The sequence below is a fragment of the Saccharothrix carnea genome, from assembly GCF_003014735.1.
Lineage (GTDB): Bacteria > Actinomycetota > Actinomycetes > Mycobacteriales > Pseudonocardiaceae > Actinosynnema > Actinosynnema carneum.
In genome coordinates this window covers 623,092-736,976 of the sequence record NZ_PYAX01000001.1, presented here as the reverse complement: position 1 = coordinate 736,976, position 113,885 = coordinate 623,092, and the positions used below count along the sequence as shown (strand labels likewise).

The 113,885-nt window shown below is 70.9% G+C and carries 107 protein-coding genes and 2 tRNA genes (2 of these 109 only partly in view); 66 read left to right on the top strand and 43 right to left on the bottom strand.

Features of this window, described 5'->3' with window-relative positions; genetic code table 11:
- The 3 genes in view from B0I31_RS03570 to B0I31_RS03560 are tightly spaced (each overlapping or abutting the next) and all read left to right on the top strand, a layout consistent with a single transcriptional unit that may run on beyond the window.
- A protein-coding gene (locus tag B0I31_RS03570) for a dipeptide/oligopeptide/nickel ABC transporter permease/ATP-binding protein (RefSeq protein WP_245949635.1) crosses the window boundary here: on the top strand, positions 1–760 show its final stretch. The gene continues 1,067 nt to the left of window position 1, outside the view; the window shows 760 of its 1,827 coding nt (coding positions 1,068–1,827); its start codon lies off the left edge, out of view; the stop codon is at positions 758–760.
- Positions 757–1,629 (top strand): ABC transporter ATP-binding protein, encoded by an 873-nt coding sequence (locus B0I31_RS03565; RefSeq protein WP_106613795.1) that lies wholly within the window; start codon positions 757–759, stop codon positions 1,627–1,629. The genes B0I31_RS03570 and B0I31_RS03565 overlap by 4 nt, the downstream gene beginning before the upstream one ends.
- Positions 1,626–3,692: a glycoside hydrolase family 36 protein gene (locus B0I31_RS03560; RefSeq protein ID WP_106613794.1), complete on the top strand. Its 2,067-nt coding sequence runs from the start codon at positions 1,626–1,628 to the stop codon at positions 3,690–3,692. The genes B0I31_RS03565 and B0I31_RS03560 overlap by 4 nt, the downstream gene beginning before the upstream one ends.
- Positions 3,693–3,702: 10 nt before the next feature.
- On the opposite strand, the gene B0I31_RS03555 is transcribed toward B0I31_RS03560, so the two are convergent.
- Positions 3,703–4,236, bottom strand: a complete 534-nt coding sequence (locus B0I31_RS03555) for a DUF3558 domain-containing protein (protein WP_106613793.1) — start codon at positions 4,234–4,236, stop codon at positions 3,703–3,705.
- A gap of 203 nt (positions 4,237–4,439) precedes the next feature.
- Positions 4,440–6,560 carry an alpha-galactosidase gene (locus tag B0I31_RS03550; protein ID WP_106613792.1) on the bottom strand — a complete coding sequence of 707 codons (2,121 nt, stop codon included), beginning with the start codon at positions 6,558–6,560 and terminating at the stop codon, positions 4,440–4,442.
- 118 nt (positions 6,561–6,678) lie between these two features.
- Here B0I31_RS03550 and B0I31_RS03545 point away from each other — a divergent pair, with 118 nt between their 5' ends.
- The 5 genes from B0I31_RS03545 (at position 6,679) to manA (ending at position 13,391) form a co-directional block, all read left to right on the top strand.
- Positions 6,679–9,123, top strand: coding sequence for a glycoside hydrolase family 2 protein (locus B0I31_RS03545; protein ID WP_106613791.1), 2,445 nt, complete (start codon positions 6,679–6,681; stop codon positions 9,121–9,123).
- Entirely contained in the window at positions 9,120–9,953 is an 834-nt protein-coding gene (locus B0I31_RS03540; protein WP_106614029.1) for a LacI family DNA-binding transcriptional regulator, read from the top strand. Before B0I31_RS03545 ends, B0I31_RS03540 begins: the two co-directional genes overlap by 4 nt.
- A gap of 55 nt (positions 9,954–10,008) precedes the next feature.
- On the top strand, positions 10,009–10,989 hold the full coding sequence (mgrA, locus tag B0I31_RS03535; RefSeq protein ID WP_106613790.1) for an L-glyceraldehyde 3-phosphate reductase: 981 nt from the start codon (positions 10,009–10,011) through the stop codon (positions 10,987–10,989).
- A gap of 340 nt (positions 10,990–11,329) precedes the next feature.
- On the top strand, positions 11,330–12,277 hold the full coding sequence (locus B0I31_RS03530; protein ID WP_106613789.1) for an ROK family protein: 948 nt from the start codon (positions 11,330–11,332) through the stop codon (positions 12,275–12,277).
- 10 nt (positions 12,278–12,287) lie between these two features.
- A complete protein-coding gene (manA, locus tag B0I31_RS03525; RefSeq protein ID WP_106613788.1) occupies positions 12,288–13,391 on the top strand; it encodes a mannose-6-phosphate isomerase, class I in 1,104 nt (367 codons plus the stop codon).
- 47 nt (positions 13,392–13,438) lie between these two features.
- On the opposite strand, the gene B0I31_RS03520 is transcribed toward manA, so the two are convergent.
- The 3 genes from B0I31_RS03520 to B0I31_RS03510 all read right to left on the bottom strand — a co-directional run bounded on the left by B0I31_RS03520 (position 13,439) and on the right by B0I31_RS03510 (position 15,858).
- Positions 13,439–14,110 (bottom strand): lytic polysaccharide monooxygenase auxiliary activity family 9 protein, encoded by a 672-nt coding sequence (locus tag B0I31_RS03520; RefSeq protein ID WP_106613787.1) that lies wholly within the window; start codon positions 14,108–14,110, stop codon positions 13,439–13,441.
- Positions 14,111–14,584: 474 nt separating this feature from the next.
- A complete protein-coding gene (locus tag B0I31_RS03515; protein WP_245949633.1) occupies positions 14,585–15,028 on the bottom strand; it encodes a nucleoside deaminase in 444 nt (147 codons plus the stop codon).
- The gene (locus B0I31_RS03510) at positions 15,025–15,858 is read right to left on the bottom strand and encodes an LLM class flavin-dependent oxidoreductase (RefSeq protein WP_106613785.1); all 834 of its coding nucleotides are present in this window, start codon (positions 15,856–15,858) and stop codon (positions 15,025–15,027) included. Before B0I31_RS03510 ends, B0I31_RS03515 begins: the two co-directional genes overlap by 4 nt.
- Before the next feature lie 93 nt (positions 15,859–15,951).
- Here B0I31_RS03510 and B0I31_RS03505 point away from each other — a divergent pair, with 93 nt between their 5' ends.
- Positions 15,952–16,398: an Lrp/AsnC family transcriptional regulator gene (locus B0I31_RS03505; RefSeq protein WP_106613784.1), complete on the top strand. Its 447-nt coding sequence runs from the start codon at positions 15,952–15,954 to the stop codon at positions 16,396–16,398.
- Between the two features lie 24 nt (positions 16,399–16,422).
- Here the strand turns inward: B0I31_RS03505 and B0I31_RS03500 are convergent, their stop codons facing one another.
- The 3 genes from B0I31_RS03500 to bdeA form a co-directional block, all read right to left on the bottom strand.
- Entirely contained in the window at positions 16,423–17,301 is an 879-nt protein-coding gene (locus tag B0I31_RS03500; protein ID WP_106613783.1) for a hypothetical protein, read from the bottom strand.
- On the bottom strand, positions 17,298–17,894 hold the full coding sequence (locus B0I31_RS03495; RefSeq protein ID WP_106613782.1) for an RNA polymerase sigma factor: 597 nt from the start codon (positions 17,892–17,894) through the stop codon (positions 17,298–17,300). Before B0I31_RS03495 ends, B0I31_RS03500 begins: the two co-directional genes overlap by 4 nt.
- 340 nt (positions 17,895–18,234) lie before the next feature.
- Entirely contained in the window at positions 18,235–19,104 is an 870-nt protein-coding gene (bdeA, locus tag B0I31_RS03490) for a bis(hydroxyethyl) terephthalate hydrolase (RefSeq protein ID WP_219910592.1), read from the bottom strand.
- Between the two features lie 268 nt (positions 19,105–19,372).
- Between bdeA and B0I31_RS03485 the strand changes: the two genes are divergently transcribed.
- Positions 19,373–21,982 (top strand): glycoside hydrolase family 3 protein, encoded by a 2,610-nt coding sequence (locus B0I31_RS03485; RefSeq protein WP_106613780.1) that lies wholly within the window; start codon positions 19,373–19,375, stop codon positions 21,980–21,982.
- 61 nt (positions 21,983–22,043) lie between these two features.
- Here B0I31_RS03485 and B0I31_RS03480 read toward each other — a convergent pair whose 3' ends face one another.
- Together B0I31_RS03480 and B0I31_RS03475 are read right to left on the bottom strand one after the other, a co-directional pair.
- Positions 22,044–22,625, bottom strand: coding sequence for an NAD(P)-dependent oxidoreductase (locus B0I31_RS03480; RefSeq protein ID WP_245949629.1), 582 nt, complete (start codon positions 22,623–22,625; stop codon positions 22,044–22,046).
- Positions 22,606–23,484 (bottom strand): EamA family transporter, encoded by an 879-nt coding sequence (locus B0I31_RS03475; protein ID WP_425444343.1) that lies wholly within the window; start codon positions 23,482–23,484, stop codon positions 22,606–22,608. Before B0I31_RS03475 ends, B0I31_RS03480 begins: the two co-directional genes overlap by 20 nt.
- A gap of 91 nt (positions 23,485–23,575) precedes the next feature.
- On the opposite strand from B0I31_RS03475, the gene B0I31_RS03470 reads away from it, so the two are divergent.
- Positions 23,576–24,067 carry a MarR family winged helix-turn-helix transcriptional regulator gene (locus B0I31_RS03470; RefSeq protein WP_106613777.1) on the top strand — a complete coding sequence of 164 codons (492 nt, stop codon included), beginning with the start codon at positions 23,576–23,578 and terminating at the stop codon, positions 24,065–24,067.
- A gap of 145 nt (positions 24,068–24,212) precedes the next feature.
- Positions 24,213–26,261, top strand: coding sequence for a glycosyl hydrolase (locus B0I31_RS03465; RefSeq protein WP_106613776.1), 2,049 nt, complete (start codon positions 24,213–24,215; stop codon positions 26,259–26,261).
- Between the two features lie 70 nt (positions 26,262–26,331).
- Here the strand turns inward: B0I31_RS03465 and B0I31_RS03460 are convergent, their stop codons facing one another.
- Both B0I31_RS03460 and B0I31_RS03455 read right to left on the bottom strand, forming a co-directional pair.
- Complete coding sequence (locus B0I31_RS03460) at positions 26,332–27,342, bottom strand: alpha/beta hydrolase (protein ID WP_245949627.1); 1,011 nt, start codon at positions 27,340–27,342, stop codon at positions 26,332–26,334.
- 21 nt (positions 27,343–27,363) lie between these two features.
- Positions 27,364–28,680: a cytochrome P450 gene (locus B0I31_RS03455; protein WP_106613775.1), complete on the bottom strand. Its 1,317-nt coding sequence runs from the start codon at positions 28,678–28,680 to the stop codon at positions 27,364–27,366.
- A gap of 166 nt (positions 28,681–28,846) precedes the next feature.
- Here B0I31_RS03455 and B0I31_RS03450 point away from each other — a divergent pair, with 166 nt between their 5' ends.
- The 3 genes from B0I31_RS03450 to B0I31_RS03440 all read left to right on the top strand — a co-directional run bounded on the left by B0I31_RS03450 (position 28,847) and on the right by B0I31_RS03440 (position 32,540).
- On the top strand, positions 28,847–29,662 hold the full coding sequence (locus tag B0I31_RS03450) for an SAM-dependent methyltransferase (protein WP_106613774.1): 816 nt from the start codon (positions 28,847–28,849) through the stop codon (positions 29,660–29,662).
- Positions 29,663–29,779: 117 nt separating this feature from the next.
- Positions 29,780–31,909 carry a putative bifunctional diguanylate cyclase/phosphodiesterase gene (locus B0I31_RS03445; RefSeq protein ID WP_106613773.1) on the top strand — a complete coding sequence of 710 codons (2,130 nt, stop codon included), beginning with the start codon at positions 29,780–29,782 and terminating at the stop codon, positions 31,907–31,909.
- Positions 31,910–32,072: 163 nt separating this feature from the next.
- Entirely contained in the window at positions 32,073–32,540 is a 468-nt protein-coding gene (locus B0I31_RS03440; protein WP_181319963.1) for a DUF417 family protein, read from the top strand.
- Between the two features lie 41 nt (positions 32,541–32,581).
- Here B0I31_RS03440 and B0I31_RS03435 read toward each other — a convergent pair whose 3' ends face one another.
- Positions 32,582–33,328, bottom strand: a complete 747-nt coding sequence (locus tag B0I31_RS03435; RefSeq protein ID WP_106614027.1) for a TetR/AcrR family transcriptional regulator — start codon at positions 33,326–33,328, stop codon at positions 32,582–32,584.
- Positions 33,329–33,429: 101 nt separating this feature from the next.
- On the opposite strand from B0I31_RS03435, the gene B0I31_RS03430 reads away from it, so the two are divergent.
- Both B0I31_RS03430 and B0I31_RS03425 read left to right on the top strand, forming a co-directional pair.
- The gene (locus B0I31_RS03430) at positions 33,430–34,353 is read left to right on the top strand and encodes an ATP-binding cassette domain-containing protein (protein WP_106613771.1); all 924 of its coding nucleotides are present in this window, start codon (positions 33,430–33,432) and stop codon (positions 34,351–34,353) included.
- Entirely contained in the window at positions 34,350–35,108 is a 759-nt protein-coding gene (locus tag B0I31_RS03425) for an ABC transporter permease (protein WP_106613770.1), read from the top strand. Before B0I31_RS03430 ends, B0I31_RS03425 begins: the two co-directional genes overlap by 4 nt.
- Here B0I31_RS03425 and B0I31_RS03420 read toward each other — a convergent pair.
- Positions 35,084–36,649, bottom strand: coding sequence for a DUF885 domain-containing protein (locus B0I31_RS03420; protein WP_146173714.1), 1,566 nt, complete (start codon positions 36,647–36,649; stop codon positions 35,084–35,086). The genes B0I31_RS03425 and B0I31_RS03420 overlap by 25 nt on opposite strands.
- Before the next feature lie 46 nt (positions 36,650–36,695).
- Positions 36,696–37,211, bottom strand: coding sequence for an ArsR/SmtB family transcription factor (locus tag B0I31_RS03415; protein ID WP_106613768.1), 516 nt, complete (start codon positions 37,209–37,211; stop codon positions 36,696–36,698).
- A 73-nt stretch (positions 37,212–37,284) separates the two neighbouring features.
- Here B0I31_RS03415 and B0I31_RS03410 point away from each other — a divergent pair, with 73 nt between their 5' ends.
- Entirely contained in the window at positions 37,285–38,496 is a 1,212-nt protein-coding gene (locus B0I31_RS03410; RefSeq protein ID WP_219910576.1) for an MFS transporter, read from the top strand.
- A gap of 3 nt (positions 38,497–38,499) precedes the next feature.
- On the opposite strand, the gene B0I31_RS03405 is transcribed toward B0I31_RS03410, so the two are convergent.
- On the bottom strand, positions 38,500–38,862 hold the full coding sequence (locus B0I31_RS03405; protein WP_106613766.1) for a MerR family transcriptional regulator: 363 nt from the start codon (positions 38,860–38,862) through the stop codon (positions 38,500–38,502).
- Between the two features lie 56 nt (positions 38,863–38,918).
- Between B0I31_RS03405 and B0I31_RS03400 the strand changes: the two genes are divergently transcribed.
- The gene (locus B0I31_RS03400) at positions 38,919–40,091 is read left to right on the top strand and encodes an amidohydrolase family protein (RefSeq protein WP_106613765.1); all 1,173 of its coding nucleotides are present in this window, start codon (positions 38,919–38,921) and stop codon (positions 40,089–40,091) included.
- Between the two features lie 135 nt (positions 40,092–40,226).
- Here B0I31_RS03400 and B0I31_RS41480 read toward each other — a convergent pair whose 3' ends face one another.
- The 3 genes from B0I31_RS41480 to B0I31_RS03385 form a co-directional block, all read right to left on the bottom strand.
- A complete protein-coding gene (locus B0I31_RS41480; protein ID WP_245949625.1) occupies positions 40,227–41,336 on the bottom strand; it encodes a polysaccharide lyase family 7 protein in 1,110 nt (369 codons plus the stop codon).
- 123 nt (positions 41,337–41,459) lie between these two features.
- Positions 41,460–42,401 carry an alpha/beta fold hydrolase gene (locus B0I31_RS03390; RefSeq protein WP_106613764.1) on the bottom strand — a complete coding sequence of 314 codons (942 nt, stop codon included), beginning with the start codon at positions 42,399–42,401 and terminating at the stop codon, positions 41,460–41,462.
- Between the two features lie 170 nt (positions 42,402–42,571).
- Positions 42,572–42,643 (bottom strand) — tRNA-Arg (locus tag B0I31_RS03385).
- A 130-nt stretch (positions 42,644–42,773) separates the two neighbouring features.
- Between B0I31_RS03385 and B0I31_RS03380 the strand changes: the two genes are divergently transcribed.
- Both B0I31_RS03380 and B0I31_RS03375 read left to right on the top strand, forming a co-directional pair.
- Positions 42,774–43,505 carry an alpha/beta fold hydrolase gene (locus B0I31_RS03380; protein ID WP_181319961.1) on the top strand — a complete coding sequence of 244 codons (732 nt, stop codon included), beginning with the start codon at positions 42,774–42,776 and terminating at the stop codon, positions 43,503–43,505.
- A 72-nt stretch (positions 43,506–43,577) separates the two neighbouring features.
- On the top strand, positions 43,578–44,486 hold the full coding sequence (locus tag B0I31_RS03375) for a cation diffusion facilitator family transporter (protein ID WP_106613762.1): 909 nt from the start codon (positions 43,578–43,580) through the stop codon (positions 44,484–44,486).
- Positions 44,487–44,493: 7 nt separating this feature from the next.
- Here the strand turns inward: B0I31_RS03375 and B0I31_RS03370 are convergent, their stop codons facing one another.
- Positions 44,494–48,759: a GH92 family glycosyl hydrolase gene (locus B0I31_RS03370; protein WP_106613761.1), complete on the bottom strand. Its 4,266-nt coding sequence runs from the start codon at positions 48,757–48,759 to the stop codon at positions 44,494–44,496.
- Between the two features lie 178 nt (positions 48,760–48,937).
- Here B0I31_RS03370 and B0I31_RS03365 point away from each other — a divergent pair, with 178 nt between their 5' ends.
- On the top strand, positions 48,938–50,083 hold the full coding sequence (locus B0I31_RS03365) for an ROK family transcriptional regulator (protein WP_106613760.1): 1,146 nt from the start codon (positions 48,938–48,940) through the stop codon (positions 50,081–50,083).
- 222 nt (positions 50,084–50,305) lie between these two features.
- On the opposite strand, the gene B0I31_RS03360 is transcribed toward B0I31_RS03365, so the two are convergent.
- From B0I31_RS03360 to B0I31_RS03345, 4 genes are all read right to left on the bottom strand, one after another.
- Positions 50,306–52,195, bottom strand: coding sequence for an acyl-CoA dehydrogenase family protein (locus tag B0I31_RS03360; RefSeq protein ID WP_106613759.1), 1,890 nt, complete (start codon positions 52,193–52,195; stop codon positions 50,306–50,308).
- Positions 52,196–52,365: 170 nt separating this feature from the next.
- Entirely contained in the window at positions 52,366–52,734 is a 369-nt protein-coding gene (locus tag B0I31_RS03355) for a hypothetical protein (protein WP_146173713.1), read from the bottom strand.
- Positions 52,735–52,831: 97 nt separating this feature from the next.
- Positions 52,832–53,524, bottom strand: coding sequence for a DUF305 domain-containing protein (locus B0I31_RS03350; RefSeq protein WP_106613757.1), 693 nt, complete (start codon positions 53,522–53,524; stop codon positions 52,832–52,834).
- A 4-nt stretch (positions 53,525–53,528) separates the two neighbouring features.
- Positions 53,529–54,329, bottom strand: a complete 801-nt coding sequence (locus B0I31_RS03345) for a thioredoxin-like domain-containing protein (protein WP_106613756.1) — start codon at positions 54,327–54,329, stop codon at positions 53,529–53,531.
- 170 nt (positions 54,330–54,499) lie between these two features.
- Here B0I31_RS03345 and argS point away from each other — a divergent pair, with 170 nt between their 5' ends.
- The 6 genes from argS (at position 54,500) to rho (ending at position 63,306) form a co-directional block, all read left to right on the top strand.
- The gene (gene argS, locus B0I31_RS03340; RefSeq protein ID WP_106613755.1) at positions 54,500–56,143 is read left to right on the top strand and encodes an arginine--tRNA ligase; all 1,644 of its coding nucleotides are present in this window, start codon (positions 54,500–54,502) and stop codon (positions 56,141–56,143) included.
- Positions 56,143–57,567 carry a diaminopimelate decarboxylase gene (lysA, locus tag B0I31_RS03335; RefSeq protein ID WP_106614026.1) on the top strand — a complete coding sequence of 475 codons (1,425 nt, stop codon included), beginning with the start codon at positions 56,143–56,145 and terminating at the stop codon, positions 57,565–57,567. Before argS ends, lysA begins: the two co-directional genes overlap by 1 nt.
- Positions 57,568–57,570: 3 nt before the next feature.
- The gene (locus B0I31_RS03330; RefSeq protein WP_106613754.1) at positions 57,571–58,905 is read left to right on the top strand and encodes a homoserine dehydrogenase; all 1,335 of its coding nucleotides are present in this window, start codon (positions 57,571–57,573) and stop codon (positions 58,903–58,905) included.
- Positions 58,902–60,005: a threonine synthase gene (gene thrC / locus B0I31_RS03325; protein ID WP_106613753.1), complete on the top strand. Its 1,104-nt coding sequence runs from the start codon at positions 58,902–58,904 to the stop codon at positions 60,003–60,005. The genes B0I31_RS03330 and thrC overlap by 4 nt, the downstream gene beginning before the upstream one ends.
- Positions 60,002–60,892 carry a homoserine kinase gene (gene thrB, locus B0I31_RS03320; protein WP_106613752.1) on the top strand — a complete coding sequence of 297 codons (891 nt, stop codon included), beginning with the start codon at positions 60,002–60,004 and terminating at the stop codon, positions 60,890–60,892. The genes thrC and thrB overlap by 4 nt, the downstream gene beginning before the upstream one ends.
- A 344-nt stretch (positions 60,893–61,236) precedes the next feature.
- On the top strand, positions 61,237–63,306 hold the full coding sequence (gene rho, locus B0I31_RS03315; protein ID WP_106613751.1) for a transcription termination factor Rho: 2,070 nt from the start codon (positions 61,237–61,239) through the stop codon (positions 63,304–63,306).
- An 81-nt stretch (positions 63,307–63,387) separates the two neighbouring features.
- On the opposite strand, the gene B0I31_RS03310 is transcribed toward rho, so the two are convergent.
- Positions 63,388–63,798 carry a hypothetical protein gene (locus B0I31_RS03310; protein WP_106613750.1) on the bottom strand — a complete coding sequence of 137 codons (411 nt, stop codon included), beginning with the start codon at positions 63,796–63,798 and terminating at the stop codon, positions 63,388–63,390.
- A 248-nt stretch (positions 63,799–64,046) separates the two neighbouring features.
- On the opposite strand from B0I31_RS03310, the gene rpmE reads away from it, so the two are divergent.
- From rpmE to prmC, 5 genes are all read left to right on the top strand, one after another.
- Positions 64,047–64,259 carry a 50S ribosomal protein L31 gene (gene rpmE, locus B0I31_RS03305; RefSeq protein ID WP_106613749.1) on the top strand — a complete coding sequence of 71 codons (213 nt, stop codon included), beginning with the start codon at positions 64,047–64,049 and terminating at the stop codon, positions 64,257–64,259.
- Positions 64,260–64,372: 113 nt separating this feature from the next.
- On the top strand, positions 64,373–65,428 hold the full coding sequence (gene prfA, locus B0I31_RS03300) for a peptide chain release factor 1 (protein WP_245949623.1): 1,056 nt from the start codon (positions 64,373–64,375) through the stop codon (positions 65,426–65,428).
- Positions 65,429–65,451: 23 nt separating this feature from the next.
- Positions 65,452–66,657 (top strand): acyl-CoA thioester hydrolase/BAAT C-terminal domain-containing protein, encoded by a 1,206-nt coding sequence (locus B0I31_RS03295; RefSeq protein ID WP_106613748.1) that lies wholly within the window; start codon positions 65,452–65,454, stop codon positions 66,655–66,657.
- Positions 66,658–66,667: 10 nt separating this feature from the next.
- The gene (gene lpdA, locus B0I31_RS03290) at positions 66,668–68,053 is read left to right on the top strand and encodes a dihydrolipoyl dehydrogenase (RefSeq protein ID WP_106614024.1); all 1,386 of its coding nucleotides are present in this window, start codon (positions 66,668–66,670) and stop codon (positions 68,051–68,053) included.
- A gap of 18 nt (positions 68,054–68,071) precedes the next feature.
- Positions 68,072–68,938 carry a peptide chain release factor N(5)-glutamine methyltransferase gene (gene prmC / locus B0I31_RS03285; protein WP_106613747.1) on the top strand — a complete coding sequence of 289 codons (867 nt, stop codon included), beginning with the start codon at positions 68,072–68,074 and terminating at the stop codon, positions 68,936–68,938.
- Between the two features lie 14 nt (positions 68,939–68,952).
- Here prmC and B0I31_RS03280 read toward each other — a convergent pair whose 3' ends face one another.
- A complete protein-coding gene (locus B0I31_RS03280) occupies positions 68,953–69,600 on the bottom strand; it encodes a hypothetical protein (RefSeq protein ID WP_146173712.1) in 648 nt (215 codons plus the stop codon).
- A gap of 66 nt (positions 69,601–69,666) precedes the next feature.
- Between B0I31_RS03280 and B0I31_RS03275 the strand changes: the two genes are divergently transcribed.
- The 11 genes from B0I31_RS03275 to atpD all read left to right on the top strand — a co-directional run bounded on the left by B0I31_RS03275 (position 69,667) and on the right by atpD (position 80,004).
- Positions 69,667–70,329 (top strand): hypothetical protein, encoded by a 663-nt coding sequence (locus tag B0I31_RS03275; RefSeq protein ID WP_146173711.1) that lies wholly within the window; start codon positions 69,667–69,669, stop codon positions 70,327–70,329.
- A gap of 521 nt (positions 70,330–70,850) precedes the next feature.
- Entirely contained in the window at positions 70,851–71,501 is a 651-nt protein-coding gene (locus B0I31_RS03270) for an L-threonylcarbamoyladenylate synthase (protein WP_106613744.1), read from the top strand.
- Between the two features lie 71 nt (positions 71,502–71,572).
- Positions 71,573–72,733: a glycosyltransferase family 4 protein gene (locus tag B0I31_RS03265; protein WP_083668077.1), complete on the top strand. Its 1,161-nt coding sequence runs from the start codon at positions 71,573–71,575 to the stop codon at positions 72,731–72,733.
- Positions 72,734–72,799: 66 nt separating this feature from the next.
- Positions 72,800–73,249: a Cg1360 family ATP-synthase-associated protein gene (locus tag B0I31_RS03260; protein WP_106613743.1), complete on the top strand. Its 450-nt coding sequence runs from the start codon at positions 72,800–72,802 to the stop codon at positions 73,247–73,249.
- Positions 73,250–73,401: 152 nt separating this feature from the next.
- Positions 73,402–74,181: a F0F1 ATP synthase subunit A gene (atpB, locus tag B0I31_RS03255; protein ID WP_106613742.1), complete on the top strand. Its 780-nt coding sequence runs from the start codon at positions 73,402–73,404 to the stop codon at positions 74,179–74,181.
- 61 nt (positions 74,182–74,242) lie between these two features.
- On the top strand, positions 74,243–74,497 hold the full coding sequence (locus B0I31_RS03250) for an ATP synthase subunit c family protein (RefSeq protein WP_106613741.1): 255 nt from the start codon (positions 74,243–74,245) through the stop codon (positions 74,495–74,497).
- Between the two features lie 31 nt (positions 74,498–74,528).
- Positions 74,529–75,077 (top strand): F0F1 ATP synthase subunit B, encoded by a 549-nt coding sequence (locus tag B0I31_RS03245; protein ID WP_106613740.1) that lies wholly within the window; start codon positions 74,529–74,531, stop codon positions 75,075–75,077.
- 10 nt (positions 75,078–75,087) lie between these two features.
- Entirely contained in the window at positions 75,088–75,924 is an 837-nt protein-coding gene (locus B0I31_RS03240; protein WP_106613739.1) for a F0F1 ATP synthase subunit delta, read from the top strand.
- Positions 75,925–75,985: 61 nt separating this feature from the next.
- On the top strand, positions 75,986–77,632 hold the full coding sequence (gene atpA / locus B0I31_RS03235) for a F0F1 ATP synthase subunit alpha (RefSeq protein WP_106613738.1): 1,647 nt from the start codon (positions 75,986–75,988) through the stop codon (positions 77,630–77,632).
- 7 nt (positions 77,633–77,639) lie between these two features.
- On the top strand, positions 77,640–78,575 hold the full coding sequence (locus tag B0I31_RS03230) for a F0F1 ATP synthase subunit gamma (RefSeq protein WP_106613737.1): 936 nt from the start codon (positions 77,640–77,642) through the stop codon (positions 78,573–78,575).
- Positions 78,568–80,004 carry a F0F1 ATP synthase subunit beta gene (atpD, locus tag B0I31_RS03225; RefSeq protein ID WP_219910575.1) on the top strand — a complete coding sequence of 479 codons (1,437 nt, stop codon included), beginning with the start codon at positions 78,568–78,570 and terminating at the stop codon, positions 80,002–80,004. Before B0I31_RS03230 ends, atpD begins: the two co-directional genes overlap by 8 nt.
- A gap of 51 nt (positions 80,005–80,055) precedes the next feature.
- Here the strand turns inward: atpD and B0I31_RS03220 are convergent, their stop codons facing one another.
- The gene (locus tag B0I31_RS03220; RefSeq protein WP_245949621.1) at positions 80,056–80,802 is read right to left on the bottom strand and encodes an IclR family transcriptional regulator; all 747 of its coding nucleotides are present in this window, start codon (positions 80,800–80,802) and stop codon (positions 80,056–80,058) included.
- Positions 80,803–80,955: 153 nt separating this feature from the next.
- Between B0I31_RS03220 and B0I31_RS03215 the strand changes: the two genes are divergently transcribed.
- On the top strand, positions 80,956–81,321 hold the full coding sequence (locus B0I31_RS03215; protein ID WP_106614022.1) for a F0F1 ATP synthase subunit epsilon: 366 nt from the start codon (positions 80,956–80,958) through the stop codon (positions 81,319–81,321).
- Positions 81,322–81,343: 22 nt separating this feature from the next.
- Positions 81,344–81,775 carry a DUF2550 domain-containing protein gene (locus B0I31_RS03210; protein WP_106613735.1) on the top strand — a complete coding sequence of 144 codons (432 nt, stop codon included), beginning with the start codon at positions 81,344–81,346 and terminating at the stop codon, positions 81,773–81,775.
- A gap of 8 nt (positions 81,776–81,783) precedes the next feature.
- Here the strand turns inward: B0I31_RS03210 and B0I31_RS03205 are convergent, their stop codons facing one another.
- Positions 81,784–83,232, bottom strand: a complete 1,449-nt coding sequence (locus B0I31_RS03205) for a PKD domain-containing protein (protein ID WP_106614021.1) — start codon at positions 83,230–83,232, stop codon at positions 81,784–81,786.
- A 177-nt stretch (positions 83,233–83,409) separates the two neighbouring features.
- Positions 83,410–84,276 (bottom strand): NAD(P)-dependent oxidoreductase, encoded by an 867-nt coding sequence (locus tag B0I31_RS03200; protein ID WP_106613734.1) that lies wholly within the window; start codon positions 84,274–84,276, stop codon positions 83,410–83,412.
- Positions 84,277–84,366: 90 nt separating this feature from the next.
- Between B0I31_RS03200 and B0I31_RS03195 the strand changes: the two genes are divergently transcribed.
- On the top strand, positions 84,367–84,720 hold the full coding sequence (locus B0I31_RS03195; RefSeq protein WP_106613733.1) for a winged helix-turn-helix transcriptional regulator: 354 nt from the start codon (positions 84,367–84,369) through the stop codon (positions 84,718–84,720).
- Here the strand turns inward: B0I31_RS03195 and B0I31_RS03190 are convergent.
- The 3 genes from B0I31_RS03190 to B0I31_RS03180 form a co-directional block, all read right to left on the bottom strand.
- A complete protein-coding gene (locus tag B0I31_RS03190) occupies positions 84,708–85,418 on the bottom strand; it encodes a winged helix-turn-helix transcriptional regulator (protein WP_106613732.1) in 711 nt (236 codons plus the stop codon). The genes B0I31_RS03195 and B0I31_RS03190 overlap by 13 nt on opposite strands.
- Before the next feature lie 4 nt (positions 85,419–85,422).
- Complete coding sequence (locus B0I31_RS03185) at positions 85,423–86,106, bottom strand: alpha/beta fold hydrolase (protein ID WP_106613731.1); 684 nt, start codon at positions 86,104–86,106, stop codon at positions 85,423–85,425.
- Between the two features lie 75 nt (positions 86,107–86,181).
- Positions 86,182–86,754 carry a cob(I)yrinic acid a,c-diamide adenosyltransferase gene (locus B0I31_RS03180; RefSeq protein WP_106614020.1) on the bottom strand — a complete coding sequence of 191 codons (573 nt, stop codon included), beginning with the start codon at positions 86,752–86,754 and terminating at the stop codon, positions 86,182–86,184.
- 94 nt (positions 86,755–86,848) lie between these two features.
- Between B0I31_RS03180 and murA the strand changes: the two genes are divergently transcribed.
- On the top strand, positions 86,849–88,105 hold the full coding sequence (gene murA / locus B0I31_RS03175; protein WP_106613730.1) for a UDP-N-acetylglucosamine 1-carboxyvinyltransferase: 1,257 nt from the start codon (positions 86,849–86,851) through the stop codon (positions 88,103–88,105).
- A 41-nt stretch (positions 88,106–88,146) separates the two neighbouring features.
- Here the strand turns inward: murA and B0I31_RS03170 are convergent, their stop codons facing one another.
- Positions 88,147–88,440, bottom strand: a complete 294-nt coding sequence (locus tag B0I31_RS03170; protein ID WP_245949620.1) for a hypothetical protein — start codon at positions 88,438–88,440, stop codon at positions 88,147–88,149.
- 135 nt (positions 88,441–88,575) lie between these two features.
- Between B0I31_RS03170 and B0I31_RS03165 the strand changes: the two genes are divergently transcribed.
- Positions 88,576–90,567: a protein meaA gene (locus B0I31_RS03165; protein ID WP_106613729.1), complete on the top strand. Its 1,992-nt coding sequence runs from the start codon at positions 88,576–88,578 to the stop codon at positions 90,565–90,567.
- 41 nt (positions 90,568–90,608) lie between these two features.
- Here B0I31_RS03165 and B0I31_RS03160 read toward each other — a convergent pair whose 3' ends face one another.
- A complete protein-coding gene (locus tag B0I31_RS03160) occupies positions 90,609–91,424 on the bottom strand; it encodes a hypothetical protein (RefSeq protein ID WP_106613728.1) in 816 nt (271 codons plus the stop codon).
- A 56-nt stretch (positions 91,425–91,480) separates the two neighbouring features.
- Between B0I31_RS03160 and B0I31_RS03155 the strand changes: the two genes are divergently transcribed.
- Positions 91,481–92,254 carry an enoyl-CoA hydratase-related protein gene (locus tag B0I31_RS03155; protein ID WP_106613727.1) on the top strand — a complete coding sequence of 258 codons (774 nt, stop codon included), beginning with the start codon at positions 91,481–91,483 and terminating at the stop codon, positions 92,252–92,254.
- Here the strand turns inward: B0I31_RS03155 and B0I31_RS03150 are convergent.
- The 4 genes from B0I31_RS03150 to B0I31_RS03135 form a co-directional block, all read right to left on the bottom strand.
- Complete coding sequence (locus tag B0I31_RS03150) at positions 92,251–92,601, bottom strand: DoxX family protein (protein ID WP_106613726.1); 351 nt, start codon at positions 92,599–92,601, stop codon at positions 92,251–92,253. The genes B0I31_RS03155 and B0I31_RS03150 overlap by 4 nt on opposite strands.
- A gap of 67 nt (positions 92,602–92,668) precedes the next feature.
- A complete protein-coding gene (locus B0I31_RS03145) occupies positions 92,669–92,893 on the bottom strand; it encodes a hypothetical protein (protein ID WP_219910573.1) in 225 nt (74 codons plus the stop codon).
- Positions 92,890–93,426 carry an NUDIX domain-containing protein gene (locus B0I31_RS03140; RefSeq protein ID WP_181319960.1) on the bottom strand — a complete coding sequence of 179 codons (537 nt, stop codon included), beginning with the start codon at positions 93,424–93,426 and terminating at the stop codon, positions 92,890–92,892. Before B0I31_RS03140 ends, B0I31_RS03145 begins: the two co-directional genes overlap by 4 nt.
- 2 nt (positions 93,427–93,428) lie before the next feature.
- Positions 93,429–94,823: an amino acid permease gene (locus tag B0I31_RS03135; RefSeq protein ID WP_106613725.1), complete on the bottom strand. Its 1,395-nt coding sequence runs from the start codon at positions 94,821–94,823 to the stop codon at positions 93,429–93,431.
- Positions 94,824–94,879: 56 nt separating this feature from the next.
- Between B0I31_RS03135 and nucS the strand changes: the two genes are divergently transcribed.
- The 13 genes from nucS (at position 94,880) to B0I31_RS03075 (ending at position 108,320) form a co-directional block, all read left to right on the top strand.
- The gene (nucS, locus tag B0I31_RS03130; RefSeq protein WP_106613724.1) at positions 94,880–95,539 is read left to right on the top strand and encodes an endonuclease NucS; all 660 of its coding nucleotides are present in this window, start codon (positions 94,880–94,882) and stop codon (positions 95,537–95,539) included.
- A gap of 149 nt (positions 95,540–95,688) precedes the next feature.
- A tRNA-OTHER gene (locus tag B0I31_RS40350) sits at positions 95,689–95,759 on the top strand.
- A gap of 112 nt (positions 95,760–95,871) precedes the next feature.
- Positions 95,872–97,446 carry a TROVE domain-containing protein gene (locus B0I31_RS03125; RefSeq protein WP_106614017.1) on the top strand — a complete coding sequence of 525 codons (1,575 nt, stop codon included), beginning with the start codon at positions 95,872–95,874 and terminating at the stop codon, positions 97,444–97,446.
- Between the two features lie 237 nt (positions 97,447–97,683).
- Positions 97,684–98,046 carry a hypothetical protein gene (locus tag B0I31_RS03120; protein WP_106613723.1) on the top strand — a complete coding sequence of 121 codons (363 nt, stop codon included), beginning with the start codon at positions 97,684–97,686 and terminating at the stop codon, positions 98,044–98,046.
- Between the two features lie 134 nt (positions 98,047–98,180).
- The gene (locus B0I31_RS03115; protein WP_106613722.1) at positions 98,181–99,866 is read left to right on the top strand and encodes a sodium:solute symporter family protein; all 1,686 of its coding nucleotides are present in this window, start codon (positions 98,181–98,183) and stop codon (positions 99,864–99,866) included.
- 11 nt (positions 99,867–99,877) lie between these two features.
- Positions 99,878–100,126 carry a hypothetical protein gene (locus tag B0I31_RS03110; RefSeq protein ID WP_106613721.1) on the top strand — a complete coding sequence of 83 codons (249 nt, stop codon included), beginning with the start codon at positions 99,878–99,880 and terminating at the stop codon, positions 100,124–100,126.
- A gap of 249 nt (positions 100,127–100,375) precedes the next feature.
- Entirely contained in the window at positions 100,376–101,374 is a 999-nt protein-coding gene (locus B0I31_RS03105) for a DUF3558 domain-containing protein (RefSeq protein WP_146173710.1), read from the top strand.
- 77 nt (positions 101,375–101,451) lie between these two features.
- On the top strand, positions 101,452–102,957 hold the full coding sequence (locus B0I31_RS03100; protein WP_106613719.1) for an aldehyde dehydrogenase family protein: 1,506 nt from the start codon (positions 101,452–101,454) through the stop codon (positions 102,955–102,957).
- 528 nt (positions 102,958–103,485) lie between these two features.
- Entirely contained in the window at positions 103,486–104,487 is a 1,002-nt protein-coding gene (dhaK, locus tag B0I31_RS03095) for a dihydroxyacetone kinase subunit DhaK (protein WP_106613718.1), read from the top strand.
- Positions 104,487–105,113, top strand: coding sequence for a dihydroxyacetone kinase subunit DhaL (gene dhaL / locus B0I31_RS03090; RefSeq protein WP_106613717.1), 627 nt, complete (start codon positions 104,487–104,489; stop codon positions 105,111–105,113). The genes dhaK and dhaL overlap by 1 nt, the downstream gene beginning before the upstream one ends.
- The gene (gene dhaM / locus B0I31_RS03085; RefSeq protein WP_106613716.1) at positions 105,110–105,766 is read left to right on the top strand and encodes a dihydroxyacetone kinase phosphoryl donor subunit DhaM; all 657 of its coding nucleotides are present in this window, start codon (positions 105,110–105,112) and stop codon (positions 105,764–105,766) included. The genes dhaL and dhaM overlap by 4 nt, the downstream gene beginning before the upstream one ends.
- Before the next feature lie 134 nt (positions 105,767–105,900).
- The gene (locus tag B0I31_RS03080) at positions 105,901–107,679 is read left to right on the top strand and encodes a 3-hydroxyacyl-CoA dehydrogenase family protein (RefSeq protein WP_106613715.1); all 1,779 of its coding nucleotides are present in this window, start codon (positions 105,901–105,903) and stop codon (positions 107,677–107,679) included.
- A gap of 59 nt (positions 107,680–107,738) precedes the next feature.
- Positions 107,739–108,320 (top strand): DUF3558 family protein, encoded by a 582-nt coding sequence (locus tag B0I31_RS03075; RefSeq protein WP_106614016.1) that lies wholly within the window; start codon positions 107,739–107,741, stop codon positions 108,318–108,320.
- A gap of 270 nt (positions 108,321–108,590) precedes the next feature.
- Here the strand turns inward: B0I31_RS03075 and B0I31_RS03070 are convergent, their stop codons facing one another.
- Both B0I31_RS03070 and B0I31_RS03065 read right to left on the bottom strand, forming a co-directional pair.
- Positions 108,591–108,800 carry an FmdB family zinc ribbon protein gene (locus tag B0I31_RS03070; protein ID WP_106614015.1) on the bottom strand — a complete coding sequence of 70 codons (210 nt, stop codon included), beginning with the start codon at positions 108,798–108,800 and terminating at the stop codon, positions 108,591–108,593.
- 5 nt (positions 108,801–108,805) lie between these two features.
- The gene (locus tag B0I31_RS03065; protein ID WP_106613714.1) at positions 108,806–109,183 is read right to left on the bottom strand and encodes a hypothetical protein; all 378 of its coding nucleotides are present in this window, start codon (positions 109,181–109,183) and stop codon (positions 108,806–108,808) included.
- A gap of 91 nt (positions 109,184–109,274) precedes the next feature.
- Here B0I31_RS03065 and B0I31_RS03060 point away from each other — a divergent pair, with 91 nt between their 5' ends.
- Complete coding sequence (locus B0I31_RS03060; protein WP_106613713.1) at positions 109,275–109,568, top strand: hypothetical protein; 294 nt, start codon at positions 109,275–109,277, stop codon at positions 109,566–109,568.
- Between the two features lie 551 nt (positions 109,569–110,119).
- Entirely contained in the window at positions 110,120–110,875 is a 756-nt protein-coding gene (locus tag B0I31_RS03055; RefSeq protein ID WP_245949619.1) for an alpha/beta hydrolase, read from the top strand.
- Here B0I31_RS03055 and B0I31_RS03050 read toward each other — a convergent pair.
- A complete protein-coding gene (locus tag B0I31_RS03050) occupies positions 110,851–111,387 on the bottom strand; it encodes a GNAT family N-acetyltransferase (protein WP_106613712.1) in 537 nt (178 codons plus the stop codon). The two genes, B0I31_RS03055 and B0I31_RS03050, sit on opposite strands and share 25 nt — an antisense overlap.
- 37 nt (positions 111,388–111,424) lie before the next feature.
- Here B0I31_RS03050 and B0I31_RS03045 point away from each other — a divergent pair, with 37 nt between their 5' ends.
- Positions 111,425–112,135, top strand: a complete 711-nt coding sequence (locus tag B0I31_RS03045) for an alpha/beta fold hydrolase (RefSeq protein WP_106613711.1) — start codon at positions 111,425–111,427, stop codon at positions 112,133–112,135.
- Between the two features lie 95 nt (positions 112,136–112,230).
- Here B0I31_RS03045 and B0I31_RS03040 read toward each other — a convergent pair whose 3' ends face one another.
- Together B0I31_RS03040 and ccrA are read right to left on the bottom strand one after the other, a co-directional pair.
- Positions 112,231–113,460 carry a coiled-coil domain-containing protein gene (locus B0I31_RS03040; RefSeq protein WP_106613710.1) on the bottom strand — a complete coding sequence of 410 codons (1,230 nt, stop codon included), beginning with the start codon at positions 113,458–113,460 and terminating at the stop codon, positions 112,231–112,233.
- Positions 113,461–113,529: 69 nt separating this feature from the next.
- On the bottom strand, positions 113,530–113,885 hold the 3' portion of the coding sequence (gene ccrA, locus B0I31_RS03035) for a crotonyl-CoA carboxylase/reductase (protein WP_106613709.1). The gene runs 958 nt beyond the window's last position; only the last 356 of its 1,314 coding nucleotides appear in the window; its start codon lies beyond the right edge, outside the window; its stop codon occupies positions 113,530–113,532.

Sequence of the window (113,885 nt, the reverse complement as noted above, 5' to 3'; positions counted from 1 at the left end):
CGGCTGCGGCAAGACGACCCTGGCCTACGCCGTCAACCGGCTGCACCGGCCACCCGCCGAGGTGACCACCGGCTCGGTCACGTTCCACGACCGCGAGGGTGGCGACATCGACGTGCTCGCGCTGACGCCCGGCGAACTGCGGGCGTTCCGCTGGTCGAAGCTGTCCATGGTGTTCCAGGGCGCGATGAACGCGCTGAACCCCGTCATCACGATCCGGGCGCAGCTGGACGACGTGCTCACCACCCACCGGCCGGAGATGACCAAGGCCCAGCGCAAGGCCAAGTGCGAGGAAGTCCTCAAGCTGGTCGGCGTGGACGTGCGGCGGCTCAGCTCCTTCCCGCACGAATTGTCCGGCGGCATGAGGCAACGCGTCATGATCGCCATGGCGCTGCTGCTCGACCCCCAGGTCATGATCATGGACGAGCCGACGACCGCGCTCGACGTGGTCGTGCAGCGCGGCATCCTGCGGGAGATCCTGCGGCTGCGCGACGAGATCGGCTTCGCCGTCCTGTTCATCACCCACGACCTGCCGCTGCTGCTCGAGCTCGCCGACCGCATCGCCGTGATGAAGGAGGGCGAGGTCGTCGAGTACGCCACCGCCCAGGACATGTTCGAACAGCCCGCGCACCCCTACACCCGCCAACTGCTCGACTCGTTCCCCAGCCTCACCGGCGAACGCGGTTCGTTCGTCCGCTCCGGCGAGGAGATGACGCCGGTCAAGAGGTCCGGCGAGCCCACTTCGCCCGGAGGTGTCCGATGACCACGCTGGAAGCTCGCGACCTGGTCAAGGACTTCCACGTCCGGGTCGGCCTGCGCCGCGTCCGGCTGCGCGCCGTGGACAACGTGTCGTTCACCCTCACCCCCGGCCGCACCGTCGCCCTGGTCGGCGAATCCGGCTCCGGCAAGTCCACCATCGCCAGGATGATCGCCCGGCTGGAGAAGCCCAGCGCCGGCGCCATCACCCTGACCAGCCCGGACGGGCGCCGCGTGCCCGACCGGGCGTACCGCGACAACGTCCAGATGGTGTTCCAGGACCCGTTCGCCTCGCTGAACCCGTTCCACACCATCGAGCACCACCTGGCCCGGCCGTTGAAGCTGCACGGCAAGCCGCACGGCTGGGAAGAGGTCGTGCAACTGCTCGAACGCGTGTCCCTGCCCGGCCGCGACATCGCCGGACGACGACCGCACGAGCTGTCCGGCGGCCAACGGCAGCGCGTCGCGATCGCGCGGGCGCTCGCACCGGGCGCGAAGGTCGTGGTCGCCGACGAACCGGTGTCCATGCTGGACGTCTCGATCCGGCTCGGCGTGCTCAACCTCATGGCCCGGCTGCAGCGCGAGGAGAACCTCGCCGTCCTCTACATCACCCACGACCTGGCCACCGCGCGGCACTTCTCCGACGACATCCTCGTGCTCTACAAGGGCCGCGTGGTCGAACGGGGACCGGCCGACGAGGTGATCCTCAACCCGCAGCACCCCTACACCAAGATCCTGGCCTCCGCCGCGCCGAACCCCGAGGCGCGCGGCCGTGCCGTCGAGATCGACCCGGCCGACGTGGAACGCGCCGGTGCCGCCGCCGCGTACGACCACAACACCGGGGCGTGGGAGGAAGTCGGGGAAGTGGCCACATGACCGTGACCTGGTCGACGGGCGCGATCAGGCTGGTGCTCGCCCACGCCGAGGACCGGCCGGTCAGCCTGGTCTCGTTGAAGCCCGGCGGCACCGCGGAGGGCGCGGGCGTGCCGCTGGTCGAGGTGCAGGCCCTCGGCCACGGCCGGTTCCCCGGCAGCCACCGCTACGCCGACACCACGATCGGCGCGCGGCTGCGGTACCGCTCGCACGTCGCGTCGGTGGACGAGCTGCGGATCGTGCAGCACGACCCGGTGAGCGGGCTCGTGGTGACGTCGGTGTTCCAAGGCGTGGCCGGCGTGCCCGCGGTGCGCACGTGGACCCAGGTCGACGTCGAAGGCGACGGCTCGGTGTGCCTGCAGGCGGTGACGTCGCTGTCCACCGGGGCGTTCCTGGTGGACGCGGGCCGTTCGGTGGACGAGCTCGACCTCGTGCACGGCGACTCGGACTGGGTCGCCGAGTCGCGCTGGCACCGCACGCCGTTGCGCGAAGCAGGCCTGGTGTCGATGGACCCGACCGTGCACCACCACGCGTCACGCAGCCGGTTCGCGCTGACGTCGCGCAGCTCGTGGTCGACCGGGGAGCACCTGCCGTGCGGCGTGCTGGTCGCGCGGGACGACAGCTGGGCCCTCGCCTGGCAGGTCGAGCACAACGGTGCGTGGCACTGGGAGGTCGGCGAGACGGTCGCGGGCGCGTACGTGGCCGTGCTGGGGCCCACGGACGCCGAGCACCAGTGGTCGCGGGTGGTGACGGCCGGGGACGGCTTCACCACCGTGCCCGTGTCGGTGGCCGTCGTCGAGGGTGGGGTGGACGAGGCGTTCGGTGCGTTGACGCGGCAGCGCCGGGCCACGTTGCGCAACCGGCGCGCACCCGAGCTGCCGGTGATCTTCAACGACTACATGAACACCCTCATGGGCGACCCGACCACGGAGAAGCTGCTGCCGTTGATCGACGCCGCCGCCGAGGTGGGCGCGGACTACTTCTGCGTCGACGCCGGGTGGTACGACGAGGACGGCAAGTGGTGGGACAGCGTCGGCGAGTGGCGGCCGTCGCGGACCAGGTTCCCCGGCGGGTTCGGCGAGGTGACCGACCGGATCCGCGAGCGCGGGATGGTGCCGGGCATCTGGCTGGAGCCCGAGGTCGTCGGCGTGCGGTCGGCACTGGCCCGGTCGTTGCCGGACGAGGCGTTCTTCCAGCGGCAGGGCGCCCGGGTCGGCGAGCACGGCCGGTTCCACCTGGACTTCCGGCACCCCGCGGCGGTGCGCCACGTGGACGAGGTGGTCGACCGGCTGGTCGAGGAGTTCGGCGTCGGGTACATCAAGCTGGACTACAACATCATGCCCGGTGCCGGTACCGACGTCGCCGGCGTGGCGCCCGGTGAAGGACTGCTCGGGCACAACCGCGCGCACCTGGCGTGGCTGGACGCGTTGCTGGCGCGGCATCCCGACCTGCTGCTGGAGAACTGCGCGTCCGGTGCGATGCGGATGGACTACGCGATGCTGTCGCGGCTGCATCTGCAGTCCACTTCGGACCAGCAGAACCCGTTGCTGTACCCGCCGATCGCCGCCGCCGCGCCCGCTTCGGTGCTGCCGGAGCAGGCCGGGAACTGGGCTTACGCGCAGCCGGGGATGACGCCCTCGGAGGCCGCGTTCACCCTGGCGACCGGCGTGCTGGGCCGCCTGTACCTGGCCGGTCGGGTCGACTTGATGGACGCGGCGCAGCGGGCCCTGGTGCGCGAGGCCGTGACCGTCCACAAGGGACTACGGCCGGAGATCGCCGCCTCGGTCCCGTTCTGGCCGCTGGGCTTGACCAACCGCACTGGTCCGTGGGTGGCGCAGGGCTTGCGTGCGGCGGCGAACAGCTACCTGACCGTGTGGCGCCTGCCCGACGCGCCACCGTCCGTGGACCTGCCCGTGCCGCACCTGCGGGGGCAGGACGTCACGGTGGCCCCGGTGTTCCCGGCGGGGTCACCCGAGTGGGTGTTCGAGTGGCACGCGGCCGGCGGCGTGCTGCGCGCCACCTACCGCGGCGCCCACCCGTCCGCGGTCGTGGTGCGACTGGCTTGATCGCCGGCCGCTAGGGCAGCCTCGGCTCGACCAGTTCGGCGACCTTCAGCGCCGCCGGGCACGGGTCCACGTCGGGGCTGCCCGAGTTCAGCACGACGTCGACCCGGGACGACTCGGTGACCCCGATGAAGATCCCGCAGCTGCCGGTCGCGCCCACCGACTGCTTGACCTGGTGACGGCCGATCTGGAACTCCTCCACGAGGCTCCCGTTCGACTGGACCTCCGCCAGCCCCGCCGTGGTCCGGATGCCGACACCGAGCCGCGCCGTCTGCGGCGAGAAGTTGCACACCCGCGCCGTGCCCAACTGCTCCACCACCGGTTCGGCGGTCTGGGCCCCGGTGACCTGCTCGGCTTCGGCCTTGGTGAGCAGGGTGCACGGGTCGGTGCCGTCCAGCGGACCGCCCCGGCTGGGTCCGACCGGCGCGACGGTGGTGCTCTGGGGCGGGGCGGTGGTCGGCGTGGTCTCCTCACCGGCCGGACCACCGCAGGCGGTGGCGGCGGCCAGTGCGACAGCGGCACCGATCAGGACGAGTCGAGGGTTCACGGGTTCTTCCTGATCGGTCCAGTGACACTTCGTGGGTCGACGTTAACCACTCACCCACGACCGCCGCTAGACCCCGCCGAACCCCCACCACGCACACCTCCGCGAGCCGCGCCCGCGCCTACACGCCCAACCCACACCCACGACTGAGAAATGCGATTTGAGTTGTCAAAGGTTGCACACTTCGCCTGTCCGGGTGACCCCCGTCAGATCGCCGTCGCCCGTACCAGCACCAATCGCTCCGGGTACAGCACAGGTGCCTGCACGCCGGCCGTCGTCAGTGCCCGGCCTGGCAGCGTCACGCCCTCGGGCTTCCACCAAGGCAGGAACACGCCCCAGTTGTGCGCGTTGCCGTCCGGCACGTCACCCGGCGCGAGAGGCCGCACGTGGTACGAGCGGTCGGCTGACAGACCGGGCAAGCGCACCGGCCCCGGCGGGTAGAGCTGGGACGTGGCCAGGGCGACGATGGCGAACACGGCGTCCGAACCGTCCTCCGCCACCACCCCGTGCACCTCGATCGCCGGGTCCGGGTGGTCGCCGTGCACCGCCACACCGGTGTGCAGCAGGGACCGCAGCTCCTTGTACAGCGCCACCCACGACGTCAGCCGCGCCAGGTCCTCGGCCGACGCCGCCGTCAGGTCCCACTCGATGCCGAAGTGCCCGAACAGCGCCGTCCCGGCCCGGAAGTCGACGGGGTGCTGCCGGTGCGTCGTGTGCGACGTCCCCGCACCCACGTGCGTACCCATCAGCTCCAACGGGACCAGCGCGTTCGTCCACCGCTGCATCGACTGCCGCTCCAACGCGTCGATGCAGTCCGACACCCACACCCGGTCCGTGCGCTCCAGAATCTCCAGGTCCACCCGTCCGCCACCGGACGAGCACGATTCGATCTCCACCCCGGGGTGACGCCGCCGCAGCTCGTCCAGCAGCCGGTAGACGGCCGACGTCTGGCCGTGCACGCCCGCGCGCCCGGTCGGCCGGTGCCCGGCGTCGACCAGGTCCCGGTTGTGGTCCCACTTCAGGTACGACACCGGGTACTCGGACAGCAGCGCGTCCAGCCGCTCCAGGACGTACTCGAACGCCTCGGGCCGGGCCAGGTCCAGCACCTGCTGGAACCGCGCCGTCCCGGGCAGCCGGTCGCCCGCCGCCATGATCCAGTCCGGGTGGGCCCGCGCCAGGTCCGAGTCGGGGTTGACCATCTCGGGCTCGACCCAGATGCCGAACTGCATCCCGAGCCCCGTCACGTGGTCGGTCAGCGGCTTCAGCCCGTCCGGCCACGCCTCGTCGGACACGTACCAGTCGCCCAGCCCGCGCCGGTCGTCGCGCCGCGACCCGAACCAGCCGTCGTCCAGCACGAACCGCTCGGCACCGACCGACGCGGCGGCGTCCGCCAGCGCCTTGAGCCGGTCCAGGTCGTGGTCGAAGTACACCGCCTCCCACGTGTTCACCACGACCGGGCGCGGTGAGCTGGGGTGGGACGGACGCGACCGCAGGTGCCGGTGGAACCGCCCGGACACCTCGTCCAGCCCGTGCCCGTACGACGCGTACTGCCACGGCGTCGAGTACGACTCGCCGGGCCCCAGCACGACCTCGCCGGACAGCAGCAGCTCACCCGAACCCAGCAGCGACACCGAGTGGTAGGTCTTCTCGGCGAACGTCCGGTGGTTGCCCGACCAGGCCGTGTGCACGGCCCAGACCTCGCCCGAGCGGTTGCCGAACCCGGCCGTGCCTGCGGCGAACAGGTACGCCGAGTCGTAGCCGGTCCGCCCGGTCCGGTTCTCGCGCACCCGCAGCCCCTGGGTGAACGCGGTCCGCTGCGGGCTGCGCTCACGCGTCCACCGGCCGGTGAAGTCCAGGATCTCGACCGCCTGCGGCGGCACGGGCAGGGTCAGGTTGACCGCGTCCACGGTGAAGTCCGACGTCCCGGTGTTGGTGAGCACGGCCCGCTGCCGCACCAGCCCGGACGGCGCGAGCTCGACGGTCAGTTCCAGCCCGAGCCCGGCGGTCTCGTCGACCGCCCGGATCAGCGGGCCGTCCACCGACACCACCCGGAAAGCGGTGGAGAAGTCACGCCCGCCGCGGTTGCCGATGATGCCGGGCGTGCCCAGCCAACCGGCCGACTGCTCGGGCAGCACGGCCACGTCCACCGCGCCGTCCACCGAGAAGCCGATGGGGTGCGGCGCCTGCGCGACCAGTACCGCGTCGAGTTCGTCGGAGGTGAGTTCGCCCAGGTCAGCGCCCCAGTGGCGGACCCGGGGGAGAGTGCCTCCCGAGAAGTCGAGCACCAGGCTCACACCCGCTGCCCGCAGGTGCGTCACGTCTGCCACTTGTGGTCTTCCTCTCTGGCGGTGAACCTCGTTGACTTACTTTAGTTGCTGGCGTAAGAATCGCCATACCTTGAACGTCACACGGCAGTAACCCACCGCCGCCGGGAAAAGAGGAACGATGATTCGCACGACCTTGCACGACGGGTGGCGCCTGAGCGCGGTGGGTGGGCCGATCCCGGCGGCCGTCGCCGACCGCGAGGTGCCCGCCGTCGTCCCCGGCAGCACGCACCTCGACCTCCTCGCGGCGGGTCTCATCCCCGAGCCCTACCTGGACACGAACGAGACCGAGCTGGCGTGGATGCACCGCGCGGACTGGCGTTACGCGCTGACGTTCGAGGCGGAGGCGGCGAAGCCGGGTGAGAAGGTCGAGCTGGCGTTCGACGGCCTGGACACCGTCGCCACGGTCGAGCTGAACGGAGTCGTGCTCGGCAGCACGGCCAACATGTTCCGCTCCTACCGCTTCGACGTGCGCGAGCACCTGGTGGACGGCGCGAACGACCTCGTCGTCACGTTCTCCTCCGCGCTGGCGTATGCCGAGCGGCAGGAGGAGGCGCTGGGCTGGCGTGACCGCGCCTACCCGCACCCGATGAACGCGGTGCGCAAGATGGCCTGTTCGTTCGGCTGGGACTGGGGTCCCGACCTGCAGACGGCGGGCATCTGGAAGCCGGTGCGGTTGGAGCGCTGGACCGAGGCGCGGCTGGCGCAGGTCCGGCCCCTGGTCACGGTGGACGAGGACGGCACGGGCCGGGTCGAGGTGCACGTCGAGGTCGACCGGGCGCGGGACACCGAGCTGACCGTGGTCGCGACGGTGGCGGGTGTCGAGCAGCGCGTCCGGGTCGAGGGCGGTTCCGCGGTGGTGACCGTCGAGGTGCCGGACGTCGAGCTGTGGTGGCCGGTCGGCTACGGCGACCACCCTCTCTACGACCTGGGCGTCGTGCTGCGGTCGGACGACCAGGACGCGGATCGCGCCGACCGTCGCATCGGCTTCCGGACCATCACCGTGGACACCACGCCCGACGAGGTCGGCACGCCGTTTACGTTCGTGGTCAACGGCAAGCCGGTGTTCGCCAAGGGTGCCAACTGGATCCCGGACGACCACTTCCTCACCCGCGTCACCCGTGACCGCCTGGTCCGCCGGGTCGACCAGGCCGTCGAAGCGAACATGAACATGCTCCGCATCTGGGGCGGTGGGATCTACGAGACCGAGGACTTCTACGACGTCTGCGACGAGCGCGGCGTGCTGGTCTGGCAGGACTTCCTGTTCGCCTGCGCCGCGTACGCCGAGGAGTCGCCGTTGTGGGAGGAGGTCGAGGCCGAGGCGCGCGAGAACGTCGCCCGGCTGACCTCGCACGCGTCCCTGGCGCTGTGGAACGGCAACAACGAGAACCTGTGGGGCTTCGCCGACTGGGGCTGGAAGGAGCAGCTGCAGGGCCGGTCCTGGGGCCTGCGCTACTACACCGAGCTGCTGCCCGCGATCGTCGCCGAGCTGGACCCGACCAGGCACTACTCGCCGGGCAGCCCGTACAGCCCCGGTGACCTGCACCCGAACGAGGACACCCACGGCACCCGGCACGAGTGGGAGGTGTGGAACCGGATCGACTACACCCACTACCGCGACTTCACGCCGCGGTTCTGCTCGGAGTTCGGCTTCCAGGGCCCGCCGACCTGGGCGACGCTGACCAAGTGGGTGCACGACGAGCCGATGACGCCGACCTCGCCCGCGTTCCTGCTGCACCAGAAGGCCGAGGACGGCAACGGCAAGCTCGACCGCGGCCTCGCGCCGCACCTGCCCACGCCCTCGGCGTTCGAGGACTGGCACTGGGCGACCCAGCTCAACCAGGCCCGCGCGGTCGCGTTCGGCGTCGAGCACTTCCGCTCGCACTGGCCGCGCACCGCCGGCGCGCTGGTGTGGCAGCTCAACGACTGCTGGCCGGTCACCTCGTGGGCCGCGATCGACGGCGACGAGCGGCTCAAGCCGCTGTACTACGCGCTCAAGCACGCCTTCGCGCCGCGCCTGCTCACCGTCCAGCCGCGCGACGGCGTCGACGCGCTCATCGCGGTCAACGACACCGACGAGGTCTGGACCGGCGAAGTGGCGCTGGAACGCCAGACGTTCGCGGGTGACGTGCTCGCGGCGGCTAAACTCCCGCTCGACGTGCCGGCGAGGTCCGCGGCACGGCTCGACCTGGCGGCCGACCTGGTCACGCCCGGCGATCCGAAGGGGGAGGTGCTGGTGGTGAGCACGGCCGACGCGCGCACCGCGCACCTGTTCCGGGAGGACCTGGAGCTGGCCTACGACCCCGCGCCGCTCACCGCCGAGGTCCGCCGGGTGGACGGCGGCTACCGGGTCGACGTCACCGCGTCCTCCCTCGCCCGGGACATCGCGGTGCTGGCCGACCGGGTCGCCGAGGACGCCGTCGTGGACGACACCCTGGTCACGCTGCCTGCCGGCGGGACGCACTCGTTCCTGGTCCGGACCGCGACCGAGCTGGCCGACCCGTCCGCGCTGACCGGCCCGCTGGTGCTGCGATCGGCCAACAGTCTGTGCGCGGTGCGGACATGACCACCGGCTCGCCCGGCTCCATCGGCCTCGTCCTGGCCCGCCCCGCGCGGCTGTTGGGCGCGGAGCCGTTCTTCATGGAGTTCATCGCGGGCATCGAGGAGCGGCTCGCCGAGGGCGACCGGTCCGTGCTGCTGCACATCGTGGGCACCGAGGACGCCGAGATCGCCGCCTACCGCCGGTGGGCGGCGGGCGGTGTGGTGGACGCGGTGGTGGTGGTCAACCGCACCGTGGACGACCACCGACCGGCGGTGCTGCGCGAGATGGGCCTGCCCGCGCTGTACGTGGGCGAGCCGGACGAGCTGGCCGTGCCCGCGGTGCGCACCGACGACGCGGGCCCGGTGCGCGAGGCGTTGGCGTACCTGCTGGAGCTGGGCCACCGGCGCATCGCCCGGGTCAGCGGGCCGAACACGTTGCTGCACACCAGGGCGCGCACGGCGGCACTGCTCGAAGGGTGCGCGGAGGCGGGCATCGAGCCCGTCGTGGTGGAGGGCGACTACTCGGAGGAGTCGGGCGCGAAGCTCACCACCGCGCTGCTCAACGCACCCGAACCGCCCACCGCGATCCTCTACGACAACGACGTGATGGCCGTGGCCGGTCTGAGCGTCGCCAAGGAACTCGGCGTCGCCGTGCCCGACCGGCTCAGCCTGGTCGCGTGGGACGACTCGTCGCTGTGCCGGCTCGCGTCACCCGCGCTGACCACCATGAGCGTGGACGTGCACCAGTTCGGCGTCACCGTCGCCGAGTCGGTGCTGGAGCTGATCGAAGGCGTCGAGGTCGCCGAGCGCTGGTCGCCCAAGCCCACGCTCATCGCGCGGGAGAGCACCCGATAACGCGCGGGAGAGCACCCGATGACGCGGCAGAGCACCCGATAAACCGAGGACGCACATGACCTACCACGCCGCCGAGTCGCGGTACGACGCCATGCCCTACCGCCGGTCCGGTCGCAGCGGGCTCAAGCTGCCCGCCGTGTCGCTCGGCCTGTGGCACAACTTCGGCCACGACAAGCACCTGGACGGCCAGCGCGCCATCCTGCGCCGGGCGTTCGACCTGGGCGTAACGCACTTCGACCTGGCGAACAACTACGGTCCGCCGCCCGGCAGCGCCGAGGAGAACTTCGGACGGCTGTTCGCGCAGGACTTCCGGCCGCACCGGGACGAGATCCTGGTGTCCACCAAGGCCGGCTACCACATGTTCGACGGCCCGTACGGCGAGTGGGGCTCGCGCAAGTACCTGGTCAGTTCGCTGGACCGGTCGCTGGCCCGGCTGGGCTTGGACTACGTGGACGTGTACTACCACCACCGACCGGACCCGGACACTCCCATCGAGGAGACGATGGGCGCGCTGGACCACGTGGTGCGCTCGGGCAAGGCGCTGTACGTGGGCATCTCCAACTACTCGGCGGAGCAGACGGCCGAGGCGGCGCGGGTGCTGCGCGAGCTGGGCACGCCGTTGCTGATCCACCAGCCGTCGTACTCGATGTTGAACCGGTGGGTCGAGGACGGGCTGCTCGACGTGCTGGCGGAGGTGGGCGCGGGGAGCATCGCGTTCTCGCCGCTGGCGCAGGGCGTGTTGACCGACCGGTACCTGAACGGCGTGCCGGAGGGGTCGCGGGCGGCAGGCGCATCGCCGTTCCTGTCGGCGTCCAATCTGGACGATGCGACGTTGGCGAAGGTGCGGGGGTTGAACGAGGTCGCGAAGGGGCGCGGGCAGACGTTGGCGCAGCTGGCGATCGCTTGGGTGCTGCGGAACGTGACGTCCGCGTTGATCGGGGCGTCGAGTGTGAAGCAGTTGGAGGACAACGTGGCGGCGACGGGGAACCTGTCGTTCGAGGCGGATGAGTTGGCGGAGATCGAACGGCACCTGTGATGGTGCTGTTGAGGTGAACCGGTTCATTTCAGTGGGGTGAGGCGGGCTACTGGCTCGGTGGTTGGGGCAGGCTCGATTTGACATGGGGCCCCTTACGGGCACTCCAGGCGGGTCGAAGCCGGCAGGCCCGGCGGGGAAGAGCGTCCCGCCGGGCCTGCCGGCTTCGACCCGCCTAAAGCACCCGAACCCCATGTAAATCGGGCCTTTTGCGGTTGGGCGGCGGGTCCGATGTGGGGCGGTGGGCGGGTCCGATTTGGTGCGGTGGCGGGGTGGGGAAGGTGCCGCGCAGCGGTCGAGTGGGGTCTTGACGAAACTTTGGTTAACCGCTTAACTAAGTCGCATGGGGCACGGACTCGACCCGGTTGCGGTCGCCATTGATATCGGTGGCACCAAGCTTGCTGTGGCGTTGGTCGAGTCGGATGGTGCTGTGCTGGCTCGCCGCACCACCCCGACGCCGGCCGGTGATGCGGAGGCGGTTTGGGGTGGGCTTGCCGGGGTGCTCGACGATCTGCTCGCGGCTGCTGCCGGCCGGACCGTGCTCGGCGTCGGGATCGCGTCGGCGGCGCCGATGGATTTGCGCAGCGGGACGATCAGTCCGGTGAACATTCCGGGTTGGCGTGACTTTCCGATCACCGCGCGGGTTGGTGGGTTGTTGCCCGGGTTGCCGGTGAGGCTCGGTGGTGACGCGTTGTGCATGGCGTTGGCCGAGTACCACCACGGCAACGGGCGGGGTAGTGAGTGCTTGCTCGGCATGGTGGTGTCGACCGGTATCGGTGGGGGGTTCGTCTTCGGCGGGCGGCCGCACTTCGGGACTACCGGTAACGCGGGCCATGTCGGGCACTTCGTGGTGGATCCGGCGGGGCCGTTGTGCGGTTGCGGTGCGAACGGGTGTTCCGAGGCGATCGCCAGTGGGCCGTCGATGGTGCGCTGGGCTTTGGAGCAGGGTTGGCAGCCGTTGGGCGGCACGGCGGACGGTGTCGCGCTGGCCGCGTCGGCGCGGGCGGGGGATCCCACGGCGGTGGCGGCCTTCCGGCGGTCCGGGGCGGCGGTGGCGCAGGTCATCACGGTGGCCTCGGCGTTGTGCGAGATCGATCGCGTGGTCATCGGCGGTGGGGTGGCGCAGGCCTGGGACCTGCTGGAACCCGCCGTCAGCGAGCCGCTCGCGGACTACGCGGGGCTGGAGTTCATGCGTCGGGTCGAGGTGTGCCCGGCGACGTTGGGTGTCGACTCGGGCCTGATCGGCGCCGCGGCACTGCTCGCGGACGACCGGGTGCCCGTGGGAATCTGAGGGAATCACCGTGCGCAAGTTGGACACCATCGTCCGGGAGTACCACTGGGGTTCGCGGACCGCGCTGGCCGAGATGCGCGGCGAGCCGTCGCCCAGCGTGGTGCCGCAGGCGGAGTTGTGGGTCGGCGCGCACCCGGACGACCCGTCCCGGCTGGCCGGTTGCGACGTGCCGTTGGACGCCTACCTCGCGGCCAACCCGGCGGGGCTGCTCGGTCCGGCGAGCCTGGCCGCGTTCGGGCCGCGCCTTCCGTTCCTGCTCAAGGTGTTGGCCGTGGACGCGCCGCTGTCGTTGCAGGTGCACCCGAACCGGGATCAGGCCGTGGTCGGGTTCGCGGAGCACGGTTACCGCGACGACCGGGCCAAGCCGGAGATCCTGGTCGCGCTGACCGAGTTCGAGACGTTGTCGGGCTTCCGCCGGCCGGCTGGGACGGTGGCGTTGCTGGACGACCTGGACCTGCCGTCGTTGACGCCGATGCGGGCCGCGCTGTCGGTCGGCGACACGTGGGGTGCGCTGCGGTGGGCGTTGCACGCGGCCGATGCCGGCTTGGTCGCCGAGGTGGCCTCGGCGGCGGTGCGGGTGCCCGCGCTCGCGCACGTGGTGGAGCTGGCCGAGTTCTACCCGGCCGACGCGGGTGTGGTGGCGGCGTTGCTGCTCAACGCGGTGCGGTTGCGGCCGGGGCAGGCGGTCTACGTCGGTGCGGGCGTCCTGCACGCGCACCTGCGCGGCACGGGGGTCGAGCTGATGGTGAACTCCGACAACGTGCTGCGCGCGGGCCTGACCACCAAGCCGGTGGACGTGCACGCGGTGCTGTCGCTGGTCGACCCCAAGCCCGGACCGCCGGCCGTGCTCGACGGCGAAGGTGACGACAGTCCACTGAGGACCTACCGGACGCCGGACCCGGAGTTCCGCCTGCACGCGGTGCAGCCGGGCGCGGTGCTGACCGGCGGTGGTCCGCAGCTCTTGTTGTGCACCAAGGGTTCTGTGGCGGTCAAGCGCGGTGGTGAGGAGGTCGTGTTGCGTGGCGGCGAGTCGGTTTTCCTGCCGCACAGCGAGGACCCGGCCGACGTCGCCGGACAAGGTGAAGCGTTCTGGGCCACCACGAACCTGACGTGAGCATCAGGGTGCGGACGGGAGGCCCGCCCGCACCCTGATGCCGGCTATTACTGGAAGTTCACGTCACTGCAGAGGTAGTAGGCCTGGTCCATGTGGCTGGCCTGCCAGATCGTGAACACCACGTGGCGGCCGGTGCGGCTGCCCGCGTTCACCTGGGCCTGGTAGAGGCCGGTGGTGCCGTAGCGACCGGTCGAGGTGACCAGCTCCAGGTCGCTCCAGCGCAGCGGCGTGGTCGCCGTGTTGACGCCCTGGCGGGTGATGTAGATGCGCAGGTAGTCCGCACCGTGCTTGGCCTGGTCCGTGATGGTCAGGGTGAACTGGCGCGGCTTGTTGGTGGTGTTCCACGCACCGACGGTGTCGAGCGCACGGTACCGACCGCTCTCGGCCAGACCACCGCTGCACAGCTGACCGCTGGGCAGGGCACCCTGGTGGTTGCCACCGACACCGTTGCGGTACAGGCCGTTCCAGTTCCACATCGCGTTCGGGTCGGCCTTCCAGGCCTGAGCGCACATGGGGTCGGTCTGACCCATGTTCGGGTTCAGGTGGTCGCTGCCCCAGCGCTGCCAACAGCCGTAGTTGCGCGACGGCGGGTCGGTGACGGAGCCGTGCGCGCTGGCGACGCCTGATGCGCCCACCAGGACCACGACACTGGCGGCGAGGACCGCCAGGACCGAGCTGAAGACGCCGACTACCGAGCGGATACCGCGTCTGAAGGTCATGTGTGTCCTCCACGTTGAGGATGCCGACTACAGGGCTGGGAGCGCTCCCAGATCCCAAGGTAGCGAACCGCGCACAATCTGTGAACCCCATAGCCCCACGAACCTTTTTCGGTTCAGAGCCAACATCGACCAGACCAATCCACGCCGAACGACGGAACCGGCCACACCTACGTCGGACCCGCCACCCGCCCTCGTGGCATGCAACAACCACCCACAACGGACCCGGCACTCGACCGCAAAAGGCCCGATTTTACATGGGGTTCGGGTGCTTTAGGCTGGTCGAAGCCGGGCAGGCTTGGCGGGCGTTTTATCCGCCAGGCCTGCCCGGCTTTGGCCTGCCTGGAGTGCCCGTAAGGGGCCCCATGTCAAATCGAGCCTGACCCAACCAGTGAGCCGAACTAGACCAGTGAGCCGAACTAGACCACGGAGCCTGACCCAACCACTGAGCCCTACCCAACCACTGAGCCGGAACAGCTACCGGTAGTACCCCTTCACCGGAACCACCGCCTCCTCCACCAACGCCGGCCCCTCCTGAGGCACAGCCGCGAACCCGCCACCCGGCTTCAACGCGTTCAACTGCTCGGTCGACAACGCGAACACCACCCGCCCCAACCCCGACCGCTCAATCGCCCCCACGCACATCCCACACGGCTGGCAGCTGGTGAACATCGTCGTTCCCGCCGCCACCTCCGCCGACAACGACCTCGCCGCCCACCGCGCCAACTTCAACTCCGGGTGCGCGGTGATGTCGTCATCCGTCAAGCTGGTGTTGCGCTCCTCCGCCAACACCACCCCATCCGGCCCCACCAACAATGACCCGAACGGCGGATTCCCCGCCGCACGCGCCTCCGCCGCCAACTCGACCGCCCTGCGCAGGCCGGCCAACCCCGCCGCCCCAGCCGTATTCCCCGAGCTCATCGGAACTCCTTCCGCACGGTGGCCAACGCCTGCCATGCGACCTCCGGGTGGACTGTCTCCTGTGGATCCCCGACGAACGGGTCCAGCACCACGGCCTCGGCCCCCGAGGCGCGCAACTCCGCCAGGTCACCCACGACCTGCGCGACCGTACCCTCGCCCAACCGCCGCTCCGGCCCCGCCTCGTCCTCCGTGATGTGCAACAAGATCCGCGGAGCCAACGCGGGCAACGGTTTCCCCTCCTCCTCCGCGATGGCCTCCAACCGCCCCAGCGCCTCCCGGTACGCCCCTGGCGTGAGGCGCAAGCTGTGCCAGGCGTCCCCGAGCCGAACGGCCCGCCGCAGCGCCGCGTCGGAGTGCCCACCGACCCAGATCGGGATCCGCCCGGCCCGGTAGTCCGCCTCGTCCCGCCACGCCGCGCGCACCGCCCGCAACCCCTCGTCGGTCAACCGGCCGCGTTCGGCGAACCGCACGCCCAGCGCCTCGTACTCCTGCCGCGCCCACCCGACGCCGACCCCGAGCACGAACCGCCCGCTGGACAGCTCGTTGACGTTCGCGGCCATCCGCGCCACCAGCAACGGATGCCGGTACGGCAGCACGAGCACGGTGGTGCCGATCCGGATCCGCGAGGTCACCCCGGCCAGCCACGCCAGCGCGGTGAACGGCTCGTAGAACGGCGCCGGGTACTGCTCGGCCACGTCCGGCGTCACGGCCACGTGGTCGGACACCATCAGCAGGTCGAAGCCGAGGCCCTCGACCGTCCGCGCCCAGTCCCGCAGCACGTCCGGCGAGGTCCCCGGCCCGAAGTTCGGTACGTTCACGCCTATCTGCACCGGACCAACGCTATGCGGAAAACCGCCCGTCCTGAAGAGAGCCTGCCCGGTATCAAGCCGCTCTCACCGCGAATTCCACGGTAAAGTCCGGAGATGACCGCGAGCCTCGACCCGACCGACTGGGCCATCCTCGCCGAGCTGCAACGCGACGGCCGGATCGCGTTCAGCGAGCTGGGCCGCCGGGTCAACCTCAGCGCCTCCGCCACCACCGAACGCGTCCGCAGGCTGGAGTCCACCGGCGTGATCACCGGCTACCGGGCCGAGGTCGACCTGGCCATGACCGGCTACGCCGTGCTCGCCGTCGTCCGCCTGAAGTACCCCGGCAACCGGCACGAGCCGCTGCACGCGCTGCTCGCCGAACGCCCCGAGATCCTGGAGTGCCTGCGCACCACCGGCGACGACTGCTACACGCTCAAGGTCGCCGCCACCTCCATGCCGCACCTGGAACAGGTGGTCAACGACCTGACCGGCTTCGGCAGCACGACCACGAACATCGTCTACCGCCAGACCCTGCCGTACCGGGGCGTGTCGCCGACCTAGCACGACACACCCCGCCGGCACAGGTCAGTGCCGCCACGACACCGCGGGCAGGCAAGTCGTCGGGTCCGCCTCCTTGTTCCCGACCACGATCACGTACTCCGGGTTCATGTAGCACCGTTCCCGCGAGAACGCCTCCAACGTGCCGAGCAACCCGCCCTGCGCGTCGTACGCCCGGACGTCCCCGGCACCCCGGTCCGCGGGCACCTCCCAGTCAGACGGTCGCGGGATGCGCGCCACGAACGTGCCGTTGGCGATCGTCGCCTCCGCGGTCTGCCCGCCTTGCGTGAACGTCACCCTGGCCACCTTCGACGACACCCGGCCGGCCACCATGTCGTACCCCGGCTTGCCCGCGTACTCGGGCTTGCCGCCGTCGCCGCCGGACGCCGAGCCGATCTCGTCCGCGGCGAACTCGCCGGGCAGCCACTCGATCTCCAGCATGGCCGTGAACCCCGAGTTGTACGGCATGGTCGGACCGTCGACCGTGCAGCTCAGCATGGCGTCCTCGGTGTAGAGCAGCGCGAACGTGCCGATGGTGTCGGTGACGTACTGGTGCAGCACGGCCTTCCCGTCGATGCCGGCGCTCTCCACGCACCCCCGTTCGACCTCGGCGACCCGCTCCGGCGACAGGTTCGCGATGACGGGCCGTTCGGCGGTCGAGTAGGTCCTCGGCGGTGCGGTGGTCGGGTAGCCGGACCGCGACGCGGCGGTGTCGGCGCCGCCCCGCTGCCACGGCGCGGCGACCGCGACCAGCGCGATGACGGCCGCCGCGGCGACACCGGCGGCGATCAGGGGCGCGAACCGGGTGGCACGGCGTCCGCGGCCGACCTCCTGCTCCAGCCGCGCGCGGATTTGGGCCTGGCGGCGGGGTGGCACGTCCCGGGTCGGGGGGAGTGTGTGGTTCATCGGTCCTCCAGGGTGAGCGCGGGGACTGCGACGACCGGTGCCGCGCCCAGCCTGCGGGTCAGCCGGGCCTTCGCCTTGCTGACCCTGGCCCGGACGCTCACCTCGGCGATGCCGAGCACGCCGGCGGCGTCGGCGTACGACACGCCGGACCACACGCACAGCGCGAGGGCTTCCCGCTCGTTGCGCGGCAGCTCCGCCACGGCGGCCAGCAGCACCGCCATCCGCCGCTGGTCGTCGACCCGTTCGGCCACCTGGTCGGCGTGGTCGGGCACCGGGGTCTCCACCGGAGCCTTGCGGAACAGCCGCAGCCGGCGCGCCACCGTGCGCCGGTCGCTGCGCACCACGTTCGTGGCCACGGCCAGCAGCCACGGCAGGGCGGAGTCGTGCTCCAGCCGCAGCCGGTCCCGCTTGCGCCAGGCGACCAGGAACGTGTTCTGCAGGTGGTCCTCTGCCGCCGCCCACGACGCGGTCAGCCGGAAGCAGTGGTTGTAGACCGCTTTGGCGTGCCGGTCGAACAGCACGCCGAAGGCCGGTCCGCTCCCCGCCGCGGCCTGTGACCACAGGGTGCGGTCGTCAGGGTCATCGGTCGTCATGTCCCGTTAGTGCCCGCCGGTCGGGGAGGTGTTGCCTCGCGTTTCCTCCGCGAACCCCAGGACGGCCGCACCGAGTAGGGCCGCCGCCGGCAAGGTCGACCTCATCGTCGAGACGACCAGGGGCAGGGGCGAGAGCGCTCTCGACCCGTGCCCGCCACTCCGGCGACGGCCCCTCGGACCCGACAACGCCGCCGCCGTGCGTTGCGGGACGAACCTGTCTGGGAACGTTCCCAGGAAATCGACCGTAGCGCACCGCGCTCGACCGTGGCAAGCGCTTTCCCGCTCACCGTGGCGGGCCGTTCCCCCTGTTCAGAAGCGTGAACGGCCCGCCGTGCCCGCATCAGGAGTGCGGGCAGGTGTCGCGGTACTCGGAGATCGCGGTGCCGCGCGGCGCGGGGCACAGGAACTGCTCGTACCGGGTGTCGTCGTCGATGAACCGCTTGAGCCACGCGATGCTGTACTTGGCGATCGTGGTGTTGGAGCTGTTGGGCGCGTAGTGGCTGGCGCCGTTCAGCTCCAGGTAGGCCTTGTCCAGCGTCGACGGCAGGCTCGTGTAGAACGGCTCGGAGTGCGACGTCACCGAGGCGACCGAGTCGTTCTCCGCGCCGACGACCAGGGTGGGCGTCCGGACCGAGGACCAGGTCTTGGTGGTGTGCCACGCGGTGAGCGGGATCGACGCTTGCAGGGTCGGCCGGTCCTTGGTGGCCTCCAGCGCGCCGCCACCGCCCATCGAGTGCCCCATCACGCCCAGGCGCGTGGCGTCGATGCGACCGCGCACGGAACTGCTGGTGGTGAGGTAGTCCAGCGCGGCGAGCAGCTGGTCACCGCGCGAGGCCGGTTGGTCGTACCGGGAGTTGGTGTCGATGATGAAGATGACGAAACCCTGCGAGGCCAGCCGCGGTCCGAGCCAGGACAGGCTGGACTGCGAGGCCGTGTAGCCGGGCGAGACGGCGACCGCGCCGAACGTGCCCTCGGCGGTGCTGGTCGGGTAGTAGATCGTGCCGCCGCCGAAGCCGCGCACGCTCGTCGACGACACCGTCGCCTGGCTGGTGGCGAACGGCCCGCGGGTGGCCTCGATGCTCGAAGTGGACGGTGCCGGACCCCGTTCGTAGGGGTTCTCCGCGGCTTGGGCGACCGCGCCGGAGGTGGTGAGGGCGACCGTCGCGGCGAGGATCACGGCGCGACGGGACAGGGGAGACCTCAGGGACATGGCGTTTTCCCAGCGTGGCAAGGACTTCATCGAAGAGTCCTGAGTGGACGGGACCTACCGGGGGCAGTCTGGCCGCTACCTACTCCAGCGTCAAGTAACTGTCTCGATACGCACCGTGACATGAAAAGGATTCACTCCGCGGCACGGTCGAAACCGGAACCCCCACCTGCGAGGAAGCGCTCCCACGAAGGTCTTGACCCCGGTTCGCCACGTCACCAGGATCGGGCGCGACAGAGCCGTCGCACCCGAAGACGAACGGAACCGCCGAATGCCCCGCAGAACCCTGAGCGCCGCGCTGGCCGCGGTGCTCGCCGCCGGTCTCATCACCGGAGGCGCCGCCGCCTCCCCGGAACCGACCTCGCGACAGCCGGTCATCGGCGAGCCGCGCACCGAGCACGGCTGCGCCCGGATCGAGCGGGACCTGCCGGAGCTCGCGGAGTGGCCGAAGGTCGACAGCCGGGTCGAGTCGACCCCGGCCGACGAGCGGCGGGTCGCTCGGATCCTCGCCGGGATGACGCTGGCCGAGAAGGTCGGCCAGATGACCCAGCCCGAGATCGGCGCCATCACCCCGGACGAGGTGCGCGAGTACGGCATCGGCTCGGTCCTCAACGGCGGTGGCTCGTGGCCGAACCGCGACAAGCACGCCGCGCCCGAGGCGTGGCTGGCCCTGGCCGACGCCTATTGGGACGCGTCCAAGGCCAGCCGCACGCAGGTGCCCGTGATCTGGGGCATCGACGCCGTCCACGGCAACAACAACGTCTACGGCGCGACGATCTTCCCGCACAACATCGGCCTCGGCGCCGCGCACGACCCGTGCCTGATCCGGGACATCGGCAAGGCGACCGCCGAGCAGATCCGCGCCACCGGCCAGGACTGGGCGTTCGCGCCGACGCTGGCCGTGCCGCTGGACGACCGGTGGGGCCGCACGTACGAGGGCTTCTCCGAGGACCCGCGGATCACCCGCGCGTACGGCTACGAGGCCACCCTGGGCCTGCAGGGCAACAGCAAGCGGCGGGTCGGCGTGCTCGCCACCGCCAAGCACTTCATCGGTGACGGCGGCACGATCGGCGGCAAGGACCAGGGCGTCAACCCGTCGTCCGAAGCCGAGATGATCAACGTGCACGGCCAGGGCTACTACGGCGCGCTGGCGGCGGGCGCCCAGACCGTGATGGTGTCGTTCAACAGCTGGACCAACGAGGAGCTGGGCATCACCGAGGGCAAGCTGCACGGCAGCAAGCTCGCGGTGAACGACATCCTCAAGGGCAAGATGGGCTTCGACGGCCTCGTCGTCTCCGACTGGAACGGCATCGGCCAGGTCGCGGGCTGCACCAACTCGTCCTGCCCGCAGGCGATCAACGCGGGCATCGACGTGGTGATGGTGCCCAACGACTGGAAGGCGTTCATCGCCAACACCGTCGCCCAGGTCGAGGGCGGTCAGATCCCGATGGCCCGCATCGACGACGCGGTGACCCGCATCCTGCGCGTCAAGCTCCGCTCGGGCGTGCTGGACGGCGAGAAGCCGTCGCAGCGCGACCACGCCGGTTCGGCGGACGCCCTGGAGGCCCGCAAGCTGGCCCGCAAGGCGGTGCGCGAGTCGCAGGTGCTGCTCAAGAACGACAACCGGGTGCTGCCGCTCTCGCCGCGGTCGAAGGTGCTGGTCGTGGGCAAGAGCGCGGACAGCCTGCAGAACCAGACCGGCGGCTGGACGCTCACCTGGCAGGGCACCGGCAACACCAACGCCGACTTCCCCAACGGCACCACCATCCTCGGCGGGCTGCGGGAAGCGCTCGGCGAGGCGAACGTGGTGTTCAGCGAGACCGGCGACGTGGACCCGGCCGGGTTCGACGCGGTGGTCGCGGTGATCGGCGAGACCCCGTACGCGGAGGGCGTCGGCGACCTCGGCAAGCGCTCGCTGGAGGCGGCCAAGCTCTACCCGAACGACCTGGCCGTGCTGGACAAGGTCAGCGGCAAGGGCGCGCCGGTCGTCACGGTCTACGTGTCCGGCCGTCCGCTGCACGTCAACAAGGAGCTGAACCGCTCGGACGCGTTCGTGGCGGCGTGGCTGCCCGGCACCGAGGGCGGCGGCGTGGCCGACCTGCTGGTGCGCGGCAAGCACACCTACCCCGGTTTCACCGGCGAGCTGTCGTTCTCGTGGCCGCGCAGCGCCTGCCAGACCCCGCTGAACGGCGACGGCGACCCGCTGTTCAAGCCGGGTTACGGCCTCAGGAGCTGGCAGACCGGCAACGTCGGCAGGCTGGACGAGACCTCGCCCGAGTTCGGCTGCTCCGGCAACGGTGGCGGCGGCACCGCGACCGAGGACCTGGAGCTGCACGTGCGCACCGACATCGCGCCGTACCGCAGCTACATCGGCTCGCCGGACAACTGGGGCGGCACGGAGCTCGGCCCGGACGGCGAGGCGGCGCACAGCTCGATCAACGTCGTGCCCGCGGACGTCAACGTGCAGGGTGACGCGATGAAGACGACCTGGACCGGCACCGGGCCCGGCCAGGTCTACCTGCAGGACCCGGCGGGCGGCAGCGACCTGCGCGGGTACCTCAACGCCGACGCGGCGCTGGTGTTCGACGTGATCGTGCACCAGGCGCCCGCCGCGCGGACCGTGGTGAGCACGCACTGCCAGTACCCGTGCTTCGCCGAGGTCAACGCGACCGGCCTGTTCGGCGGCCTGCCGACCGGGGTGAAGTCCACGGTGAAGATCCCGGTCTCGTGCTTCGGCAACAGCGGGCTGGACCTGGAGAACGTCAACACGCCGTTCCTGGTCTACACCGAGGGCGCGTTCCAGGCGTCGTTCGCGAACGTCCGCTGGGTGCCGAAGGCGGCGGCCGACCCGGACGCCAAGACGTGCGCCGAACTGTCGTGAGCTGAGCGGAACCGGGGGCGGGCCCAGCACGGGCCCGCCCCTCTGTTCTCAGCACCCGACTTCAGTACCCGACGGTGAACCGGGTCCGCTGGTGCTTCGGCGTCTCGGCTTCGTCCAGCAGCGCCACCGCGAAGTCCTCGATCGAGATCGTGGTGCCGACCTGCTCGTCCCCGCCGAGGCGGAACACGCCGGTCCGCCCACCGGGCTCCAGCACCGCCGGTGGGCTCAGGTAGGTCCAGTCGGCCACCCGGTCGGCCCGGCACACCGCCAACTGCTCGGCGCACGCCCGCGCGATCGGCTTCAACCCGTCCGGGAAGTCGGGTGCCTCCTCGACCGTGTGCCCCTGAGGCGTCACGAGCGTGGCCGCACCACCGACCACCAGCAGTCGCACGCCGGTCCGCGCCACCCCCGCGAGCAACGCCCGGGTGGCCTCGACCAGCTCACCCTCCCGCCCGTCAACCGGCCTGGTCGCGCTGATCACCAGGTCACGTCCCGCGCTGAGCCGCACGACGTCCGCGACGACCCGCGCGTCACCGACCTCGCCGCCCGCACCCGACCTCCGGCTGACGGCCGTGACCTCGTGGCCCCGTCGCCGCGCCTCCTCGGCCACCCGGCGGCCGACGCTACCGAACGCTCCGAACACGGTGATCCACACCGTTGACCCCCTTCTCCTCGACCTTCCGGACCGTCGTCCGCTGTGCCACCACGAGCGCGCCGAGCACGACCGCCGCACCGAGCACCTGCCACGCCGTCAGCCCCTGGTCGAGCACCAGCCAGCCCACGAGCGTCGCCACGACCGGGCTGAGCAGGCCGAGAAACGTGACCTGCGTGGCGGGCAAGACCCGGATCCCGCGGAACCACAGCGCGTACGCCAGCGCACCGCCGATCACGCCCAGGTACAGGAAGCCGCCGACGTTCGCCGCGGTCATCGCGGGCGGCGGGCCCTCGACCGCGAACGTCACCGGCAGCAGCACCACGCCACCAGCCACGAGCTGCCACCCGGTGACGGCCAGCAGCGGCGCGGGCGTGGTCCAGCGCTTGCTCAGCACGACACCGGCCGCCATCGCGACCGCACCGCCCAGCGCCGCCGCCACGCCGACCACGTCCAGCCGTGCGTCGGCCCGCAGCACCAGCAACGCCACGCCGACGATGCCCGCGATCGCGGCCAGCGCCGTGCGCGTCGTCATCCGCTGCCCGAGCAGCACCACCGCCAGCCCGGCCACCACCAGCGGCTGCACGGCGCCGACCGTCGCCGCGACACCGCCCGGCAGCCGGTACGCGGCCAGGAACAGCAGCGGCAGGAACACGCCGATGTTCAGCGTGCCCAGCACCAGCGAACGCCACCACCAGTCGCCGCGCGGCAGCCGGCGCGTGACCGCGACCAGCAACAACCCCGCGGGCAACGCCCGCAACAGCCCTGCCAGCAACGGCCGGTCCGGCGGCAGGTACTCCGTGGTCACGAAGTAGGTCGTGCCCCACACGGCGGGGGCGAACGCGGTCACCCATTTGCTTAGCACTAAGACAAAGTAGCTCACCGCTAAGGTATCTCGGCCCGTCCGGCGACGTGACTTACCTCACCGCTAAGCTAGTTTGATGGCAGACCACGTCGACCTGGTGCTCGGTCAGTGGCACGCGCAGCGCCCCGACCTCGACGTCTCGCCGATGGCGGTGATCGGCAGGCTCAAGCGGCTGTCCCGGCTCGTGGACGCCGAGCTGGGCAAGACCTTCGCCAGGCACGACCTGGACCGGGCGTCGTTCGACGTCCTCGCCACCCTGCGCCGCAGCGCGCCGCCTCACCGGCTGACCCCGACCGAGCTGATGCGGGCCTCGATGGTCACGTCCGGCGCCGTCACGCAACGGCTCGACCGCCTGGAGGCCCGCGGTCTCGTCGCCCGCACGCCGAACGAGCGCGACGGCCGAGGCGTCGTCGTCGCCCTCACCGATGCCGGTCACGAGCTGGTCGACCGCGTTCTGCCCGACCACCTCGCCACGGAGAACCGCCTGCTCGGCGCGTTGTCCGTGCGGGAGCGCGAGGCGTTGGCGGGCACGTTGAAGCAGCTGCTGGAGTCGCTCGGCGACCAGTGAGCCGCCGGCTTTTCCCGACCTGGCGCACCCACTTCATCGAACAAGTTTCTTCACTTACGAAACTTACGGCGCTATCGTGCGTTTCCAGCGGTGCCACTCAACCGCTTAAGCGCATGAACCGCTCAACGCCGAGAGGTCGGTAGCCATGAGGAGACGTTCCCCTGCCAGACGCGCGATCGCCGCGCTCGCCGTCACCGCCCTGATCGGCACGATCACGACGGCCACCACCGCCACCGCCGCTCCCGACGAGCGCCACCACCGTCCGGAGACGGTCCGGATCTCCGACCCCGACGCCACCCCGCAGACCCGCTCGCTCTTCTCCTACCTGCGTTCCCAGCAGGGCAGGGGCGTGCTGTTCGGTCACCAGCAGACGACCGAGTTCGGCGTCACGTGGGACGAGTTCACCGAGACCGACGGGATCAGGTCCGACGTCGCGGCGGGCGTCGGCGACCACCCGGCCGTGTTCGGCTGGGACACCGGCCACCTCGGCTACGGCTCCTCGCCCGGCGACCCCAGCCCCGAGGAGAACTTCCAGGCCACCGTCAAGCTGGTCGAGACCGCGCACAACGAGATCGGCGGCATCCACACGCTCGCGTCCCACATGGACAACTTCGTCACCGGCGGCGACTTCTACGACACCAACGGCGACGTCGTCACCCGCATCCTGCCCGGCGGCGACCACCACACCCGGTTCAACGCCTACCTCGACCGCGTGGCACGTCTCGCGCACGAGGTCGACGACCGCGACGGCAACCCGATCCCGATGATCTACCGGCCGTTCCACGAGAACAGCGGCTCGTGGTTCTGGTGGGGCGCGGCGCACGCGTCACCGGCGAAGTACGTCGAGCTGTTCCGGTACACCGTCGAGTACCTGCGCGACGTCAAGGACGTGCACAACTTCCTGTACGCGTACTCGCCTGGCGGCGGCTACGGCGGCGTGGACGACGTGTACATGCGCACGTACCCGGGCGACAACTACATCGACGTGTTCGGCATCGACAGCTACGACGGCAGCAACGGCTCGCGGCAGTGGCTGGACGGGATCGTCGCAGACCTCGGCATGATCGCCCGCATCGCCCAGGAGAAGGGCAAGGTCTCGGCGTTCACCGAGTACGGCGTCAGCGGCGCGTTGAAGCCCAACGGGCAGAACGGGAACCTGAACTGGTTCACCACGATGTTCGACGCCATCAAGGCCGACCCGTGGGCCAACCGCAGCGCGTTCATGCTGACCTGGGTGAACTTCGGCACCGAGCAGTTCTTCCTGCCGTACCCGGCGACCGCGACCGAGCCCGAGCACGAGTTGTTGCCGGACCTGCGGCGGCTGCACGCCGACCCGTTCGCGGTGTTCAGCTCGGCACTCGACCTGCGCGACGTGTACGGGCGCAAGGTGAAGGCCGAGGCGCACCAGCCGTTCCTGCACGTCGTGTCGCCGCCGGACGGTGAGCGGATCACCACCCCGACCACGACCGTCCGCGTGCGGCTGCTCGACGCGCGGCACGCGTTCGTCCACTACACCGTGGGCGACGACCCGACCAGGTTCCCGCTGAAGCTCGACCGCAGTACCGGCTACTACACCGGCACCTGGAACATCGGCGCCGAGCACCTGACCAACAAGGTCACCCGGCTCAAGGTGACCGCCGTGACGGCTCGCGGCACGCTGTCCACCACCAACCGCGTGATCCTGGGCGCGAAGCCGCCGCTCGCCCCCGGCGTGGTGGACGACTTCGAGGGGCACGTGGACGACACCGCGCTGAACGCGGAGTACAGCCCGTACGGGACGAACCGGATCTCGCTGGCGGCGGAGAACGGCGGCCAGGCGCTGAAGTTCGACTACGACTTCAGCTTCCAGACCTACACCGGCGTCGGCAAGCGGATCTCGGGTGACTGGTCGGCTTACACCGGGCTGTCGCTCTGGCTGCGCCCGGACGGGTCGAACCACAAGCTGGTGCTGCAGCTCAACGCCGGTGGCGTGGCCTACGAGGCGTACCCGTCGCTGGCGGGCACGTCGGCCGGCGTCGTGACCATCCCGTTCGCGGACTGGCGGCCGGCGCCGTGGGACACGGCCAACGCACACCGGCGGATCACGCCCGAGGACCTGAAGAACCTGTCCCAGTTCAACATCTTCATCAACCAGGCCGAGAACAACCCCGTCGTGACCGGCACCCTCCACCTGGACGACATCCGCGCCGGCTGAAGTCGCCGCACAGACCCCGCCCGCGTGCGCAGCCACATGCCCGGCGCGCACGCGGGCGGTTCCAGCCCGATCAGAGACCGTTGCTCCACCCCGTCACGACCTGGTGGTAGGTCGGGGCGTGCGGGGCGTAGTTGATCGAGTGGCCGTAGTCCGGCAGCACGTAGGTCTGCAGTCGCGCCGCCGGCGAGAAGAACGGGGACTCCGAGGCGCGCAGGGCGTCCGCCGAGGCGCAGTCGGCGCCCAGCGGCTGGCCGCAGAAGTGGGTGTCGCCCGCGCCGACCACCACCATCACCGGCACGTCGATCAACCGGGTGAACGGGATGATCACGTTGTGCAACGCGACCGTGTCCACCGACTCCGCCGCCGAGAACACGTCCTTCGTCGCCTCGTCGAACGCGATCGCTTCGGGCACCCGCAGACCGGGCGCGTGGAACGCCCCGTAGCGGCTGCCGGGCGCCGTCGTCAGGTAGCCGAGGTCCAGCCCGCCCCGCCGCAACCCCGGGTCGAGCACCGCCGGGATCATGCCCGCCAGCACCGGCAGCACGGTCACCAGGTTCATCCGGTGCGTGAAACCGGTGACCAGCACGCCGTCCACGTCGCCGTACGTCCCGGCCTCGATCAACGCCATCGCCGCACCGATCGAGTGCCCGCCGATGACGACCTTCTCGAACCGCGGCCGCACCGCCCGCACGACCTGGTGCGCGGCGTACGCCTGGGTCGACGCCGTCACCAACGCGCTCAGCGGCCGCGAGCTGCGCCCGGTGCCGAGCCGGTCCACGGCGAGCGTCGCGATGCCCGCCCGGTTCATCGCCTCCCGGTACGACCGGGTGCCCGGCGAGTACGAGATGTCCCAGTACGAGCTGTTGTAGGTGCCGCCGGGGATCAGCACCTGCACGGTGGACGCACCCGTCGGGGTGCACAGCCTGCCGTGCATGAAGTGCGGCGTGCCGAGCACCGTCACCGGCACGCGCAAGTCCTCACACGCGACCGGCGCGGCGAGAGCGGGAGCGGGCACGGGCAGCAAGCCCGCCGCCGCGGTGAGCAGGGCGACCGCGGACGACCGCCAACGCGACCAACGCACGATTCGACAACCTCCGGTGAGTCAACGGGGCACCGCCGTCATCAGCAGACCGCTGGGGTAGGCGGCGGAGGTGAACTTGGTGCGCACGGGCTTGCCGGGCACCGGGACGAGCCGCCACCGCGACAGCACGGTGGCCAGGGTGATCACGACTTCGGTCTGGGCGAACACGTTGCCCAGGCACTGGCGGGAGCCCGCCGCGAACGGGATGTAAGCGCCGCGCGGCACGGGCGCGGGAGGGGAGAGCCACCGGTCGGGGTCGAACCGGTGCGGGTCGGGGAAGGACGCCGGGTCGTGGTGCAGGGCGTGCGGGCTCACGATGACCTCTGCGCCCGCGGGTAACTCCACCCCGTCCAGGTCGACCGGTGCGACGGCGCGCCGCATCAGGATCCACACCGGGTACTTTCGCAGCACCTCGCTCACCACGGCCGCCGCGTACCTCAGTCGTGGCACGTCGGCGAACGTCACCGGGCGCCCGCCCAGCACCTCGTCGACCTCGGCGACCAGCCGTTCCTCGACGTCCGGCCGCCGTGCGACCTCGTGGAAGGCCCACGCCAGCGCCAGCGCCGTGGTCTCGATGCCCGCGGTGAGCAGGGTCAGCACCTCGTCGTAGGTCTGCTGGTCGGTCATGCCGTCGCCGGACTCGTCCTGCGCCAGCAGCAGCATCGACAACAGGTCGCCGTGGTCGGGCGTGCCCTCGGCCCGCCGGTTCGCGATGACCTCCAGCACGATGGCGCGCATCCGCGCGATGGCCCGGTCGAACTCGCGGTTGCCCGGCAGCGGCAGCTTCTCCACGAACGACGGCGACAGCGCGCGCACCATGCCCTGCTTGATGACCACGAACACGGACCGCCGCACCTCGGCGATCACCCGCTGCCCCAGTTCGGTGGAGAACAGCGCCTCGCCCACGACGGTGACGGCCAGGCCCTGCATGTCGTCCTCGACCACGCGCACCTCGCCGGGCGTCCACGACGCGGTCAACGCGGAGGCCGCGCGCGTCATCGCACCGGCGTAGTGGGCGATCCGCTCGCGGTGGAACGCGGGCTGGATCATCCGCCGCTGCCGCAGGTGCCACGCGCCGTCCGAAAGCACCAGGCCATTGCCCAGGTAAGGCCGGAATTTGTCGAACATCGCGCCTTTGCGGAACTTCGGGCCGTCCGTGACCAGCACCTGGTGCGAAAGTCGAGGACTGGTCACGAAAAAGGTCGTCAACGGGCCGAGGTCGATCCTCACCACTTCGCCGTGATCGCGCAGTGATGACGTGAATTCGTGTCGTCGGCGCACCATCTCCACGGAGTGGCCGAGGAATGGCAGGCGGCCAGGCGCTACCGGGACACCCATGTCCGCTCCTGTCGCTGCCGAAAGGGACGGCTCACCATAGGGACCTCTTGGGGATACAGGTAGGCCCATTCGGGTGAGATGGTATCACGCAGTCGGTGGAGTGGGTGTCGTTTTCCGTCCACCCGGTACTCTTGCCGGCCCCGACGTGAAGAGGTGGCCGCGAATTATGACGCAGAGCGAATGGATTCCATCCGGTGTGGACATCTCCGTGCCGAGCGTGGCGCGGACCTACGACTACATGCTCGGCGGCGCGCACAACTTCGCCGTCGACCGCGCGCTCGGCGAGCGGATCGAGTCGATGATGCCGGGCCTGCGCAACGCCGCCCGCGTCAACCGGGCGTTCCTCGGCCGCGTCGTGCGGTTCATGGTGGACCAGGGCGTGCGGCAGTTCCTCGACATCGGCTCCGGCATCCCGACCGTGGGCAACGTGCACGAGGTCGCCCAGGCGGCGGCGCCGGGCTGCCGCGTGCTGTACGTCGACCGCGACCCGGTGGCCGTCGCGCACAGCGAGTTGATGCTGGTCGGCAACGACGACGCCGCCGTGGTGCAAGCCGACATGCGCGAGCCCGCCGCCATCCTCGGCAGTGACGCCGCCCGGAGGCTGCTCGACTTCGAACAGCCGATCGGGGTGCTCATGCTGCTGATGTTGCACTGGGTGCCGGACGAGGCGGACCCGCGCGCCCTCGTCACCCGGTACCGCGACGCGCTCGCACCCGGCAGCTACCTGGCGATCACCCACGTGACCGGGGACAACCAGAGCGACAACCTGTCCGACGCGACCGATGCGATCAAGCAGAGCAACAGCCCCGATCAGGTGAATCTGCGTTCGCACGCCGAGATCACCCGGATGTTCGACGGATTCGAACTCGTGGCACCCGGCCTGGTCGGATGTGGTGAATGGCGACCCGGTGGTCCGGGGGACATCGCCTCCGAACCCGACATGAACATGCTGGTCTACGCCGGTGTGGGCCGGAAACTCTGAATTCGCCGGACGAAGTCACCCTGGGTGTGTTCGGGGTTCATACGTCCGGTTGAGTGTCGGCCGGTGGGGGGTGGGTAAACTGCCGCCGATCCTCGCTATCACAACAGGGCAACGGGAATGTCGATCCCCAGTCAGAGAACAGGGGCCACCTCACCACCCGAACGTGGCCGGGAACTCCTCGCGCGGAAGTGGTCGTACCTGCTCAGCGGCGTCGTAGTGGTCGCCCTGGACCGGGACGAACTCGACCGCGAAATGCGCGACCGCCTGAACGAGCTGTGCGCGGCGGTGCACGCCGAGGAGTCTTCCGACCGACCCGCGTCCCGTGCCGCCGAGCGGATCGGCCAACAACTCGTAGCGCTCGGGTACGTCACCGAGGACGGCTTGCGCGTCACCCTCGACGTGCTCGGGAAAGGGCTGCTCGGGCTGGCGGAGTTCCAGCCCGTGGACCGCTATGCCCAACCGGTCGTGGCGGTGCTCGGCGCGTTGTCGTCCGGGTTCCTGGCGGCGAGCAGGCGCGCGGTGTTCGAGCAGCAGGAGTCCATGCAGCTCTCGCTGCTCAAGGCGGTCCGCGACGCCCAGTGGAACCTCAAGGAGAGCGAGGCGCGGTTCGAGGAGGTCGCCACGTCGTCGGCCAGCGGGATCCTGGTTGTCGACCTGGCCGGGTGGATCGTGCGGGCCAACGCGGCGATCGGCGACATCCTCGGCTACACCACCGAGGAGCTGACCGGCTTCGCCCTGTTCGACCTCGCGCACCCGGCGTCGGCGCGGGCCCTCGGCGACGCGCTGGGGGCGCTGCTGCGCGGCGAGCAGGAGCGGGTCCGGCAGCCGCAACGCCTGCTGCGCCAGGACGGTGACGTCGCGCGGATCTCGCTGACGGTGTCGATGGTGCGCGGCGCGGACGGCGAGCCGGGGCACTTCGTCGCGGTGGTCGAGGACGGCACCGAGCTGATGCTGCTGCAGTCGGAGCTGAACCGGCAGGCGCTGCACGACGTGTCGACCGGGCTGCCGAACCGGCAGTACTTCACCACCCACCTGGAGAGCGCGCTGCGACGGGCGGACCCGGTGCGCGGGATCAGCCTGTTCCACCTCGACATCGACGCGTTCGGCATGGTGTGCAACAGCCTCGGCCGACCCACCGGCGAACGGCTGCTGGTGCACGTCTCGCAGCGGCTGAAGGCCGTGCTGGCGCGGGAGAAGGCGATGATCGCCCGGTTCGACGGCGACGAGTTCGCCATCCTGGTCGAGAACGCCGCCACCACGCCGGACGTCGCGGCGACCGTGGCCGAGATCAACCGCGAGCTGTCCGAACCGGTGTACTTCGACGACCGCGGGCTGGCCGTGTCGGTCAGCGTCGGCGTGGTGCGCAGACCGCCGCCGGACTGGACGCCCGAGGAGGTGATCCGGGCGGCGGAGCAGGCGTTGCGGCGGGCGAAGTCGTCCGGTCGCGGCCAGTGGGCGCTGTTCCACGACCGGCAGGACGCGGACGAGCGGCGGGTCGACGCGCTCGCGGTCGCCATGCCCGGTGCGTGGGAGCACGGCGAGGTGGGCGTGCGCTACGAGCCGGTGGTGCGGTTGACCGGGCGCGGGCTGGTCGGCGTGGCGGCGAAGCTGCACTGGGACCGCGGTGACGATCCGCTGGACCACGCGGGGTGCACCGCGCTGGCGGAGCGGACGGGCCTGATCCTGCCGCTGGGCGAGTGGCAGTTGGCCACCGCGTGCGGCCAGTTGGGGTGGTGGGGCCAGCGGGCGACGTTCACCGCGGCGTTGCACGTCGGGCTGACCAGGAACCAGTCGCGGGACGGCGACCTGGTCCGGCGGGTGCGCCGGGTGCTCGGCGACACGGGGCTGCCCTCGGGGCGGCTGGTGATCGGGATGCCGGTGTCGGTGCTGGCCGAGTCCGACGCCGTGGACAACCTGACCGTGCTGGACGAACTGGGCGTCGGCACGTCGTTGGACGACTTCGGGCTCGGGCCGGACGACCTGGCGGTGGCCGCGGAGCTGCCGGTCGGGTCGGTGCGGGTGGCGCGGCGGCTGGTCGCGCGGCAGGCCGGTGGCGAGGCGGAGTTCCTGGCCGGGCTGGTGCCGTTGGCCCGGCAGGCGGGCGTCGAGGTGCTGGTGGACGGGCTGGAGACGCGCGAGCAGGCCGAGTGGTGGCGTGCGGCGGGCGCGGTGGCGGGCACCGGCCAGTTCTTCGGTGAACCGCTGCCCGCGAGCGCGTTCCACGACCCGGTCGAGTGGTACGACTAGCCGCGATCTGGGACGGCTTGGAATCAACACTTCACAGCGCGTTTCCTTACCGTTACAGTTCTGGGAGCGCTCCCAGTCCGGTTCCGGTCAGTGTGGACCACGGAACGGGCCGACCTCCCGCAGGCGGGTCGACGTGGTCCCGCTCGCGAAGGAAGTGATGTGGATGACGGAGTTCCAGTCCCGTCCGGATGCGCCCGTGAACGCCTTGCGGGCGTTGAGCATCCCCCTGCTGCGCGGTTCACTCGGCGTGGTCTTCGTGTGGTTCGGCGCCCTCAAGGTGACCGGCACGACGCCGGTGGCCGAGCTGGTCGCGCGGACCGTCCCGTGGCTCGACCCGGGCGTGTTCGTGTTCACCCTCGGCGCCGTCGAGGTGGTGCTGGGGATCGCCCTGGTCGTGGGGTTCCGGTTGCGCTGGGTGGCGCTGCTGGTCGTGCTCCACCTGGCAGGCACGTTCTCCACGCTCGTGCTGCAGCCATCCGTCGCGTTCCAGGCGGGCAACCCGCTGCTGTTGACCATGACCGGCGAGTTCGTGGTCAAGAACCTGGTCCTGATCACCGCAGGCCTGGCGGTCATGTCGGCCGACGCACCCGTGCGGCAGCGGGTGGCGCGGGCCGACGTCGCCCGGCGGTGATCGCGCGGTGCTGCGGGGTCCCGACCGACCCCGCAGCACCATCAGGCCCGACCGGCCAGGTACGCGGCCACGCCGTCGAGGTAGAGGCCGAGCCCGAACGCGAAGTCGGCGTCCACGTCGCCTTCGTCGTAGAGGTTGGGCTGGTCGAACACGCCGGCGTCGACCACGCGGCCCAGGGCGGGCAACTTCCGCGGGTCGACCAGCAGCCGCAACGCCCGCGCGTACGACGGGCCGAACGCCTCCGGGTTCTCCTGGAAGCTCTCCGCCAGCTCCGCGGTCAACCGGATCTCGCCGTGCACGAACGTCAGCAGGCCCATCACCACGCCGACCTTCTCGCTCTCGCTCAACGGTGTGTCGGCGAGCGTGCCGAGCGCGCTGTCGAACCACGCCAGGTTCTTCGGCCCGAGGGGTGGTCCGGTGAGCGGGATCCGGGCGCACCAGGGGTGCCGGCGGAACGTGAGGAGCACGCTGTTCGCCCACAACGTCAACCCGGCCCGCCAGCCACCGGTCGCGGGCATCGGCGGCGGGTCCTCCATCGCGGCGTCGGCCATCAGCTTGAGCAGTTCGTCCTTGCTCTTCACGTGCCGGTAGAGCGCCATCGTGGAGTTGCCGAGCTGCTGCGCCACCCTGGCCATGGACACCGCCCCGAGTCCTTCGGCGTCGGCGACCTCGATCGCCGCCCGGGTGATCTCGCCGATCGTGAGGGACGGTTTGCGGCCGCGTCGCGGTGTCTCGCGCAGGCCCCACAGCAGGGCGATTTCCGCTGGTAGGCCGTTCTCCTCGGTCATCTCCACCCTCTCGTAACCGCTGCCGGCCAGTCTAGGGCTACCGCTCACAACTGCGTATGAGCTACGCTCTTTAGCGTACCTGATACACATAGGGGGCAGTGATGATCGTCGAGGTGACCGGCCTGCGCAAGGCGTACGGGTCGACCGCGGTGCTGGACGGGATAGACCTGGAGGTCGCCGAGGGGTCGGTCTTCGCGTTGCTCGGTCCCAACGGCGCGGGCAAGACGACCACGATCCGGATCCTGTCCACGCTGTCGCGCCCGGACGGCGGCCGGCTGCGGGTGGCCGGGTTCGACGTGGTGCGGGAACCGGCCGAGGTGCGCGGTGCGATCAGCGTGACCGGCCAGTACGCGGCCGTGGACGCCGAGCAGACCGGGCGGGAGAACCTGGTCATGGTCGGCAGGCTCATGCACCTGGGCAGGCCTGGGGCGAAGGCCCGGGCCGCCGGGCTGCTGGAGCGGTTCGACCTGGTCGACGCCGCCGACCGCCGGGTCAAGACCTACTCGGGCGGCATGCGGCGGCGGCTCGACCTGGCCATGAGCCTGGTCGCCGCGCCGAAGGTGATCTTCCTGGACGAGCCGACCACCGGCCTGGACCCGGCCAGCCGCACGACGATGTGGGACGCCATCCGCGACCTCGTCCGCACCGGCACCACGATCTTCCTCACCACCCAGTACCTGGAGGAGGCCGACCGCCTCGCCGACCGGATCATGGTGCTGGACAAGGGGAAGGTGGCGGCCCAGGGCACCGCGGACGACCTCAAGGCCCGCGTCGGCGGCGACCGGCTGGACCTCCGCTTCACCTCCGCCGCGGCGCTCGACATCGCGGCGGCGCGGCTCGGCGGCTTCACCGACCACGAGCGGCTCGTGCTCAGCGTCCCGTCCGACGGCACGGCCACGCACCTGCACACCGTGCTGGACGACCTGCGCGCCGCCGCCGTCGTGCCCGCCCAGGTCTCCTCGCACCGACCGACCCTCGACGACGTCTTCCTCGCCCTGACCGCACGTGAAGGAGTGCCGGCATGAGTCACGCCATCGCCGATTCGATGACCATGATCGGCCGCAGCATCCGGCTCGGCAGGCGCAACGTCGACACGCTGATCATGTCCATCGTCCTGCCGCTGCTGATGATGGCGCTGTTCGTGTACGTCTTCGGCGGCGCGATCAACACCGGCACCGGGTACATCAACTACGTGGTGCCCGGGATCATCCTGCTGTGCACCGGCTACGGCGCGGCGTCCACCGCGATGTCCGTGGCCGACGACATGAACAGCGGCATGATCGACCGCCTGCGGTCCATGCCGATCCGCAGCTTCGCCGTGCTGACCGGGCACGTCACGGCCAGCGTCGCGCGCAACGCCCTGTCCACCACGATCGTGGTCGGCGCGGCGGTCGCGATGGGCTTCCGCCCGTCCGCGTCACCGCTGGAGTGGCTGGCCGCGGCCGGGTTGCTGCTGCTGTACGTGCTGGCGCTGTCGTGGCTGGCGGCGGGGCTGGGCGCGGTGGCGAAGTCGGTCGAGTCGGCCAGCGCGCTGAGCTTCTTCATGCTGTTCCTGCCGTACCTGAGCAGCGCTTTCGTGCCGACCCACACCATGCCGCCGTTCCTGCGGGGCATCAGCGAGCACCAGCCGATCACGCCCGTTATCGAGACCGTGCGCGGCCTGCTCACCGGCACCCCGGTCGGCGATCAGGGCTGGATCGCACTGGCCTGGTCGGTCGGCCTGCTGATCGCGTCGTTCGTCCTGGCCGTCGCCCTCTACCGGCGGCGCGTCAACGACTGAACCCACGCCTCGACGAGGTCGGCGAGCGTGGACAGCGGCACGCGGGCCTCGGACAGCACGACCTCGTGGAAGTCGCGGACGTCGAACGCGCCACCCAGGCGCCGTTCGGCGTCCCGCCGCAACCGCTGGATCTCCAACCGGCCGACCAGGTAGGCCGGCGCCTGTCCCGGGTCGGCCAGGTAACGGTCCACCTCGGACTCCACCAGGTACGGTGCCATCGGGGTGTTGGCGCGCAGGAACTCCACAGCCCGTGCCCGGCTCCAGCCGAACGCGTGCAGCCCCGTGTCGACCACCAGCCGCGCGGCGCGCATGGAGTCGAACGTGAGCATCCCCAGCCGGGAGAACGCGTCGGAGTACAGGCCCATCTCGTCGGCGAGGCGTTCGGCGTACAGGGCCCAGCCCTCGGCGAACGCGCTCACCCCGGCCGTGCGCCGCCAGATCGACAGGTCGGTGCGCGCCATCCGCCGCGCGCCGTCGAAGTGGTGCCCGGGCACGGCCTCGTGGAAGGCCAGGGCCTCGGCCGTGTGCCTGCCGTCGAGCTGGGCGGGGTTCACCGAGTAGGTGCCCGGCCGCGCACCGTCCACCGTGCCCGCCAGGTACGACGGGGGAGTCGCGGCCGGTGTGCCGTCCGGGTAGAAGCGCACCGCGCACTTCTCGTCCGGGACGGTGCGGAACCACCCCGGCGCGGCGGCTTCGGCGCGGCTCACGGTGGCGCGGGCGGCGGCGAGCATCTCGTCGGCGTCGCGCCACCCCGGGCCGTCGCGCAGCCTGGTGAACACCTCGTGGACGTCCGACGTGCCGAACACCTCCCGGCCGAGCGACGCGTACTCGTCGGCGAGGCCTTCGAGCGCCGCCAACCCCGTGTGGTGCAGCTGGTCGGGGGTGAGGTCGGTGGTGGTGTGCCGCCGTGAGGCCGAGGCGTACAGCTCCTCGCCGTCAGGCAACCAGCACACGCCCGCCCGGTCGTCGTCACGCCCGTGCGGCAGCACGTCGGCCGCCAGCGCTTCGCGGTACTCGCGCACACCGGGCAGGTGGGCGTTGTCATCGAGTTGGGCGATGGCCTGGCGCACCAACCGCGCCACCGGCAACCGGCCCGCGCGGATCCCGTCGCGGTGCCGTTGCGCCAAGGCCGCGAAGAAGGCGGGCATCGCGCTCAACCTGCGCTCGTGATCGGCCCGCTGCTGTTCGGTGTCCAACGGCGTGTCCGCGAGCGTGTGCAACAGCATGGGCACGGGGGTCAGGATCAGGTCGCTCACGGTGAACTCGACCCACCGCTGCCCGACCTGGTCGCGCAACGCCGACGCCTGCTGCCCGATCATGGCGCGGGTGACCCGGTCCGTGCCGGCCAACGGCCCGGGATCGACCGCTGCCGCCCGTGCCGCGATGCCGTCGAGCTCGGCGGCGAACCGCTCGTCGGCCTCCTCGCGGTAGTCGGTGAGCAGGTGGTCGTAGCCGGGGATGCCGCTCAGGGTCGCGGACGTCGGAAACCGCGCCAGCACGGCTCGGTGCAGCTCTTCCGCGATCCGATCGACCTCCGTCACCACACCGATGGTGCCGGCCGGCCGCCGCCCCGGCTTCCCGAGCGCGTCACTCCTTCAGCCGGTGCACGACGACGATCCCGCCGTGCAGCGGCAGGTGGCGGCGTTCGTCCTCGGTGGCCACGTACTCGTCCAGCACGGCGCTGATGCGGCGGTCCAGTTCGGCCACGTCCTCCGGCGACAGGTGCAGCGCGAACCGTGCGTAGGTCCGCACCGACTCCGGTCCGGCTTCCCGCAACTCCTCCTGGAACGCCTCCAGCGGTGCGGTGTTCGCGCCGGTGTCCGCCGGCGGCCCGTCCAGCCACCACGAGATGCCGGTCGACCGGTAGGGCTTCTCCAGCGCGCCGCTGGCGCCCGTGCGCACCTCGCCCGGCTCCAGGAAGCCCGCCGCCGCCAACTGGCGCACGTGGTACAGGACGGTTCCCGGGTCGCGGCCCAACCGCTCGGCCAGCTGCTTGTTGGTCAACTCCTGCTGCCCGCACAGCCGCAGGATCCGCAGCCGCAACGGGTGGGCCAGCGCTTTCGCCTCGTCCACCGTCGCCGGACGCCGTTCCCGCTCAGCCATGGCGCCCAACCTAGCCGACCGGTGGGGAAACGAACCGATGGAGAAAATTCCACCGATGTGCGATTCTCCACCAATGGCATCCATGGGAACGGGCTTCTGGCGCCTCTGGACGTCGTCCGGCCTGTCGAACCTCGCCGACGGCACGTTCAAGGTCGCCCTGCCGCTGGTCGCCATCCAGACGACCCGCGAACCGACCCTGATCGCGGGTCTGGTGTTCGCCCTCACCCTGCCGTGGCTCGTCTTCGCGCTCCCGGCGGGCGCGCTGACCGACCGCCTCGACCGCCGCCGGACCATGCTCCGGGCCAACGCCGCCAGGGCCGCCCTGCTCGCACTCCTCGCCGCCGCGGTGGCATCGGGCTGGGCGAACATCTGGCTGCTCTACGCCATCGCCTTCGCCGCCGGCATCGCCGAGACGCTCTACGACACCTCGGCGCAATCCCTGGTGCCGCAGCTGGTGGACCGCGACCGCCTGCCTCGCGCCAACGCCCGCCTGTTCGCCGTCGAGCTCACCGCGAACGAGTTCGCGGGCCCGCCCGTCGCCGGCCTCCTGGTCGCCGCGGGCGCGGTGGCCGCCTTCACCGCGCCCGCCGCCCTCTGGCTGGTGGCCCTGGTCGCCCTGTGGTCGGTCCGGGGCGCGTTCAAGATCCACCGCGAGCACCGCACCACGCTGCGCGCCGACATCGCCGAAGGCCTGCGCTTCCTGCTGCGCCACCGCCTGTTGCGCAGCCTCGCCGTCGTCGTCGGGCTGTTCAACACCGCCAACACGGCGTCCGGCGCCGTGCTCGTCCTCCACGCGGTGGGCCCGGCGTCGGCGATGGGCCTGAGCGCGCAGCTGTTCGGCCTGCTCCTGACCACCCCGGCGGTCGGCAGCCTGGTGGGCTCCCTGGCCGCCGAACGCGTGATCGCCAAGCTGGGCCGGAGCCGTTCGCTGGTGGTGGGGTTCGTCGCCGGGACGCTGCTCGTCGCCGCACCCGCCGTGACCACCGACCCGTACGTCGTCGCGGCGGCGTTCGCGGTCGCGGGCGGTGGGATCGCGGTGCTCAACGTCGTCGCGGTCACGTTGCGGCAGCGCGTCACGCCGGACCGCCTGCTGGGCCGGGTGAACAGCGCCTACCGCCTGGTCGCCTGGGGCACCATGCCGCTGGGCGCGGCGCTCGGGGGCGTCCTGGCGCAGGCGTTCGGGCTGCGCGCGGTGTTCGTGATCATGACGGCGGTGGCGCTCGTGGCGCTGCTCGGCCTGACGGCGGCCACCGAGCGGAAGATCGAGCAGGCGATGGCCGGGTAGCCGTCAGCGCCCGCCCGAAGCCGCGTCGATCACCTCGTCCAGCACGTCCCGCGACCGCACCAGGTCCGTGATCAGCCGGTCGATGCGGGCGCGTTCGGCGGTGAGGTCGTCGACCAGCCGTGGCGTGGCGATCTCGGACGGGCCGCCGTCCGCGTCCCTCATGCACGGCAGCATCAGCGCGATCTTCTTGCTGCTCAGCCCGGCGGCGAACAGCTCCTGGATGCGGATCACCCGGTCGACCGCGCGCTCGGGGTACTCGCGGTGGCCGCCGGTGGTGCGGTCGGCGCTCAACAGGCCCTGCTGCTCGTAGTACCGCAACGAACGCACGCTCACCCCGGTGCGCTCGGCCAGCTCACCGATCCGCATGTCACACCCCCGCGCGACCTGAACCTGACATTGATGTCAACTTTTACCGTAGTCGCATGACGAGCACAACGGCCGGCCCCTACCAGCCGAAGTTCCTCGCACTCAAGGCCGCGGTGCACCAAGCTGAGGAGTTGTCGGAGGGCGGCTCGGTCGTCCGTGGACGCGGGGGTGCGCTGGTGGTTGTCCGGATCCGAGGTCGTGCCCTGCCGCACGGCGAGCACGTCGACCTCTACGCAGACGGCGACCGGTGGACCACCGACCCCGTCCCGAACGCCGAGCTGGTGGCCGAGGGCTGGCTGGTGCCCGGCCTGGTCGACGCGCACACCCACCCCGGCGCCGAGGCACCCGGCGACCCGCTCGACCACGGGATGCTGCGCGACCACCTCCGGCAGCACGTGGACGCCGGGGTGGCGGTGATCCGCGCGCCCGGCCTGGCCGGTGAGCCGCCGCCGTGGTTCGGCACCGACCCCGACACGCCCAGGGCCTGGCACGCCGGTCCGTGGCTGGCGCAGCACGGCCAGTTCTTCGACGGCTGGGGACGTCGGGCCGACCACGCCGAGCTGCCCGCGATCGCCGCGGCGCAGGCGGCGCGCACCGGGTGGGCGAAGGTGATCGGCGACTGGCGCTCGGACGGCGAACCGGTGCCGCTGGAGGTGCTGACCGCCGTGGTGGAGGCGGTGCACGCGGTGGGCGGCCGGGTCGCCGTGCACACCCAGCAGGCCGCGGGCGGTGAGGTGGCGGTGCTGGCCGGTGCCGACTCGGTGGAGCACGGGATGCAGCTGGACGCCGACCTGCTGACCCGGATGGCCGAGCAGGGCACGGCGTTGACGCCGACGTTGTCGATCACCGACCGGACGCTGCCCGAAGTGCGCCGCCGCCCGGACAGCCCCGCCAAGCGGTGGTACGTCCGCGGCGCGGAGGCGCACGCGGGACTCGTCGCCGCCGCGGCCGAGGCGGGCGTCCGGGTGTTGGCGGGGACGGATTCGGTGCCGCACGGCCGGATCATCGACGAGGTGCGCGCGCTGGCCGCCGCCGGGATGCGCCCGCACGCCGCCCTCGCCGCCGCCTCCTGGGACGCCCGCGCGTACCTCGGGCTGCCGGGCCTGGAACCGGGCGCGCCCGCCGACGCCGTCGTCTACGCCGAGGACCCCAGAGCCGACCTCGACCAGCTCGCCCACCCGGTCGCCGTGATCCTGCGCGGACGTCCCGTGCGCGTCCGAGGGAAGTGACCTCCGGCATCCTCCGGGGCGGCCTTCCCCTTTTCCCGCCGCGCCACCGGCACCGGCACCGGCACCGGCAGGATGATCAAGCGGGTCGACCGGACGGACCCGCCCGGAGCCGTTCGGTCCCGGGCGGGTGCGAGGTCAGGCCGGTGGGTGGATGGTGGTCTCCGCGATGCTGGTCCAGTCGTTGCCGGTGTTGCCGTAGCCCACGACGCGCACGTAGCGGGCCGACGTGTCGGGGATGTCGTAGATCTCCGGCTGGAGCGTGGCGCCGCTGCTGGAGCCGGAGAACCGGGTGGTCCAGGCGGTGCCGTCCGACGACGTCTGGATGCGGAAGTCGTGCCGCCGGGTGTCACCCCGGTGCCACGCCAAGCCGACCGCCCCGACCGTCCGGGCGGCACCGAGGTCGTACCGGATCCACACCCCGTCGCCCTCGTCCGACCAGCGGGTGGACAGGTCGCGGTCCAGCGTGTTGGCCGGGACGTTCCCGTCGTCACCGCTCGCCGCGACCGCCGTGACGGGCAACGGGGAACCGGGCGGCTGGGGCTGCGGCGCGCTGTCGCCCGACTTCACCGAGTGGATGATCGTCTCGCCGTAGTTGCTCGTGCCGCACGGGCTGGAGTTGCCGCAGTTGGCCTGCGTGTACGCGCCGGCCTTGAAGTAGCCGGTGCTGAAGCTCTTGCTGAGCGTCGCCGCGAGTGCGCCGTTGTAGTACGCGTTGATCTTGCCGCCGGAGACGACGAACTTCACCTGGAACCGCGTGTTCAGCCGGAAGTCGTCGGTCACCAGCTTGTAGTGCGCGTCGTCGCCGTTGGTGACGTAGAGGTTGCGCCCCTCCACCCGGAACACGGACACGTCGTCGTCCCCACCGTGGATCTGCCCGACCACCAGGTGCGGCTTGTCGTTCGGCAACCGCGTCACGGTCTGGTCGATGGTCATCGCGTGCGTCCCGGAGTTGGACGACCAAGCCGCGTTGGCCGTCCCGTTCATCTCCCGCAACTCGGAACGCGGGTAGTTCGACCCACTGGTCGTGACCCCGTTCACCGCCGCCCGGAACCGCACCCCGCCACAGGCGTCGTCGACGACGAACCAGGGGTCCACCCGGTAAGTCGCCAACGACGGCTGCTTCACCTCATCCGGATCCTCGTCACCACCGATCGGCAACTGGATCTTCCAATTCCGCAGGTCCAACACCTGAGCGGGGTAGTCGCAAGCCGCCGCGACCGCCGCGGTCGGCCCTGCGACCACCACACCGGCCACCACTGACCCAGCGGCTAATGCCGCAAGTACTCGTCCCATGCCGCCATCGTGCCGACCTCATGCGCACTCGAACGCCCGCTGTCGCCTTCCTGCCACCACGACGCCGGCCTCGCCCTAGGCGCTCTGCTGCTCCAGCCACTTCAAGATCGCCTGGTTGGTCTCTTCCGGCCTTTCCTGCTGGATCCAGTGACCGCAATCCAGGGTGACCACCTCGACGTCGGGCACGAACGCCGCCAGGTTCTCGGACTTCGCGACCACGTCCCGGTCGCCGTAGATCATGAGGGCGGGCTGGTGGATGATCGGGTCCACGTCCGCCAACAAGTGCCAGTTGCGGTCGACGTTCCGGTACCAGTTGATACTGGCCGTGAACCCCGATGTCTCGAAAGCGGAGACGAAAACGGCCAGTTCGTCGTCGCTCATCAGGGGTTCACCGCGCGGTGCTTCCGCTCTGGCGAGGTTGATGAACGCCATACCCGGCTGGGGTTCCGCCGAGGGCTCGTTCTTCCGGTACAAGTTGCGCAGGAACCGGAAGGTGTTGTCTTCGAACACGGCGTCCGCGACGCCCGGCTGCCGGTTGAAGTGGACGAAGTAGGAGTCGCTGCCGACCACGTCTTCGATGAACTCGACCCAGGGCTTGTCCCCGCGATCGAGGTAGGGCACGCTCAGGTTGATCACCTTGTTCACCCGGTCCGGGTGCAACAAGGTCAATCCCCAGACGACCATCGCACCCCAGTCGTGACCGATGAAGGTGGCGTCCTCGTAGCCGTAGTGGTCGAGCAGTGCGACGAGATCACCCGACAGGTGTTCGATGTCGTACTCGGTCACCTCGGTCGGCCGGGACGAGTTGCCGTAGCCCCGCTGGTTCGGTGCGATGACGTGGTAACCCGCGGCGACGAGGGCGGGCACCTGGTGACGCCAGGAGAACGCGTGCTCCGGCCAGCCGTGGCAGAGCACAACGGGGTTCCCGACATTCTGCCTGCCCGCTTCGAAGACTTCGAGCTCCACCCCGTTGACGGAAACGAAGGTGGGCTCGGGGAAGTCGGTCGGATTGACCATCGCATTCTCTCCTTGCCTTTTCAGCTGTCACCGCCACCGTAAGGAGCACCGCGGACGAGATCGGTCCTCAATGGAGGGCGAACCTGGAAAAAAGGAGCACGGCACCGGAAACCGGGCAAACGAGAAAGGCGAGCCGCTCAGCGACTCGCCCTGTCCGTACCGACCTGGAGTGCCCCCGGCAGGATTCGAACCTGCGCTCCCGCCTCCGGAGGGCGGTGCTCTATCCCCTGAGCTACGGGGGCCGCAGCTACGGGTGGAAGCTTAGCGTACGCCTGGCGGGTGGTTTCACCCCCTACCCTCTTCGGGGTGGAGGTTGGGCGCAGGCGGGTGGTCCGGAGCGGTGACCTGGGGATTTCCGTGGTGGAGGGAGGGGTGGGCGGCGGAGTGCCGGTGGTGTTGGTGCACGGGTACCCCGACACGTCGGAAGTGTGGGACGGGGTGGCGGAGAGGTTGGGGCGGCGGTTCCGGGTGGTCCGGTACGACGTGCGGGGGTGTGGGCGGTCGGGGGAGCCCGCCGGGGTGGACGGGTACCGGGTCGAGCGGTTGGTCGAGGACCTGGTGGCGGTGGTGGGGGAGGTCGGGCGGCCGGTTCACCTCGTGGGGCACGACTGGGGGTCGGTGCAGGGGTGGGCGGCGGTGGTGGCTCGGCCGGAGCTGTTCCTGTCGTTCACCAGTGTGTCCGGGCCCGATCTGGGGCAGTTGGGCGAGTGGGTGAGGCGCAACCGTTTGCGGCCGGTGAAGGTGCTGGGTGTGCTGCGGCGGTCGTGGTACATCGCCGGGTTCATGGTGCCCGGTGCGGCCGAGCTGCTGTGGCGGGTGCCGGCCGTCCGGAAGTGGTTGCGGGCCGGGCGGCGGGAGTTGGTCAACGGGTTGGGGCTGTACCGCGCCAACGTGGGGCGCGGGCGGGCTCCGGCGGTGGTGACGGTGCCCGTTCACCAGATCGAGTTGACCGAGGACCCGTTCGTGGTGAGGGAGCACCTCGACGCCGCGGCACCCTGGGTCGAGCGGCTGACGAGGAGCAGCGTCCACGCGGGACACTGGGCGCCGCGGACGCATCCGGAGCAGGTGGCGCGGCACATCGAGGACGCGATCGACAACCGGTGACGCCTCCGGCACCGTTGTGGCGCCCCTGACACTCAAGTTGCACTCATGCGCATGTGACTATATGTTCCGCTCATGGGTCACGGACACGGCCACGGCGTGTCGTCGGGGAGCGCCAGGCACCTCGGCCGGCTGTGGATCGCCTTCGGCATCGGTGCGGCCTTCATGGGCCTGGAGTTCGTCGTCGGCTTCGCCACCGGCTCGCTGGCCCTGATCTCCGACGCCGCCCACATGCTCACCGACGTCCTGGGCGTCGGCATGGCGCTGGCCGCGATCATGCTGGCCCGCCGCGCCCGAACGGGTGGCAGCCGCACGTTCGGCCTCTACCGCGCCGAAGTGCTGGCCGCGCTCGCCAACGCCGTGCTGCTGTTCGGCGTGGCCGGTTACGTCGTGCACGAGGCGGTCGGGCGGTTCGGCAACCCGCCGGAAGTGCCCGGCCTGCCGGTGGTGCTGGCCGCGAGCGCGGGCCTGGTGGCCAACGTCGTCGCGTTCTTCCTGCTCCGGGACGGCGCGAAGGACAGCATCAACGTCCGCGGTGCGTACCTGGAGGTCCTCGCGGACCTGATCGGGTCGGTCGGCGTGCTCATCAGCGGCGCCGTCACGCTGATCTTCGGCTGGCGCTACGCCGACCCCGTCATGGGTGTGGCGATCGGCCTGTTCGTCCTGCCGCGCACGTACAAGCTGGCCGCGAGCGCGCTGCGCATCCTCTTCCAGCACGCCCCCGAACGCCTGGACGTCGCCGAGATGAAGGCCGACCTGAGCCGCCTGCCCGGCGTGGCCGAGGCGCACGACCTGCACGTCTGGACGCTGACCTCGGGCATGGAGGTCGCCTCGGCGCACCTCACCACCCGCGACCTGGTCGACCCGGCCGAGGTGCTGCGCGCGGCGCAGGTGCTGCTGGCCGAGCGCTACCACATCGAGCACGCCACGCTCCAGGTCGAACCAGGAGATTCCGCGCAGAGGTGCCGCGAAATCTCCTGGTGACCACCACCTACAGCGAAGCGCACTGACCCGTCTTCGGCCCGTCTGCCGAGTTCGCCCACCCGTTGTTCACCGGTTCAGGCGAACTTCCGGTGCACGACAGCGGTCCGGCCACGGTGTTGCCCGCGACGAGCGTGCCGCCCTTGTTGTCGACCAGCCGCACGGGCCCGCCGGCGGTCACCCGTTCCAGCGACAACTCGCCGGACGTCCCGCTGATGTCCACCGGCCCGCCGACCGACGTCTCCACCAGCACGACCGCCGCGGCACCCGTCGCCCTCACCGGGCCGTCCACCGTCCCGCCGAACACGTACAGCGACGCGCCCGCCGCCACCGTCACCGGACCGGTCACCGAAGCACCGTCCACGCACGTCACGCCCGACTCGACGCGCAACGGACCGGCGTGCTCACCGGTGACCGTGGCCGAGCATGTCACGAACGGCTTGGCCAGCAGCTCGAACTCGGCCACCGTCGCCGAGCCGGGGAACTCCAGCCGGTAGTGCTGGTAGTGGCCCGGTCGGGCGATCTTGAACGCCCGCGTCTGCTGCCGCCACGGGAACGCCTCACCGGACCGCTCGTCCACGACCGCCCACGTCTTGCCGTCGTACGAACCCTTCAGCACCCACGACGACGGGTCGCCCGTGTCCTTGCCCGAGGTGAGCGTGTAGAACGTGGCGCTCTCCTTCTTCGACGGCAGGTCCACCTGCAACCACGACAGCGCACCGGACGTCTGCGAGGTGTTGTCCACCACCGCCGCCGGCGCACCGGTCACCGTCCCGAGCAGCGTCACGTCCCGCAACGGCGTGGGAGCCGAGGAACCCGTGGTCAACGACGGCGGCGCGGCGTCCGGACCGGTGGCCCACCGGGACGGCGACGACCCCATCCCGAAGTCGAGCACACCGCCGTTCGCGATCTCCGCGTGCGGCAGGTGCGCCTTGTCCCACTTCTTCCCGTTGACCGTCAACGACTGCACGTAGATGTTCTGCGCCGAGTTGTCCGGCGCGTTGATGACGAGCGTGCGCCCGTTGTCCAGGTGCACGGTCATCTTCTCGAACAGCGGCGACCCGATCGCGTAGGACGAGTTGCCCATCTGCAGCGGGTAGAAGCCCATGGCGCTGAACAGCCACCACGCCGACTGCTCGCCGTTGTCCTCGTCACCGGGGTAGCCCTGGCCGATCTCGCTGCCCAGGTAGAGCCGGGACAGGATCTCGCGCACCTTCTCCTGCGTCTTCCACGGCTGACCGGCGTAGTCGTACATGTACGTGATGTGGTGCGACACCTGGTTGGAGTGCCCCAGCTGCCCCATCCGCACGTCGCGCGCCTCGGTCATCTCGTGGATCACGCCGCCGTACGAGCCGGGGAACTTCGCGGTCTCCGGCGTGGCGAAGAACTCGTCCAGCTTCTTCGCCAACCCGTCCCGGCCGCCGTACAGGTTGGCCAGGCCCTGCCCGTCGTGCGGCACGGAGAACGCCATGTTCCAGCCGTCGGTCTCGGTGTAGTCGTGGCCCCACTCGCGCGGGTCGTACTCCTCGGTCGGCACGCGCCACGTGCCGTCCGGGTTGCGGCCCTGGAAGAAGCCCGTCGACGGGTCGAACATGTGGATGTAGTTCTGCGCGCGGTTGGCGAAGTACTCGTGCGCGGCCTGGTACCGCGGGTCGCCGGTCCGCTTGTGCAGCGCCTTCGCCATGTTCGCGATGCCGTAGTCGTTGACGTAGCCCTCGATCGCCCACGACATGCCCTCGCCGGTGGCGGTGGACGTGTAGCCGGTGAAGATCGAGGTGTCCAGGCCCTTGCGGCCGACGCCCGCGTTCGGCGGCGCGACCGTCGCGTTCTTCACCGCGGCCTCGTAGGCGGCCTCGGCGTCGGGCAGCGGCACGCCCTTCACGAACGCGTCCGCGAACGCCACGTCGGAGCTGGTGCCGGTCATCAGGTTCGCGTAACCGGGCGACGACCAGCGGGAGATCCACCCGCCGTCCCGGTACTGCTGCACGAACCCGTCCGCCAGCTCGGCGGCCCGGCCCGGCGTCAGCAGGCTGTACGCGGGCCACGTGGTCCGGTAGGTGTCCCAGAACCCGTTGTTGACGTAGATCTTGCCGTCCACGACCTTCGCGCCGGTCTGCGTCGGGGTCGACGGCCCGGCCGGCTGCACGGGAGACGCGTACCGGTACTGCGGCGCGTCGGTGGTGCCGGTGTTCTCGAAGCCGGAGTTCGGGTAGAGGTAGAGCCGGTAGAGGTTGGAGTAGAGCGTGGTCAGCTGGTCCTCCGACGCGCCCTCGACCTCGACCATGCGCAGCACCCGGTCCCACGCGTCCCGCGCCCGGTCGCGCACCGAGTCGAACGTGTCCGAAGTGGACACCTCCAGCTCCAGGTTGCGCCTGGCCTGGTCCACGCCGAGCAACGAGGTGGCGATCTTCATCGTCACGGTCTTGTCACCGGAGGTGTCGAACTGGAAGAACCCGGCCACGTCGTCCCTGCCCACGCCGGTCAGCCGACCGCTGGAGACGACCGGCTTGTCCACCACGCCGTACACGAACAGCCGCGTGGCGCCGGTCGACAGGCCGCTCTTGACGTCCGAGAAGCCCGTCACCACACCGGACGCCGGGTCCAGCGTCAACCCGCCGCTGTTGTTGACGTTGTCGAACACCAGGTTCGACGTGTCGTCCACGAACGTGAAGCGGAACAGCGCGGCGTGGTCGGTCGGCGCGATCTCCGTCCGCATCCCGTTCTCGAACTTGACGCCGTAGTAGTGCGCCTTCGCGGTCTCGTTCTCGTGCTTGAACGGCAGCGCGCGCACGGCCCGGTCGGCGGTCGGCGTGCCGGTGGACGGCATCACCTGGAACGTCTGCCGGTCGCCCATCCACGGGCTGGGCTCGTGGCTCGCGGTGAACGCCTGCAACGTCGGCAGGTTGTCCCGGTTGTTGTTCTTCGCGTACTCGTAGAGCCAGCTGGTCGAGCCCGCGTTCGTCATGGGCGACCAGAAGTTGAAGCCGTGCGGCACCGCGGTGGCCGGGATGTTGTTGCCCCGCGAGAACGAACCGCTGGAGTTCGTGCCGCGGGTGGTCAGCACCCAGTCGGACGGGCGCGGCCGGTCGACCACGACCGGGGCGGACTTCACCGCGATGTCGTCGACCCAGCCGTTGAACCCGGCCGGTCCCTTCGGGTTGTCGTACGCCACCAGGATCCGCTTGACGGTCTTGCCCGCGGCGACCTGGCCGATCACCGACGCGACCCGGTTCCACTGGTTGGTGTAGAGCGACTTGGCCGCGCCCTGGCCGCGCGGTGACAGCTCGAACCCGTGCTGGTCGCGCGCGCCGAGGTCGCTGAGGTACGTGCCGTCGTCGAACGCGAGGTCGAGCGACACGTAGGTGGCCGGGTAGTTGAGGTCGTCCGTGGTGAACGACGGGAAGATCAGGTACGACAGCTCGGTGGTCGCGGTGACCGGGAGGTCGACCTCGTAGACCTTGTTGTACGAGTAGCCGCGCCCCTCGGCGACGTGCGTCCCCTGGTACCGCAACGCCTTCAGGCCGGTGAACCCGGCGCCCGCCTTGGCGTTGTACCCGCCGTTGGCGCCCTTGCCCACGGTCGTGCGCATGTTCTTCGCCGGCGGGGTGGTGGAGCCGTCCGAGAACTGCACCTCGGCGAGCTGGATGAGGTTCACGCCGCCCGCGGTGGCCGAGATGTCGAGCTGGTAGTGCTTGAACGCCTCGGTGTTGGCGATGTCGTAGGTCTTGGTCTGGAACCGCTCGGTGAACGCCTCACCGGTGCGGGCGTCCAGCGGGGTCCACGTGGTGCCGTCGTTCGAGCCGCGCAGCGTCCAGTCCTCCGGGTCGCGCTCGGGCGCGTCGTTGGCCGACGACATCGCGTAGCGCTTGACCGCGACCGGCTCGGCGAAGGTGAACCGCGCCCAGCCGGTCGGCGTGAAGGTGAGCCACTTGGACGACACGTTGCCGTCGACCAGGTTCTCCTTGACCTCGCCCGCGCCGGAGTTCTCCGAGTTGGCCGCCACGTCGACCACGCGGTCGGTGACGTTGCCCGGGATGCCGGTGGAGTCCGAGCCGTTGACGCCCGCCGTCTTCGGCGTGCCGTCCGGGCCGGTCTCCACAGTGCTGGCCCAGGTCGGCTGCGGCTGCCCGTCCTCGAACGACGTGGCGAAGAGCGTCTCGCTCACGGTTGGCTCCCCCGGTGCGGCGGTCGCGGAGGGCCAGCCTCCCACGCTCCCCACCGCCAGTGCGATGGTCGAGACGACCACCAGCGATCCTCTGCCGCGTTTGTGCCCCATTGCACGCCTTTCGCCCGATCCGACCGCGATCTTCAGCGAAGCAAAGGGCGTACCTGACATCGTTGTCAAGAGTGGTCCCGCAACTTGTCCGCAAGCCTGTCCGGATGCTGCTCCACCCGATCTACACTCACTCACCGTGACGGCCCGGAACACGCCCCCGGTGGGCACCCCCGCGGGGATGCGCGTGCTCAACCAGCGCGCGGTGCTCGACCGGCTGCGGGTGGGCGGCCCGGCGACCAGGCCGCAGGTCGCCAAGGACACCGGCCTGTCGAAGCCGACCGTGGGCCAGGCGCTGCTCGACCTGGAGCAGCACGGCCTGGTGCGCAGCATCGGCCGCACGTCGGCCGGTCCGGGTCGGTCGGCGGTGGTCTACGAGCCGAACCCGGCGGCGGGACACGTGCTGGGCGTGGACATCGGCAGGCAGCGGATCCGGGTCGCGGTGGCGGACCTGGCGGGCACGGTGATCGCGCGGGTGGACGAGCGCAACCGGTGCCGCTCGGCGACGGCGCTGGTCCGCACGGTGGGCGAGCTGGCCGAGCGCACGGTGTCCGAGGCAGGCCTGTCGCCCGCCGACCTGGTGGTCAAGGTGGTCGGCACCCCCGGCGTGCCGGACCCGCGCGACCGGACGTTGCACCACGCGCCGAACCTACCGGGCTGGGAACGGCCCGGCCTGCTGGACGACCTGGAGGCCGAGCTGGGCGCGGGCCTGGTGGTGGAGAACGACGCCAACCTGGCGGCAGTCGGTGAGCAGGCGCACGGGGTGGCGCGGGACGCCGACGTGTTCGTGTGCGTCACCGTCGGCACCGGGATCGGCATGGGGATCGTGGTGGACGGCCGGTTGTTCCGCGGCGCGCACGGTGCCGCGGGCGAGGTCGGCTACCTGCCCTTCACCGGCCAGTCCGAAGAGGACGGACGGCAGCGCGGCCAGGTCGAGGCGGCCGCGGCGGCGGAGTCCGTGGTGGCGTTGGCGAAGCAGCGCGGGTTGTCGGCGCGCTCGGCGCGCGAGGTGTTCGCCGCGGCGCGGGCCGGTGACGAGCGGGCGCTGCTCGCGGTGCGCGACGAGGCCGAGCGGCTGGCGTTCGTGGTGGCGTCGGTGGTGGCGGTGGTCGACCCGGAGCTGGTGGTGCTCGGCGGCGGCATCGGCAGCAACACCGACCTCCTGCAGGAGCCGCTGGAGGCCGCGTTGCGCCGGATGACGCCGCTGGTGCCGCGGATCGTGGCCGGCGGGCTGGGTGACGGCGCGGTGCTCGGCGGCGCGATCGAGATCGGGTTGCGGTCCGCGCGGGAGCTGGTGTTCGACCGCCGCGGTGCGGTCACTCCCTGAGAGTAGTCGAGTGGCTCTCACCTGGTGATTCACTCGAAAGTCGTAAGTCTCAACTCGCCAGTAATGACGTAGCGTCACTCGTTACCTCCTCCTGGAGGGTGTTGTTCCTTCCGTTGTTCAGAAGGGGAGTCGAAAGGGGAGTACGGGGGACGTGGTCCCCTTTCGACCGTGCCACGGGGCAGGTGCCGCGCCCGCAAACACCTGCCCCGTGTACAACGGCGCCTACGGCGTCTTCCGGTGGACGTCCCGCGCGGTGGACGCCCGGTGGGTCGAGTCCGCGATCCACGGTCCCGGGCTGGACGGGTCGAGCACCCCCTCCTCCAGCCAGGTGAACCGACCGTCCAGGACGTGCCGCGCCAACGCCGCGTCCGAGTCGTCCGAGTTGCGCCACAACCGGTCGAACAGCTCGTCGACCCGCACCCTGGCCTGCGCCGCGAACGCGTCCGCCAGCGCCACCGCCCGGTCGCCGTCCGCCGCCGCCCGCACGCACGCCGCGCTGATCGCGAACAGCTCCGCGCCGATGTCCACGATCCGGGCCAGGAACCGCTGCTTGCGCTCCATCCGACCCTGCCAGCGCGACATCGCGTAGAACGTCTGCCTGGCCAGCTTGCGGCTCGACCGCTCGACGAACCGCAGGTGCCCGGCCAGCGGCCCGAACTCGGCGTAGGCGCGCGGCACCTGGCCCTTGCCGACCACCAGCGTCGGCAGCCACTTCGCGTAGAACCCGCCCGCCCTGGCCAGAGCCTGCGCCTTGCGCTTGGCGTCGGCCTCCGGGTCGATGATGTCCCCGGCGACGGCGAGGTGCGCGTCCACCGCCTCCCGCGCGATCAGCAGGTGCATGATCTCGGTCGAACCCTCGAAGATCCGGTTGATGCGCAGGTCGCGCAGCACCTGCTCGGCGGGCACGCCCCGTTCGCCGCGGGCCGCCAGGGACGCCGCCGTCTCGTAGCCGCGCCCGCCGCGCAGCTGCACCAGCTCGTCCGCGACCAGCCAGGCCATCTCCGAGCCGTACAGCTTCGCCAGCGCGGCCTCGATGCGGATGTCGTGCCCGCCCGCGTCGGCCAGCTCGCTGGACAGGTCGAGCACGGCCTCCAGCGCGTAGGCCGTGGCCGCGATGTAGGCGACCTTGCCCGCGATGGCCTCGTGCTTGCCGATCGGCAGGCCCCACTGCACCCGTTCTGCCGACCACTCGCGGGCGATCTTCAGGCACCACTTCGCCGCGCCCGCGCACAGGGCCGGCAACGACAGCCGGCCGGTGTTGAGCGTGGTGAGCGCGATCTTGAGCCCCATGCCCTCCTTGCCGATCAGGTTGGCCCTGGGCACGTGGACCTGGTGGAACCGCGTCACGCCGTTCTCCAGGCCGCGCAGGCCCATGAACTCGTTGCGGTTCTCCACCGTGATGCCGGGCGAGTCACCCTCGACCACGAACGCGCTGATGCCCTTGCCGGGCACCTGGGCCATCACCACGAGCAGGTCGGCCACCACGCCGTTCGTCGTCCACAGCTTCACGCCGTCGAGCACCCAGCCGTCGTCGGTGGGCGTGGCCGTGGTGCCCAGGCGGGCCGGGTCGCTGCCCACGTCCGGCTCGGTGAGCAGGAACGCGCTGATCGCGCCGGTCGCGCAGCGCGGCAGGTACTCCCGCTTCTGCTCGTCCGTGCCGAACATCGCCAGCGGCTGAGGCACGCCGATCGACTGGTGCGCGGAGAGCATCGCGCCCAGCGCGGGGCTCACCGAGCCGACCATCATCAGCGCCCGGTTGTAGTAGACCTGGGACAGGCCGAGGCCGCCGTACTCGGTCTTGATCTTCATGCCGAACGCGCCGAGCTGTTTCAGGCCGGTCAGCACGTGGTCGGGGATCGCGGCATCGCGCTCGATGACCGCGCCGTCCACGGAGTGCTCGCAGAACTCGCGCAGGGCGGCGAGGAACGTCTCGCCGCGCTCCCGGTCCTCGGTCGAGCCGCCGGGGTGCGGGTGGATCAGGTCGAGGCGGAAGTGGCCGAGGAAGAGCTCACGGCCGAAGCTGGGGTGGCGCCACCGGGTCTCGCGGGCCTGTTCGGCGACCTTGCGCGCGGTGCGCTCGTCGACGTGCTTGTCGGGATCCACTGCGGTCATCGCTGACCTCCAGGACGGGGTTTCCCACGTTACTACCGATGGGTAGCCCCAACTGGGTGATGCGAAACCGCAAGATCGTAGGCGGCAATTCCGCGACGGTCCCGCCGGCGGGAAATGCGTCTCGCCGGCGGGACCGTCGCGGAAATGGAATTCGCGCCCTGATCAGGCGATCAGGCGATCAGGGTGCAGGTGCTGCCCATGTTGTAGTAGTTGCCGCCACCGTCGTTGCGCCAACCGGTGCCGCGGATGCAGCCCCCGCGGTTGTAGTTCGCGTAGATGTAGACCCGGTGGTTGAGGATCGGGTTGCGGTCGATGTCGTTCACGCCGGCGGTCTGGTAGTGGCCGGGGTAGGGGCCGCAGACGTTGCGGGACTCCACCCAGTGCACGTACCTCACGGTCGCGCTGACCGTCTCGTACTCGATGTACACGTTCGTGCAACCGCTCGTGCTGGAATTGCTCGCGTGCGCCGACGGGTTGACGAACACCACGATGGCCAGCACTGAAAAGAGCGTGGCCAGCACCGCTCCGAATCGCTTCATTGTTAACCCCTCCAGGCGGCAGTCGAATACTGCCTCGAATTCGAGCGTAACGAGGGAGGGGGAAACGTGACAAGAAAGTGGTGGGTGCCCGCGTCGCTCAACGCGCGAGCGGCTCCGCACCGCGTTCGGAGATGAGCCGCCGCATCAAGTCGCTTTCGCTGCTCTGCGACTTGAGCATGCTTTCCGCGAGGGTGCGCACGGCGTGCTGACCGGCGTGGTCGACCGCGTACTGCACCATGGCGGTGCCGCCCTGGTGGTGCCGGAGCATCAACTGCAGGAAGTAGACGTCGAACTCGACGCCGGACAGCGAACGCAGCCTGGCCAGCTCCTCGGAGGACGCCATGCCCGGCATCGGGTTGCCGGAGGGCACCGCCGCCCCGGTCGCGCCGTGCCCGTGGCCACCGTCCTCGGCCATCCACGCCATGTGCTTACCGGCCATGGGCTGCTCGGGCTGCCCCCACAGCATGAGCCAGCCCTTCATGCGGCCCACCTGCTCCAGCTGCGTGCTGGAGACGTCGAACGCGAACGACCGGATCTTCTCGTCGGCCGACCGGTCGCGGGCGATGTTGGCCATCTGCACCGCCTGGAGGTGGTGCATGGCCATGTCCTGCGAGAACCCGACCTCCACGGAGTCCGCGCCGGGCGCGGCGGGTGAGGAGTCCGAACCGGGGATCTTGATCAACAAACCGACCGCCGCGCCGAGCAGCAGGATGGCGAGCACGGCCGTGGTCGAGACCACCGCCCAGGCGAGGTTGCTCCGCCTGGGCGTGGTCTCGGATGGATCGGTCACGTGCTCAGTTGCTCGCAGACGGTGCGGTGGAGGAAGTCGCGGCGGAGTTGCGCGCGCTCTCGGCCTCGTCGCCCATCGGCTCGGCGTCCGCGCCGGGTGCCTCGGCCACGAACGGCGCCGGGTTGTCCACGAAGGCGGCGTTGTCGCACGGCGAACCCACCTCGGGGTAGGTGTACTGGTTGCGCCGCAGCGACTGGATGAACTGGTCGATGCGCTCGTCGTCGGCGCTCTCCAGCTTCAGCTGGTGGCCCCACGTCTGCAGCGCGATCGGCTTGTCCAGGCCCGGGTACGGCGACATCATCGAGAACGGCTGGCCGTCGACCTTGCTCTTGAGCTTGTCCAAGGCCTCGCCGGTCACCTGGTCCGGGTTGTACGCCAGCCAGAACGCGCCGTGCTCCATCGCGTGGACCATGTTCTCGGTGCGCACGGCGGTGGGGTAGACCACGCCGTTGCAGTCCGCCCACTGGTTGTCGTGCGGCCCGCCGAACGGCGGCGAGAAGTCGTACGCGACCCGCCTGGGCGCGTCCACGTGCTTGCCCGGCTTGTACTCGCGCTTGGTCACGCCCGGGATCTGGTCCGAGGGGTCCTTGTTCTCCTCGGACGGGTTCCACTGGGCGAGCGCGGCCTCTTTCGCGTTCTGGTCCGCGATCTGGGAGTACGCGTACCCGAACACGGTGCCGGCCAGTGCCAGCACGGCCACCACCGCGAGGATGGTGCCCCAGGGCTTCGGCTTCTTGGCCACCACCGAGGAGCGCGCCGCCGCAACGCTGGAGCGCGCGGCCTTCGTCTTCTTGCCGCTGGTCATGTCCGCCTCAGTCTCGTCATACGCCCATGCCGCGGGCCAGTGTAGGGATACGGTGTCTGATCACCGTCAACTGCCCGTCACGGCGGGTGGTCGTCAACAGTTGCCATTCCCACTTCGCGGGACGCCCATCCCGGTCGAGACCAGCGAGAACGCTTCCCTAGACTTGCCGGGTGACTCCCGCTGCGCTCGCTGAACTGGTCCGTGCGACGGCCGTGGACGTGCTGTCCGCCCGCGGCCTCGATACCGCCGCCCTGCCCACAGCGGTCACGATCGAGCGTCCTCGCAACCCCGAGCACGGCGACTACGCCACGAACCTGGCCCTGCAGACCGCCAAGAAGGTCGGCGTGGCGTCCCGCGACCTGGCCGGCTGGCTCGCCGACGCGCTGACCGGCACCGATGCCATCTCCTCGGTCGAGGTCGCCGGACCGGGCTTTCTGAACCTGCGGCTCGCCGCGGACGCCCAGGGCGCCATCGTGCGCGACGTGCTGAAGGCCGGTGAGGCTTACGGCCGCGGTGACCAGCTCGCCGGCACCCGGATCAACCTGGAGTTCGTCTCGGCGAACCCGACCGGCCCCATCCACCTGGGCGGCACCCGCTGGGCCGCGGTCGGCGACGCGCTGGGCCGCATCCTGACCGCCAACGGCGGCGAAGTTACCCGCGAGTATTACTTCAACGACGCGGGCGCGCAGATCGACCGGTTCGTCCGGTCCCTGATCGCCGCCGCGAAGGGCGGGCCCGCGCCCGAGGACGGCTACGCGGGCGGCTACATCGGCGACATCGCCGCCGAGGTGATCCGCCAGGAGCCCAGCGCCTTGACCTCGGAGGACTCGCACGAGGTGTTCCGCCGCATCGGCGTGAACCTCATGTTCGAGGAGATCAAGAAGGACCTGCACGACTTCGGCACCGACTTCGACGTCTTCTTCCACGAGGACTCGCTGCACAAGTCGGGCGCGGTCACCAAGGCCGTGGAGCAGCTCAAGGACTCCGGCGCGCTGTACTTCGAGAACGGCGCGTGGTGGCTGCGGTCCACCGAGTTCGGCGACGACAAGGACCGCGTGGTCATCAAGAGCGACGGTGACCCGGCGTACATCGCCGGTGACATCGCGTACCTGGTGGACAAGCGGTCGCGCGGCTTCGACCTGTGCATCTACATGCTCGGCGCGGACCACCACGGCTACATCGGCAGGCTCAAGGCCGCCGCGTCCGCGCTCGGCGACGACCCGGCGTCGGTCGAGGTGCTGATCGGCCAGCTGGTGAACCTGGTCAGCGAGGGCAAGCCGGTCCGGATGAGCAAGCGCGCGGGCACCGTCATCACCATGCAGGACCTGGTGGAGGCGGTCGGCGTGGACGCCGCCCGCTACGCCATGAGCCGCTCGTCGGCGGACTCGTCCCTGGACATCGACCTGGACCTGCTGCGCAAGCGCAGCAACGACAACCCGGTGTTCTACGTCCAGTACGCGCACGCGCGGCTGTCGTCGGTGCTGCGCAACGCCGCCGACCTGGGCGTCACGCCCGGTGACGCGGTGGAGGAGCTCACGCACGACCGCGAGGGCGACCTGATCCGCACCGTCGGCGAGTTCCCCCGTGTCGTCGCCACCGCCGGTGAGCTGCGCGAACCGCACCGCGTCGCGCGGTACCTGGAGGAGCTGGCGGGCACCTACCACCGGTTCTACGAGGCCTGTCGCGTGCTGCCGAGGGGCGACGAGGAGACCACCGAGCTGCACCGGGCCAGGCTGAGCCTGTGCGCGGCGACCCGCCAGGTGTTCGCCAATGGCCTCGCGCTGCTGGGCGTGACCGCGCCGGAGCGCATGTGATGCGCGCCCACCCGGCCGGTCCCCGGCACGCCGACGTCCTCATCCCCTCCAACACGGCGGGCAACCGACCGTCCTCCACCGAGCAGCTCGACGCGCTGCACCCGCAGGTGTGGCCGCGCAACGCCGAACGCGGCGCTGACGGCGCGGTGCGCCTGGCGGGCGTGGACGTGCGGCAGCTCGCCCAGGAGCACGGCACCCCGCTGTTCGTGATGGACGAGGCCGACTTCCGCGCCCGCTGCCGCGAGCACGCCGAGGCGTTCGGCGACCCGACCCGCGTGCACTACGCGTCCAAGGCGTTCCTGTCCGTCGCGGTCGCCCGGTGGGTCGCCGAGGAGGGCCTGAGCATCGACGTGGCCAGCGGAGGCGAGCTGGCCGTGGCGCTGCGCGCGGAGTTCCCGCCCGAGCGGATCGCGCTGCACGGCAACAACAAGTCCGTCGCCGAGCTGACCGCCGCCGTCGAGGCCGGTGTCGGCGCGGTCGTGCTCGACTCGTTCTACGAGATCGCCCGGCTCGACCAGGTCGCCCGCGAACGCGGCCGGGTGCAGCCGGTGATGATCCGGGTCACGGTCGGCGTCGAGGCGCACACGCACGAGTTCATCGCCACCGCGCACGAGGACCAGAAGTTCGGCTTCTCGCTGTCCTCCGGCGACGCCGCCGAGGCCGCCCGCCGGGTGCTGAAGTCCGAAGGGCTGCGGCTGATCGGCCTGCACAGCCACATCGGCTCGCAGATCTTCGACGCCAGCGGCTTCGAGGTCGCCGCGCGCCGGGTCATCGGGCTGCTCGCCGAGCTGCGCGACGAGCACGGCGCCGGGATCCTCGACCACGTCACGACCGTCGACCTGGGCGGTGGCCTCGGCATCGCCTACACCCCGGACGACGACCCGCCGCCGCCCGCCGAGCTGGCCAGGCAGCTGCACAACATCGTGGCCAAGGAGTGCGAGCACGCCGAGCTGCCCGCGCCGAAGATCGCGGTCGAGCCGGGTCGCGCCATCGTCGGCCCCGGCACGGTGACGCTGTACGAGGTGGGCACCATCAAGGACGTCCAGCTCGACGCGGGCGTGGTCCGCCGGTACGTCAGCGTGGACGGCGGCATGAGCGACAACATCCGCACCGCCCTCTACGACGCCGTCTACGACTGCAAGCTGGTCTCGCGCGCCGCGGGCGAGGACGCCCGACCCGTGCTGTGCCGCGTCGTGGGCAAGCACTGCGAGTCCGGTGACGTGGTCGTGCGCGACTGCTGGCTGCCCGACGACCTCGCGCCCGGCGACCTCATCGCGGTCGCCGCGACCGGCGCGTACTGCTACTCGATGGCCAGCGGCTACAACCGACTGCCCCGACCCGCGCTCGCCGCGGTCGCGGACGGCCAGGCCCGGTTGCTGCTGCGCCGGGAGACCGAGGAAGACCTGTTCCGCCTGGAGGTATGAGAAGTGGCAAGCCACGAGGGCAAACCGATCCGGGTCGCGCTGCTGGGCTGCGGCACCGTCGGCACCGAGGTGGTCCGGCTGCTCACCGACCAGGCGGCCGACCTCACCGCGCGGGTCGGCGCGCCGGTCCAGGTGGCCGGCATCGCCGTGCGCAGGCCGAACAAGCACCGCGAGGTGCCCGCCGAGCTGCTGACCACCGACGCCGAGGCGCTGGTCGCCTCGGACGACGTGGACGTCATCGTCGAGGTCATCGGCGGCATCGAGCCCGCCCGCACGCTGCTGCTGTCGGCGTTGCGCGCGGGCAAGTCCGTGGTGACCGCGAACAAGGCGCTGCTGGCCGAGCACTCGGCCGAGCTGTTCGAGGCCTCCGACGCCTCGGGCGCGGACCTGTACTTCGAGGCGGCCGTGGCGGGCGCGATCCCGCTGCTGCGCCCGCTGCGCGAGTCGCTGGCCGGTGACCGCATCACCCGGGTGATGGGCATCGTCAACGGGACCACGAACTTCATCCTCTCCGGCATGGACTCCACCGGGGCGAGCTACGCCGAGACCCTGGAGGAGGCGACCCGGCTCGGGTACGCCGAGGCCGACCCCACGGCCGACGTGGACGGGTTCGACGCCGCGTCCAAGGCCGCGATCCTGGCGTCGCTGGCCTTCCACAGCCGGGTCACGGCCGCCGACGTGCACCGCGAGGGCATCGCCTCGGTCAGCGCCGCCGACATCGCCGCCGCCAAGGCGCTGGGCCGCACGGTGAAGCTGCTCGCCATCTGCGAGCGGGTTCCCATCGGCGGAGCCGACGATCAGACCACCGCGGACGACGGCGAGGGCATCTCGGTGCGCGTGCACCCGGCGATGATCCCCACCTCGCACCCGCTGGCGAGCGTGCACGGCGCGTTCAACGCGGTGTTCGTGGAGGCCGACGCGGCGGGCGAGATGATGTTCTACGGCCAGGGCGCGGGTGGCGCCCCGACCGCCAGCGCGGTGCTCGGCGACCTCGTCGCGGTGGCCCGCAACCGGGTGCACCGCGGGCGCGGCCCGCGTGAGTCGGCCTACGCGGCGCTGCCCGTGCGGCCGATGGGCCAGACGCCCACGCGTTATCACATCAGCCTCGACGTCGCCGACCGGGCGGGCGTGTTGTCGCAGGTGGCGGCGGTGTTCGCGGAACACGACGTGAGCATCGCGGCCGTGCGACAGGAGGGCCGGGTCGACGACGCCAGCCTGGTGATCGTCACCCACGCCGCGACCGACGCGGCACTGCGGTCGACCGTGGACAAAATCGGCGGGCTGCCCGTGGTTCGGGAAGTGGTCAGCGTGATGCGGGTGGAAGGCGAAGAGATTTGACGCACCAGGCGACCGTCGGCGGAGCCGACAATCGGACAACAGCGCGACCGGGGTGGCCCGGCATCATCCACGCCTACGCGGACCGGATCCAACTCCCCGAGGGCGCCAAGGTCGTCACCCTCCACGAAGGCGGCACGCCGTTGGTGGCCGCCGAGCACCTGTCGGAGCTGACCGGCTGCCAGGTCTACGTCAAGGTCGAGGGCGCGAACCCGACCGGGTCGTTCAAGGACCGCGGCATGACGGTGGCCATGACGCACGCCCTGGCCAGCGGCATCCGCGCGGTGATCTGCGCGTCGACCGGCAACACCTCGGCCAGCGCGGCGGCGTACGCGGCCAAGGCCGGCCTCACCGCCGCGGTGCTCGTGCCGCGCGGCAAGATCGCGCTGGGCAAGCTCGCCCAGGCCGTGGCGCACGGCGCGAAGATCCTGCAGATCGACGGCAACTTCGACGACTGCCTGGAGCTGGCCTCCAAGACGTCGATCGAGTACCCGATCACCCTGGTCAACTCGGTCAACCCGGTGCGGCTGATCGGCCAGAAGACCGCCGCCTGGGAGATCTGCGACGTGCTCGGCCGCGCGCCGGACATCCACTGCCTGCCGGTCGGCAACGCGGGCAACATCACCGCGTACTGGCGCGGTTACTCCGACTACTACAAGGACGGCGTGACGTCTTCGACGCCGCGCATGTTCGGGTTCCAGGCCGAGGGTTCGGCGCCGCTGGTGCTGGGGCAGCCGGTGGCGAACCCGGAGACCATCGCGACCGCCATCCGGGTGGGCAGCCCGGCGTCGTGGACCGGCGCGGTGGCGGCCAAGGAGGAGTCCGGCGGCCTGTTCGAGGCCGTCACGGACGAGAAGATCCTGGAGGCCTACCGGCTGCTGGCCTCGACCGAGGGCATCTTCGTCGAGCCCGCGTCCGCGACCAGCGTGGCGGGCCTGCTGGCCACGGCCGCCGACGGCAGGCTGCCCAAGGGCTCCACGGTCGTCTGCACGGTCACCGGCCACGGCCTGAAGGACCCCGACACCGCCCTGCTGGGCATGCCCGAGGTCGAGCCGGTGCCGGTGGACCCCGGTGCCGTGGCGACCGCGCTGGAGCTGGCGTGACGGCCCTGGCCGTCCGCGGTGTCCGCGTCACCGTGCCGGCGTCCACGGCGAACCTCGGCTCGGGGTTCGACGCGCTCGGGATGGCGCTGGGCGTGCACGACGAGCTGGAGTTCGCGGTGGTCGACGGCGGGCTGGAGGTGGAGGTGTCCGGCGAGGGCGCCTCCGCCGTGCCGACCGACGAGCGGCACCTGGTCGTGCGGGCGTTCCGGGCGGCGTGCGAGCTGGTCGGCGTGGAGGTGCCGGGGCTGCGGCTCACGTGCCGCAACGCCATCCCGCACGCGCGTGGCCTCGGCTCGTCGGCGGCGGCGATCGTGGCGGGCGTGGCGGCCGGTTTCGCCTTCGCCGGTCGCGAGTCGGACACGAGCGCGTTGCAACTCGCCGCCGAGTTCGAGGGCCACGCCGACAACGCGGCGGCGGCCATGTTCGGCGGCGTGGCGATCGCGTGGACGCAGGGTGACCGCTTCCGCGCGGTGCGTGTGGAACCGCACCCGGGTGTGACGCCGGTCGTGCTGGTGCCCGCGGAGGAATCGTCGACCCGCACGACCCGCGGCCTGCTGCCGTCGAAGGTGCCGCACGAGGACGCGGCGTTCGCGGCGGGGCGGTCCGCGCTGGCCGTGCACGCGCTCTCCTCGGACCCCTCGCTGCTGCTCGACGCGTTGGACGACCGGCTGCACGAGCCGTACCGCGAACCCGCCTGGCCTGCGACGACCCGCCTGGTGCGGTCGCTGCGGGCGGCGGGCGTGGCGGCGGCGGTGTCGGGCGCCGGACCCACGGTCCTGGCCCTGCCACCCGATGGCGTGCTGCCGCCCCGGGTGGACACCGCAGGGTTCCAGGCCAGGCGGGTAGCCGTCGACCTGGGCGGAGTCCGGGTTGCGCCACTCGGCTGAGTGAGGCGACGCGCCGTGCCCCGGTTGTTGCACCCGGCCGGACCGGCGTCTACCCTCGGGGCCATCAGTCACCGCGCGCACGGGCGCCGGTGTGGTGCCCGGACGTTCGTTCCGGATCGCATTTCTCCAGTGACTTGGCTCTGTGCCGTATGGACGGGGTCGACGCTGGAAGGCACCCGCTCGCCGTGTGACCGAAGTCCCGTACCGGAGGACTCCGCTTTCGTGCGCGTTCCGCGCCGTCGCCAGGTCCGCCTGAACCGGGACGAAACTGCCGCACCGCATTCCGTCGGACGGCAGGTCCGCTGGAACGCGTAGGAGGCGCGCTCCGGTCAGGAAGGACATGTGTGACCAACACCGAAGTACTGAGCAGCCAAGCTCCTGCTGCTCCCGCCGCTGCCAGTTCCGGAGCCGAGGAGAACGCTCTGACCACCCCTTCGAACGGCAGTGCCACGCCGCGCAAGCGCGCGGGCCTCTCTGGAATGGTGCTGGCCGAACTCCGTGAACTCGCAGGTCAGCTGGGTATCACCGGCGTGGCCGGCCTCCGCAAGGGCGACCTGATCGCCGCCATCAAGGAGCGGCAGGGCGGCACCTCCGGTCGGGGCAGTGCCGCGACGCCGCCCAAGGCCGAGAAGAAGGCCGAGGCGCCCAAGGCGGCCGTCGAGTCCGCGCCCGCGGTGGCGAAGGCCGTCGAGGCTCCCGCCGTGGACAAGCCGACCCAGCAACAGCTCGACGTGGCCGAGCGGCCCGCCGCGGAGGAGGACGGTGGCCGCCGCGGCAACCGCCGCCGCCGTTCCGCCAACCGCCCCGCGGGCAGCCCCGAGGCTCCGGCCGCGGAGGACCGCCAGGCACCGCCGCAGGCCGAGCGGCCCGCTCAGGCCGAGCGCGTCCAGGCCGATCGCCAGCAGGGTGAGGGCCGCCAGGCCGAGCGCCCCGAGCGGCCCGACCGCGCGGAGCGGTCCGACCGCGCGGAGCGGTCCGACCGGGGTGACCGGTCCGACCGCGGTGACCGCCAGGACCGCTCCGAGCAGCGCGAACAGCGCCAGGACCGGGGCGAGCGCGGCAACCGCGGCGACCGCCAGGACCGGGGTGGGCGGGACGACCGCGGCGACCGGGGTGGCCGCGACCGCGACCAGAACCGCAACCGCCAGCAGAGCGGCAACGACGGCGACGACGAGGACGGCGGCCGTCGCGGTCGCCGCTTCCGCGACCGCCGCCGCCGCGGTGGCCGCGGCGAGGACGGCGGCCAGCCCACCGACACCGAGGTGCGCGACGACGACGTCCTGCTGCCCGTGGCGGGCATCCTCGACGTGCTGGAGAACTACGCGTTCGTCCGCACCTCGGGCTACCTGGCCGGGCCGAACGACGTGTACGTGTCGTTGTCGCTGGTCCGCAAGTACGGGCTGCGCCGCGGCGACGCCCTGATCGGCGCCGTGCGGCAGCCGCGCGACGGCGAGCAGCAGCGCCAGAAGTTCAACCCCCTGGTGCGGGTGGACAAGATCAACGGCCTCGACCCGGAGGAGTCCCGCAACCGGCCGGACTTCACCAAGCTGACGCCGCTGTACCCGAACGAGCGCCTGCGCCTCGAGACGGAACCGCACATCCTCACCACGCGCGTCATCGACCTGGTGATGCCGATCGGCAAGGGCCAGCGCGCCCTGGTCGTGTCGCCGCCGAAGGCGGGCAAGACCTCGGTGCTCCAGTCGATCGCGAACGCGATCACGAAGAACAACCCCGAGTGCCACCTGATGGTGGTGCTGGTGGACGAGCGCCCCGAAGAGGTCACCGACATGCAGCGGTCGGTGAAGGGCGAGGTCATCGCCTCCACCTTCGACCGCCCGCCGTCGGACCACACCACGATCTCGGAGCTGGCCATCGAGCGGGCGAAGCGCCTGGTCGAGATGGGTCACGACGTGGTCGTGCTGCTGGACTCGATCACCCGGCTGGGTCGTGCCTACAACCTCGCGGCCCCCGCGAGCGGCCGGATCCTGTCCGGTGGTGTCGACTCGACCGCCCTGTACCCGCCGAAGCGGTTCCTGGGCGCGGCCCGCAACATCGAGGGCGGCGGCTCGCTGACCGTCATCGCGACGGCCCTGGTCGAGACCGGGTCCGCGGGTGACAGCGTGATCTTCGAGGAGTTCAAGGGCACGGGTAACGCCGAGCTCAAGCTCGACCGGAAGATCGCGGACAAGCGGACCTTCCCCGCGGTGGACGTCGACTCGTCCGGTACCCGCAAGGAAGACCTGCTGCTCTCGCCGGACGAGCTGGCGGTCATGCACAAGCTGCGCAGGGTGCTGCACGCCCTGGACAGCCAGCAGGCCATCGACCTGCTGCTCGACCGGTTGCGCAAGAGCCGCACGAACATCGAGTTCCTGATGCAGGTGGCCAAGACCACCCCGGGCGCGGACAACGACTGACCGCGCGCGACGACCGAAGGCCCGCCCGGCGTGACTGCCGGACGGGCCTTCGGGCGTTGGTGGGGTGGGGTGGTCGAGGGGTCAGCAGGGCGGGGAGGGCGCCGCCAGGCCCGCCTCGGCCAGCTCGGCGGTGCGGCGGCGTTCGTGGAAGTACTGGGCGACCAGCAGCGCGGTGACCGGCACGCCCAGCCCGACCAGGGCCACCACGGGCACGCGCACGCCGTCCAGCAGCACGCCGACCGCCAGCACGGCGGCCAGGTACGGCCAGCGCAGCCACACCCGCTGCCACCGCGCGGTCCACAGGACGGTGCCGGAGGCGGCCACGCCCACGGCGACACCCGCGCCGAAGACCGGGCTCGACAGGACCAGGTACGCCGGCGCACCCAGGAGCAGGCCACCCAATCCGGTGAGACCCAGGACGGCGATGCTGAACAGGAAGGGCACAGCCAGCCACGCGGTCAGCGGCAGGGGACGCCCGACAGTGCACAACACGCCGCCAGTGTGGCGTCCGCGCAACGTGGACCGCTGCACTGTGTAGTTCAGCGGTTACCTCGTGCGCCGAATGGTCGACCACCATCGGCGAGCGGTTGTGACGCTGCCCACCGGGAACAAGCCCACCGTGCCTGGCGTTGCAGTCGGTGACAGCCGATCTGGCACACTGTCGGGTCGAGTCCGGCTCCGGTTCACCTCGAAGAATCCCCAACGAGGACCCGGCGGCCACTTAGGAAAGGGACAAGACGTTGAAGACCGGCATTCACCCCGAGTACGTGACGACCGAGGTCACCTGCGGTTGTGGCAACACCTTCACCACCCGCAGCACCAAGACGTCCGGCGCCATCCACGTCGAGATCTGCGCCAACTGCCACCCGTTCTACACGGGCAAGCAGAAGATCCTCGACACCGGTGGTCGGGTCGCGCGCTTCGAGGCCCGCTACGGCAAGCGCGCCAAGTAGCTGCCAGAACGGCGTCCACCCCGATTCCGAGGGTGGGCGCCGTTGTCGTCTCCGCACCGCGCTGCGACGCACCGAAGCACCACCTCTGCGAACCCCAAGACCGGAGCACGATCGTGACGCTGGACGCCCTGCTGGCCGAGCACGCCGAGCTGGAGGCCAAGCTCGCCGACCCCTCGGTGCACGCCGACCAGGCGGGCGCGCGGAAACTCGGCAAGCGCTACGCCGAGCTGACCCCGATCGTGAAGACCGCCCGCGAGCTGGAGCAGGCGAAGTCCGACCTGGAGACGGCCCGTGAGCTGGCCGCCGAGGACCCGACGTTCGCCGAGGAGGCCGAGGAGCTGGCCAAGGCCGTGCCGGCGCTGGAGTCGAAGCTGACCGAGCTCCTCCTGCCGCGCGACCCGCACGACGGCGCGGACGTCGTGCTGGAGATCAAGTCCGGTGAGGGCGGCGAGGAGTCCGCCCTGTTCGCGGGCGACCTGCTGCGCATGTACCTGCGGTACGCCGAACGCCACGGGTGGAAAGCCGAAGTGCTCGACGGCACGGATTCCGACCTGGGCGGCTACAAGGACGTCACGGTGGCCATCAAGAGCCGCGCCGTCACCCCGGACGGCGTGTGGTCGCGGCTGAAGTACGAGGGCGGCGTGCACCGCGTGCAGCGGGTGCCGGTGACCGAGTCGCAGGGCCGCATCCACACCTCCGCCGCCGGCGTCCTGGTGTTCCCGGAGCTGGACGAGGTCGAGGTCGAGATCGACGAGAACGACCTGCGCGTGGACGTGTTCCGCTCGTCGGGCAAGGGTGGGCAGAGCGTCAACACGACCGACTCGGCGGTGCGCATCACGCACCTGCCGACCGGCATCGTGGTGTCCTGCCAGAACGAGCGCAGCCAGCTGCAGAACAAGGCGCGCGCGATGCAGGTGCTGCAGGCCCGGCTGACCGCGTTGGCCGAGGAGAAGCAGCAGCAGGAGGCGTCGGACGCCCGCCGCACGCAGATCCGCACGGTGGACCGCTCGGAGCGCGTGCGGACCTACAACTTCCCGGAATCGCGCATCTCCGATCACCGGGTTGGGTACAAAGCCCATAACCTGGATCAGGTGCTCGACGGCGACCTGGACGCGGTGCTGGACGCGTTGGCGGCAGCGGACCGCGCGGAGCGGCTCGCCGGCGGGTGAGGCGATGATGAGGGGGCGGCGCGATGGCGGAAATCCTGGTGAACCCGCGGAGCGCTCCCCTCGACGCGGTGCTGGAGGTCCGGGTCGTCGACCTGCCACCGGACGAACGGGTCACGGTGAGCGCGTCCACGGGCGACTGGTCCGCATCGGCGGTGTTCCTGGCTGACGAGCGTGGCGTGGTGGACCTGACCAGGCACGCGCCGGTCGAGGGCGACTACTCGGGCGTCGACCCGATGGGGTTGTTCTGGTCCATGACCCGGACGGGTGAGTCGGCCGGGCCCGTGCTGGTCGAGGTCGTCGGGGTCGGCAAGGTGGAGCTGGAGCGGCGGACCGTGCCCGAGGGGGTGCGGCGGACCGAGGTGCAAGAGAACGGCCTGGTCGGGGTGCTGTTCGAGCCCGAGGGCGGGGGCGTGCACCCCGGTGTGCTGGTCCTGGGCGGGTCCGAGGGCGGGCTGCACGAGCTGGACGCGGCGCTGCTCGCCGGGCACGGGTTCGCGGCGCTCGCGCTGGCCTACTTCGGCGTGCCCGGTGTCGCCGAGGACCTGGTCGAGGTCCCGCTGGAGTACGTCGGGACCGCGCTGGAGTGGCTCGGCGCGCGGGCGGGGGAGCTCGGAGTCGTCGGCGGGTCGCGCGGCGGTGAGCTGGCTTTGCTGGTCGGCGCGACGTTCCCGCAGGTCAAGGCCGTGGTGAGCGTGGTAGGCAGCGGCGTCGTCACGCAGTGCATCGGTCCGGGTCAGAGGTTGCTGCAGAAGCTGGAGCACGAGGCCGCGTCGTGGACCTGGCAGGGCAGGCCGCTGCCGTACCTGCCGTACGCGATCCCGGCGGAGCTGCGCCGCGCGGTGGTCGACGACGAGCCGGTGTCGTTGCGGTCGGCGTTCGACCTCACCGACGGCATCCCGGAGGACGCCGAGATCCCCGTCGAGCGGATCGAAGGCGGTGTGTTGCTGCTCTCATCCGGGCAGGACGAGTCGTGGCCGTGCGCGGAGCTGAGCGAGGTCGCTTGGCGGCGGCTGACCGGGCACGGGCACGCGTTCCGGCACGAACGGGTGGTGTACCCCGAGGCAGGACACCTGATCGCGGGGCCGCCGCACCGACCGGCGACGGACGTCGTGGTACCGGGGCCCGGCGTGCGGTTCTCGATGGGCGGCACGCCCGCCGCCACGGCCGCCGCCCGCGCGGACGCGTGGCGTCGGACCGTCGAGTTCTTCTCGGACCAATTGGGCACCTAATGTGTCGCTCATGAGCGCACACTTTGACGTCGTGGTCCTCGGTGCGGGGCCAGGCGGGTACGTCGCCGCGATCCGGGCGGCCCAGCTGGGGCTGAAGACGGCGATCATCGAGGAGCGTTACTGGGGCGGGGTCTGCCTGAACGTGGGCTGCATCCCGTCGAAGGCGCTCCTGCGCAACGCGGAGCTCGCGCACCTGTTCACCCACGAGCAGAAGACCTACGGCATCCAGGTCGACGGCACGGTGAAGTTCGACTACGGCGTCGCCTACGAGCGCAGCCGCAAGGTCGCGGACGGGCGCGTCAAGGGCGTGCACTTCCTGATGAAGAAGAACGGCATCACCGAGTACAACGGGCGGGGGACGTTCCTCGACGCCAACACCATCCAGGTGGGTGACGAGACCGTCACGTTCAACCACGCGATCATCGCGGCGGGCGCGACGACGCGGTTGCTGCCGGGTACGAAGCTGTCCGAACGGGTGGTGACGTACGAGGAGCAGATCCTGTCGCAGGACCTGCCGGAGAGCATCGTCATCGCGGGTGCGGGCGCCATCGGCGTCGAGTTCGCGTACGTGCTGCACAACTACGGCGTGAAGGTCACCATCGTCGAGTTCCTCGACCGGGTGGTGCCGCTGGAGGACGCCGAGGTGTCGGCCGAGCTGGCCAAGCGGTACAAGCGGCTCGGGATCGACGTGCGGACGTCCACGAAGGTCGAGTCCATCGACGACTCCGGGCCGCGCGTGCGCGTGACGGTGTCCAAGGGTGGTGTCGAGGAGGTCCTGGAGGCCGACAAGGTCCTGCAGGCCATCGGCTTCCAGCCGCGGGTCGAGGGCTACGGGCTGGAGAAGACCGGCGTGCAGCTGACCGAGCGCGGCGCGATCGCGGTCGACGGGCGTGGCCGCACGAACGTGGAGAACATCTTCGCGATCGGTGACGTGACGGCGAAGCTGATGCTCGCGCACGCCGCCGAGTCGATGGGCATCATCGCCGCGGAGACCATCGCGGGCGCGGAGACCATGGAGCTGGACTTCGTGATGATCCCGCGGGCGACGTACTGCCAGCCGCAGATCGCGTCGTTCGGGTGGACCGAGGCGCAGGCGCGGGAGCGCGGGTTCGACGTGCAGGTGGCGAAGTTCCCGTTCACCGCGAACGGCAAGGCGCACGGCATCGGCGACTCGGCCGGGTTCGTGAAGCTGATCAGCGACGGCAAGTACGGCGAGCTGCTCGGTGGTCACCTGATCGGACCGGACGTGACCGAGTTGCTGCCGGAGCTGACGCTGGCCCAGCAGTGGGACCTGACCGTGCACGAGGTGGCGCGCAACGTGCACGCGCACCCGACGTTGGGCGAGGCGGTCAAGGAAGCGGTGCACGGCCTGGCCGGGCACATGATCAACTTCTGACCGGCTTAGGGTAGGTGCATGACCCGACACCCGTTGCGGCTGGCCATCATGGAAGCGGAACGCCTGCTGGCCGCGGCGGGTGTCGACAGTCCCCGGGTGGACGCGGAGCTGCTGGCCGCGCACGTGCTCGGGGTGGAGCGGTCGCGGTTGCCGCTCATCCCGCTGGTCGACCCGCCGGTGGTGGACGCGCTGCACAAGGTCGTGCGGCAGCGCGCGACGCGCGTGCCGTTGCAGCACATCACCGGGCGGGCGTGGCTGGGGGACGTGGACCTGGAGGTCGGTCCGGGCGTGTTCATCCCGCGCCCGGAGACCGAGCTGGTGCTGGAGTGGGGTCTGTCCACTGTGGAAGTGGACGACCCGGTGGTGGTGGACCTGTGCACGGGGTCCGGTGCGCTGGCGTTGGCGGTGGCCCACCGGTTGCCGCGCGCGTCCGTGCACGCGGTGGAGCGTGATCCCTCGGCGTTGGCGTGGGCGCGCCGCAACGCGGAGGCGCGTGCGGTGGCCGGCGACACGCCGATCACGTTGCACGCCGGTGATGTGACCGAGCCCGAGGTGTTGGCGGACCTCGACGGGCAGGTCGACCTCGTGCTGTGCAACCCGCCGTACGTGCCGGACGGGGTCGAGGTGCAGCCGGAGGTGGCGGACCACGACCCGCGGCACGCCGTCTTCGGCGGGGCGGACGGGCTGGAGGTGATCCGGCACGTCGTCGGGCTGGCGGCTCGGCTGCTCAAGCCCGGGGGGTACGTGGCGATCGAGCACGACGACACCCACGGGGGTGCGGTGCCCGCTTTGCTGGAGACGCGTCGGGTGCTGACCGAGGTGGAGGACCACTCTGATCTGGCGGGGAGGCCGCGGTTCGCCACGGCGCGTCGGGTCGGGGTGTGAAGGTTGGTTGGAGGTCAGGGCTTGGCTGCGTCGACCATCAGGGTGAGACGGGTGCGGGTCAGGTCCCACTCGGCGGGTGGGCCGGCGGAGTAGAGGACGTATTCGACGCCGGCGACTTCCCAGAACGCGGTGGCCACCTGTTTGGGGCCGGTCGGGGTGTTCTCGGTGAATTCCCAGGTGACGGCCGGGTGGTCGCGGATCGTGGTGGCGGCGAGCGTGACCCTTCGGTGGCCGGGCTCGCGTTCGCGGTCGGTGGCTGCTTCGGTGATGCGGTCGAGCAGCGTTTTCGCCGGGTCGGTGACCGGTGCGCCGCCGAGTCGGACTTCACGTTCGGGTGACGCCGGGTCGGTGGCGACGAGGGTGGTGGCGACCGTGCCGGTGGTGACGGTCCAGTCGGCCGGGATGGTGGTGGTGAGGCCGCCCGGTGCCTGGATTTGTCGCTGGTCGGGGGTGGGGTTGGTGGTGGTTGTGGTGGGTGGGGCGGTGGTTGTGGTGGTTGTGCTGGGGATTGCGGGGAGGGAAGGTGCGGCGGCGAGGGTGGGGGTTGGGGTGGGTTGGCGTGCGGTGAGCGTCAGATAGCCGGCGGTTCCGGCGACGGTCAGGTACACGGCGGTGAAGGTCAGCGCCAGTGGGAGGGCGCCGATCGGGTTTTTCGGATTCACCGGGCGCCTCGCCATCGGGGATAATCTGGACGGTCACGCTCCGCCGAGTAAATCGGAGAACCCGCGATGGCTGTCAATAAGCCGAACGAGTGGAGCGAACTCAGGGAATGGCTCGCGGCGAGGATCGTCTACGCGGACCTGACTGATTTCGCCGAGGCCGATCGTGGGCGGTTGGCGCGTGCCCTCACGGCGGTGATGTCAGCGTTGGGGGATGGTCCGGGCGGCGACCGCGGCGACCGCGGCGACAGCGGCGACGGCGGGGACAGCGGGGCGGCGGTCGAGGTGGTGCGCGGTGAGCTGGGGCGTGGTGGCGAGGCGAGGGCGGATGACGTGCTGCGCACCCACCTGGCCATCGCTTTGGCGGCCCGGACGGCGGACGTGCGAGGTATCGGGCCGGACGGTGCACTGGTCGTGGCGAACGCCCGCCAGTGGGCCGAGTGCCGGGAGTTGGTGGAGGAGATCATCGCGCTGAGCCCGCACCCGGAGCTGATCGCGTTCGCGACCGGGCTGCGCGGGCGGTTGGTGGAGGCGCGGCGGTGGCGGTGGGTGGAGCCGGACGTGTGGACGGCGGCGGTGGTCGGGTTGGCGGTGCTGGTGCTGCCGTTCGTGGGTGCGGCGATCGGCAGTGCGGTGGTGACGGTGGCGGGGGTGGCGGTCGGTGGTGCGCTGGTGTTCGGGTTCGTGATGGCCCACCGGAGGCGGGGGTGGGCGGTCGACCCCGGCCGCTGACCCGCGTGTCCTACGTTCAGAACCCCCGAGTTCAACGTTCACGACGCGTGAGTCGTACGTTCGGGGCGCGAGAGTCCAACGTTCAGGGCGTGTGAGTTCAACGTTCAGGAGACCTGAGTTCAACGTTCAGGGCGGCTCGGTGGTTGGGTCAGGCTCGATTTGACATGGGGCCCCTTACGGGTACTCCAGGCAGGCCAAAGCCGGCAGGCCCGGCGGGGAAAAGCGTCCCGCCAGGCCTGCCGGCTTCGACCAGCCTAAAGCACCCGAACCCCATGTAAAATCGAGCCTTTTGCGGTCCTGCTGCGGGTCCGATGTGGGTCGGTTGATGTCGTTTCGACTGCGCGTTTGGCTCTCCTGCCATTTCCCTGCGCTCGTCGGCTGCCCGCCTGCGTCATCCATCCCTGGCCGGTGGGCTGTCGGCGGCTGTGGGGCTGTGCTGTGTGGTGGGTGTTCGGGTGGTCTTGGAGGTTGTGTGTGACCTCGGACGCTGGGGTTGGTGGTGCTGTGCTTGGATCAGCAGGGTGAGCACGGTCTACGATTGTGGTGTTCCGGCTGATCGGGCGGCGGGGCTTGCGGCTGCTGCGGGTGCGGTGCGGTCCGGGCGGTTGGTGGTCCTTCCCACTGACACGGTCTACGGCATCGGGTGTGATGCGTTCGACGCGTCCGCGGTGCGTGCCCTGTTGGAGGCCAAGGGGCGGGGGCCGGACATGCCCGTTCCTGTGCTGGTCGGGTCGTGGACGACGATCGACGGGTTGGTCCTCGGCGTTCCTCGGCAGGCACGGGCGTTGATCGAGGCGTTCTGGCCCGGCGGGTTGTCGTTGGTGCTGCCGCACGCGCCGTCGTTGGCGTGGGATCTCGGTCACACCAGGGGCACCGTGATGCTGCGGATGCCGTTGCACCCCGTCGCGCTGGAGCTGCTCCGTGACGTCGGTCCGATGGCGGTGTCGAGCGCGAACAAGTCCGGTTTCCCACCGGCGGGCACGGCGCAGGAGGCCTGGGACCAGCTCGGCGAGGAGGTCGGCGTCTACCTGGACGGTGGGCCGGCGGCCGAGAACATCGCGTCCACGATCGTGGACCTGACCGGGCCGGACCCCGTCGTGTTGCGGGAGGGCGCGGTGCCGGTGGCGGAGGTTTCCAAGGCGTTGGGTGTCGAAGTCGAGGTCGCGCGCTAGTGGATCTTCCCGATCGGAGTAGCGTGGTGGTTCCACCGCCCGTCACCCCACTGCCGAGGGGCTAGCCTGCTGTGGGCCAGTTGCCTGCCGTGTCCAACGTCCTCCCCGTCCGGGAGTACCTGCTCGTCGCGCTGACCGCGGCGGTCGTGACGTTCCTGCTCGTCGGCTTGGTGCGCGTCCTGGCGTTCCGGATCGGCGCGGTGGCCTACCCCCGCCAACGGGACGTGCACGTCAAACCCATGCCCCGGATGGGTGGTCTCGCCATGTACGGCGGGGTGCTCGGCGGCATGCTGCTGGCGCACCAGCTGCCGGTGCTGCGCTCGGCGTTCGACTTCTCCTACGACCCGTACGCGGTGATCGTGGGTGGTGGCGTGATCGTGCTGGTCGGCGTGCTGGACGACCGGTTCGAGCTGGACTCGCTGACGAAGCTCGCGGGCCAGGTGACGGCGGCGGGCATCCTGGTGCTGTTCGGCCTGCAGTGGCTGTTGTTCTGGGTGCCGTGGGGTGACGACGGCGAGGGCACCGGGTCGCTGCTGTCGCTGGACCAGAACCAGGGCGCGATCCTGAGCGTGCTGCTGGCCGTGACGATGGTCAACGCGATGAACTTCGTGGACGGCCTGGACGGGCTGGCGGCGGGCATCGGGTTGATCGCGGCGGCGGCCACGTGCGTGTTCTCGATCGGGTTGTTGGCGAACAACGGCGGTGACGTGGGCGCTTACCCGCCCGCGCTGATCGCCGCCACGCTGGCGGGCGCCTGCCTGGGGTTCCTGCCGCACAACTTCAACCCGGCGCGGATCTTCATGGGTGACTCCGGGTCGATGCTGATCGGGCTGATGCTGGCGGCGGCCACGATCTCGGCCTCCGGGAAGATCAACTACGAGTCGGTTCGGGCTACCGACGTGCTCGGCCTCTTGTCGCCGTTGGTGGTGGTCGCGGCGGTGCTGTTCGTGCCGCTGCTGGACCTGCTGATGGCCGTGGTCCGCCGGACGCGTCGTGGTGAGAGCCCGTTCTCCGCGGACAAGATGCACCTGCACCACCGGCTGCTGGAGATCGGCCACTCGCAGCGCCGCGCGGTGCTGTTGATCTACTTGTGGGCCGGGGTGCTGGCCTTCGGCGCGGTCGCGCTGACGCTGTTCGACGTCGTGGTGGTGGTGTGGTGCCTGGCGATCGGACTTGTTCTCGCACTGTTGGTCTCCGCGATACCCAGGCTTCGTGAAGTCCGCCGCACCTGACCCCCGATGGGGTGGTGAGTACCAAGGGCTCTTTACACTCGGTCCCGATGGGTGGGAAGAGGTGACATGAGCTCTCCGGAGAAGACGGAGTGGACGCACGAGGCCGTCGTGCGACGACTCGCAGGTGAGATGTACCGCAGCGCGCTGTGGGCGGCACTCGGGACCGTGGTCGCGGGCGCGATCCTCTGGACCGTGCTGGCCGGTGTCCCCGGCCTGGTGGCCGCGCTGATCGGCGGCACCATCGCGTGCCTGTCCTCGGCGGGGACGCTGCTGCTCATGCACCGCACCGCCGCGATGCCGCTCCAGGTGATCATGGTGGCGGCGTTCGCCGGGTTCATGGGGAAGCTGATCCTGCTGTTCGCGGTGATGGTGCTGCTGCGCCAGTTCCCCGTGCTGCACACCAACGCGCTGGCCCTGACCATGGCCGCGACCATCCTGGTCGCCACCGCCATGGAGGTGCGCGCCTCCAAGCGCAGTCGCAGTCAGATCGTCATCCCGACCCCTGGAAACACCTGATCTACCGACTGGTACGGTGCGCGCAAGACGGGACACCCAGGTAGGTGGGGTGCCTCTCGCGGGCGCTTGCGGTCCGTAAGGTACGTTAAGTCCCGATCGTGACGATTCCCCCGGCGGAGTGAACGCCGGCCGGGAGAACCGGAAGGAACACAGTGACCACGATGGTGCTGGCTGCGGGTGATGAGTTCGTCGCACCCGGCGTGAAGGACTTCTTCCTCCCACCGATCTTCGGTGAGGTCACCAAGCCCATGGTGCTTCTGGTGCTCTCGATCTTGATCATCGGTGCGTTCTTCATCGCGGCGACCCGCAACCTCAAGCTCGTTCCCGGCAAGTTCCAGTTCGCCGCCGAGTCGCTCTACGACATCGGTCGCAACTCGATCGCACGCGAGCAGATCGGCGCCAAGGACTTCAAGCCCTTCGTCCCGCTGATCCTCACGGTCTTCACCTTCATCCTGGTGAACAACCTGTTCGGGCTCATCCCCGTCGTGCAGTTCCCGACGATGTCGCACATCGGTTTCCCGCTGGCCGTCTCGGTGCTCGTGATCTACCCCGTGTACCACTTCGTCGGCTTCAAGCGGCACGGTTTCGTGGGTTACCTGAAGCACCAGACCATGCCGCCCGGCGCGCCGTGGTTCGTGCTCATCCTGCTGATTCCGATCGAGTTCTTCCAGAAGTTCTTCCTGAACCCGCTCACGCTCGCGATCCGAGTTTTCGCGGCGATGTTCGCGGGTCACCTGCTCTTGCTGGTGTTCACCTTGGCGGGTGAGTACCTGCTCTTCGCCGGCGGCATCACCGTCGTGGTCGCGCCCATCGCGTTCGTCTTCGCCATCGCGTTGACGTTCCTGGAAGCGCTGATCATGGTTCTGCAGGCCTACATCTTCGCGCTGCTGTCCGCCAACTACATCGGCGCGGCGCTGGCCGAAGAGCACTGAGAAATCACAAGCCTCCGATCCGCGAGCGTTCGCGGACCGAGTTGGAAAGGGAACAGCACAAGTGAGCGCTATCGTTCTTGCTCAGGAAGCCGCGAACGTCAACCTGAACCAGGGTCTCGCTGCCATCGGCTACGGCCTCGCGGCGATCGGCCCCGGCATCGGCGTGGGTCTGATCTTCTCCTCGGTCATCAACGGCACCGCCCGTCAGCCCGAGGCTCGCGGCGTGCTGCTGAGCCTGGCCTGGACCACGTTCGCCATCGTCGAGGTGCTCGCGCTGCTCGGCTTCGTCGTGTACTTCCTCGCGACCGCGGGCTGAGTACCGGTTCATCGCATCAGAGAGGTTTGTGATGAATACCCTCATCTTGGCGGCGGAGGAAGGGGCCATCAACCCCGTCCTGCCGCACACGTCGGAGATCATCCTCGGCCTGATCTCGTTCCTGCTGCTGCTCTTCGTCATCAAGAAGTTCGTGTCGCCGCGCTTCGAGACGTTGTACGCGGAGCGTGCCGCCAAGATCGAGGGCGGGATCGAGAAGGCCGAGCAGGCGCAGGCCCAGGCCCAGCAGGCGCTCGAGCAGTACAAGGCGCAGCTGGCCGAGGCCCGTGCCGAGGCGGCCCGCATCCGCGACGACGCCCGCATCGAGGGCGAGCAGATCATCAGCGAGCTGCGCGCCAAGGCGCAGGAGGAGTCCGCGCGGATCGTCGCGCAGGGGCAGACCCAGCTCGAGACGCAGCGCGCGCAGATCGTCGCGGAGCTGCGTGGTGAGCTGGGCCGGCTGGCCATCGACCTGGCGGACCGGGTCGTCGGCGAGTCGCTGGAGGACGAGGTGCGCCGCCGGGGCACCGTCGACCGTTTCCTCTCCGAGCTCGACGGCACGTCGGCTCCGGCCGCCAAGTGAGGGAACGCCGATGACGCTGCACGCCGCTAGCCGTGACGCCCTGGCCGCCGCCGAACTGCGGCTGCTGGAAGTCGTCGACGGCACGACCGGCCCCACCGCCAGCGAGTCCCTGGGTGAGCTGGGCGGGGAGCTGTTCGCGGTCGTCAGCCTGCTGTCGGCGCAGCCCGCGCTGCGCCGGGCGCTGGCCGACAACTCCTCGGACCCCGCGTCCCGGGAACAGCTGCTGCACGGCCTGCTCGACGGCAAGGTCGCCGACGTGACCGTGCAGGTGCTGGCCACGGTCGTCACCGCGCGCTGGTCCAGCCCGCGCGAGCTGGTCGACGGCATCGAGTCGCTGGCCCGCACCACGCTGCTGGTGCGGGCGGAGCGGGACGGCAAGCTCGACTCCGTCGAGGACGAGCTGTTCCGGCTCGGCCGCATCATCGCGGGCAACCACGAGCTCGAGCTGGCGCTGTCCGACCCGGCGGCCGAGCCCGCAGGCAAGGTCGCGCTGGTCGACAGCCTCGTGGCGGGCAAGGTCGACGGCACCACCAAGACCCTGGTGGACCAGCTCGTCCGCGAACCGCGTGGCCAGGGAGTCGTCAACGGCCTGGGTGAGCTCGCGTCGCTCGCGGCCAAGCGCCGGGAACGTTCCGTCGCCTACGTCCGTTCCGCCGTCGAGCTGGACGCGACGCAGCAGGAACGCCTCGAAGCCACGCTGACCCGGATCTACTCCAGGCCGATCGCGCTGCACGTGGAGGTCGACCCGACGCTGCGCGGCGGCCTGCTGATCAAGATCGGCGACGAAGTCATCGACGGAAGCGTGGCGGGTCGGTTGGCGTCCCTGCGCCGCGACCTCGCCGGCTGACCGAACCGGAACCGCGGCCCACAAGCCCCTTTCCCGAAAACGAAGTGAGAGCAGGAACGACATGGCGGAGCTGACGATCTCGTCGGACGAGATCCGCAGTGCGATCGAGAAGTACGTCTCGACCTACTCCCCGGAAGTCAGCCGGGAAGAGGTCGGCGTCGTCGCGGAGACCTACGACGGCATCGCCATCGTCGAGGGTCTGCCCGGCACCATGACCAACGAGCTGCTGGAGTTCCCCGGCGGCGTGCTCGGCGTGGCCCTGAACCTGGAAGTCCGCCAGATCGGCGCGGTCATCCTGGGCGACTTCGACAAGATCGAAGAAGGCCAGGAGGTCAAGCGGACCGGCCAGGTGCTCTCCGTGCCGGTCGGCGACGGCTTCCTCGGCCGCGTGGTGAACCCGCTCGGCCAGCCGATCGACGGCCTCGGCGACATCGTGGCCGACGACAACCGCGCCCTGGAGCTGCAGGCGGCGTCCGTGCTGCAGCGGCAGCCGGTGAGCGAGCCGATGCAGACCGGCATCAAGGCCATCGACTCGATGACCCCGATCGGCCGCGGCCAGCGCCAGCTGATCATCGGCGACCGCAAGACCGGCAAGACCGCGGTCTGCATCGACACGATCATCAACCAGAAGAAGGCCTGGGAGTCGGGCGACCCGCAGCAGCAGGTCCGCTGCGTGTACGTCGCCATCGGCCAGAAGGGCTCCACCATCGCGGGCGTCAAGGCCGCGCTGGAGGAGGCGGGCGCGCTGGAGTACACCACCATCGTCGCCGCCCCCGCGTCCGACTCGGCCGGCTTCAAGTGGCTCGCGCCCTACACCGGCTCGGCCATCGGCCAGCACTGGATGTACCAGGGCAAGCACGTCCTGATCATCTTCGACGACCTGACCAAGCAGGCGGAGGCGTACCGCGCCATCTCGCTGCTGCTGCGTCGGCCGCCGGGCCGCGAGGCCTACCCCGGCGACGTCTTCTACTTGCACTCGCGCCTGCTGGAGCGCTGCGCGAAGCTGTCCGACGACATGGGCGGCGGCTCGATGACCGGTCTGCCGATCATCGAGACCAAGGCCAACGACGTGTCGGCGTACATCCCGACCAACGTCATCTCGATCACCGACGGCCAGTGCTTCCTGGAGTCCGACCTGTTCAACGCCGGTGTGCGCCCGGCCGTCAACGTGGGTATCTCGGTCTCCCGCGTCGGTGGCGCCGCGCAGACCAAGGCGATGAAGACGGTCGCGGGCTCGCTGCGCCTTGACCTGTCGCAGTTCCGCGAGCTGGAGGCGTTCTCCGCCTTCGCCTCGGACCTCGACGCCGCCTCGCGCGCCCAGCTGGACCGCGGCGCCCGCCTGGTCGAACTGCTCAAGCAGGGCCAGTACTCGCCGGTCCCGATGGAGGAGCAGGTCGTCTCCATCTACCTCGGCACGAACGGCCACTACGACGACATCCCGGTGGCCGACGTCCGCCGGTTCGAGTCGGAGTTCCTCAACCACGTGCGGCGCAGCCACGACGTGATCCTGTCCGACATCCGCGAGTCCAAGAAGTTGTCGGACGACACGGAGAAGGGCATCGTGGACGCCGTCAACGCGTTCAAGCAGCAGTTCAGCGCCTCGGGTGGTGCCACGGTGGTCAACGAGGCGCCCGCCGACGCGATGGACGCCGACAAGGTCGGACAGGAGTCGGTGAAGGTCAACCGGCCCGCTCCGACCGAGAAGTGACGTAGGCATGGCGGCACAGATCCGAGAGCTGCGCCAGCGGATCCGCTCGGTCAACTCGACCAAGAAGATCACCAAGGCGTACGAGCTCATCGCCACGTCCCGGCTGGCCAAGGCTCAGACGCGGGTCGCGGCGTCGAAGCCCTACGCGGAGGAGATCACCAACGTGCTCTCCTCGCTGGCGACGGCGTCCGCGAACCTCGACCACCCGCTGCTGACCGAGCGCAAGAACCCCCGCCGCGCCGGTGTCCTGGTCGTGACCAGCGACAAGGGCATGTGCGGCGGCTACAACGCCAACGTGCTGCGTGCCGCCGAGGAGCTGTTCTCGCTGCTGCGGTCCGAGGGCAAGGAGCCCGTGCTCTACGTCGTCGGCCGCAAGGGCGTCGGCTACTACAAGTTCCGCCGCCGCGCGATCGCGGGCGAGTGGACCGGCTTCTCGCAGCTGCCGCACTACGTGAACGCGGTCGAGGCCGGTGACGAGCTGGTCAAGGCGTTCGTCGCGGGCAGCGACGACGAGGGCGACCAGCCCGGACCGGACGGCGTGCTCGGCGTGGACGAGCTGCACGTGGTCTACACCGAGTTCAAGTCGATGCTGAGCCAGACGCCGGTCGCCAAGCGGATCGCGCCGATGGTGGTCGACTTCGACCCGGAGCCGCAGAAGCTCCAGTCGGTGTACTCGTTCGAGCCGAGTGCGGAGACGTTGCTGGGCGCGTTGCTGCCCAAGTACGTCAAGACCCGGCTCTTCTCGGCACTGCTGGACGCGGCGGCCTCGGAGTCGGCGGCGCGCCGGACCGCGATGAAGGCGGCGACGGACAACGCCACCGAGCTGGTCCGCAACCTCAGCCGCCAGGCGAACGCGGCCCGCCAGGCCCAGATCACCCAGGAGATCAGCGAGATCGTCGGTGGCGCCTCCGCGCTTACCGGTGGCGCAGGAAGTGATGAGTGACATGAGTGCTACTGCCACCACCACCCGCACCGGCCGTGTGGTCCGGGTGATCGGTGCCGTCGTCGACGTGGAGTTCCCGCGCGGCGCGGTGCCGGAGCTGTTCAACGCCCTGAACGTCGAGATCACCTTCGAGGCGGTCGCCAAGACGCTGACCCTGGAGGTCGCCCAGCACCTGGGTGACAACCTGGTCCGCACCATCTCGATGCAGCCGACCGACGGCCTGGTCCGCGGCGCGGCGGTGACCGACACCGGTCGCGCGATCAGCGTGCCCGTGGGCGACGTCGTCAAGGGCCACGTCTTCAACGCGCTCGGTGACTGCCTCGACCAGCCCGGCCTCGGCCGCGACGGCGAGCAGTGGGGCATCCACCGCAAGGCGCCGTCGTTCGACCAGCTCGAGGGCAAGACCGAGATCCTGGAAACGGGCATCAAGGTCATCGACCTGCTGACCCCGTACGTCAAGGGCGGCAAGATCGGCCTGTTCGGCGGCGCGGGCGTGGGCAAGACGGTGCTCATCCAGGAGATGATCACCCGTATCGCCCGCGAGTTCTCCGGCACGTCGGTGTTCGCCGGCGTCGGTGAGCGCACCCGTGAGGGCACCGACCTCCTCCTCGAGATGGAGGAGATGGGCGTGCTCAACGACACCGCCCTGGTGTTCGGTCAGATGGACGAGCCGCCCGGCACGCGCATGCGCGTCGCGCTGTCCGCGCTGACGATGGCGGAGTACTTCCGCGACGTGCAGGGCCAGGACGTGCTGCTGTTCATCGACAACATCTTCCGGTTCACCCAGGCGGGTTCGGAGGTGTCGACCCTGCTGGGCCGCATGCCTTCCGCCGTGGGTTACCAGCCGACGCTGGCGGACGAGATGGGTGAGCTCCAGGAGCGCATCACCTCGACCCGCGGTAAGTCGATCACCTCGCTGCAGGCCATCTACGTGCCCGCGGACGACTACACCGACCCCGCGCCCGCCACCACGTTCGCCCACCTGGACGCGACGACGGAGCTCTCCCGTCCGATCTCCCAGAAGGGCATCTACCCGGCGGTGGACCCGCTGTCCTCGTCCTCCCGGATCCTCGAGCCGTCGATCGTCGGCGAGGAGCACTACCGGGTGGCGCAGGAGGTCAAGCGGATCCTGCAGAAGTACAAGGAACTGCAGGACATCATCGCCATCCTCGGCATGGACGAGCTGTCCGAAGAGGACAAGGTCCTCGTCGGCCGCGCCCGTCGCCTGGAGCGCTTCCTCGGCCAGAACTTCATCGTGGCCGAGAAGTTCACCGGTCAGCCGGGTTCGTTCGTGCCGATCAAGGACACGATCGAGGCGTTCGACCGCGTCTGCAAGGGCGAGTTCGACCACTACCCGGAGCAGGCGTTCTTCTCCTGCGGCGGGCTGGACGACGTCGAGGCCAACGCCAAGAAGCTCGCCGGCAAGTAAGTCGGGCTTTCGGAGGGCCGTCCCCAGGTTCGGGGACGGCCCTCCGGGCGTCTATTGGGACGCCCAGCCCAGGGTGCGCGAGATGGCCAGCCCGCACGTCCGCACGGCGGGCACGACGGTGTCGGTCCGGGTGCCCGTCGGCACGACGACGGACACTGCCGCGACCACCTCGCCGTCCTGGTCGCGCACGGGTGCGGCGACCGAGTAGGTGATCATCTCGATCTGGCGGTCGCTGATGGCGTAACCGTCGCGGCGCACGCGGGCCAGGGTCTCCCGCAGGTGCGGCGCCGACACGATCGTCCTGGGCGTGAACCGCTTGAGCGGCGCGGCCAGCACGGTCTCCTGCACAGCGACTGGCGCGGCGGCCAGCAGCACCAGGCCGACGCCCGTGCAGTGCAACGGCATCCGGCTGCCGACCCGGGTCACCACGTTCACCGCGTCCCGCGCCGAGATGCGCTCCACGTACACGACCTCCGTGCCGTCGCGCACGGCCAGCTGCACGTTGTGCCGCGTGACCTCGTACAGGTCCTCCAGGAACGGCAGGGCCCGGTCCCGCAGGTCCAGGCTGCCCGGCGACAACGCGCCCAGCTCCAGCAGCCTCAGGCCCACGCAGTAGCGGCCGTCCGGGGCGCGGTCCAGGGCCCGCAGCTCCACCAGTGACGCCACCAGCCGGTGCGTGGTGCTCAGCGGCAGGCCGGAGTGGCGGCTCAGCTCGGACAGCGTGACCGCCGGCCGGTCCACGGTGAACACGGACAACAGCGAGAACGCGCGTTCCAGCAGCGACTTCGGTGCGGCCACGGCCCCAGTCTCGCAGGGGTCCGGCCTTCCGCTCACCGGGATCGACCCCGGCGACGACCCCGGCCGGGTGGCCGTAGGGGTGGCTGGTGCGGCGCGGTGTTCCGGGCACCGTTTAGACTGCGGTTGACTCCAGTCGACTCCAGGGAGATGCGCGTGGCCGAGATGACCGTCCAGTTGGTCGCCGTGGAACGCCGCCTGTGGTCCGGCACGGCCACGTCGGTGGTCGCGCAGACGCTCGAAGGCGAGATCGGCATCCTGCCCGGCCACGAGCCGGTGCTCGGGCAGCTGGTCGAGGGCGGCGTGGTCCGGATCCGGACCACCGACAACGACCTCGTCACGGCGGCCGTGCACGGCGGGTTCCTCTCCGTGACCGGTGATGGTGTGAGCATCCTCGCCGAGGACGCGGAACTCTCCCACGAGATCGACGTCGAACAGGCTCGCGCGGACGCGCAGGACGCGGACGACGTGCAGCGGGCCCGGGCCATCGCGCGGCTGCGCGCCGCCGGACACTCGGCCTGACGCGGACGGGCGGACGAACGCCGTGGGGATCGCCGAACTGGTCGGGGTGGTCCTGTTCGGCGCGGTGGTCGTCCTCGTGTACCTCACGTGGCGCCGCGTCCGGCTGTTGCGCGCGGGCGGTGTGCACGTCGCGCTGAGGTCCAGGCTCGACGACTCCGCCCGGGGCTGGCACCTGGGCGTCGGGCACTACCGGGGTGACGAGTTCACCTGGTTCCGCGTGCTGAGCCTGCGGTCCGGCCCGGACATGGTGATCTCCCGCGAGGGTTTCGAGATCGACGACCGGCGTGAGCCCACCGCGCCCGAGGCGTACGCGATGCCCACGGGCGCGGTCGTACTCCGCTGCCGCGGCAACAAGGGCGAGGTCGAGATCGCGATGGGCCCGGACGCGCTGACAGGATTCCTGTCCTGGTTGGAGTCAGCGCCTCCGGGCCGATCCATTCCCTGGGCCTCCTGAGCCGCTGGTCAGGCGACGTCGAGGCCGGTGACGGCCTGCCGCACTGCGGCGAACGCGGGTTGTTGCACCGCGGTGGTCGCGCTGATCGCCTCGTTGTCCAGCGGCTGGGCGTCCGGCGTGCCCGCCAGGGTGGCCACGGCCCGGAAGTTGACCTTGCCGAGGGCGGCGTCGTCCGGGCGGAACGTGTAGTTGAACGGGAACGCCACCCCGCCCGTCGCGCTCGCCGGCACGTACTGCGCGTAGCGGCCGACCTCGCTCCAGCCGGACGGCGTGGCGCGGTGCAGCGTGACGGTCACGTCCTCGGCGTACCGCGTGCTCCCGATCCGGACGGTGACGCGCTTCGTCTCGCCGACCGCCGCGGCGGCGGGTGTGGCGAACCGGGTGATGGCGATGTCGTGCGTGCGGACCCGGACCACCTGGGACGCGGTGCCCGTGCGGCCGTCCTCGGCGGTGACGGTCAGCGTCACGGTGTAGTCGCCGTCGACGGCGTAGCGGTGCCGCGGGTTGCCGGTGTCGCTGGTCGTCCCGTCGCCGAAGTCCCACCGCACGGCGACCGGGCCGGCCGTGTCCGGGACCGTGGAGGTGTTGGTGAAGCCGACGTCGGTGAACGTGGACGGCGTGCTCGGGAGGTAGGAGAAGCCGGCGCGGATCGGCCGGGCCGCGGCCATCGAGAAGCTCACGGTGGACGTGCTGTCGAAGACGTCCGCGACGCGGAGGTAGTAGGTGGTGCCGCCGGTCGCGCTGAAGGTCAGGCCGCCGTTCCAAGCGCAGGTGACCTCGGTGAGGCTTTTGAGTTCCGACCCGGTGTAGACCGCGAACCGGGGTGTGCCCCACGTCGGGGCGACGATGACCGCTGTGGTCTCGGGCAGGGTCACGGCGTACCAGAGGGACCTGGTGGACTTCCCGCACCGGCTTTCCGGCTCACCCGGCTCCTCGGTCGCCGCGGCCAGGGAGGCGTCCGCGGTGTGGGGCAGCGAGGTGACCCGTTCGGCACGGGCGAACGCGTCGTTGGCGGGCGGCGGCGTGCCCGGCCACCCGGCCACCCCCAAGGTCAGCGAGCCGACCGATCCCCACGGGTACGAGCTGACCATGAGGTGGTACGTCGTGCCGGCGACCACCGGGATCTCGACGCGGGACTGGAGCGTGCCCTCCTCCCCGTTGTCGTCGCACGCGACCTGCGTGAGCGCGCCGCGGTAGCCGGTGTGCACCGCCAGGATCGTGTCGTAGTCGCTGCCCGCGGTGGTGGCGACCAGCACGCCGTCCGCGGACGCGGTGTAGGTGAACCACACCGACTGGTGGAACCCGTGGCAGTCGGCGGGGTCGTCGTAGGCGGGCGTCGCCTCGACCGTCGACTGGGTGGTGGTGAAGGGCAGGGAGGCGATCGGCGTCGCCTCGGAGAAGTCGTCGTTCGGGGGTGGCGCGGCGTGCGCCACCCCCGGGACGAGCAGACCGAGCATCGCGGCCACGAGGACCAATGCGGATCTTCGTGTTCTGCGCACGGCGGAATACCCCCTCGTCGAGTGGACGCCCCCCGGCGTCCGGACTCGACCGAGTGAACACAAAGACGATCAGCGGCGATGGTCCGTCGATCGCGTGGGCACTCGATCGGCCCAGGCGCGTCACTCGAACAGAGGTCAGACGGGCTGCTTGATGCTCTCGTAGATCCGGGCGAAGCCCTCCTTGCCGTGCCCGGCGTCGACCTGGCGCCGGATCAGGGCCTGAACCATGCCGACCACCTCGGTGGAGATGCCCTGCGCGGCACTGGCGTCGACCATGTCGCCGAGGTCGGAGAACTCCAGGCTCTGCTGCCCCGGCACGGTGTAGTCGCCGCCGTCGACCACGGTGGCGAAGCCGGCCAGCTCGCCGGTCATCGCGGACAGCCACGGCGCGGCGCGCTTGGCGAACTCCGTCGCCGACACGCCCGCGTCCGCGACCATCGCCGCGCCGTGCAGGAACCCGGCGAACATGACGTACATGCCGGCGAGCAGGGCCAGGTCGTACAGCGGCGCCGTGCCCGCGTCCTCGCCGAAATAAGCGCTCTCGCCCCACAGGTCGAGCAGCGGGCGGTACTGCTCGAACGCGGCTTGCGAGCCGCTGTAGAGGATCGACGAGCCGGGCTGCCCGATCATGTGCGGCACGGCCATGATGCCGCCGTCGAGGTAGGCCACGCCGTGCGCCGCGGCCCACCCGGCGATCTCCCGCGACTGCTCCGGCGTGGTCGTGGTGACGTTGACCAGCGTCCGGCCGGTGAGCAGGTCGGCCACCGGGTCCAGCACCTCGTGCACCGAGGCGGCGTCGAGGAGGCAGGCGACCACGACGTCGGCCGCGGTCACGGCGTCGGCCGCGGAGTCGGCGGCCGTGGCGCCGAGCCCGACCAGGGCGTCGGCCTTGCCGGGCGAGCGGTTCCAGACGGTGGTGGGGTGCCCGGCCCGCACCAGGGCCGAGGCGAGGGCGGCGCCCATCGCGCCGAGCCCGAGGACGGTGACCTTCGTGTTTGTCATGACTTGATCGTCACCCGAACCGGTACTGTCGTACCAGTACGGACTTTTTAGTGCAGTACCCACCTTTTGGTAAGCACCCCGGGAGGGTCGATGGCGGCTCGGCGTGGTCCCTACTTCTGCGGCATGGACGCCGCGATGGACGTGGTGTCGGGCAAGTGGAAGTCGCTGATCCTGTGGGAGCTGGCCGAGCACGGCGTGCGGCGGTTCGCCCAGCTGCGGCGCGGCCTGCCGGGCGTGAGCGAGAAGATGCTCGTCCAGCAGTTGCGCGAGCTGGAGGAGGACGGCCTGGTGCGCCGCGAGGTGTTCCCCGAGGTGCCGCCGCGGGTGGAGTACACGCTGACCGAGCACGGGGTGTCGCTGAACGAGGCGCTCGCCGCGCTGGGTGAGTGGGGCGCCGAGCGGATGCGGCGCATCGGCGCGGAGAAGGTGGTCTACGCGTCCTGACCGGGCGCCCTCCGGTCAGGTTCCTGACCGGGCACCCGCCGGGTCGGCTGCGGCCGGCGGAACAGCGTGCCGAGCAGGCGCAGGGCGTCCCGGTCGCCCGAGGCCGCGGCCTCACCGGACGCGATCTTGTCCGCCAGGCTCGACCGGCCGCCCGCCAGGTCGGCGAAGACGTCCTCGCTCGTCTCGACCACCGCGTCCGGGCGCGGGTCGGGGCCGTGGCCCGCGTCGACCGAGCCGTCGTCCACCCGCACGTGGAACACCTCGTCGCCGACCCGGAACTCGTAGGTCGCCCGCACGCCCGCCGCGGCGTCCGGGTCGAAGAACGCCTCCATCGCCAGCACCGTCCAGCCCGGGTGGAACGCCTCGCCCTCCCGCCTTCCGTCCATGGCCCACTTGGCGCCCCACCGGGCCAGGGCGAGGACCGCGGGCCCGAGTTCCCGGCCCGCCTCGGTGAGGGCGTAGGCCGGGGTGCGGGCGGGCGGCGGGAGGGTCACCTTGTGCGCGAGGCCCTCTTGTTCGAGGTGCTTGAGCCGGGCCGCGAGCAGGCCGGTGCCCAGGCCGCGCAGGCTCTTCTGCAGGTCGCCGAACCGCTTCGGCCCGGTCAGCAGTTCGCGGACCAGCAGGAGGGTCCAGCGCTCGCCGACGAGGTCGAGCGTCCGCGCGGTGGCGCAGTACTGGTTGTACGTCCGCTGGTCCACCGGATCATCCTAGGGTCGGCGCCTCCCCGCGCCCGACGGCCAGCAGCACGTCGGCGATGCGGCGGGGATCGGTCAGCACCACGTCGTGCGGCCCGTCCACCGGCACGGTCCGATAGCCGAGGTCGGCGGCGAACCGGGCGAACGGGAACGTCTCCGGCACGCAGTGCACGGCGGTGCCGGGGATGCGGTCGACGGCGCCGGTCAGCCGGGTCGGTTCGGTGAACGTGCGCAGCGGGTGGGTGCGCAGCAGGTGGCCGAGCCAGTCGGCGTCGTCCGGGTCGGTGACGCCGAACGCCGCCGGCGCGGGTGGTGCGACCAGGCCGTCCGCGTCCGCGCCGGCGGTGACCCGGGTGGTGAACCAGTCCGGTGCCAGGTCGGTCAGGCTCACGCCGTCCGGGCCCGCCCAGCCGTCGATCAGCACGAGGTGGGCCACCCGGTCCGGTCGCCGGTCGGCCGCCTGCCGGACCACCAGGCCCGCGGCGCTGTGGCCGACCAGCACCAGGTCGGGGTCGGTGACGGCGTCGAGTGCGGCCACCAGTTCGTCGACGTGGTCGGCCAGGCCGGTGTCGCGGTCGTGGGTGAGGTCGGGGGTGAGCACGTGCGCGCCGGTGGCCGTGAGCAGCGGTGCGACCCGCTCCCAGGCCCAACCGCCGTGCCACGCGCCGTGGACGAGGACGTACGTGGTCATGGCGGACCTCCCGAGTGCGCTTCCTGTTAGTGAAGTCTAAGCTTCAAAAACAGGAAGCACCACCCGCTGTGGAGGTCAGGCGTTCGCCCCCGGCTGCCAGAGCACGTCGCCGTCCGGGTTCGCGACCCTGGCCAGGATGAACAGCAGGTCGGACAGCCGGTTCAGGTACTTCGCGGTCAGCGCGTTCGTCCGCTCCGCCTCGACCTCGATCAACGCCCACGCCGACCGCTCGGCCCGCCGGGCGATGGTCCGGGCCTGGTGCAGCAGCGCCGCGCCCGGTGTGCCACCGTTGAGGATGAACGACTCCAACTTGCCCAACCGGGAGTTGAACGCATCGCACCACGACTCCAGCCGGTCTACGTAGGCCTGGGTGACCCGCAGCGGCGGGTACTTGGGGTCGGGGACGACGGGCGCGCACAGGTCCGCGCCGACGTCGAACAGGTCGTTCTGGACCTGCCGGACCACGTCGGCGACGTCGGTCTCCAGCGCGCCGAGCGCCAGGGCGACGCCCAGGGCGGCGTTGGTCTCGTCCACGTCGGCGTACGCCGTGATGCGGGGCGAGGTCTTGGGCACCCGGGAGAAGTCGCCGAGGCCGGTGGTCCCGTCGTCGCCGACGCGGGTGTAGATCTTCGTCAGGTGCACGGCCATGCCCAGCACTGTAGACACCGCGGTGGCACACCACGGACGGGCTCGATTCAGACCGTACGTAGGATTGCCGCACAACGAGCAAGGAGTTCCTTACGTGAGTGAGCACTTCCGGGTTCAGGGCGGTGGGCGGCTCGTCGGCGAGGTCGCCGTCGTAGGCGCGAAGAACAGCGTGCTCAAGCTGATGGCGGCGGCACTGCTGGCCGAGGGCACCACCACCATCACCAACTGCCCGGAGATCCTGGACGTGCCGCTGATGGCGGACGTCCTGCGCAGCCTGGGCTGCGAGGTGGTGCTGGACGGCTCGGTCGTCACGATCACCACGCCGAAGGAGCTGAACCACCGCGCCGACTCCGAGGCGATGGGCAAGCTGCGCGCGTCCGTCTGCGTGCTCGGTCCGCTGGTCGGCCGGTGCAAGCGGGCCGTCGTCGCGCTGCCCGGCGGTGACGCGATCGGCAACCGGCCGCTGGACATGCACCAGAACGGGCTGCGCAAGCTCGGCGCGCACAGCGAGATCGAGCACGGCTGCGTGATCGCCGAGGCCGAGGGCCTGCACGGCGCCCAGATCTGGCTCGACTTCCCCAGCGTGGGCGCGACGGAGAACATCCTGATGGCGGCGGTGCTGGCCAACGGCACCACGGTCATCGACAACGCCGCCCGCGAGCCGGAGATCGTGGACATCTGCGTGATGCTCCAGCAGATGGGCGCGAAGATCGAGGGCGCGGGCACGTCCACGCTCACCGTGCACGGCGTGGAGTCGCTCCAGCCGACCGAGCACCGGGTGATCGGCGACCGGATCGTCGGCGCCACGTGGGCGTTCGCCGCCGCCATGACCCGCGGTGACATCACCGTGCGCGGCGTCGACCCGCACCACCTCGACCTGGTGCTGGAGAAGCTGCGGATGGCGGGCGCGGAGGTGAGCGTGCTGGAGGACGGGTTCCGCGTGGTGCAGAACGACCGGCCCCGGTCGGTGGACTTCGTGACGCTGCCCTACCCCGGTTTCGCCACCGACCTCCAGCCGTTCGCGATCGCGCTGTCGAGCGTGTCGGACGGCACGTCGATGATCACCGAGAACCTGTTCGAGGCGCGGTTCCGGTTCATCGAGGAGATGGTGCGGCTGGGTGCGGACGCGCGCACCGACGGGCACCACGCGGTGGTGCGGGGCGTGGACCGGTTGTCCAGCGCGCCGGTGTGGGCGTCGGACATCCGGGCCGGGGCCGGGTTGGTGCTGGCCGGGTTGTGCGCGGACGGGGCGACCGAGGTGTACGAGATCTTCCACATCGAGCGCGGCTACCCGGGGTTCGTGGAGAACCTGCGCAAGCTCGGTGCGACGGTGGAGCGGGTCAGCGCCTGACGGCCCCCCTTCTTCTCGGGGAAGGCGGGTGACGGTGTTCGTCAGTCGGCGCGCAGGAGGAGCTTGGCGTCCGGCGCGTCGGCCGGGAACACCATCAGCCGGTGCAGCCCGTCGCGCCGGATGACGGTCACCTTGATCCGTGCGGCCCGCAAGCGCTTGGCGAGCACGTCTGCGGCTTCGGGGGTCGGCACGGCGCTGACTTCGGTGAGCAGGCCGAAGTCGTCGCCGGTGTAGTCGGGCACGGCTCGTCGGTCGATGCCGAACGCCCAGAACAGCACCAGGGCGAGCAGCCCGAACACGATGACCAGCAGCAGGAACGTGGTGAGCGCGGTCACGCCGCCTATCGTGCCGCAGCTTCGATTCAGTGAGCAACGGCACGCGCGGGGTGGGTTACTGGTCAGTACGCTACGGGCAACGCAAGGGCGCGGGCCGCGTCTGCGACCAGCGGCCACCGAGCACAGGAGGTTGCCGTGCCGTACCCGGCAGACCGAGAGCGCGACCGCCCCTGGGTGATGCGGACCTACGCCGGTCACTCCAGCGCCACCGCCTCCAACGCGCTGTACCGCCGCAACCTGGCCAAGGGCCAGACGGGTCTGTCCGTGGCGTTCGACCTGCCCACGCAGACCGGCTACGACCCGGACGACGAGCTGGCCAGGGGCGAGGTCGGCAAGGTCGGGGTGCCGATCAGCCACCTCGGCGACATGCGGCAGCTGTTCGACCAGATCCCGCTGGCCGAGGCGAACACGTCGATGACCATCAACGCGACGGCCATGTGGTTGCTCGCGCTGTACGTGAGCGTGGCCGAGGAGCAGGGCGCGGACCGCGCCACCCTCGCCGGGACCACGCAGAACGACATCATCAAGGAGTACCTGTCCCGCGGCACGTACGTGTTCCCGCCCGGGCCCAGCCTGCGGCTGATCACCGACATGGTCGCGTGGACCGTGTCGAACGTGCCGAGGTGGAACCCGATCAACATCTGCTCGTACCACCTGCAGGAGGCGGGCGCGACGCCGGTGCAGGAGATCGCGTACTCGATGTCCACCGCGATCGCCGTGCTGGACTCGGTGTTCGACTCCGGCCAGGTGCCCGAGGAACGGCGGGGCGAGGTCGTCGCGCGCATGTCCTTCTTCGTCAACGCCGGCGTGCGGTTCGTCGAGGAGATGTGCAAGATGCGGGCGTTCGTCCGGCTGTGGGACGAGATCACCCGTGACCGGTACGGCATCGCGGACCCCAAGCACAGGCGGTTCCGGTACGGGGTGCAGGTGAACTCGCTCGGGCTGACCGAGGCGCAGCCGGAGAACAACGTGCAGCGGATCGTGCTGGAGATGCTGGCCGTGACGCTGTCGCGGGACGCGCGGGCGCGGGCGATCCAGCTGCCGGCGTGGAACGAGGCGCTCGGGTTGCCCCGGCCGTGGGACCAGCAGTGGGCGCTGCGGATGCAGCAGGTGCTGGCCTACGAGACCGATCTGCTGGAGTACCAGGACATCTTCGACGGCTCGCACGTCGTCGCGGCCAAGGTGGACGAGATCGTCGACGGCGCGCGGGCGGAGATCGACCGGGTGCAGGCGATGGGCGGCGCGGTCGCGGCGGTCGAGTCCGGGTACATGAAGTCGGCCCTGGTGTCGTCGTTGGCGGAACGGCGTCGGCGGGTCGAGTCCGGTGAGGACGTCGTGGTCGGCGTGAACAAGTTCGCCACCACGGAGCCGTCGCCGTTGCAGGCCGAGGGCGCGAACGCGATCGAGCAGATCGACCCGGTGGTGGAGGAGCGGGCGGTCGAGGCGATCAAGGCGTGGCGGGCTTCGCGGGACGACGCGCTGGTGAAGTCCACTCTGGACGATCTGCGGGCGGCGGCGAAGACCGATGCCAACCTGGTGGAGGCGACGATCGCCTGTGCGCGGGCCGGTGTGACGACGGGTGAGTGGTCGCAGGCGTTGCGCGAGACGTTCGGCGAGTACCGCGCGCCGACCGGGGTGTCGGCGGCGTCGGCGTCCGGTGAGGCCGGTGCGGAGATCGGGCGCGTGCGCGAGCGGGTGCGGGCGACCGGTGAGGAGTTGGGGGAGCGGCTGCGGATCCTGGTCGGCAAGCCGGGGCTGGACGGGCACTCGAACGGCGCGGAGCAGGTGGCCGTGCGGGCGCGGGACGTCGGCTTCGAGGTCGTGTACCAGGGCATCCGGCTCACGCCCGCGCAGATCGTGGCCGCCGCCGTGCAGGAGGACGTGCACGTGGTGGGCCTGTCGATCCTGTCCGGCTCGCACCTGGAGGTCGTGCCCGCGGTGGTCGACGGCCTGCGCGCGGCGGGCGCGGGTGACGTGCCGGTCGTCGTAGGCGGGATCGTCCCGCCTGACGACGCCGACAAGCTGCGCGAACGCGGTGTGGCCCGGGTGTTCACGCCGAAGGACTACGAGCTGACGCAGATCATGGACGAGATCGTCACCGTGGTGCGGGAAGCGAACGGCCTCTAGCGCACGTGCACCTTCCTGGCCGCGCACACCGGACGACCTGGTCAGTTCGGCGCCACGGGGATGATGGTGCTGTCCTCCTCGAACACCAGCAACCGCGCGCCCAACGGCTTGCTCAGCGTCACGGGGTAGTACTGGAACCGGTACATCGCCCTGCGGGCGCACTCGCCCACGGTGCCGACCGTCCGCACGCCGATCACCACGGACGTCTCGGTCTCGGTCACCACGGGTTCCTTGGTGGCAGGCGGGTCACCCTCGCAGGGCTCGGGGGGCGCGCCCAACTCCACTTCCAGCCGCACCCCGTCCGACGTCCGGGCGTGGTGGCTGCCGTCGATCACCTCGCCCTGCTTCCAGAACGCGTCGGGCGTGACCGCGGGCCACGCGTACACGCTGCCGTACACGGACCGGAACCGCCACGCCGGCAGCTCCAGCCGGCCGCGGTCGGTGTTGAACTCCGCCGTGCCCAGCTCGGCGCTCACCAGCTCCAACTCACCGTCGCGAGCTCCGCCGGGCATCCCGGCCAGCGCGTCGCGCACGCTGATCAGCGGCAACGTCGCCGGACCGTCGGGCAGCACCACCGACGCCGGGCCGGGCGTCGGCGGCTCCACGCCGGTGAACCGGTAGCCGGCGGCCAGCTTCTCCTCCTCCAGGCCCATCCACTCCACGGTCAGCAGCTTCGGCAGGAACAGCACGATCGGCCGCGGGACGGCGGTCACCGGGAAGTCCACCCCGGCGGGCACGGGCGCGACCGCGGCGGGGAGGTCCGATCCGATCGCGAGGTCGGGTGGCGTCGTCCTGTCGACAGCGGCACAGCCGGCGACCACCACACCGAGGGCCACCACTAACAGCGGGAGTCTCATGCACCGAGGACGGTGGCGGACCGGCAAGCGGTTGCACGGCCGGTTACCGTCGCAACATGGCCGAATACCAGCACATCCGCGTTGAGCGCACGGACGACGTCGTGCGGATCACCATGGACCGCGCCGCCCGGCGCAACTCGCTGTCCGCCGAGCACCTGGCGGAGCTGCTGACCGCGTTCCGCGAGGTCGCCGCGTCGGACGCGGTGGGCGTGGTGCTCGCGGGCGAGGGGCCGGTGTTCTCCGCCGGGCACGACTTCGCCGACGTGGCGGCCCGCGACCTCGACGGCGTGCGCGACCTGCTCACGCTGTGCACGGACCTGATGCGCACGATCGAGTCCGTGCCGCAGGTCGTGATCGCGCGCGTGCACGGCCTGGCCACGGCGGCGGGCTGCCAGCTCGTGGCGTCGTGCGACCTGGCCGTGGCCGCCGAGGAGGCCGGGTTCGCCCTGCCCGGCGGCAAGGGCGGCTGGTTCTGCCACACCCCGGCGGTGCCGGTGGCCCGGGCGATCGGCCGCAAGCGGTTGATGGAGATGGCGTTGACCGGCGACACCGTGGACGCGCGCACCGCCGAGCAGTGGGGCCTGGTGAACCGGGTCGTGCCGCTCGCCGGGCTGGACGACGCCGTGGACGAGCTGATGCGCCGGGCCACCCGCGGCAGCCGGGCCGGCAAGGCGTTGGGCAAGCAGACGATCTACGCCCAGCTCGACCGGCCGGAGGCCGACGCCTACGCCATCGCGCTGGAGGTGATGGCGGCGGCGTCGCAGACACCGGCAGCCAAGGAGGGCATGTCGTCGTTCCTGGAGAAGCGCCCGGCCGTCTGGACGGACTAGCGCGCGAGCCCGAGCACCAGGGAAGCGGCGGCGAGGGCGAGGAACGCGCCGGGGAAGGCGATGTTGTGCCACACCCCGGCCCGCACGTGGGCGACGACCGCGCCCACGAAGAACGCCACCAGCCCGATCGCCGCCGCCACCCCGACGACGGGCACGCCGAGCAGGCCGAGCAGCAGCCCCACCGCGCCCGCGCCCTTCAGCAAGGCCAGCACGGGCAGCCAGGACGGCGGCACGCGGACCTCGGCCGAGTTCGCCAGGACGAACTCGGCCTTCAGCAGGTCGGCGACGGCGATACCGGCGTTGGCCAGGATCGCGAGGACGGTGACGACGACGTGAGCGGTGGACATGAGCCCCTCCGGTGGGCAGACGACCTGTCTGCCACCCCGACGCGCGGGCGCCCCGGAAGGTGACCGGCTACCCCACCCGCTTGTAGAACAACGTCGCGGGCCACCCACAGCGCCAGCTCGCCGTCCGGCACCGCCGCGGCCCTGGCCCGCCACCACTCGCCCGCCCGCGAGACAGCGGCTCGACGAACCCGACCGACGCTCCACCCGCCACGGCGTCGACCAGCAGCCCGGCCAACCCGTCCGCGCACGCCGGCAGCTCGTCGGAGGTCGACTCCACGATCTCGGCGGTCACGGCTGCGCGTGCTCGTGCAGCAGGAGCAGCGTGTAGGCGGCGATCGACTGGGCGTCGGTGATGTCGCCGCGCGCGATCATCGCCTCGAACTCCGCGCGCGGGAACCACGCCGAGCGCATGTCCTGCTCCTCGTGCTCCCGCTCGTGGAACCCCTCCCGCAGCTCGGTGGCCAGGAACACCCGGCCGCGCTGGCTGGACATGCCCGGCGCCACGTCGAGCAGGCCCAGCTGCACCAGCTTGCCCGCCCGCAGCCCCGTCTCCTCCCGCAGCTCGCGCTCGGCCAGCACGAGCGGGTCCACGTCCGCTCGTTCGGGCGCGGTGCCCTGCGGGAACTCCCAGCGGCGCATGCCGAGCGGGTAGCGGAACTGCTCGACCAGCCGCAGCCGCTCGCCGTCCATGGGGATCACCAGCGCGAAGTCCGGCTTGTCCACCACGCCGTAGATCCCGGTGGTCCCGTCCGCCCGCCCGATGGCGTCCTCCCGGACCACCATCCACTGGTTCGCGTACACCTCACGCGATCCGAGGGTTTCCACGATCACTCTCCCTGTGCCGAATGCCGGGCCAGTTCCGACCGGCGCCGCCCGTACCCGAAGTACACCACCAGGCCCGCGGCCGACCAGACGCCGAAGGCCAGCCACGTGGCGGGCGCCAGGCCCGCCACCAACAGCACGCACAGGCCGAGGCCCAGCAGCGGCACCACCGGCACCCACGGCGTGCGGAAACCGCGCGGCAGGTCCGGCCGGGTGCGCCGCAACACCAGCACGCCCACGTTGACCAGGCTGAACGCCACCAGCGTGCCGATGCTCGTCGCCTCCGCGAGCTGCCCGAGCGGCACCAGCGCCGCCAACACCGCGACCAGCACGCCCACCAGCACCGTGTTCACCGTGGGCACCCGCTTCGCGCCGACCCGGGCGAACACCTTCGGCACCAGGCCGTCCCGCGCCATCGCGACCAGCACCCTGGTCTGTCCGTAGAGGACGGTCAGCACCACGGACGCGATCGCGATCACCGCACCGGCGCTCAGCACGGTGGCGGGCCACCCGGCCCCGGTGACCCGCTGCAGGACCGTGGCCAGCGAGGCGTCGGACCCGGCCAGCGCGTCCACGCCCACCGCGCCCACGGCGGTGAACGCCACCAGCACGTACACGACCGTGACCACGGCCAGCGAGATCACGATCGCCCGGGGCAGGTCGCGCTGCGGGTTCCGCGCCTCCTCACCGGCCGTGGACGCGGCGTCGAACCCGATGAACGAGAAGAACACCAGCGAAGCCGCGCCGGTGACGCCCGCGACCCCGGCCGGCGCGAACGGCGCCAGGTTCCCGCTCCGGAACCCGAACACCGCCACCACCACGAAGAACGCCAGCACCGCCACCTTCAGCACCGTGGTCACGGTGGTGACCGCGGCACTCTCCTTCACCCCGCCCAGCAGCACCGCGGTGGCCAGCAGCACGACCACCGCCGCCGGCAGGTCGACCACGTCACCGGACAGCGCCGCGGGCACCTGGAACCCGAGCGTGGCGTCCAGGAACGCGTTGAGGTACCCGCTCCAGCCGACCGCGACCGCCGCCACCGACACGCCGTACTCCAGCAGCAGGCACCACCCGCAGACCCACGCGACCAGCTCGCCGAGCGTCGCGTACGTGTAGGAGTACGCCGACCCGGACAACGGCACCGCGCCCGCCAGCTCGGCGTAGGACAGCGCGGAGAACAACGCCGCCAACGCCGCCACCGCGAACGACACGGTGACCGCGGGACCGGCCACCGGCGCGGCCTGGCCGAGCACGACGAAGATCCCCGTGCCCAGCGTGGCGCCCACGGAGAGGGAGACCAGCGGCAACAGGCCCAGGCTGCGGCGCAGCGGTGTGTGCGCGCTCTCGTCGGTGATCAGGTCGACGGGCTTGGTGCGCAGGAGCTGCCGCAGCGGTGACACGTCGGCCGACGGTACCTGTCGGTGGATCGGGCCTCGCACCCCGTAGCCTGTCGGCCGTGCGCCTCGTCATCGCTCGCTGCCAGGTCGACTACGTCGGACGCCTCACCGCCCATCTGCCGATGGCCCAGCGGCTGCTGCTGATCAAGGCGGACGGCTCGGTGTCGATCCACTCCGACGACCGCGCGTACAAGCCGCTGAACTGGATGAGCCCGCCGTGCTGGCTGATCGAGGACCCGGACATGTGGGTCGTGCAGAACAAGGCGGGCGAGAAGCTGATCATCACCCTGGCCGAGGTGCTGCACGACTCCAAGCACGAGCTCGGCCCGGAGCCCGGCCTGGTCAAGGACGGCGTCGAGGCCGACCTGCAGAAGCTGCTCGCCGAGCACGTCACCACCCTCGGCGAGGGCTGGACCCTGGTCCGCCGCGAGTTCCCCACCCCGATCGGCCCGGTCGACCTGATGTGCCGTGACGCGTCGGGTGTCTCCGTGGCGGTCGAGATCAAGCGCCGCGGCGAGATCGACGGCGTCGAGCAGCTGACCCGCTACCTGGAACTGCTCAATCGCGACCCGCTGCTGGCACCGGTGAAGGGCGTGTTCGCGGCGCAGCAGATCAAACCGCAGGCCCGCACCCTCGCCGAGGACCGCGGCATCCGCTGCGTCGTGCTGGACTACGACGCGCTGCGCGGCATCGAGTCCGACGAGTTCCGCCTGTTCTGATCGTCCGCGGGCGAACCGAAATCCAGTTGATCGTGGTCGTGCGCGGATTACTCTGACACCCGCACCCGGTGCGATGTCCAGCGGCTACTTCTTCAGGTGAAATCACGCCGCGGGACGACTGGATCTCGGGGGCGCACAACTTCACACGTGCCCGGTGCGCAGACGAGGGTTACTTCCACTGCTAATGGGGTGGTCGCGGGTTCGAATCCCGCCACCGGCTCGTGCCGGTGTAGCTCAGTGGCCAGAGCGCCTAATGTCACCTTCGTCGATTTGATCTCGGGCCCGTGTGAAGTTGTCCGGCGCTCCCCTCGGCAATCGACGGGCGGGAAATGATGAGCAAGTTCAACTTCGGTCGCGTGCGCGCGTCCGTGTCGAGCCCGGTCGTGTCCGAGGCCGTGCCGAGCGGGCGCACCCACCAGGGCGCGCCGGGATATGCGCGTGACCCCAAGTCGGAGCTCTTCCTGTTGGCGGTGGCCAACATGGTCGGCGAGCCGACGTTCCACGAGGGCGCCGGCGAGCGGGACGACCGCTACGCCGCGCTGGTGCGCGCGACGACCGCCGCCGACCCCGACTGGACGGCCCGCTTCCTGGCGTGGCTGCGCGGTGACGCGAACATGCGCACGGCCGCCCTGGTCGGCGCGGCGCACTTCGTCAAGGCACGCCTCGACGCCGGCGCGCCGGGCATGTCCCGGCAGGTGGTCGACTCGGTGCTGCACCGCGCCGACGAGCCGGGCGAGCTGCTGGCGTACTGGACGTCGCAGCACGGCCGGGCGCTGCCCAAGCCGGTCAAGCGCGGTGTCGCGGACGCGGTGCGGCGGCTGTACGACGAGAGCGCGCTGCTGAAGTGGGACTCCGAGGCCCGCGGCTACCGGTTTGGCGACGTGCTGAACCTGGTGCACCCGGCGCCGAAGGCCGACTGGCAGGGCGACCTGTTCACCCACACCCTCGACCGCCGCTTCGGCCGTGCCGACGAGGTCCCGGCGTCGCTGGGCGTGCTGCGGGCGCGGGCGGACCTGCTGTCGTGGCCGGTGGAGCAGCGGCGCGCGCTGTTCCGGCAGGACCGCGACACGGTCACCTCGACGCTGCGCGGCGCGGGCATGACGTGGGAGTCGGTCGCCGGCTGGCTCCAGGGTCCGCTGACCGCCGACGTGTGGGAGGCGCTCATCCCGTCCATGGGGTACATGGCGGTCTTGCGCAACCTCCGCAACTTCGACGAGGCCGGTGTGTCCGACCGGGTGGCGGCGGAGGTCGCGGCGCGGCTGGCGGATCCCGGTCAGGTGGCGCGGTCGCGGCAGCTGCCCATGCGGTTCCTGTCGGCGTACCGGGCGGCACCGTCGCTGCGGTGGGCGTGGGTGTTGGAGCAGGCCATCACGCTCTCGCTCGGCAACGTGCCCGAGCTGCCCGGCCGCACGCTGGTGCTGGTCGACACGTCGTACTCGATGGTCGCGCCGTTCTCGAAGGACGGCACGCTCAAGCGGTGGGACGCGGCGGCGGTGTTCGGCATCGCGCTCGGCCTGCGGTGCGCGAAGGCGGACGTGGTGTCCTACTCGGACGGCACCCGCCCGTTCCGGCTGCGGTCGGGGGAGTCGCTGCTCAAGTCGGTCGAGCGGTGGAAGGACGACGGTTACTTCCTGGGCAACGGCACGGCCACGGCGCACGCGGTGCGGTCGCACTTCAAGCGCCACGACCGCGTGGTGATCGTGACCGACGAGCAGGCCGGTGACGGCGACGTGCACCGGGCACTGCCCGCCGACGTGCCGCTGTACACGTGGAACCTCGCCGGGTACCGGTACGGCCACGCGCCGAGCGGCGGCCGTGACCGGCACACGTTCGGCGGCCTCACCGACCAGGCTTTCCGGATGATTACGCTGCTGGAGAGCGGTCGGGGCGCCGGTTGGCCGTTCTAGGTCCCGGCCGGGCCAGTGCTCCTGTGGTGCCTCCGAAGGGCGCTGCCGGTCCGTCTTGTGCGGGCTGGCGGCGCCCTTCGGTCCACTCCGCAAATCCCGGGTGAGCGGTAAGCCGTTCGGGTGCGTGGCAGGGCGGATTTCGCGATATACGCTGACTTCCCCCGTCGACGGGCCTGGAGGCGCGTGGTGCGAAGACCTCGAAGACGAAGATCCGGTCCACCGGTCCTGATCCCGTTGGTGTTCCTGGCGGTGGTGGGTTGCGCGGAGCAGGCGCCCGCGTTGCCGCCGCCCGTGATCGCGGGGATGAGCTCCACCGCCGCACCCCCTTCCGCCGCGCACCTCGCGGCGCAGCCCGTCGCCGGTCAGGCCGGTGGCGAGGTCCGGCTCAGCGGCGCCGGGTATCCCGCACACGGTCGGGTGGTGTTCACCTTCCACGGCAGGCGGGTCGGCGACACCACCGCGGACGCGGTCGGCCGGTTCGCCGAGGTCCCGGTGCGCGTGCCCGATTCGTTCGGCGATTCCGCGCCTGGTACGCAGTTCACCATCGGAGCCACCTCCGGCCCCGTCTCCGCCGAGACGCCGTTCGTCCTCACCCGCTGACGCGCTCACCTGAGGTTTAGCCCGGGGTAGTTCAAACCGGCGGAGCGCGCCGGGGTGCACTACCGTCAGCTTGATCGGCTGTGCGGTAGTGCGCGATGGTGTTCGGGGTTGTTCGATCAGGGAGGTGGGCGGAGGTGCCCGTACTGGCCCAGGTGGATCTCCGGCTGGACGCAGGTCCGTTGGACTACACCCTGCTGGCGGTCTACTTCGTGTTCGTCCTCGGCATCGGCTTCCTGGCCCGCAGATCGGTCTCGTCCAGCCTGGACTTCCTGCTCTCCGGCCGCTCGTTGCCCGCCTGGGTGACGGGCCTGGCGTTCATCTCCGCCAACCTCGGCGCGATCGAACTGCTCGGCATGGCGGCCAACGGCGCGCAGTACGGCATGGCGACGGTGCACTACTACTGGATCGGCGCGATCCCGGCCATGGTGTTCCTCGGCCTGGTGATGATGCCGTTCTACTACGGCTCGAAGGTGCGCAGCGTCCCGGAGTTCCTGCGCCGCCGCTTCGGCAAGGGCGCGCACCTGGTCAACGCGATCAGCTTCGCCGTCGCCCAGGTGCTGATCGCGGGCGTGAACCTGTACGCGCTGGCGTTCCTGCTGAACCTGATGCTCGGCTGGCCGATCCCGCTGTCGGTGGTGATCGCGGCGGCGATCGTGCTGACGTACACGGCCCTGGGCGGCCTGTCGGCGGCGATCTACAACGAGGTGCTGCAGTTCTTCGTGATCGTCGCCGCGCTGCTGCCGCTGACGATCGTCGGCCTGCACAAGGTCGGCGGCTGGGACGGGCTGGTGGAGAAGGTCACCGGCGGCCCGGGTGGCTCCGAGCAGCTGTCGGCGTGGCCCGCGACGGAGCTGACCGGCATCCAGAACCCGGTGCTCAGCGTGATCGGCATCGTGTTCGGGCTCGGGTTCGTGCTGTCGTTCGGGTACTGGACGACGAACTTCGCCGAGGTGCAGCGCGCGTTGTCGGCCAAGAGCATGTCGGCCGCCCGGCGCACGCCGATCATCGGCGCGTACCCGAAGATGCTGATCCCGTTCGTGATCATCATCCCGGGCATCATCGCCGCACTGGTCGTGCCGGAGATGGTCGCGCTCAAGGCCGGTGACGACAGCGGCGGCGTGGTCTACAACAACGCGCTGCCCGCGTTGATCGGCGAGCTGCTGCCCAACGGCATGCTGGGCATCGCGATCACGGGCCTGCTGGCGTCGTTCATGGCGGGTGTGGCGGCGAACGTGTCGTCGTTCAACACCGTGTTCACGTACGACCTGTGGCAGGACTACGTGCGCAAGGACCGCCCGGACGAGTACTACCTGCGGGTCGGCCGGCTGGCCACGATCGGCGGCACGGTGGTCGCCATCGGCACCGCGTTCCTGGCGGCCGGCTACGGCAACATCATGGACTACATCCAGGCGCTGTTCTCGTTCTTCAACGCGCCGCTGTTCGCCACGTTCATCCTGGCCATGTTCTGGAAGCGGATGTCGGCGGCGGCGGGCTGGGCGGGTCTCGTGGCGGGCACGCTCGGCGCGGTGGCGGTGTTCGTGCTCGCCGAGACCGGCGTGCTGGACCTGCCGGGGCAGGGCGCGAGCTTCGTCGGCGCGGGCGTGGCGTTCGGGGTGGACATCGTGGTGAGCGTGGCGGTGACGATGTTCACCCGGCCGGTGCCCGAGGAGCGGCTGGTCGGGCTGGTCTACAGCCTGACGCCCAAGGAGGACCGCAGGCACTCCACCACGGGCGACGACGCCGGGTGGTACCGCTCGCCGGTCCTGCTCGGCATCGGCGTGCTGCTGCTGACCGCCGTGCTCAACATCATCTTCGGCTGAGGGAGGTCGTCGTGGCGCGCAAGGCCGGTCTGTTCGACCTGCGACTGGTGATCGCGGTGCTGTTCGCCATCTACGGCGTCGTGCTGTTGGTGGTCGGACTCGGCTTCACCGACGAGGCCGACCTGACCAAAGCGGACGGGTTGAACATCAACCTGTGGAGTGGGATCGGCATGATCGCGCTCTCGGCGGTGTTCGCCGCCTGGGCGACCCTGCGGCCGGTCATCGTGCCCGAGGGGGGTGAGGGCACGGGTACCGCGTGAGGGCACGGGTACCGCGCGCTGTGGCGGTCAGCGCCTCGGGTAGACCGGGTTGAACGCCTCGACCGTCCAGGTGTCGAGCCAGCGGACGGCGCGTCGGATGCGGTGGCGCATTCGATGGTCCTTTCGTTGGTTTCGGCTTGGTCCTCAGGTTCAGCGCGTCGATCTTCTGAATCGTTCCCGAACGCCGTCGTGAGGACGGACACAGGGTTCGTGCCACGAATGGCGGAGTCGGTCGCTACCGTGCACCACGTGCCCCGCCTCGTCGCCGTGTTGAGCTTGATCCTGCTGCTGGCCGGCTGTGCCGGGGCGGATCTGGCCAAGCAGAAGTTCCCGCGCACCACCATCCCGGCCGACGCCGAGAACGTCACCGACCCGACCGGGTCGAGCAGGCCGCCCGCGCCGCCCGCGGACGGTGAGCCGGTCGACCCGGCGTTCGCGGCCGACAAGCTGCGCCTGACCGACCCGTGCGAGCTGCTGGACGAGGACGTGCTGAAGCGGTTCGGCACGCCCGGCGACCGGTCGCGCAGCGGGTTCAGCCGGTGCTCGAACTTCATGAAGGACAAGAACGGCAAGGACCTCGCGGTCACGGTCGAGATCGGCCAGACCATGACCACCGAGCTGAAGAACGCGGACAAGCAGCTCGCCGGCCTGCGCAGCTACGAGCAGGTGCTGGAGAACAGCGCGTGCTTCGTCTCGGTGATCACGCAGGAGGAGCCGGGCCTGGGCCTCACCGTGCAGATCGGGTACGAGGACGGTGACGCGTGCGCGCCGGGCCGCGAGATGGCCGAGTCGGTGGTGACGCAGATCAAGGACCGCGCGGCGACCCGCACGGCCGCCAAGGGCTCGCTGATCACCCTCGACCCGTGCGCCCTGCCGGAGAAGGCGGCGGTCGACGCGGGCGCGGGTGCCGGTTACCGTGTGTACCCGTACGGGTTGCACCACTGCTCCTGGGTCGGCGACGACCGCGAGCTGACGCTGGCGTTCCGCGAGACCTACATCCCCGACGACCGCGAGTTCGACGACAAGCAGACCGAGGTCGACCTGGGCGGCGGCGTGGTCGGCTACCAGGTGTCCACCAGCACGGCGTTCCCGTCCTGCGAGGTCACGTGGGTGCAGCTGGAGGGCGCGGACAACGAGGGCGAGGTCGTCGAGGTCAAGTCGGCCGGCCCGAAGGCGTCCGAGTTCGACCGCTGCGCGACCGCCGTGGCCTTCGCCAAGTCGGTCGTCGGCAAGATCCCGAAGGGCTGAACGGGGGCTGACATCACCCCCCGTTACCCGTTACTGTCGAGTAACACCCGCGTTCGTGCTTGTGCTTGGAGGGCCCGATGACGCAGACCGCTCCCACCACTCCGGCGCGGGCCGACGACGGGCAGCGGCGGTTCGCGTCGCTCGACCCCCGCACGGGCGAGGTCATCGGCCACCACGTGGTGGCCTCCGAGGAGGACGTCCGCGAGGCCGTGCGGGCAGCGCGGGACGCCGCGGTGTTCTGGGCGGAACTGGGGTTCGACGGCAGGCGGGCGCGGCTGGACGCGTGGCGCAAGGTGCTGCTCAAGCGGCTGGACGAGTTCCAGGTGCTGATCAGCGCCGAGACCGGCAAGTCGGCCGACGACGCGCGGACCGAGCTGGCGCTGGTCATCGACCACCTGCACTGGGCGGCCAAGCACGCGCCGAAGGTGCTGGGCAAGCGCAAGGTCTCGCCCGGGATGCTCATGTACAACCACGCGGCGACGCTGGAGTACCGGCCGCTGGGCGTGGTCGGGGTCATCGGGCCGTGGAACTACCCGGCGTTCACCCCGATGGGTTCCATCGCGTACGCGTTGGCGGCGGGGAACGCGGTGGTGTTCAAGCCTTCGGAGTTCACGCCGGGGGTCGGGGTGTTCCTGGCGGCCACGCTCGGCGAGGTCGTGCCGGAGTTCCCGGTGCTGCAGGTGGTGACCGGGTTCGGCGAGACCGGTGCGGCGCTGTGCACGTCCGGGGTGGACAAGCTGGCGTTCACCGGGTCGACGGCGACGGGCAAGAAGGTGATGGCCGCGTGCGCCGCGTCGTTGACGCCGGTGCTGGTGGAGTGCGGCGGCAAGGACCCGCTGATCGTGGCGGAGGACGCCGACGTGCGGGCGGCGGCGGACGGCGCGGTGTGGGGCGGGATCTTCAACTCCGGGCAGACGTGCGCCGGGGTGGAGCGGGTGTACGTGGCGGACGCGGTGTACGACGAGTTCCTCGCGCTGGTGGTGGAGAAGGCGAAGAAGCTGCGGCCGGGTGGTGAGGCGGACGCGCACTTCGGGCCGATCACCATGCCCAAGCAGGTCGACGTGATCCAGTCGCACGTCGCGGACGCGCTGGAGCGCGGTGGGCGGGCGGTGGTCGGTGGGCTGGAGTCGATCCGGCCGCCGTACGTCGAGCCCGTGGTGCTGGTGGACGTGCCGGACGAGTCGACGGCGGTGACCGAGGAGACGTTCGGGCCCACGCTGGTGGTCACCCGGGTGGCCGACGCGGACGAGGCGGTGCGGCGGGCGAACTCGTCGGCTTTCGGGTTGGGTGCGTCGGTGTACTCGCGCAACCGGGGTGAGGAGCTGGCGGACAAGCTGCGGTGCGGGATGGTGTCGGTCAACTCCGTGCTGGCGTACGCGTCCGTGCCCGGGTTGCCGTTCGGCGGGGTCGGGGATTCGGGGTTCGGGCGGATCCACGGGGAGGACGGGTTGCGGGAGTTCGCTTACGCGCACTCGGTGACTCGGAAGCGGTTCGGGGCGTTGCTGAACCCGATGACGTATGACCGCGGTTCCCGCACGATCCGGCACGTGGTTCGCCTGGTCCGCGTCCTCTACGGCCGCTGACCGGCGTGTCCTACGTTCCGAACGCGAGAGTCCAACGTTCGGGGCGCGAGAGTCCAACGTTCAGGGCGTGTGAGTTCAACGTTCAGGAGACCTGAATTCAACGTTCAGGGCGGCTCGGTGGTTGGGGCAGGCTCGATTTGACATGGGGCCCCTTACGGGTACTCCAGGCAGGCCAAAGCCGGGCAGGCCCGGCGGATGAAGCGCCCGCCAAGCCTGCCCGGCTTCGACCAGCCTGAAGCACCCGAACCCCAGGTAAAATCGGGCCTTTTGCGGTTGGGTGGCGGGTCCGTCGTGGGCGCGTGGGTTTGAGGGCCTTTGCGGCGGGCTGTCCTATGTGGGTCCGTTTTTAGTTGGTGAGGGTGGCTGCTGGCGGGGCCGCGATCGTGGTGTTCGACGCTGCGGGGTTCCTCCGCTACTGCAGGTCACTGACCTGCTGTTCTTAGGATTCCCTCACCGTAGGTTCCGCTTTCGGGGCCGCGTGCGGTGGAGTAGTAATGGGGTGATCAGCGTCGATCGGGAGGTCCACCCGTGAAGAAGATCATCAACGATCCGGCGACCGTGGTGGTCGACGCGTTGCGCGGGATGGCGCTCGCGCACGCCGACCTGCTGGAGGTCCGGTACGACCCGGCGGTGGTGGTGCGGGCGGACGCGCCGGTGCCGCGGAAGGTGGCCGTCATCTCGGGCGGCGGGTCCGGGCACGAGCCGTTGCACGGCGGGTTCGTCGGGCGGGGGATGCTCGACGCGGCCTGTCCCGGCGCGGTGTTCACGTCGCCGACACCCGATCAGGTGGCAGCGGCGGTGGCGCGGACCGACGGTGGCGCAGGCGCGTTGTTGATCGTGAAGAACTACACGGGTGACGTGCTCAACTTCGAGACCGCGGGCGAGTTGGCGGCGGCTGACGGCGTGGACGTGCGGACGGTCGTCATCGACGACGACGTGGCGGTGAAGGACTCGTTGTTCACTGCGGGGCGGCGCGGTGTCGGCGGCACGGTGCTGCTGGAGAAGATCGTCGGCGCGGCTGCCGAACGGGGTGTCGACCTCGACGGGTGTGAGGCGTTGGCACGGCGGGTCGTCGCGCGGGTTCGGTCGATGGGGTTGGCGTTGACGGCGTGCACGGTGCCGCACGCGGGCGAGCCGTCGTTCACGCTGGCCGACGACGAGATGGAGCTGGGCATCGGCATCCACGGCGAACCGGGGCGTCGGCGGGTGCCGGTCGGGTCCGCCGAGGAGATGGTGGCGGCGTTGCTCGACCCGGTGCTGGAGGACCTGCCGTTCCAGGAAGGTGACCGGGTCCTGCTGTTCACCAACTCGATGGGCGGGACGCCGTTGATCGAGCTGTACTTGGCGCACGGGATCGCGGAACGGTTGTTGGTGGAGCGCGGTGTGGTCGTGGAACGGCGGTTGGTCGGGCCGTACATCACCAGCCTGGAGATGCAGGGGATGAGCTTGACGTTGCTGAAGCTGGACGACGAGATGCTCGAACTGTGGGACGCGCCCGTGCACACCCCGGCGCTGCGGTGGGGCGTCTGATGGCGTGCACGGCGGAGTCGGTCGCGGAGGCGTTGCGGGCGGTGGCGGCGGTCGTGGTCGAGCACCGCGAGGAGCTGATCCGGCTGGACCGCGAGATCGGTGACGGCGACCACGGCGAGAACATGGCGCGTGGCTTCACGGCGCTGGTGTCCAAGTTGGACGAAGTGCCGTCGTCCCCCGGCGGGGTGTTGAGGTTGGCGGCCACGACGTTGATCTCGACGGTGGGTGGTGCGGCCGGGCCGTTGTACGGGACGGCGTTCCTGCGTGCGGCGACGTCGGTGGGTGACGTGGCGGATTTGGACGGGCCCGCGGTGGCGGCGGCGTTGCGGGCGGCGTTGGACGGGGTGGTGGCGCGGGGCAAGGCGGCCTTGGGCGACAAGACGATGGTGGACGCGTTGACACCCGCGGTGGCGGCGGCGGAGTCGGTGGCGGTCACCGGAGGTGGGGTGGCGGAGGTGTTGGGCGCGGCGGCCGACGCGGCGGAGATGGGTGCCGACTCGACGGTGCCGATGGTGGCGCGCAAGGGGCGGGCGTCGTACCTGGGTGAGCGCAGTGCGGGGCACCTGGATCCGGGCGCGCGGTCGACGGCGTTGCTGCTGCGGACGTTGGCCGGGAGGGCGCGGTGATCGGGCTCGTCGTGGTGTCGCACAGCCGGCAGTTGGCCGATGGGGTGGCGGAGCTGGCCGGGCAGATGGCGCCATCGGTGGCGATCGTGCCGTCCGGCGGTGACGGGGACGGCGGGCTGGGCACGGACTACGTGGCGGTCGGCGAGGCCATCGCGCGGGCCGATTCCGGTGCGGGCGTGGTGGTCCTGTTCGACCTCGGCAGCGCGAAGATGGTGGCCGACATGGCCGCCGAGGAGGCCGAGGGGACGGTGCTCGTGGTGGACGCGCCGCTGGTCGAGGGCGCGGTGGCGGCGGCGGTGCGGGCGCAGGGCGGGGCGGGGTTGGCGGAGGTGGCCGCGGCGGCGTCGTCGGCCGGGTCCGCCGCGCCTGCCCCGGTGGCCGCCGGGGAGGTGGTGCGGGCCGAGGTGGAGTTGACGAACTCGGTGGGGCTGCACGCCCGTCCGGCGGCGTTGGTGGTGCGGGCGTTGGACTCGTTGGACGCGTCGGTGGTGGTGCGGTACGGCGACGAGGCGGCGGACGCCAGGAGCGTGTTGGCGTTGATGGGACTCGGTGCGCCCGGTGGTGCGCGGGTCGAGGTGGAGGCTTCGGGCGCGGACGCGGCGGAGGCCGTGCGGAGGGTGGAGGAACTGGTCGCGCGGCAGTTCGACGAATGAGCTGTTGAGACCCCCCTGGACCGATTACTTGCTCGATACCGATGGTGAAGCTCACGCGAACGCCGCGTGACGGCCGTGGGATAGTCGCGTCAAGTTACCGTCCGGTAGCCACTCCGGTGAGTGGGAGGTAAGCAGTGACGCGCCAGTTCAGCACGGTCGGAGTCGTCGGTCTCGGCACGATGGGCGCCGGTATCGCCGAAGTCCTCGCCCGGACCGGCATCACTGTGGTGGCGGTCGACGTGGACGAGGCGGGCCTGGCCCGCGGACGCGGCCACCTGGACCACTCGACGGACCGCGCGGTGGCGGGCGGCAAGCTGTCGGCCGACGAGCGTGACGCCACGTTGGCCCGCATCACGTACGCGACCTCGTTGGACGCGTTGGCGGACGTCGACCTGGTCGTCGAGGCGGTGCCGGAGCGGATCGAGCTGAAGGCGGCGGTGTTCGCCGAACTGGACCGGATCTGCGGCCCGGACACGGTGTTCGCGTCGAACACGTCGTCGCTGTCGATCACCGAGATCGGTGTCCACACCGGACGGCCGGGCAAGGTCGTCGGGATGCACTTCTTCAACCCCGCGCCGGTGTTGAAGCTGGTCGAGGTGATCCGCACGGTCGTCACGGAACCGGACGTGGTGACCGACGTGGTGGCGTTCGCCGAGGGGTTGGGCAAGACGCCGGTCGTGATCGGCGACCGGGCGGGGTTCATCGCCAACGCGCTGCTGTTCGGGTACCTCAACCACGCGGTGCGGATGTACGAAACCCGTTACGCGACAAGGGAAGACCTCGACGCGGCCATGCGGTACGGGTGCGGCTACCCGATGGGGCCGTTGGCGGTGCTCGACCTCATCGGATTGGATACCGCGTACGAGATCCTGGATACGATGTACCACCAGTCGCGCAACAGGCTGCACGCGCCGGCGCCGCTGCTGAAGCAGATGATCACGGCGGGGTTGCTGGGGCGCAAGAGCGGGCGCGGTTTCTACACCTACGACGGGCCGGACTCGCCGGTCGTCGTGCCGGACGTGCTGACACCGGTCGCCTCGGCGGACGGTGAGGCGGCGCGCGAGGTGCAGCGGGTCGGCGTGATCGGCACCGGCACCATGGCCACGGGGATCGTGGAGGTGTTCGCCAAGCGCGGGTACGACGTGGTGCTGAGGGCGCGTTCGGAGGAGAAGGCCGCCGCGGCGGTGGGCAAGGTGCGCAAGTCGTTGGAGAAGGCGGTCTCGCGCGGCAAGTTGTCGGAGGCGGACCGGGACGCCGCGCTGGCCCGCGTGTCGCCGGTCGTTGACTTCGCGGACCTGGCCGACTGCGACCTCGTGGTCGAGGCGGTGGCCGAGGAGCTGTCGATCAAGAAGGCGGTGTTCGAGGCGCTGGACGAGGTGTGCAAGCCGGGTGCCGTGCTGGCGACCACGACGTCCTCGCTGCCGGTGATCGAGTGCGCCGCCGCGACCGCGCGACCCGGTGACGTGGTCGGCCTGCACTTCTTCAACCCGGCGCAGGTGATGAAGTTGGTCGAGGTCGTGGAGACGATCTCGACCTCGGCCGATGTCGTCGCCACCGCCCGCCGGGTGTGCCTCGACCTGGGCAAGGTGCCGGTGCACTGCGGCGACCGCGCCGGGTTCATCGTCAACGCGCTGCTGTTCCCGTACCTGAACGACGCGGTCAAGATGCTCGAGGCCCACTACGCGTCGGCCGACGACATCGACAACGCGATGAAGGTCGGCTGCTCGTTGCCGATGGGGCCGTTCGAGCTGCTGGACGTGGTGGGGCTGGACGTGTCGCTGGCCATCGAGCGGACCCTGTACCTGGAGTTCCGCGAGGCGGGCTTCGCCCCCGCGCCGCTGCTGGAGCACCTGGTGAAGGCCGGGCGGTTGGGTCGCAAGACCGGCAAGGGCTTCCGCGACTACGCGGCCTGAGCGACGCGTTGTGCGGGCTGATGGCGTGGCGGGTTTCGGCGTTTGGCATCGTGGTCACCATGCGGCGTGTGGTGATCTCGCTCCTGGTGGCGGCGTTCGGTCTGACGAGCGCCTGCGCGTACACGGTCAACGGCACCCCGGTGGCGGAGCAGGTGCTCGACGTCGACCCGCCGTTCACGTCGGCCAAGCCCACCCCGACCGGCTCCGCGGACCCGTCCCGCGAGCCGACCGGGGACGTCGGTGACATCTGCGCGTTGATCGGGTGGAAGGACCTGCCCTACGACGTGCCGGACAAGGAGGCCGAGCCCACCGAGACCGGCTACGACACGGCGTTCGACCAGTCGTGCAAGTGGCAGACGTCGGTCGGCTCGCTGGACGTGGGCGTGACCCTGCGGTTCCGCGAGGGGCGCGCGATCACGCTGGAGCAGAGCAACGGCGAGTTCGACCTGGGTGACCGGAAGGTGACCTACTTCGACCGGACCACGGACACGTCCGTGCAGCCGTCGTGCGTGCTGGTGATGGACTACGCCGGTGGCGGCATCGGGATCATCGTGATCGACGGCTCGGCCCGCTTCGGCGCCATCTGCGACCAGGGCAAGAAGGTGGCCCAGCTGCTGCTGGAGAAGGAACCGGCCAGCTGACCCGCTCGACAACCCGCTCGCCGCGCTGCCGCGAACCGCGCCCACTCGCGCAGGTGCGGTCCCGCCGCCCGCCGCCCTGCCGCCGCCGGGTTTTGGCCCATTCGGCACAGGTCGACGGTGGCGGGCGACGGTGGCGGGCAGCGGCGTTCGGCCCGGCGCCGACCGCCTTCAGCCCGGAGCCAGGACCGACTGCGTGACCGGATCGTTCTTGCGGCGGGTCGTCGCTGGCTGTGGCTTCGGCTTGGGCCTGTCAGTCGCCGTTGGGTGGGGTCAGCTGCAGCAGCCGCCGCCGCAGCATCCGCCACCGCCGCCGCCTCCGGCGGGCGCGTTGGCTTTGCCGCTCAGACCGGCCATGGAGAGCAGCTTGACGGTGTCGTCGTGGCCGTTCGGGCACGGCGCGGGCGCGGAGGCGTCGTCCATCGACCGCTTCACGTCGAAGGTCGACCCGCACGCCTTGCAGCGGAATTCGTAGGTTGGCACGTCGCTCATTGTCCCCGGCGCGAGGGCGCCAGCACCAGCAAGGGCACCCCAACTGCTGACACCGCGGCGAGCAACGTCAACAACGGCAGGCCGTGCACCCAGCCCAGACCGGCGGCGGCCAGGTGGGTACCGGTGAACGTGGCCACCCACATCCGCGAACTGGGCCGCAACCACACCGGCGCCAACGCCGACAGTGCGGTGACCAGCATCAACATCGTCGTGCCGAGCAGCACGCCCTGCCGGAGCCCACGCGGCTGGCCGACCGGCACATCGGCCTCCTGGAGCTCAGGCCGCACCTCGCCACCAGGCACGACGTCCGGCGGCGACGGCTCGACCAGCAGCCCGCGCACCACCGGCAGCAGTGTTACGGCCACTTCGGTCATCAGGAGAAGGGTCAATACGACCCGTTGCCACTTGCTCACCCAGTGGACCGTAGGCGATCACCCAGGGCGAGCCCGGATACCCTCGTGCCTCGTGCCACGCCGTAACCGCCCGCAACGCCCGGACGAGCCCTCACCCATCGGTGGGCACGGCTGGGCACGGGCCGAGAGCGCCCCGGACGGCGAGTGGCTGGTGCGCACCGTCTCCGGCAACGCCACCACCAAGACCTACCGATGCCCGGGCTGCGACCACGAGATCCGCCCCGGCACCCCACACGTCGTAGCCTGGCCCGCCGCCGACTACGGCTCAGTAGAAGACCGCCGCCACTGGCACCAGGCCTGCTGGTCGTCGAGAGGCCGCCGCGGCCCCACCACCCGCCGCTGGTAACGCTCCGTACCCGCGGACCGACAGCCGCCAGCCCATAGCCGAGCCCGCCGGATCGGTGGGAGGTCCGGCCTACCCGCCCGACAAGCCCCGCAACACCGCTCGGGTTCGCCGAAGCGCGCCACCACCCGCGAAGCCGAGAGGGTGGCATGCCGCCGGTCCGGCGGTGAGCTGCACGTGCGGCGTGCCGCTGGCCTGGTCGGTGGGCCGCAGGTGTGGACACCCGCCGGTCCGGTCGGCGGGCCCCAGGTGTGGGCGACCGCCCGCCGGGGTGCGAGTGCACATTCCCTTGGGCGCACGAGGTCGGAACCTGCGGCTGCGTTGACCGGCTCTCGCCGATCGCCGAGCCGCCAGCCCCGAGCGGCTGGCCCCCGAGTCGATGCGCGTCGAGTCAGCCGACGCCGAGTTGGTGGGTGCCGAGTCGCCCGGCGGCAATTCGCCCGGCGCCGATTCGCTGGCCCGAGTGGGTGGGCCCTGAGTCGGTGGGTGCCGAGCCGCCCGGCCCGAGTGGGCGGGTGCAGTGTGGTCGGGTTGGGCGGTGGGACGATGTTGTGGTGGGTGGAGTTCCGATCAAGGCTGGCACCGTGCTCCCGGCGCGTCGGGAAGCCGTGACGTTGCGGACGGTGGATGGGTTGGCGTTGGTTGGGGAGTTGGCGTTGCCTGTGGACCGGGAGCCGTTGGCCACCTTGGTGTTGCTGCACCCCTTGCCGACGCACGGCGGGATGATGGACTCCCACCTCTACCGCAAGGCGGCTTGGCGGTTGCCCGCGTTGGCCGGGCTGGCGGTGTTGCGGTTCAACACCAGGGGCACGGTCAGTGCGGCCGGGCGCAGTGAGGGCGAGTTCGACCACGCCGTGGGCGAGCGGCTGGATGTGGCTGCCGCCCTGGCGTTCACTGCCGAACGTGGGCTGCCCTCGGTGTGGCTCGTCGGCTGGTCCTTCGGCACCGACCTCGCCCTGATGCACGGGTGCGAGCCGATGGTCCAAGGCGCCGTGTTGATCTCACCTCCTCTGCGGTGGAGCAAGGACGAGCACTTGCGGACGTGGGCGCGTGCGGGCAAGCCGGTGGTGTGCCTGGTGCCCGAGTTCGACACCTACCTGCCACCGGCCGAGGCCAGGCGGCGGTTCGGCGAGGGCATCCCGACCGCGGACGTCATCGACTTCCCCGGCGCCAAGCACCTCATGGTCGGGCAGGCCGAAGAGGTGCTGGACGCGATCGTGTCCGCGGCCGTGCCCGAGGTGCCCACGCCGTTGCCGCGCACCTGGTCCGGCCCCCACGAGCAGCATCAGGTGACCATCGTGACCTCCTGAGGCCGCCAGATCAGCACCGGACCCACGTCGGTCCTGCTCTCGCCCACGTGCGCGAAGCCCAGCTTCTCCGCGACGCGCCGGGAGGGCGCGTTGTCGGGGTCGGTGCTGATCGTGACCGGGCGGTCCGGCCGGACGCGGCGCGCCCAGTCGATGGCCGCGCGTGCCATCTCCGGTGCGTAGCCGCGCCCCCAGTGCCGGGGACGGAACCGGTAGAACAGGTTGAACGTCGGTTCGCCGTCCAGGTCGTGGTGGCGCAGGCCGCCGAAGCCGATGACCTCCCCGGTCTCCGGCAGTTCCACGGCCCAGTACCCGATGCCGTCACGCGCCCAGTGGAGCTGCCACTCGGCCAGCATCTTCGCCGCCTGCTCCGCGGACGGTGGCCCCGCCGGGTTGAAGCGGTTCGCCTCCGGATCGGACAGCACCGCGATGGCCGCGCGCACGTCACCCGGGCCGACGCGCCTGAGCAGGAGGCGGTCGGTCCGCAGCTCGTCCGGTTCCGGGGTGGAGGTCATGCGACGAAGCTAACCGGGGGGTCCGACAATTCCGGGTATGGAACCTGCTCCGCTCGTCCTGCTGCACGCCTTCCCGTTCGACTCACGGATGTGGGACGGGGTCCGTGACCTGCTGAAACCGATCACGCCGGATCAGCGTGGCGCCGATCGTTCACCCGATCTGGTGGCTGTGGCGGACGACGTGCTGCGGCTGCTCGACGAGCGCGGGGTCGAGCGGGCGGTGCTCGGCGGGTGCTCCATGGGCGGGTACGTGGCGATGGCCGTGCTGCGGCGCGACCCGTCCAGGGTGGCCGGGCTCGTGCTGGCCGACACGCGTGCCGGTGCCGACACCGACGAGGCGCGGGCGAACCGGCTGGCGATGGCCGCACGGGTGGAGGCGGAAGGCCTCGGCTGGGTGCCGGACACCGTCGTGAGCGGGCTGCTCGGGCCCGCGCCGGACGAGGCCGTGGTCGGGCGGGTGCGGGAGTTGATCCTCGACCAGGACCCGGCGGAGGTGGTGTGGGCGCAGCGGGCGATGGCCGCGCGGCCGGACTCGGCCGACGTGCTGGCGGAGGTCGACGTGCCGGCGTTGGTGCTGGTCGGGGAGCACGATGCGCTCACGCCGCCCGCGTTGGCCCGTGAGCTGGCCGGGATGCTGCGGCAGGGCGAGTACGTCGAGCTGCCGGGCGTTGGCCACCTGACGCCGCTGGAGGCACCGGACGCGTTCGCCGCCGCCGTGCTCGACTGGCGACGGCGTGCCGGGGTCTGACCGCCTGTCCTGAGTGTTGAATTCAGGGGTCCTGAACGTACGACTCACGCGACGCGAACGTACGACTCACGTGTTCTGGAGGTGGGACACGCGAGTTAGCGCTTGGTGGTTTGGGGTTTCGGGCGGGCGATCTTCTGGGTCGGGCCGTCCGGGGAGGGCTTCGCCGAGTCCGCGGGAGCCGGGTCGGTGGAGCCCTGGGTGGGCGGAGACTGCGGCTTCGCGGCGGTGGCGCCCGTGGAGGCTGAAGAGACGGTGGAGGTGGAAGAGACTGGGGAGGCCGAGGTCGGGGCGGGTTCCGCAGCGGTGGGGGCAGGAGGCTTCGGGCGTTCCTCCTCCAGCGGGTCCAGCAGTGGGGTCACGTCGTGCAGAGCGGAGCTGACGGCGTGCAGTTGCTGGGACAGGCGGTTGCGGAGCTGGCGGAGGGCGTCCACCTTCTGGGTCGCCTGGGTGACGCGGCGGTTCGCTTCCTCCGTCGCCTCGCGCACCCGCCGGTTCGCCTCGTCGGTCGCCTCCTGCACGCGCGCCGTGGCCTCGCTGATCGAGTCGTGCCGGCGGCGGTTGGCCTCCTCCGTCGCCTCGCGCACCAACCGCTGCGCCTCGGCGTTCGACGCGGCCTGCTCCTGCTGGATCTGGGCACGCACGCGCGCCGCTTCCTCGGCCGCCTCGCGCAGCCGGCGCTCGGCCTCGGCCTTCGACGACGCCTCCTGCTCGGCCAGCGTCTTCATCGACTCGACCCGCCGGGCCGCCATCGCGATCTCGAAGTCCTCTTCGACCGTGGTGCGGCGCTGCAGCGACTCCTCGTCCAACCGCGCCGCCTCGGCCCGCGCCTCGCCCACCACCCGCTCGGCCTCGGCGCGCGCGGTCTCCAGCACGCCCCGGTGCTCGGCCTCCATCTCGGCGCGGCGCTGGTCCAGCTCGGCGATCAGCTTCTCGTACCGGGTGCGCAGCACCCCCGCGTCGGCCTCGGCCTTGGCGCGGATGTGCCCGCCCTCGGCCTCGGCCCGCGCCTTGATCTCGTTCGCCTCGTCCTGCGCGAGCCGCAGCATCCGCTGCAACCGCTCGCTCAGGCCCTCCAACGTGGTCGGCGGCAGCGACAGCCGCTCCACCTGGCCGCGCAGCTCGGCGATCTCGGACCGGGCCGCTTCGAGCTGCCGGGCCAGGTCGTTGGTCTGCGACACCGCCGCGTCCCGGTCGGCCGCGAGCAGGCGCAGGTCGGAGTCGAGGCGTTCCAGGTGGTCCTCGACCTGGGCGCGGTCGTACCCGCGCTTGACGATGTCGAAGCCGGATCCCAGGGGGACGAGGTCACGGTCGTCGGCGAGGCCCATGCCGCTCACGCTACCCGCTCCCGATGTGCGGCGGTCACCCGAGCGCCGCACATCGGGAGTGATTTCGCTTTAGACGCCCCGGAAACGGTTGATCTTGTCCAGGTGCGCGGCCCGCAGCTCGTGGTCGCGCACGCCGAGCCCCTCCTCGGGCGCCAGCGTCAGCACGCCGACCTTGCCCTGGTGGGCGTTGCGGTGCACGTCGTGCGCGGCCTGCCCGGTGTCCTCCATCGAGTACACCTTGGACAGTGTCGGGTGGATCTTCCCCTTGGCGACCAACCGGTTGGCCTCCCACGCCTCCCGGTAGTTCGCGAAGTGGGAGCCGACGATCCGCTTGAGGTGCATCCACAGGTACCGGTTGTCGTACTGGTGCATGTACCCGCTGGTGGACGCGCACGTCACGATCGTGCCGCCCTTGCGCGCCACGT

What these genes read in the sequence shown, in the direction of transcription:
- B0I31_RS03065 (WP_106613714.1), bottom strand. Translation starts at nt 109,183, where the DNA reads ATGACCGAAGTGGCCGTAACACTGCTGCCGGTGGTGCGCGGGCTGCTG.
- atpA (WP_106613738.1), top strand. Translation starts at nt 75,986, where the DNA reads ATGGCGGAGCTGACGATCTCGTCGGACGAGATCCGCAGTGCGATCGAG.
- B0I31_RS03450 (WP_106613774.1), top strand. Translation starts at nt 28,847, where the DNA reads ATGACGCAGAGCGAATGGATTCCATCCGGTGTGGACATCTCCGTGCCG.
- B0I31_RS03365 (WP_106613760.1), top strand. Translation starts at nt 48,938, where the DNA reads ATGCGCGTGCTCAACCAGCGCGCGGTGCTCGACCGGCTGCGGGTGGGC.
- B0I31_RS03545 (WP_106613791.1), top strand. Translation starts at nt 6,679, where the DNA reads ATGATTCGCACGACCTTGCACGACGGGTGGCGCCTGAGCGCGGTGGGT.
- B0I31_RS03355 (WP_146173713.1), bottom strand. Translation starts at nt 52,734, where the DNA reads ATGAAGCGATTCGGAGCGGTGCTGGCCACGCTCTTTTCAGTGCTGGCC.
- B0I31_RS03150 (WP_106613726.1), bottom strand. Translation starts at nt 92,601, where the DNA reads ATGTCCACCGCTCACGTCGTCGTCACCGTCCTCGCGATCCTGGCCAAC.
- B0I31_RS03360 (WP_106613759.1), bottom strand. Translation starts at nt 52,195, where the DNA reads ATGACCGCAGTGGATCCCGACAAGCACGTCGACGAGCGCACCGCGCGC.
- B0I31_RS03040 (WP_106613710.1), bottom strand. Translation starts at nt 113,460, where the DNA reads ATGGGCCTCGCCGACGACCGTGACCTCGTCCCCCTGGGATCCGGCTTC.
- B0I31_RS03045 (WP_106613711.1), top strand. Translation starts at nt 111,425, where the DNA reads ATGGAACCTGCTCCGCTCGTCCTGCTGCACGCCTTCCCGTTCGACTCA.
- B0I31_RS03260 (WP_106613743.1), top strand. Translation starts at nt 72,800, where the DNA reads ATGAGCTCTCCGGAGAAGACGGAGTGGACGCACGAGGCCGTCGTGCGA.
- B0I31_RS03425 (WP_106613770.1), top strand. Translation starts at nt 34,350, where the DNA reads ATGAGTCACGCCATCGCCGATTCGATGACCATGATCGGCCGCAGCATC.
- B0I31_RS03375 (WP_106613762.1), top strand. Translation starts at nt 43,578, where the DNA reads ATGGGTCACGGACACGGCCACGGCGTGTCGTCGGGGAGCGCCAGGCAC.
- B0I31_RS03470 (WP_106613777.1), top strand. Translation starts at nt 23,576, where the DNA reads ATGGCAGACCACGTCGACCTGGTGCTCGGTCAGTGGCACGCGCAGCGC.
- B0I31_RS03530 (WP_106613789.1), top strand. Translation starts at nt 11,330, where the DNA reads ATGGGGCACGGACTCGACCCGGTTGCGGTCGCCATTGATATCGGTGGC.
- B0I31_RS03240 (WP_106613739.1), top strand. Translation starts at nt 75,088, where the DNA reads ATGACGCTGCACGCCGCTAGCCGTGACGCCCTGGCCGCCGCCGAACTG.
- B0I31_RS03505 (WP_106613784.1), top strand. Translation starts at nt 15,952, where the DNA reads ATGACCGCGAGCCTCGACCCGACCGACTGGGCCATCCTCGCCGAGCTG.
- B0I31_RS03050 (WP_106613712.1), bottom strand. Translation starts at nt 111,387, where the DNA reads ATGACCTCCACCCCGGAACCGGACGAGCTGCGGACCGACCGCCTCCTG.
- B0I31_RS03160 (WP_106613728.1), bottom strand. Translation starts at nt 91,424, where the DNA reads ATGAGACTCCCGCTGTTAGTGGTGGCCCTCGGTGTGGTGGTCGCCGGC.
- B0I31_RS03390 (WP_106613764.1), bottom strand. Translation starts at nt 42,401, where the DNA reads ATGGTCAATCCGACCGACTTCCCCGAGCCCACCTTCGTTTCCGTCAAC.
- B0I31_RS03410 (WP_219910576.1), top strand. Translation starts at nt 37,285, where the DNA reads ATGGCATCCATGGGAACGGGCTTCTGGCGCCTCTGGACGTCGTCCGGC.
- B0I31_RS03565 (WP_106613795.1), top strand. Translation starts at nt 757, where the DNA reads ATGACCACGCTGGAAGCTCGCGACCTGGTCAAGGACTTCCACGTCCGG.
- dhaL (WP_106613717.1), top strand. Translation starts at nt 104,487, where the DNA reads ATGGCGTGCACGGCGGAGTCGGTCGCGGAGGCGTTGCGGGCGGTGGCG.
- B0I31_RS03230 (WP_106613737.1), top strand. Translation starts at nt 77,640, where the DNA reads ATGGCGGCACAGATCCGAGAGCTGCGCCAGCGGATCCGCTCGGTCAAC.
- bdeA (WP_219910592.1), bottom strand. Translation starts at nt 19,104, where the DNA reads ATGTCCCTGAGGTCTCCCCTGTCCCGTCGCGCCGTGATCCTCGCCGCG.
- B0I31_RS03435 (WP_106614027.1), bottom strand. Translation starts at nt 33,328, where the DNA reads ATGACCGAGGAGAACGGCCTACCAGCGGAAATCGCCCTGCTGTGGGGC.
- B0I31_RS03495 (WP_106613782.1), bottom strand. Translation starts at nt 17,894, where the DNA reads ATGACGACCGATGACCCTGACGACCGCACCCTGTGGTCACAGGCCGCG.
- B0I31_RS03195 (WP_106613733.1), top strand. Translation starts at nt 84,367, where the DNA reads ATGGCGGCTCGGCGTGGTCCCTACTTCTGCGGCATGGACGCCGCGATG.
- B0I31_RS03430 (WP_106613771.1), top strand. Translation starts at nt 33,430, where the DNA reads ATGATCGTCGAGGTGACCGGCCTGCGCAAGGCGTACGGGTCGACCGCG.
- B0I31_RS03205 (WP_106614021.1), bottom strand. Translation starts at nt 83,232, where the DNA reads ATGCTCGGTCTGCTCGTCCCGGGGGTGGCGCACGCCGCGCCACCCCCG.
- mgrA (WP_106613790.1), top strand. Translation starts at nt 10,009, where the DNA reads ATGACCTACCACGCCGCCGAGTCGCGGTACGACGCCATGCCCTACCGC.
- B0I31_RS03400 (WP_106613765.1), top strand. Translation starts at nt 38,919, where the DNA reads ATGACGAGCACAACGGCCGGCCCCTACCAGCCGAAGTTCCTCGCACTC.
- B0I31_RS03180 (WP_106614020.1), bottom strand. Translation starts at nt 86,754, where the DNA reads ATGGCCGTGCACCTGACGAAGATCTACACCCGCGTCGGCGACGACGGG.
- prmC (WP_106613747.1), top strand. Translation starts at nt 68,072, where the DNA reads ATGACCCGACACCCGTTGCGGCTGGCCATCATGGAAGCGGAACGCCTG.
- B0I31_RS03465 (WP_106613776.1), top strand. Translation starts at nt 24,213, where the DNA reads ATGAGGAGACGTTCCCCTGCCAGACGCGCGATCGCCGCGCTCGCCGTC.
- B0I31_RS03445 (WP_106613773.1), top strand. Translation starts at nt 29,780, where the DNA reads ATGTCGATCCCCAGTCAGAGAACAGGGGCCACCTCACCACCCGAACGT.
- B0I31_RS03515 (WP_245949633.1), bottom strand. Translation starts at nt 15,028, where the DNA reads ATGAGCTCGGGGAATACGGCTGGGGCGGCGGGGTTGGCCGGCCTGCGC.
- B0I31_RS03075 (WP_106614016.1), top strand. Translation starts at nt 107,739, where the DNA reads ATGCGGCGTGTGGTGATCTCGCTCCTGGTGGCGGCGTTCGGTCTGACG.
- B0I31_RS03415 (WP_106613768.1), bottom strand. Translation starts at nt 37,211, where the DNA reads ATGGCTGAGCGGGAACGGCGTCCGGCGACGGTGGACGAGGCGAAAGCG.
- B0I31_RS03440 (WP_181319963.1), top strand. Translation starts at nt 32,073, where the DNA reads ATGACGGAGTTCCAGTCCCGTCCGGATGCGCCCGTGAACGCCTTGCGG.
- B0I31_RS03100 (WP_106613719.1), top strand. Translation starts at nt 101,452, where the DNA reads ATGACGCAGACCGCTCCCACCACTCCGGCGCGGGCCGACGACGGGCAG.
- B0I31_RS03485 (WP_106613780.1), top strand. Translation starts at nt 19,373, where the DNA reads ATGCCCCGCAGAACCCTGAGCGCCGCGCTGGCCGCGGTGCTCGCCGCC.
- atpD (WP_219910575.1), top strand. Translation starts at nt 78,568, where the DNA reads ATGAGTGACATGAGTGCTACTGCCACCACCACCCGCACCGGCCGTGTG.
- lpdA (WP_106614024.1), top strand. Translation starts at nt 66,668, where the DNA reads ATGAGCGCACACTTTGACGTCGTGGTCCTCGGTGCGGGGCCAGGCGGG.
- B0I31_RS03295 (WP_106613748.1), top strand. Translation starts at nt 65,452, where the DNA reads ATGGCGGAAATCCTGGTGAACCCGCGGAGCGCTCCCCTCGACGCGGTG.
- B0I31_RS03200 (WP_106613734.1), bottom strand. Translation starts at nt 84,276, where the DNA reads ATGACAAACACGAAGGTCACCGTCCTCGGGCTCGGCGCGATGGGCGCC.
- lysA (WP_106614026.1), top strand. Translation starts at nt 56,143, where the DNA reads ATGCGCGCCCACCCGGCCGGTCCCCGGCACGCCGACGTCCTCATCCCC.
- B0I31_RS03155 (WP_106613727.1), top strand. Translation starts at nt 91,481, where the DNA reads ATGGCCGAATACCAGCACATCCGCGTTGAGCGCACGGACGACGTCGTG.
- B0I31_RS03345 (WP_106613756.1), bottom strand. Translation starts at nt 54,329, where the DNA reads ATGACCAGCGGCAAGAAGACGAAGGCCGCGCGCTCCAGCGTTGCGGCG.
- B0I31_RS03275 (WP_146173711.1), top strand. Translation starts at nt 69,667, where the DNA reads ATGGCTGTCAATAAGCCGAACGAGTGGAGCGAACTCAGGGAATGGCTC.
- B0I31_RS03560 (WP_106613794.1), top strand. Translation starts at nt 1,626, where the DNA reads ATGACCGTGACCTGGTCGACGGGCGCGATCAGGCTGGTGCTCGCCCAC.
- B0I31_RS03540 (WP_106614029.1), top strand. Translation starts at nt 9,120, where the DNA reads ATGACCACCGGCTCGCCCGGCTCCATCGGCCTCGTCCTGGCCCGCCCC.
- B0I31_RS03405 (WP_106613766.1), bottom strand. Translation starts at nt 38,862, where the DNA reads ATGCGGATCGGTGAGCTGGCCGAGCGCACCGGGGTGAGCGTGCGTTCG.
- B0I31_RS03520 (WP_106613787.1), bottom strand. Translation starts at nt 14,110, where the DNA reads ATGACCTTCAGACGCGGTATCCGCTCGGTAGTCGGCGTCTTCAGCTCG.
- B0I31_RS03185 (WP_106613731.1), bottom strand. Translation starts at nt 86,106, where the DNA reads ATGACCACGTACGTCCTCGTCCACGGCGCGTGGCACGGCGGTTGGGCC.
- B0I31_RS03125 (WP_106614017.1), top strand. Translation starts at nt 95,872, where the DNA reads ATGAGCAAGTTCAACTTCGGTCGCGTGCGCGCGTCCGTGTCGAGCCCG.
- B0I31_RS03370 (WP_106613761.1), bottom strand. Translation starts at nt 48,759, where the DNA reads ATGGGGCACAAACGCGGCAGAGGATCGCTGGTGGTCGTCTCGACCATC.
- B0I31_RS03500 (WP_106613783.1), bottom strand. Translation starts at nt 17,301, where the DNA reads ATGAACCACACACTCCCCCCGACCCGGGACGTGCCACCCCGCCGCCAG.
- B0I31_RS03245 (WP_106613740.1), top strand. Translation starts at nt 74,529, where the DNA reads ATGAATACCCTCATCTTGGCGGCGGAGGAAGGGGCCATCAACCCCGTC.
- B0I31_RS03455 (WP_106613775.1), bottom strand. Translation starts at nt 28,680, where the DNA reads ATGGGTGTCCCGGTAGCGCCTGGCCGCCTGCCATTCCTCGGCCACTCC.